The organism is Paenibacillus sp. NPDC056722 (assembly GCF_042790635.1).
GTDB lineage: Bacteria > Bacillota > Bacilli > Paenibacillales > Paenibacillaceae > Paenibacillus_AQ > Paenibacillus_AQ agri.
This window is the reverse complement of record NZ_JBHTYV010000014.1, coordinates 56,524-147,163: the sequence shown is the minus strand read 5'-3', so window position 1 is coordinate 147,163 and position 90,640 is coordinate 56,524. Positions and strand designations below refer to the sequence as shown.

The window sequence follows — 90,640 nt, the reverse complement described above, 5'->3', positions numbered from 1 at the left end:
CCTGAGCCAGGATCAAACTCTCCAAATTGGTATTTAGAAAGAGCGATTGCTCATTTTGAAACATCTGACGAGAATTAAAAATTCTCATTTTTGAACTCACTTTCGTGAATTCGATACTCACTCGTTGTTCAGTTTTCAAAGATCAAGCTGTTCTCGTTGTCCACTCAATGTCTCAGCAGCAACTCTTATACTATAACATGTTGTCCTCGTTTTCGTCAACCCTTTTTTTAATTTCTTTTTTCAGGTTGTTCATCGATTGTTTTCCAACAAATCGCTGTCTCAGAGGGACGAGTTATAATTTATCACATCTTCATGCGATGAGTCAACTATAAATTTATATTTATTTCACAATCCCCATTCCTAAGCTACAACAAACAAAAAAAGAGAGTGCTCCGCCTCTCCCTACCCACAGCTTTTATCTATAGTATATCGTTCCAGCGTGCTTCTTCTTATCTCTATACAGTATAGCGAACAGCATGACCTTCCCCCGGATTAGCTTCACCCCAGGAAGTAATTTCTCGAAGTAGTGAACGGGAGGCAAGTTTACGAAGAACAAGCGGAAGTTCGGCTTCCAGCGGTTTTAGACCTGAATGCTGAAGGAGTTCTGCGATGCTCCATGGCTCTTTACGGCTCTTCAGAATGGAGAGAAGTAAACTACAACAATCAACCATCTTCGACATGATTGAGAAATCACAGGCTAACAAGATCAGCTCCACTCTTTGTTCCAGCGTCTCCGTGCTTACAGTGAGTTCTTCATACAGCTTATGGACCGGTGTGTTCATCTTTTTAACTTGATCCCATACAGCCGGCTCGGGAAAACAACCACTTTCGCTCACTTCTATGCGTGCCCAATGATACAGTGCCATCAATATACAATTGTAAGCATCCATAATACACGAGGCCTCCAGGTAGCGTTTGGCCTTCACGTACATATGCAAAAAACGGGCGAATTCCATAAACAATACCCGTTCCTTTAGCGACCCTGTAAATTGAGCGATCTCCCTGCGCATGTCCTCAAGAATGCCCTTCGGATCCCAGATTACCTCTCCCGACATCAAACTAGTAAGAAGTTCATTGTTATCCCCCGCCATAACTGCCCGTTCGAGAGCAGACAAGCTTACGTGGAGAGAATGGGTGTGCCGCTCACCCGCAATCGTCTGGCTAATTAGACGTTCCTTCTCCTGCCCTTCATGCAGCATCAGCACGACCATATCAAAATCGTGAAGCAGCGCACTCTGAAAAGGAGCGTTCCCCTTCCGCCGCATTGCCACGGCGCCGAGAACACTATCATCAAACGTTTCTCCACTTAACAAAGTCAAATTGGACAGTTCCATACTTCCCTCCATCAAATTTGGCGATTTTGCGTCAATTCAGTTATAATTCAGGTATAATTTACTTAGTAATGTAATTCTACATATCGCTGTTAGTTCCTTCTGGTCAACCGAACTATATTTAGTTAGGAGTTAATACTCATGAAATTCAAATCGGCCAAGATCAACGCTTTCCGTACATGGGGACTTCTGCTCACAATGCTTGGAATGGGACTAATGATTTTGGGGACTGCTGGTATTGTATTCTGGGGCCCGGCCGGTAAAGTATTTGCCGGAATTGGACTTGTAATCGGTTTAATTGCGATGGTCGCCAGTATGGCCATCTATTTCTGGGCTGGCATGCTCTCTACAAGCGCTGTGCAGGTAGAATGCCCGGAATGTCATAAGTTCACCAAAATGCTCGGCAAAACCGACCGCTGCATGTTCTGTCACACCATTCTCACACTGGACCCAAACCAGGCGAATATTACTGCTGAACAGCTTAAGCAACAGCAGCTTAACCAGAATTAGAAATGCTTGCAACCCCATCTGAATGTTACTCCCAACTAGATATGCATAGAAAAAGGGACTTCCGTTGAGCCGGAGTCCCTTTTTAGATTATTTTTATAAAACATTACTTATGAATGCCCTGTAAAGCTTCCCATGCCGTTGGATTAGCAAAGCTACGGTTCCAAGAACCAATGCCTCCAAGTCCGAGGGACTGGGCAAGTTCCACTCTAGCCTTCAACGACGTCTTATCCTCGATCCATATTTTGCGAAGAACGCCTTCTTCCTTGTACTCTACATAATTCTGCCCTGCACTCTCATCAAAAGTTGGCTTCAACTTCTTCTCATTGATGATCTTGTCCACTGCATTCATGCTCACTGCCTTGGAGCTGACCTTCGTCTTGCCATCCACTGGAGTCTCGGTCCAGATCCGTGTATACAGAGGCACACCAAGGATCAGTTTCTCTGGAGGTACCTCATCTTCATCGATAATGCGATTCATCGCTTTCTTGACCCATGGCAGTGAAGCTACAGATCCCGCTTTGGGACTAGCTGCCCAATGCTCATCATACGCCATAACGATCAGAAAATCCGTAAGCGGACTCAGGGAACGACGATCAAGGAACAACGACCACATTTCACTGTTCGATTTTGGGGTGACGTCTATGGATACGATGAGGTTTTTGGCTTGCGCCATCGGCTTCAGTTCGCGCATAAACTGCGTAACGTTCTCCCCGTCCTTCGTATACACATTCTCAAAGTCAATGTTAATCCCGTCAAGATTGTACAGATCTGCATATTCCAGCATCTGCACAATCGTCCTCATCCGCTTCTCATAAGTGGACAAAGCTTGTGTTGTCAGATCAGCCTCAAAGCTGTTACTAAGCAGTCCCCATACTTCCATTCCCTGAGCATGAGCCCACTGCACATAAGCGCTGTCAGCCTGACTGCGAACATTCCCATCGGTATCCACAATCCGGAACCAGGTTGGACTGACTACATTAACACCCGGAAGCTTGCCGATTGCATTCGGGTCTGGCTTGCGTTCGTAGACGGCTTCCCAGATGAGGTTAACAGGCTTGCCCTTCCAGCTACGCTCGGCCCTTGAAGGCGTCACTGGCTTCACCTCAACGGTTTTATCACCGTCAGGGATAATGTCGCCCGTCTTGGCATATCCCGTATAGCCACTGTCCAGCTGCACATACAACCAGCCCTCTTCGGCTTCTTTCCAGATTCTCACCGGAGCTCCGGGAGGCATGTCCGCTACTATTGGCGCATGAACCGTGGCTTCCGTACGCAAGGCAACTGTTTTGCCTCCGGCATCCCCCTTCACTTTTCCAAGCGGAACCGATTCTCCTGCACTCATTAACAAGACCGCACCGGTATCCTTGTCCTCTTGGACTTCAAACCCGTACAGATCCTCAAGCGTTGCTGTTGGCAGATAAGTCACACCACCCTTCACTTCCGGCGCGAGCCGAAGCTGCAAGGGCTTGTTATTGAGACTGGCATCCGTTGTGTTCTCCTGCATATAAAGAAGTTCATTACCTGTAGACAGGATCACCGATTTCGTAGCCGCTTCATAGCGGATAGACGGATCTACATACTCCTGAAGCAGCGGCAGCGGTAAAAGAAGGCCATCTCCCGTTCCAGTAGCGGAGTAGCCGGTCAGCTCTCCTTTGACGAATACAGGTCTCTCCAGCCCCTTCCAGTCCGGGTCCACATGCTGCCGGTTCGGCATTATATAAAAGACCACCCAGTAAGCTGCAGCTGCGATAACTAAAAGCCCAAGTAGGCGGCGAAAAAAGCTTCCGCGTTTTTTAACATGTCTTTGTCCATGTCTTCTGTCCAAGATGCATCCTCCAACTATAACATTTTTGAATTAAGGTTAAATACGGCTAACACCGACTTTAAGTATACGCGCTAAATGCCTGTTTTGTTTCGAAAATCGCTGGAATAAATCCCTGATTCTGCAAGTAGAAACGGTTTGCCTTCCTCTAAGGGACGGTATCCGTTTCAGGAGAAAGAAATATTAAAGATGATTTATAGCGAAAACATATATATCCTTATATTTTTAAAAAATTATAAAAAATAAAACGTGCAGCTTCCGTTGACCGGATTCCGCACGTCATGGACAGACAGGCTATAGGTCTCCCGGATCATCCGAAGTGCCATGCTTTCCCGCCTTTTACTATTCAGCTGCTTGTAATTCTACTGCTGGATCTTCTTGTCATTGCACTCTTCACATACTCCATAAAGCTCCATACGGAGTCCCGTAATTCTGAATCCCGTCTCCTCTGCTGCACGATGCTCCACATCATGAAGCGGCGGATAACTGAAATCCTCTATCTTGCCGCATGTCTGGCAGATCACATGATAATGATCCGAGACATTGGCGTCGAATCTGCTGGAATTATCGCCGTAAGTCAATTCACGAACCATGCCGGCTTCCATGAACATTTTGAGATTATTATATACGGTTGCCACGCTCATGCTTGGAAACTTAGGCTCCAGCGCCCGATAAATATCGTCCGCCGTCGGATGATTCATCGCTTCCATCAAATACGTAAGTATTGCATGTCGCTGGGGTGTAATACGGACACCGGTTGTCTTTAATTGTTCCAATGCATGTTGTACGCCACTACCCATAATTGCCACCGCCTTCAAATTAAAACTTCAGTAAAAGTATATTTACAATTGTAAGACCGCTCTTTCAATATTGTCAATGTGGTCTGTACATTATATTTATTATTATATAAGAAAAATTACTTTATTCAATATTTCCTCACATTTAGATTGCTGTTTCCTTCTACATGCAGCTTAAATTCTGCCATTCCCGATTCTCCAGAGACTGTTTTTTTGTCTATAACCATTCCCGGCAAATCCGAGATGATATCTCCGTATCCACTGGAACCACTCAGTTTGTAATCTCCTGTCTCGGGGAGGTATAAGCTGATGTCACCCACTGCGCTGTAAATATCCCAGTCCCCACCAACGGAAGGTGAACGAACAATAATACCACCATTCAGGGATTCGGCATGCAGCTTCAGAGGCGCACCATCAATCTCCAGATTGCCGTTCTTGCTGGAAAGATCAATGTTGTCATTGCTGTTCATGGCGCTGACATTGCCGACTACTGTCGACAGCTTCAAGGCACCGTTCACATCCCAGGCGTTCATATCTCCACCGTTCGTCGTCAAATCCACGCTACCCTGCACCGCTCTGGCACGGACCGCACCATTCAGCGTCTTCCCTTTAACATCGCCGTAAATTCGGTGAAGAATCAATTGGCCGTTACCTGTCTCCAGGGAAATGTCCTTGATCGCTTCTACATTCTGGAGTGTTATGCCACCGTTCATAGTGCGGATCTCGACGTCAAACCGCCGGTCCTCTGGTAGCGAAATATCCAGATTCATTCGCGGTTGACGTTTGCCTGAATCACCGTAAGCTTTGCCTTTGGGGGTGATTTTGATATTGGGACCTTCAACCACATCCACAAAGGACTGCTCGGAGATTGCTTCAGCCACCGCACCTTCTAATTGATCTACCCAGACGGTAGTATTGATCTCAATATTCTGCACTGGGGCACGGTGCAGCAGGATATCTCCGTTGATCCCGTCTATTGAGATTTTCGCGGTATTAAGTTCAACCGGGACAATTAGCGTGGGCTTCTCAAATTTGCGCCCTTCAGCCTCCCCGTAATCAACGGCGGCTGCGGTTAAATTGAGGCTCACACGATTCCATAAATGCAGATAATGTTCCTGCTCCGCAACAAGAAAGACACTCGCCGCCAGTACAATAGAAGACAACAGGCCTCTAAGATCAAGCTTCGCTCTTGCAGCATGGTCTGCGTTCACACGACGGGCAAAAACGTATATCAGCAAGTACTCCACTCCCCAAAGCACAGGGATCAATGGCCACCACTTCAGCAGGAGCAGCATCCTGTCGGTCCCTTCTTTCCAGTCTAGGAAAAGAAGGATGCCGACACTGATTAGCAGAACAACAGCTGTATATCTTCCGACGCGACGCTTGCGGCGCTCCTTCCGTCTCCGCAGAGCAGCTCCATTCGCAATCTCCCTAGTCCCCAGTAACAAACCAGCTCCTAACAAAGCTATTGCGATTGCAACCTCCACGTAATGCTCGATGAAATACTGCATCCATGGTGGCTTTTGCCGGAAAAGAAAGAGCAGCGTCCCGCCGAATAACAGCATCAGGCCAAACGATAGGCCAGGTTCAGTAACAAAGGTCCGGCGTTTGGAGGGTACAGGAGCAATTCCGGGGTCTTGTTCCACTGGAAATCGCAAAATCCGATCTGCAGATTGCAGCACGTCGTATACATTATAGAAATAAAGCACAGGGATCAATAACCCCAGCAGGATCAGCAGCGGCACATTAATCTGCATGCCTATTGATGAGAAATATATTAGTGCAGAAATATCTAAAAGAATTGCAAAGATAAAAGATATCCCTTTGCGAAGCAGCCCAAAGTAGATATGCCCGGACCCGGGAATAAGCGCCGCCAGCAAGCCGGCAATAAATTTACGTTTGCGTCTGCGCCGTTTGGGCCGGGGCGGAATACGTTTAGGCTGACCTTCATCCTGAAGTGACTCCTGCACATCCATTTCGCTCTGCTCTTCTTCGGGAACGAACTCCGGCTTATCTGTCATTCCTGGCTCCTCCTCTCTCCAAGATTGCCTTGTCCTGCTTCAAAGGTGACCCCTCCGGTAAAACTCGACCAGTTCAACACCAGGCACAACTTCTTCCACGCCCACTTGAACAAATCCATGTTTGGTGTACAAGGCAACGGCAGGAAAGTTCAGTTTGCCAGTGGAGACGATGAACTGCTCCATCTCACTGTATTTTTCAAATACGTATTCCAAGAGCGCACCGGCAACTCCCTTACGAAAGTGCCCCGGGTTCACCATCATCCGGGTAATCGTCAGCTTCCCGGGTGATTCTTCTTCAACAGCAACTGCACCCATCAACTCACTGGCGTGGTCATGACAACCGTAAAAAATCTCCGGGGATTGTCTAAGCATATCCCTCGTCTCCATTAGTGGAGGAATCTCATTAAATCCGATGAGCTCCGCCTCCAAACGGTATGCCTTGTGTTGAAGGCTCCACAAATCACCAACGGTCATCTCATCCTGAAGATCAATTCTTGTTATATTCATTCCCGCCGTCCCCTTATATGCCGCGAAGGGCCTGCCGTTGCCGACAAGCCCCAAGTTATATATCGCTACAAGTATATTACCCACAACCAGAAAATCAGTTATCTAAAACCTCAGCCAGCAATTTGTTAACAAGGCCCGGGTTTGCTTTGCCTTTACTTTCTTTCATTACCTGTCCAACCAGGAAGCCGATCGCTTTTTGCTTGCCTGCTTTATAGTCCTCCACGGACTGCGGATTGGCCGCAACAACGGCTTCAACGATTCCTTTAATGGCTCCCTCATCGCTGATCTGCACAAGACCCTTCTCCTCAACGATAGCTCCAGGCAGTTTGCCGGATTCCAGCATTTCCTTAAAGACGGTCTTGGCAATCTTGTTGCTGATGGTTCCACCCGCAATAAGGCCGATCATCTCGCCGAGACCCTGAGGGGTGATCTTCACTTGAGACAGCTCCAGATTGTTGCTGTTCAAATAACCCAGCAAGTCACCCATGATCCAGTTGGCTACAGCCTTGGCATCCTGGGTATAGGCCAAACTTCCCTCGAAGAAATCAGCCAGCAGCTTGGATGAGGTGATTACACCAGCATCATAAGCCGGAAGTCCAAATTCCTCGCTGTAACGGGCTTTCCGTGCATCGGGAAGCTCCGGAATACCGACACGGATGGATTCTCTCCATTCCTCGTCAATATGCAGAACAATTAGATCCGGGTCCGGGAAGTAGCGGTAATCATGCGCCTCTTCCTTACCGCGCATGGACAAGGTTTTGCCTTGAGCTTCATCCCAGCGGCGCGTCTCCTGTACAACAACACCACCGTCGTCCAGAATCTCCGCCTGACGGTATTCCTCGTACTCCAATCCGCGCAATACACCACGGAAGGAGTTCATGTTCTTAAGCTCGGCCCGGATGCCAAACTCAGCTTGTCCGTACGGACGCAAGCTGATATTCGCATCACAACGCATCGAGCCTTCTTCCATCTTCACGTCAGATACATCGCAATATTGCATGATCGCCCGGATTTTTTCCAGATAAGCCCGTGCTTCTTCCGGTGATCTCAGTTCCGGCTCAGAGACAATTTCAATCAGTGGCGTACCCACCCGGTTGAAATCGACGAGTGAAGCATAGCCGCCGTCCACGTGTGTCAGCTTACCGGCGTCTTCCTCCAGATGCAGTCGGGTAATGCCAATCCGCTTGGTCTCCCCGTTCACTTCAATATCAATCCAACCGTTCAGACCGATCGGCTGATCGAACTGGGAAATCTGATAAGCTTTCGGAGAATCGGGATAAAAATAGTTTTTGCGGTCAAATTTACTAACGTCGCCAATGGTGCAATTCAGCGCCATTGCGGCCTTCATTGCATATTCCACCGCTTGGCGGTTCAGTACCGGCAGGACGCCGGGATGGCCCAGGCAGACTGGACATGTGTGCGTGTTAGGCGGAGCGCCGAATTCGGTGGAGCAGCCGCAAAAGATTTTGGACTTTGTATGAAGCTCCACATGGACTTCCAGTCCGATAACCGTTTCATATTTAGACATAAGTTATCTCATTCCCTTAAAAGTTTTGTGAGCCTATTCTTCACTATATAGATTGAACTTGTGATTTTTCTACTATGGGATGAGCCGTGACTCCAGAGAATGTTTGGACTTTCGGCCGCTGTTGTCTGCAGATTTCTCAGGATTGTACCGCTTTTCGCGGATAAAATCCGGAAAGCCTATGCTTCCGATGCGAGCTTTCCTTCGGAAAGCTTTTAGGCGGACGCTCTCGCTCCTACAGTTCCAAAATTCCCCTACGCCACTCTTCCCTTCTTGTATATTTTCAAGTCCAATTTATATAGATATCTTGTGCAAAACTTGCTTCAGAGCGTAAGCTTCAAAGTCCGTATTAGAGCTGTGGACGTTGCTTGTGATGATCTGTATTCTGTTCAAATGCGTGAGCGACACGCAGTACAGTGCTTTCGTCAAATTCCTTACCGATAATTTGCAGACCTACCGGGAGTCCTTCAGCAAAACCGCAAGGAACGCTGACAGCCGGAATACCGGCCAGACTTACAGGAATAGTCAAAATATCATTCAGGTACATAGTCAGCGGATCTTCGGTCTGCGAACCCAGTTTAAATGCTGTTGTAGGGGCAGTCGGCCCGATCACAACATCGTATTTCTGGAAGATTTCATCAAAGTCCTGCTTAATCAGAGTTCTTACCTTCTGAGCTTTCAGATAATAAGCATCGTAGTAACCTGAACTGAGCGCATAGGTGCCCAGCATGATCCGGCGCTTCACTTCTGGCCCAAAGCCAAGACTGCGGGAGTTGTGATACAGGTCTAGCAGGCCGCTGCCATCGTCCGCACGAACGCCATAACGGACACCGTCAAAGCGGGCCAGGTTGGAGGATGCCTCCGACGAAGCCAGCAAATAATAGGTAGCAACCGCATATTCAGTATGCGGCAAGGATACTTCATCCCAAGTAGCTCCCAGGCTTTCCAGCACTTTAAGTGCTGCCAAAACCGGCTCGCGAACGGAAGCATCAACGCCTTCACCCAGATACTCCTTCGGTACTGCAATACGCAGTCCGGATACATCGCCAGTAAGCGAGCTCAAATAATCAGGAATATCCACTTTGGCGGATGTGGAATCCTTGGCATCATATCCAGCAATAGCTTGCAGTACATATGCGGAATCCTCGACATTGCGAGTAATTGGGCCAATCTGATCCAGCGAGGAGGCGAAAGCCACCAAGCCATAACGGGACACTAGGCCATAGGTCGGCTTAAGACCCACTACACCGCAATAAGAAGCGGGCTGGCGGATGGAACCACCAGTGTCGGAGCCCAGCGCGAAGAAAACTTCGCCAGCTGCGACAGCAGCAGCGGAACCGCCACTGGAGCCGCCGGGAACACGCTCAAGATCCCACGGATTGCGCACAGGACCAAAGCTTGAGTTCTCATTGGAGCCGCCCATAGCGAACTCGTCCATATTCAGCTTGCCGATGGTTACAGCGTCAGCCTGACGCAGTTTGTCAGCTACCGTAGCATCATAGACCGGTTGAAAATTGGTCAGGAATTGGCTGGCACAAGTCGTACGCAATCCCTTGGTAGAAATGTTGTCCTTAATTCCTGCAGGAAGGCCGAACAGCAGACCGCGTGCCGCGCCCGAGGCAAGTTTGTCATCCAGAGAGCGTGCCGCAGCACGTGCGCCCTCTTCATTTAACGTCAAAAAAGCATGCACGCGCGCATCCCGCTCAGCGATGGCGGACAACGATTCTTCAGTCAACTCACTGACAGAAATCTCCTTGTTGTTAAGCATGTTATGTACTTCTGGCAATCGATATTGAAACAGGCTCAAGATTCTTCCTCCTTCTTAAATAGGTGTAGTTATTCCAGTACCGCTGGTACCTTGAATTGTCCGTCTTCCTGATCTGGCGCGTTAAGCAGCGCCTCTTCCTGAGACAAGCTGTCCTTCACAACATCGTCGCGCATGACATTGCTTACCTGAAGCACGTGAGTGGTTGGCTTTACATTTTCTGTGTTAAGCTCATTCAGTTTCTCTGCATATTGTAAAATGGCATTCATTTGTTCGGTAAAGGTTGCCTCTTCTTCCGGGCTTAACTGCAGGCGAGCCAGCTTGGCCACATGCTGCACATCTTTGACAGTAATGCTCATAATAAACATCCCTCCTGATTAAAGGGCTAAAGCGCCCGGATAACGTTTTTAATTATATTGTAGAAGCTTGGACAATTCAATGTGCTTGTACTATGCCTCAGGCATGTTAAAAAAGCCGGCTTGCGCCGGCCCTTCTTAAATCCAAGCCCGGAGATTCACTTGCTTAATGAATTCCGCCTGGGACAGACTCTCTTTGGTTGTGGTCTCTATCTCTTCCGCATCGGTTGCATCGCCGTTCATTAAATAATGGAACAGCTTCTCATTATGCGTGGACAAGGCATAATCGATCAACGCTTCATGCGTTGCCCGCTCGGCTTCGACGGTCAGCAAAACTTCCTCTGCTTCAATATCTTCTGCCGGAACATAAAAATTCCTGTTCGCCTGGGGAACTCGAATGACATAATCAAACGCATTATCGGGATTGCGATCGTAAGCAATCAGGTAGCCGTAGTCCCCGATAGGAAGACCCTGCTCGAAAGCGTCCGCGACAATGACAATCTTCTCTCCTAAACGCAGCATCGCCCTACCTCCTGGCTCAAAATCTATGATGATTTTGCTTATTTCAACAGTCTACTAAAAAATAATAGAGCTGTCTAGCGGAAGGAGGAAGCACACAAGCTTTTTTCCATAATATGCTTCGGGATTGGCAAAAAGTCGCGGCTGCAGTATCCCCCCTCTCATTTCGGTAATTTATTCCTGCCCATTAGCGTAGAAGCCCCGGCCAAGCAAAAGAGAATGAGCAGCGCTGCCGACAGACAAGGGCTTAAGTTCACCCCGGCAGCTTCTCTCCCTTCGGAAAGAAGCCTGGCAGACAATCCGGGGAGGGCTGCTGGTGTCCACTGGAACCATGATGGCATCAGGCTGTCGGCAAGTGCCATTCCCGCGGACGACAGAAGTGACAGGAATGCAGCGGCAGGCGCACGCAAAAAAGCACTGAATAGCAAAGTGAGCGAAAGAGCGCACAACAGCCATATTCCATAGAGTGCGGCTGCAGCTACGACATCCATCCAGGGAAGAGAACCTATCAATTGCTCCGTATAATAGAGTGCACTAGCTACACCCAAGCCTAACGCAAGAAACAGTATCGTAAACAACCCCGCCCACTTAGCAATTACAAATCCAGCAGGTGACAAAGGTCTGGATAACACAAGTTCAGCGCTACCGTTGTAACGCTCTCCGGACAAGCTGTTCATTGCCGCCAGTACCAGCACCAGGATTCCGATTGAGCTGTATTGCCCCAGCGCCTGGGACATCACCGCGCCTGCATCTGGCATGACATAGCCTTCCAAAATCCCTTGAGGGACATTGTTCGCTGCCTGCAAAATTTCCGGCATATAGTAGGTTATTATAGGCTGCATAGCTCCCAGCAGAATAAAGACCACAGGTATCCAGATTAGTTTATAAGTCCGGGCTGCTTCCAGCATTTCTTTTTGATAAACAATCCATGTATTTCTCATCCCCCGACCACCTTCATGAACATATCCTCAAGCGTGGAAGAACCTGCTTCGAATTGCAGAAGAGGGATGTTAGAAGCGGCGGCTTCCTTTAGAATGGTATGACGTGCTTGCTCCAAATTGTCCACATTGAACACAGCATGTTCTCCATTAAGCCGTGCCTCCAATATAAAGGGCTTGGCGCCAACGGAGTTTAACCACTGGATAGCCTCTGCATTCTTCTCCGTACGAACCGTAATCACTGGCTGACTGTACTTGGAACGCAGCACGGACAATGCTCCCTGCTCTGCAATCAATCCATCCTTCATCACTATAATCTCATCACATACTTCTTCTGCGTCGTGAAGCACATGCGTGGAAAAAACGATGGTTGTCTCTTTCCGAATCTCACGCAGCAGTTCCATGACCTCCCGTCGACCAATGGGGTCAAGCGCCGATACCGGCTCATCAAGCAGCAGTAGGCGGGGACGGTGCACAAGCGCCTGTGCCAGACCCAAACGCTGCTTCATCCCGCCGGAGTACCCGGCGATGCGGCGGCGTGCGGCAGCTTTCAGCCCCACCCGTTCCAAAGCGGTCTTAGCCTTGCCTACGGCTTCCTTCCCGTTCATTCCACTGAGCTTGGCAGCAAAAACGACGTATTCCTGACCGCTCATCCAGCCATAAAAAGCTGGTGACTGGGGCAGATATCCCAGTTCCCGCCGAAAATCTCCTCCTTGGTAGCTCCCTGTGAAGGCGATGCTTCCCGCTGATGGCGGGAGCAGTCCGGCTATCATGCGCAGCGTCGTTGTTTTCCCGGCACCATTGGGTCCGAGCAGTGCGACACAGCTTCCTTGGGTAATCTCAAAGCTGATCCCACCCACAGAGACGTGGCTGCCGTAGCTTTTGCGCAAATTCGAGACTTGAAGCAACGGCTGCATCACACATCCCTCCTACCGACCGTGAAATAAGCTACACTTCCCAATAAATTCCCGGCTACAATAATGATGATCCAGAGCCATTTGGGTCCCCGCACACTCTCTGCCTTCCAAAGTGAAATTAAACCGATGACCGCAAGCAGGACTTGCAGCACCACAAGCGGTAGTATAAGCCCCCAATTCACTTTCTCCATAACCTCACCCTCCTGCATGGTTACTCTCTATTGGCTCCTCGTCTTCTGGATTCAGGCAAAATAACGAACAGCAGATAAACAACCGTGGGCGTGGGAATCCCGGTAATCCCCCATAATCCCCAGAACCAGGCCTTCTTGCCTCTTCGCTTTGCATCCCGAAACAACAAGTTCCCTTGCAAAAATAAACAAACGGCCACAACGATCCATATCCATAGCGGCACATCCTGCAGCTCGTTCATTCCCTGGCACCTTCTTTCCACCGCCGGAAGCGTGATACCGTCAGACCTACTAATGCGGCTAACGGTATAATTCCTTGAAGGGTCAGATAGATTACTGGCACGTAACCAAGTAAAGCTAATGTAGAGCTGAGCAGAATCACTGAGACGATACAGAATAACAGCCTCTCCTTGCGAGCCTTCTTTCGTCTAGACTGCTCCTCTGCCACAATTAAAGATTCCAGCGCTCTAAGGGATGGAGGGGGAATATCATACTGGGCATCCAGACGATCCATCTCCCTAGTAAGTTTGTGCAATAACGCCTCCTGCTCGTCATTCTTATTCATTGTCTTCTCTCAGCTCCTTTCGTAATTGATTCAGGCCATAAGCTACCCGTGATTTGGCTGTGCCAGCAGGAATCTGCAAAATCTCTCCGATCTCCTCATAGCTGTAACCGTAATAATGCTTCAGCAGAACCGCTATCCTCTGAGCGGAAGGTAGCCTTGATAACGCATCCAGTACGTCGCTCCATTCCTCATCCTTGCTCTCAAACTGCCAGCGGATGGAGCGGATACCCTGTTCCTGCCGCTTCCATCGCTCCTCACGTTTCCAGCGTCGTTTCCGGTCAATATAAAGCCGGGTCGCAATAGTAATCAGCCAGGAGGAAAAAGATGAGGAGCCATTGTAGGTCCGGATTTTTTCCATGCATCTGACCATGGTATCCTGGGAAATCTCCTCCGCCTGCGAAGGGTCCATGGTCACTTTGATCAAATATTTGTACAGAAAGGTATAATGTTCACGGAGAAGCCCCGCTAGTGATGAAACATCACCCTGCTGAGCCTGCCGTACCCTTTCCTTCATTAGATCGTCCATGGTCCCCTCCTCCATAAAAGTTGTTAGCAAATATAATACGATTATCGAGGATAGATCGTTCAATCAGCGACTCATAATTTATTCTGGTACTCCCAAAGCCTGCGGCGCCAAGGCTGGATCGAGCCTTTCCCGGCAGGAAAACACCAAAATAACGTTTCTCTCCCTCGACGACGATCCATTATGTTTCCCCCTTGGGCGCTTTCGTAGCTCCTGCTCAAACAGACCTCCCTGACCAAATTCTCCGGCGTAACAGCAGCCTCTTCTCCCCCTACATTCTGTCTGTACTCCATGAATGAACAAAAGCCGCCTTTCTCCGGACACTCCGAAAAAAAGCGGCAGTTCTTGCTGCAAAAGTGCTCGTATGTACCTTGAGATCTGGGGGATCCGTAGTCCAAGTGCCCCGACATATCATCCTTCAATTCAAGTCCTCCCTACCATGTAACTCAAATTCAAACCCATATGTAGACAAAAAAAGCACGCAAACCGGGATTATTCCACAGTCTGCGTGCTTCGCGAGGTAAATATTACATTTAATTAACAATATTGTAGCAAATTTGTATTCTCTTGTCCATCTGTATTTCCCCGATTTTTGTCGGTACTTCTGGACCGATAGACTTATAAAGATACGTAGGGATTGTTCTCGCGCTCAAACCCGATTGTTGTCCTTGAGCCGTGACCCGGATATACCTTGACCTCTCCATCCAGCCGGTACAGCTTGCCCCGAATGGAATCAAACAAATCACGTTCCCGGCCACCAGTTAGATCGGTACGCCCTACTCCAAGCTTGAACAGCACATCACCGGAGAACAGATCATCTCCACACAGGAAGCTTACGCTGCCGGGAGAATGGCCTGGGGTATGGAAGACACGGAAGGTATGTCCAATTAAGTCCAGAACCTGACCTTCACCAAGATCATATTCTGCCGGAGCTGTGGTTAAAGGAGCGGACAGATTCGGCCACATCAAGGAACCATTCAGCTTGGGATTCTCCAGCCACTGACTCTCCAGCGGGTGCAGATAGACAGGACAGTTCTTCAGCTTGCGGATTTCATCCACACCGCCCATATGGTCAAAATGGGCATGTGTCAGCAAGATCGCCTCAATCTCTATCCCCTCGATGCTTCGTACCAGTGCTGCAGGATTCATGCCGGGATCGATAATGATACCCCGTGCTGGATCAGCTCCTGTGAGCAGATATGCGTTGGTCTGAAGCGGGCCAAGTGTAAATGAACGAATATTAAGCATAACTTTTAGAAGCCGGAAATCAGGCCACGCAGCTCTTTGGCGATAATCGCGTGGGATTCCGTTCCTTCCCCATAGGCTTGACCCATTGCCTTGCGAACGTCCCCGATTTTGCTGTCATAGTCAGCAGCTTCTCGGTCAGGATTTTCCTGTTTGAACTCTCTCATCAGACGTTGTACATGCTCAGGACGAGGTCCCCAATGACCAAGTACATAGCCGCCTGTATCAGCGAAGATAACGATTGGCACCGAACGACCGCCCATGGTCAGGAAGTTGTCCATCAAGTCCTGATTTTCCTCTAAAATGAGTACTTCGGTCTTGATTCCCGCGGTTTCAAGAATACGGAACACGGCAGGAACATTGCGCACAACATCGCCGCACCAATCCGCTGCCAGAATGATTACACGCAAATCATCGCGGTGATTCAGGCTCTCGAAAAATTCCCGGTCGCTCTCGTCTTCCCAGGCAAACTTCTCATACCAGGCTTCGAAATCCTGCTGATTGCGGGTCATACCCTCAACGAATTGACGGGGCGTGAGTCCCTGACCAAATTTAGGAGCTACATTTTGCTTCATGCTGCATTCCCTCTCTTCTTCTTGGATTGGTACCACTTGAATACAAAATAAATAACAATAAGGGCAATAGCACCTAGAATAATTTCATGAGTATACTTCGCAGCGACTTCATCAATGTTCTTCCACTTATCGCCTAGCGTCATACCCAAGTATACAAATAATGCACTCCATGGGATAACGGCCAGTGTGGTCAGAAATGTGAACTTGCCCAGTGGCATCCGGGTGATTCCGGCAGGTACGGATATGGCATGGCGTACAACCGGAATGAACCGGGCTGTGAAAATAACGCCTGTCCCATATTTGTTGAACCACTCCTCGGAGTGATCAATGTGCTTTTTGGAAATAAAAATGTACTTTCCGTACTTCTCCAGTACAGGTCTGCCGCCGTAACGGCCGATCCAGTATACGAAAATCTGGGCAATAACGCCGCCGATGGTTCCGAATACTACTGCACCAAAGTAATTAATATCTCCCGTCCAAACCAGATAGCCTCCATAAGCCAGAACAATTTCACTTGGAATTACTTCCATCATTAATCCGATCATAATCCCGAAGTAGCCAAGGCTCTGAATCCATTCAAAAAGATTCGAGATCAGATCAGAGATAACATGCATGTTGGCGCTCCTCCTCCCTTTATTTGCATAGGCGGCAGGGCTCACTGCATCGCTATGCTCTATGTAGCCAGTCTTCTCTTAGCCTATTCTAGCATATGGAAGGATACAACTTCTACTTACAGGAAAATGAATCTCCAGAACACATTGTGGACCTCCCCAGCGCATCTCGCAAAATAGACGACAGGGTCATTGACAGAACAGGAAAAATATCGCTATTATATATTTAGATAATTATTTAAATATCGAAGGGTCGGATAGACATGAATGAATCTTTTAAAGCACTGGCCGATCCTACCCGCCGCCAAATTATCCGTCTGTTGCGGGAGAAGAACAGGACCGCCGGTGAGATAGCCGATTATTTTAACGTCTCGAAGCCAAGTATCTCGCATCATCTGAACGCCCTTAAACATGCCGGGCTTGTGCAAGATGAGCGCCAGGGCCAGTTCATTCTATACACGCTGAACACCACTGTTCTCGATGAGGTTGTCGGCTGGCTGCTGGAGATGACGGGGACGGGCAAGCAGGAAAGTACACAAACTTCAGGCACACTCCAGAAAGCAAGCGAAAGTAACCATGCAACTAAGGAGGATGAACGATGAGAAAGATCAAATGGAAATGGCAGGATACGCTTATTGTAGTGTTGGGTCTAGCCTCACTTGGTTTTGCGTTATTCAATTACAATGCTCTGCCGGACCAGCTTCCGGCCCAATTCGGGGTTACGGGAGAGGTTAACCGGTATTGGAGTAAGGATTCGGCGATTGCCTGCCTCGGGTTGCTTGGTTTGCTTATGCCACTGCTAATGCATTTGACACGAAGCATTGATCCACGAAGAGAAAACTATGCAAAATTCGAAAATGCCTATGCCATGACACGTCTGGCCATGGCCCTGCTGTTCGACTTTATTTTTGTCCTGGTCATCATGTATGGGCTCAACATCAATCTTCCTATAGGCAAAATTGCTATTGGTGCAATTGGAATTCTGTTTATCATTATTGGAAATTATATGCCTCAGGTCAAAGACAACTACTTCATTGGCCTACGTACCCCATGGACTCTGCATAATCCCGAGGTGTGGCGCAAAACGCATCGTTTGGCAGGCGGTCTCTGGGTAATTGGCGGACTGCTGATGATTGGAGCTATATTTACAGGGGGAATATGGAACACGGTAGTGATTGTGACAGCTTTGGTGTTGACTACCCTCATTCCGGTCGCTTATTCGTGGATGATAGCACAGCGGCTGAAGGTCTAGTATTGGCTTGAGATTGCGCTCGAATCCGACGCAGCGCTCTCTGAATTCTATTCACATGTGCGGTACAATCTCATGGACGCTGGAGACAATAGGCGGCTAGAAGTTCAGGCGTTCATCCTAGTAACGACCGGGCCTTACGTTCAGTCTTTAGATCGTCGTATCTCAGGGTAAACAATAGTTCAAAGCAGCAGCAGTCTAGGGTGTGGCATTATAGCCTACCCATTAGGGATTGTTGCTGCTTTTTTTATATCACAAACAAAACCAGAGCGTTGATGCTAAACTTGCCGCCGGCTACGGGTTCGGAGGGTTCTTCCGAGCGACCTGCTGCCTTTTTGTCGCCAGCCATTGCAGCTTCTGACCTGCCACTTCAGCTCGTTCAGTCATTCGGAAATGCCGGTCATTCCCCTTTCCCCCACTGTGCAATTCAAGAAACCTGTATTGTTGCAGTAATTCCATACCGGTGGCAGCGATCCGCACAGCGTCTTCTTTATACCCGGTCTGAAAATTGTTACGGCCCAACTCCCATATTCCTTCCATAGCCTTAGTCCATTTGAAGTAGTTATAAGTATCACTCTGCAGGGCTTTACGAATCCAATATACCGCAGTTTCTGGCTCGTTTTTCTCCATATATAGCTCTGCCATTTCCCAGTTCAGGCCTGCATGGTCTGGCGATTCCTGAAGGCCGGTCCGCAATAGCGCTTCGCGCTGCCGGTCTGGCACCAGCCTTGAAAGCTCAAGCCGTGTCTCGGTAGAGCGCGGATTCCAGTTCATGGATTGTTCCAACAACCTTACCTTCTCCGCAGGCCTAGGAGCGTAAAGCGCTGCACGATATAATAATGCTCCCCGATCTGCACGGAATGAGCTGAGCCCTAGCATCAAGAGAAGACTGCACACTAATCCTCCTGCTATCCAGCGGGAATGCTTTCGGAGCAGGCTGTATGGCATTGGACCCAACGAGACTGCCATTCCTTCTCTTGGGGAGACAGCCAACGCTGGCAACCAGAATAGCAGCAGCCAGACCAGGCCATAGCTCCAATCAAAATCAACGGCACTATGCAGAACGAGGACCAGGAACGGTGCCAACAGATGCGGTGTCGCTCTTAAAGAACATGCCGTTGCCAGCAGCAGGACCAGAACTACTGCCAGACCTACCCCGCCCAGGTTCAGCAGCAGATCAAGGTAGCCGTTATGGGTCTGGCTGCCAACATAGGGACGGGACTGAATGGCGAGATACATATTACGCCAGGTTCCGCCCCCGCGCCCCAGCCAGGGCGCTTCCCCCGCGAGGCGCAGGGCATCGCGGTACAACAGGCCGCGCGCGGCGACCGTGGACGACGGTCCGGTGGTGATACGCGCGCTCATGTACGTCAGGACGGCGGTGCCCCCCGCCGTCCAGCCCGCGGCCGCGAGTGCCAGCAGCGCGGCCCGGGAGCGCCCCGCCGTGCTGTGCCAGCGGCGCTCCAGCCACAGGCCGGCTAGCACAGCGCCGGCCCAGCACCCGGCCAGCAACAGCAGGCCGGGCAAGAGCTTTACCGCCAGGCCGGCAGCGGCCAGTTGGCGGTAGAACAGCGCCGCACAGGCCACGGGCGCGGCGCCTGTAAGCAGAAGCGGCGCGATCAGCCGCCGCTTCAATGCCAGAACGGCGGCGCAGGCGCAAGCCGCCGCCAGCCATGCGCCGCGCGACTCGCTGAGCAGCAGCGCGGCGGCGTACGGAAATAGCGGCAGCTGGCGCAGCAGCCTGGCTGCATATGGGAATAGCGACAGTTGGCGCTGCAACTTGGCCGCATACGAGAATAGCCGCTGCTGACACTGCAGCTTGGCCGCGTGAGGAAATAGCGGCAACTTGCGCAATAGCCTGGTGGCATGCAGGAATAGCGGCAGCTGACGCTGCAACTTGGAAGCATACGAAAATAGCCGCTGCTGACGAAGCAACTTGGCCGCATACGAAAATAGCCGCGACCCACGCTGCAGCGCGGCTCCGCTCCCTGCACTGCCATAACCACCCGCGACTGCAAATAGCCGCTCCAGCAGAAAGACCGCCATGACCGCGCCGAACGTGTTGGGATATTGCAGCAGTCCGGCGAGCCGTACGCCTGTCACACTGACATCCGGGGCACTGGTGTAAGCTACATTAAAGGGGAGCGTCAAACCAGTACAAAGCGGGAGTAACGCACTGAGACATAGAGTCAAGCCAAGCCCCTGCCAACTCGCAGTTAAAAGCCGGGCAGGACCCTTGCTACCTGCGCTGCTATAAGCAATCAGGGCAAAACTACCGTATAGCGCCCAGCGCAACATTTCATCAAAGTTGGCCTGTGCCGACAGCGGACCTCGCAGCCAATGAATGCCGTACAGGCAAAGGATAACAATAGGCGCGAGAAGCACAATGTAGATCATTGCCTCATTATTGGCTCTGCTCCCCACACTCCTTAGCAGCACTAACTTCAGTGAAAGAAGCAAGCCACATAACACAAACCATATTGTCAGAAAGAGATAGATTTCTCGTGTGAAAAAAAATCCTCGCAGCAAACATGCTGCTGTCCCGGCCACCAAGACCATTCCCGCGCACAAATAGTAGAAAGTGGTTTGCACTGAATTTTTGTGTTGATGATTAATCACTTGGATAATCCCCTGTACTTCATGATGCTAACCAGTATTCCCAGCCTGGCTTTTATACAAAAGGGATATCGCAATCCTTTCGATATAAATTTTATATTCGATAGATTGTTGGGATGGAATCTGGGATTCTTCTCATAATCAGTGCTTGCTTCGTCAAGGAACGGACTCCAGAGGCCTTATTGCCTATAGATTCAACGATTCAGGAAGCTAACGGACTCCATAGGCGCTATGGCAAGAAATATTGTCCGAATACCGCTGTTTGGAAGGAAATAGCGTCTCCTGAGTCCACTACATCTCCAAAACAACTTTATAGCGGCAAATAACGGCTATACGGTCCGTTAGCCCCCATTCATTAGCCTTAACCAAATGAATGGTTAATTCCATGAAGTAGTTTGATTCAGTTGTTATGATGCAGTTGTTTTGATGAATCTGTTTTCATGAATCTGTTTTCATGAATCTGTTTTCATGAATCTGTTTTCATGAGGTTCTTTGGGCAAGTAATGATTACAACGTTCAGCCGGAAATTGGCTACAAAAAATGACCTCTTCCTCCACTTAAGTGTGGATTCGGAGGTCATTTCATTTTCGGGTTAGTCCCAACGACTGCGATACATTTGGAATCGTCCATTTTCAGCGCGATATCGCTGGAACTTATAGTATTTATCCCGTTTTTTCAAAACAATACTGCCGGAACATATAGTGTGTGTCCCTTTTCTTTTCAACATCGCTGGCTTATGGAATTTATCCCGTTATTTTCAACACAGTACCTTTGGAACTGATGGTTTGAGCATAAGGAAAGCCCGTCATTGCAGAACAGTGTGGACTTTTGCGGCCATTGTTTCCTTATGCCTCTGTCGGCAGCAAATCCGCACAAGCGCGTTCCAGATAGGGCTTGGCGCCCAGGAAATCGCGGAAGGCGGTATACTCACGCCATTTGGCGGCATTATCGCCTCCAGCGCTGCGGACAGCACGGATCAGGATGTTCTTCGGCGTATGCTCCAGGTCGATAAACTCCAAGAGCTGGCTCCGGTAGCCGAGAAGGTCCAGCAGCTTGGCACGGATGGCATCTGTCGCCAGCGCGGAGAAACGTTCCTTCAGAATGCCGTGCGACAGCAACGGATTCAGCACTTCATTCTCGACCTGTGCGAACAGCTCATGCTGGCAGCAAGGTACGGAGAGGATGACTGAAGCGCCCCAGCGAACCGCTTTTTCTAGCGCAGCATCCGTCGCGGTATCACAGGCATGGAGTGTAACAACCATATCAACTTGTTCCAGCTCGTCGTACTTGGCGATATCGCCCACCAGGAAACGAAGCTGATCGTATCCAAGTTTTGCGGCAAGCTCACTGCAATGTGCGATAACATCGACCTTCAGGTCCAGTCCGACAATGTTCAGCTCCCGCTTCTCGCGCACCTTCAAATAATGATATAACGCAAAGGTCAAATATGATTTGCCGCAGCCAAAATCCACAATCGTTAGCGGGCGTCCGGTTGGCAGATCAGCGAGTACATCCTCCACCATCTCCAGGAAGCGATTGATCTGCCGGAACTTGTCATATTTTTTCGCCAAAACCTTGCCTTCACTGTTCATGATCCCCAGTTCCACCAGAAATGGTACCGCCTTCCCGTCCTCCAGGACGTATCGCTTGCGGCGGTTGTGGGCCAGATCAGGCGTCTCCTTCTTGGTTGGGGACTTCGTCAGAATGGAGACTTTGTATTTCTTGCTGATCAGTACTTGATAATCGGCTTCTATGGTGCAGATCAGCCCTTGGCGGAAGGTGTCTCTAAGTAGCAGAGTCATCTCTTCGGCAGCCTCCTCGGCCGGAATGTTGCGATGCTCCACCTTTGGTCCAATATAGTAGGCGAACTGATAATGCAGCTTGCCTTTTAACTCAACAGGCTTGATTACCACCTTGTTGTAGGCGACTTCGCCTTTGCTTCGCAGTTGACTCAGCGTCGCCGTAATTAATGTGCGGTCACTGATCACTTGGTCAATAAGAGCTTTTAAAGATTCCACAGGGCACATCTCACTTTCGGAATTAAAAATGGAGAACTATGTTCTCCTGACAGTTCATCTATTATAGCATGTCATAACAATACTGTTTATAAACAAACCGTCTCCACTTGCAGCTGGCCTTTGAGTATTGTGATGGCATGACCTGTTAGGGTTATCGTTTCTGTGCCGACATCTAGCAGCAGATGACCGCCACGCGGAGAGGCCTGATAGGCACTTAAGAGGGAACGGTTCAATCTAGCGGCCCAATAAGGACCGAGTGCGGTATGTGCAGAGCCGGTTACAGGATCTTCGTTCACCCCGACTTTAGGTGCAAAGAAACGCGAGACGAAATCGATACCTTCTTCGTTACTCTCAGCTGTTACCGGAACAGCCCTTGCAGCAAGTCCAGTCAGCAGGGCAAAGTCAGGCTCATTGCAGTTCCCATTCCTTTTCCCGGGCAACCAGTTGGTTCCACTCCTGTAGCCCTTGCTTGACTTCATCAAGGGGCAGTTGTCCCTTCTCCAGTTCTTCGGGGGCCTTTAGCAGCAGCCGTTCATACAATGCCTTCCCTTCAACGGCTACATCCTCCCCCTGCTCCCGCAGCCGGTACAGACTGTCCTCCGCTTTGCTATAACGGCCCTGTGATTCCAGATAGGGGAGCAACAACCGCTCTGTTTTGGCCGGAACCCGGTATCCCTGAACCTCCTGCAGCAGCTCATCGATTTCCTCCGTCATAGACAGAAGACTCCGGTCGGCCCCATTCAGATCGGCGTATAAGTACAGATGCAATGCCCGCATCGACCGGAACAGTGCTTCTTCCTTGTTGCCTGCTGCCGTGTAGATGCCGCCCTCCTCTTTGAGCAGCCTGGCTACCCCCTGAAGTTTGTCGGATTCAATGATACCGCCCAACCGGAACATCTCAATGACGTCCTCCACAGACAATGAATTTAAAAGGCGGGAGTTGAGCCGGAAATGCCTGTTCAGTAATTCATCGACTTCCCATAAGGCTTCCGTCGTCTTTCGTTCCTGCTTCAGCGTAAGGACCTTTGCTACCATCGCTGTCATATCCTCAATCATGCGGACAATATAATCTCTCCGGAACATATCCTGCACTCCTTTCTATTGCCGCGGCTGCGGATAAAAACTCCCTGCTGCGACTTCCTCTTCCTGTCCAGCTGTGTGCTTCTGCTTCCATCTTAAACGATGGGAAGCGGCTTGACAAAAAACGCTGAGCCAAACGGCTGCTCCGCAAGAATGGCAAAGAGGCAGCATCCCGCAAACCTGCGAGTGCTGCCTTTTTACTCTCTTGGAGATCAGACATTAATTTGTAGCAACAGCCTTGTCCACAAAGCCCCCGATGATCTCCGCCAACCGTTCGGGGTCTTCCATCATACTCATATGGCCCACACCTGCAATGGTAGCCTGAGTGACGTTCGGCTTGTCCGATGTGAAGGTTCGCTCCGCAGGAACCAACTTATCTTCCGCACCGGCCACCAGTAGAACAGGCAGCTCACTGGCCGAGAGTACATCTCGGCGGTCCGGCCGCTCGCGCATCGCGAGAGCGACTCCCGCGGCTCCTTGCGGAGGTGTTCTGTAGCCGATTTCCTTCGCCCGCTCCAGCAGATGCGGTGAAGACTCTACTGTACCTGGTGCGAATAGACCTGGTACAAGTCCATCTACAAACACATGAATTCCTTCATTTTGAATGGTGCTGACACTCTTCAGCCGTTTCTCCTTCGCCTCATCCGTATCCGGGTAGGCTGTCGAATGGATCAGTCCAAAACCAGTCAAACGGGATGCATAACGCTGGACAAAGGACAGCGCAACATAGCCGCCGAGCGAATGGCCAAGCAGCGTCACCTTGGATAATTCCAGAGCGTCCAACAGCCCAAGCACATCGTCGGCCATACTCTCAATTGTGTACGCCCCAAGCGGAGCATCCGATTCACCATGTCCACGCAGGTCAGGCGCGATGACACGATAGCTGCTGCTAAGACGGGGGATCACCTTCTCCCAATATTCAGCGCTGCCGCAAAATCCGTGCAGCAATACAATGGCTTCGCCCTTACCCTGATCACTGTAGCAGATCGTGCTTCCTTCACAACGAACTTTTTCCATGGCTGCTCCTTCTTTCTATGTAGAAGATTATGAAGCACGTTAGATATATATATTTAAGCCAAACTACTTCCCTTGAAACGCCCATAAGCTTCCAAACCGAAACCTGTGGCGGCCGCTCCGGCAATCTGCTCTGACATGACCATCACCCGATGCAGTGGCGTTGTCTGCAAAGTATGATAAGGCTTGGGTCCGTTCACATCCACAATAGCCGCTATACTGTAATGTCCAATAGCCGGAAACTTCAGACCGACTGACTGTGCAGGCTGCAACGGCCCCGCCGCAGTGAGATAACTCTCCCGTGTGAGCAGCGTCCCCAGACAGGCATCTACAGCAATAATAATCTGTCCTGGCGGGATCGATGCCACACGTGCAGCCAAATTATCTGCATCACAGGGGTTCGGCAATGTGCCAACTACATGCGGAAAGCCGTAGTCTATCAGCCTGCTCCCTGTTAACGGGCCCAGCGCATCTCCAGTGGAGCGGTCCGTCCCAATACAAAGAAAGGTTACCTGTTCGATAGTATGCAGAGCTGCAATTTCCCGGAAGAACGCCGTCAGTCCTTCTGTGTCCTTCTTATATCGACGTTCATGCCCCTGCTCCCGGATTCCCATGCTCCACCTCCTTGTTCTCCTGCTCCGGTATTCCAAAATTCTTTTATCATTCTACACGATTTCATTCTCTCCGACAAAAAAATGGTGGTCTCGCCTGGAAACATGGTAAAATACATGGATCAATGGTCAGAGAGGATGTAATAAAACCAATGGATTTGACACAACCAAGCCAGGAAAATGTTGAATATATGATTGAAGCCATCAAAGATAAGCTGAAAATGGCTAGTGCGGCCGCCATGCAAGCTTCTGCATTCTCGGTAGATAATTATGAGGATATTCTCGATGTCTATGAAGTCGCTATGGGAAGCGACAGACTCAGCATTTCCCAAGTAGAGGCGCTGGTGTCCGAGCTTGGTCGTCTTCGCCGCAAGTAACAGCACACAATAAAGCCCCTTGTCTTGGTCCATTCCGCGAATGAGCCATGAAGACAAGGGGCTTTTTTCAATTAAAAATAGCAAGTAAAAATAGCAAGGTTGATTGTCCTTTAGAGGAATCCCCTCTTAAGGAAGATCAATCAAAATCAGCTCCGCTGCACCATCACTGCCGGTCCCTCTAATGGTCATCTCACAGCTCTTGCGGATGCGCGCAGCATCTCCTGTGCTCAGGTCAAAACTTCCATCCGAACAAGATATCTCCACATTTCCTGAAATCACGAAGATATGAGTTCTCCTGTGCTCCTGCTGTGGATATTGCAGCTCCCGGTTCGTCTCCAGCACCGACAAATAAATAGTCGCATTCTCGTTGAATCTCAGTGAGCCGTCCTCACCGGTTCCAGACGCCACCGGCAGCAGTTTGTTGAGACGTTGCTCACGAGGATAGAATTTTGCATCCCATCTGGGGGATAGCCCGCGCTGGTTTGGAAGCAGCCAAATCTGCAGGAAACGTACATTGCTGCTCTGCGATTGATTCTTTTCCGAGTGATTAATGCCTGTTCCCGCACTCATAATTTGGACAGTACCGGCATGAAGATCGATCTGATTGCCCAGGTCATCCTCATGGCTCAGTACCCCTGAAACCACATACGTTATAATCTCGAGATTGTGATGGGGATGCTCATGCATACCCTGCTGCGGCTTCAACTCGTTGTCGTTATGGGCCAGTAGCGCACCGAAATGCGCATTGCTGGGATCGTCGTAATCGGCAAAGGAAAAGCTGAACTCACTGTGTATCCAGTCTCTATTCGATGTATGCCTCTCTGCGGATGTGATGACTTTGATCATAATTGTTGCACCTCCATAGATGTTGATATCTTGGAACCATACTGGTAAATAGGCGCTTTAATTATATATTTCTTACCCTCACTCATCCGCTGTCAATCATACATTAGTCGAGATTAGACTGTAGTTTGAACACCGTCTCTGCATGCCCTACTCTCGTTCCGCCGTCATTATAGATAATACCTGTGAAGGCTTCACGTAGTTTTTCCATCGTAGTCTGCTCACTGTAGCCTAGTTGTTCCAGAATGCTGTAGACAATCAGGCCCCACTCTTCCTCAGAGCCGTCGAGAATCTTGAATGAGATTCCCAGCCGCTCCCGGCGAAGTGCAAAGCAATAGACCCCTTTGAAACCGCCTTTGGCAATGATGTTATCATCCGCCAGCAGAATTGAATCCAGTCGTCCATGACCAGCCACCATCTCTGGATGAGCATTCATGGCTGAAGTAATGACCTTAACCGCTTCACGGGTTGGTCCGTCGTCAATAAGATCGGGACAAGCCATCTTCAGATAAGCATTAGCGAGTGCTGTCAAAGGGAGGGCAAATACGGGCAAACCGCAGCCATCCGTTCCGAGCCCGATGCTCTCCGGAGCTATGTTCGCCAAGTCTGCAATCGTATCTATAATTTCACGTTGAACCGGATGACTCGGCTGATCATATTCATCCAGCGGCAAGCCCTTCAGCTTGCTATAGGACAGAATACCCATATGCTTGCCGGAACAGTTGTGATAAATTTTTCGTTTGTTGTAGCCGCGGATGGCTTCTTCCCGACTGCTGCGGTCCAGCGGGTAGCTAGTCGCGCAAATCATAGCCGATTCCTCAATGCCGACCTTAGCTGAGATGCTCTCCAGTGTGGACACATGATAGCTTTCGCCCCGGTGGGAAGCAGTCATGAGCGCAATTTCCGGCGGTGTGAGGCCATAATGCTCAGCGATTCCACCACGAATACCAGGAATGGCCTGCATAGGTTTTGCTGCTGAACGGGTAAAGGAAACAAAGCCGGGATCCCCAGCGTATCCCTTTAATTGCCCCCCCTCCCCGACGATGGCGATATGTCCACTGTGGACACACTCCAGCAAATCCGACCGGTATTCTCGCACCAACACTGTTTCCATGATGTCTCTCCTCTTTTCTAAAAACGTCTATAAATAAATTCAGGTTTAATTCCAAGAAACTATATAATCTTTCGGCTATCCGGGGTTGTTTGTAAAGCCGCAAAAACAGCCGTTTATGTGCTTACAAGCCGCTCTGTTGCGTCCAATCTGTGGATTTCTCCGTTAATCGTTCCCTTGCTCATTTGCTGTTTCAGCCTATACACTAACGTTTATATACCAAGTAAGATAGCTTCAGATCCCCATGATATCCCGATGAAGGGGGCGGTATTCCCGCCTCCCGATCTGGAATACCCTATTCTGATAAGGAGTGATCGGTGATGAGTAACGTAGAGCATGAAACAGAACACGGCAGCAACTTCCTAAAAGGTGTCTTTATCGGTGGATTGATCGGTGCGGCAGCTGCCCTGCTGTTCGCACCCAAACCCGGCCGCGAGATCCGCAGCGACTTGTCGGACAAGCTGTCGCTTGCCACAGACAAGACCAAGGAGGTCGCTGGGGCCGTGACGGATAAGACCAAAGCTCTGGCAACTACCGTAGGCGAAAAGGCCTCCGACCTTGCTAGCACGGTCTCCACCAAAGCCTCCGACATTTATACTACCGTCAGCGACAGTAAACAGCAAATCGCAGCCACCCTGCAAGACACCGGGAAAAAGATCGGAGATACAGTCAGCGAAGCTTCAGCCAGCGTGGCCTCAGATGTGAAAGACGCATCTAAAGATGTAGCAGACGAAGCCAAGAATGCCAAAGAAGGCGTCGAGTCTACCTATAAATCCTCCTAATGGATCGACGGTGACAACCAGCTATGCTCCATTTATTCAATAGCCAGCTCACCGTAGCTGGCTATTGCCATGTCTTAAAGGTAAATTGATTTAAAATATTGCGGCTAAAGAGGATCAGTCTCAAAATCAGAGGTTGACTATAAGCGGCGTTAGTGCGGAGGGTCAGAGGGATTCTGGAGAAAAGTCAGTGTTCGCCTTTAAAGACCGATTTTAACCTATAACTCCTTTACCATCCAAAAAATCGGGCTTTATCAGCGATCGGAAGAACCCTCTGAACCCGTAGCGTACTTATTTAGCTTCAACCACTGATTTTGGTTTTGAGTCGCTAAAGAAAGCGGGGAGCGGTATGGGAGATTCAATGAACAGAAGCAAAACCTATGAATTGGAGGAGCATCCCTTTGAGCTGCGGCATGAGGTCAAACGGCTCAATGTGCGGCTCGACCAAATTGCTAATTCGCTTGAAAAATCAGAATTCAAAGATATTCTCGAAAATTATTCTAATCCGAAAAAACGGATCGTCACCAACCTGATGGCTGGCATTTCCCGGGGACTCGGGCTTTCACTGGGGACGTTCATCATCCTTGGGCTGCTAGGTTATGTAGCCAGTCTGTTCATCAATGTGCCAGTGATCGGCGAATACCTGGGTGAGATTAAAAACTATATTGATGCCAACAATTAACACGCCCTGCTGCCTGCACCAGGACTTCCGTCAAATGATTATTACGAAGCCCGGCGTATGCAGGGGGCTTTCGCTCGTTGACACAACAAAGGGTATGCTTCTCTCCGCTCCGGAGAATAGCATACCCTATCGTTCTTTAGGCAATAGCGTGCAGACGGCATCATCGATTCTGTTCATCATTCGTAATATCCGATCGTCATTCAATAAGAAGAATTAGACATGATTTGCTTCAGCTTTTCGGTGGCCCGCTTCTGAATCCGCGAGACACTCATCTGTGAAACGCCCAGCTTCTGGGCGATGGCCCGCTGAGATTGCCCGTCCTGGAAGGCTAGTAGCAGCACCTGCTGCTCTTGCTCCTTCAATTGACTGAGAGCCTGCTGCAAGTCCATGCGCTTCTCTACCGTTTCAAAATCATTGGCTTCCGAACTGATCAGTTCGCCAAGTGTTGCGCCGGTCTCCTCTTGGGAGAGCGGTGAATCCAGTGACACATAGTGATAACATTCCCTGCCCGCCAGTACTTCTACTGTTTCCTCCACAGATAGGTCAAGATAGTGGGCTATTTCATCCACTGCGGGCGAACGCTCCAGCCGGATCGTCAGTTCGTCGATCGCCTGCTGAACGAGGGCCCCCTTCTCCTTGATCCGTCTCGGAACTTGTATGTACCAGGATTTATCGCGCAGGAAATTCTTCATATGCCCGATCATGCTTTTCATGGCATAAGGTTCAAAAGGAATTCCCAAGCTGATATCATATTGCTGCAGCAACCGGATTAGCGCCATTTGACCAACCTGGTACAGATCCTCATAGAGGTCGGGACGATTGCGAGCGATTTTGCCGGCAGCCATTTTGACCATTGGCTCGTATTTCTGAATTAAGGTGGTGGCTATTTCATTATCTTTACTTTGCTGGTATTCCCAGATCAGGCTCACTGCTTCATTCATGGACTCGGGGGGAGTCGCTTTTTCGTTCATACTTTCTCCTCACTATAATGAAGCCGCTTGGTCAAGGTAACCACCGTCCCTCTCCCCGCCTCGCTTACTACGCTAACATCGTCCATCAGTGCCTGCATCAGGTAGAATCCCAGGCCTCCGACCTGAACGTCACTCAGCTCTTTGTCGTGCAGCGTCGTACGCTCAGCAGCCGAGTCCACGCCGTCAAAGCTCTCCCCCTCATCTTTGACAATAATGGACAATGCATCTGAGCCAACCTCAAAAATCACATCCACCAATCCATCATCCTGCCCGTAAGCATACAGTACAGAGTTGTTACAGGCTTCCGATACGGCAACCTTCATATCTTCAATGTCCTCGTACGTAAAACCCATTTTTGAAGCAATACCATATAGATTTAATCTGACGATATCGACATATTCCGCGCTGGCCGGCAACTGGAGAACTACTCTTTGCACATCATCACTCATTCTTTGTTCGGTCCTTTCCTAGTGGGAATTCTCTTGGGGGGCAAAAAACTTGGCAATACCGGTCATATCAAACAGCTTCTGAATTTGCGGAGGCACTTCTTCCACAATGAATTTAACATCCATACCATGTCTGGCTTTCAGGATCGAGAGCAGAATTCCGATGCCTGTGCTGTCGATGTATCTTAATTCTTTAAGATTAATGACGAGGTCCAGTCCAGCTTCACCCACAAGCGGCTCCATGACAAGACGAAAATCAGGAGCAACCGACAAATCGAGTTCCCCGCTTAGGAAAACTGTACATACACTGCCTTCGGTCTTAGTCTTTGCATGAAACTTTTCGCTTTTATGTGTATTCATAGACAATCTCTCCTGATATATGTTTTCTTTACCAATAACCCTAAAGGCATAGTTTTGAAACAAAAAACGGTTATTCAGACTCTGGTATTTTCTGAATTACGCATGATGAATGGACGTCCCACGCTCATTGATCAGGGTATCCTTCCGGGAATATCGTGAAATGATCTGCTTGATGCTGCCCATCTTGAGCGGCTTGCTGATGTAATCATTCATCCCTGAAGCCAGGCAGCGGTTCTGGATGCCCTCCATGACATTGGCCGTCATCGCAATGATAATAGCTGTTCCGGCAGACGGTCCGCCTCCACGCCGGATCTCGGCTGTAGCCTCCAGGCCGTCCATCACCGGCATTTGCAGGTCCATAAAGATAAATTCATAAGCATGCTTCAGCGCCAGGGCCACAGCCTGTCTTCCGTCTTCGGCGACATCCGCCTCATAGCCCAGCTTGTGCAGCATACTGACCATCAGCCTCTGATTGATAGGATGGTCATCCACAATAAGCACCCGTCTACGTTCCTCTTCACTCGGGAAGGTATGGGCTGCTTCTTCCTTCTCTCCACTGCCCACCAGTTCCCCTTCGGGCAGTGTTGCCTGGATGGTAAAGACAAACGTAGCACCCTTCTCCTCCATCGATTCGACCCGGATATCCCCGCCCATCATCCCTACAAGGGATTTGCAGATGGCGAGCCCAAGACCGGTTCCCCCATATTTACGTGTCATAGAGGAATCAAGCTGTGAGAACGGCTGGAATAGCCGGTCGCATTTCTCCGGGGAAATCCCGATGCCTGTGTCCTTAACCGTAAACTCTACTACGATTTTATTATCCTTGCTTTGCACAGCAGACGCAACCAGGTATACTCCACCCTGATTGGTGAATTTGACGGCATTCGCGACCAAATTAATCAGTACCTGGCGCAAGCGCGCCATATCGCCGTACAGCAATCTCGGGAGCTTGTGGTCAATGAAATACGCCAGCTCCAGGTTCTTTTTCCCAGCTTCCATAGCAAAGAGGTTGAAGACCTCCTGAATACAGGTTCGCAGCTCAAAGAGCTGCTCCTCCATCTCCATTTTGCCGGACTCCATCTTCGTGAAATCCAGAATATCGTTAATAACGGTAATCAATGTGTCAGCACTTTTGCGGATAATCTCGGTATATTCCTTCTGCTCCGGCTCAAGCTCGGTCTCCATCAGCAAATCGATCATACCCACAACGCCGTTCATCGGTGTACGAATCTCATGACTCATCATCGCCAGAAATTCCGTCTTGGCTTTGGCCGCGATCTCTGCCTCTTCCTTGGCCTTGATCAGTTCCCCATTGATCCGCTCCAGCTCCTGCGTTTTCTGCTGCAGCAGCATCGTCTGGGTCTGATGCTTCTTGCTCGTCAAATACATATCGACAAAGCCTTCAATCTTGGATTTTAAAATCTGCGGAATGAATGGCTTCACCATATAATCAATGGCCCCGGCGGAGTATCCGGCAAACAAATGCTCCGCCTCCCTGCTGTTAGCTGAAATGAAAATAATCGGGATATCCTTAGTCTTATCTCTGGCCTTGATCAACTTGGCGGTCTCAATGCCATCCATACCCGGCATCTGTACGTCCAGTACAATAACTGCGAATTCATACTTCAACAAACACCGCAGCGCTTCCTCGCCGGAGGTGGCTTTGACAAGCTTATATTGCTGACTCTCAAGCACTGCCTCCAGCGCCAGCAAATTTTCAGGACGGTCGTCTACCAACAGTATATGAATCGGCTCTTGAAACCCCATGGGACCCTCCTAAGCACACTATTTGATCTTCCGATAGATTTTCTCTACTCTGTCCAGGGGTTCGTAACTATCGCTGTACCTGGTAAAATGAATGGATTCCTTCGAGCCAAGCACGAGCACGCCGAACCGGCCAAGGCTTTCATTAAACAACCCGTGCACATGGTCTCGCAGGTCATCATTGAAGTAGATCATTACATTTCGGCAGAAAATAACATTGAATTCGTTGAACGAGGTGTCTGTAGCCAGGTTATGCTCGGCAAAAATAATATTTTTGCGCAAATAGGGCTGCAGAATCACCGAATTGTATTTCGCTGTATAGTACTCTGAGAATGCGCGGGTCCCGCCCGCCTCCAGATAATTCTTAGTATACTGCTGCATTCTGCTGATCTCGTATACGCCTTCCTTAGCCTGCTGCAGAGAACGGTCATTCATGTCCGTCGCGTAGATGCGTGCCTTGTCATACAGCCCTTCTTCATGCAGTAAAATTGCCATGGAGTATACTTCTTCGCCTGTAGAGCAGCCAGCATGCCAAATGCGGATGTAAGGGTACGTCCGCAGCAGCGGAATGACCTTCTGGCGGAAGGTCAGGAACAGCCCCGGGTCCCTGAACATTTCCGTTACGGGAATAGAAAGGCTGTAGACAAAACGTTCAAAACAGGACCGGTCATGCAGCACTTTCTCCTGCAATGCAGATATGCTGGATAGATTCTCTGCATGGACATGATGCCAAATTCTTCGCTTCAAGGAAGGTAGCGCATAATTGCGAAAATCATATCCGTATAAACGATGTACCCCGTCCAGGAGCAGTTCAATCTCGATTTGCTCTAATTCGTTCTTGCCCCCGGACAATACAGGCTGACTTTCATATCCGTGATCCATTGCTGTCATGGTTATCCTGACTCCTTGCCACCACACCATCCCAGGGATGATCTGTTTATTAATCTTTAAGACTATTACCCCAAAATCATGGTTACGAATACAACCACACCCGCATTAATGAAAGAAGCTGATCGGTCTCGATCGGTTTCTTCATATAATCGGAGGCTCCAGCCTCTATGCATTTAGCCCGATCCTCTTTCATTGCCTTCGCTGTAAGTGCGATAATCGGCAGCTTCTGGTACTGCGGCATCTCACGAATCCGGCGCATAGCCTCATATCCGTCCATCTCCGGCATCATCATATCCATCAGCACCAGGTCGAAATCCTCCTGCTCCACGAGCAGGTCCAGTGCTTCACGGCCGTTCTCGGCGAACTTCACTTCCATATTGTAGCCTTCCAGTACACTGGACAGAGCAAATACATTCCGTATGTCGTCATCGACGAGCAGTATCTTTTTGCCGTCGAACAGTTCCTCTTTATTATGAAGCTTCTGAAGGATCTTGCGCTTGTCTTCTGGCAAATTAGCCTCCACCCGATGCAGGAACAGCGTGGTCTCATCCAGTAGCCGCTCCGGAGAACGAACATCCTTGATGATGATCGACTCCGCGTATTTGCGCAGCCGCATCTCTTCCTTGGTGTCGAGATCCTTGCCAGTGTAGATGATGATAGGCAGATCATTCAGTTCCTCATCATCGCGAATCTGATCCAGCAGTTCAAACCCGTTCATATCCTCAAGCATGAGATCCAGTACCATGCAGTCATATTTCTGCTTGCGCAGCTCAGCCAGCGCTTCGCCGCCGCTGGATACCGCAGTGATGGCGACATCATCGTGGCCTATCAGCTCCATGATGGAAAGACGCTGAATCTCATCATCCTCCACAATTAGGAGATGCTTAAGCGTGCTGGACGTATAGTTCTCGATTTGCGAGAACGCCCGCTCAAGCGCTTCGCGGGAAGAGGGCTTGCGCAAGTAAGCCATCGCGCCCATCATGAGTCCCTGCTTCACCTCGTCGCTCACAGAGATGACATGAACAGGGATATGCCGGGTCTGCGAGGAACCCTTCAGCTCCCGCAGGATAGACCAGCCGTCCATGACCGGCAGCTGGATATCAAGAATAATGGCATCCGGCAAATAGGACTTGGCCATTTGCATCCCGGTATCTCCCTGCAGAGCCACCAGCCCTTTAAAGCCGCGGCCACGGGCCATACCGAGCAGAATCTTCGCGAAGCTCTCATCATCTTCAATGATCAGCAGCACCTTATCGCTGCTACTAAGTTCCTCGCGATCATCGTCTACAACAACCAGCTCTTGAATCTCTGTAACGGTAAAGGCGTTGGTATTTTTGACTGGCAGCAGCTCTTCAACATAGCCGGCCAGATTCACCGCTTCACTCGTGGCGGCAGCCTCTGCGGTTCCCAGTAGCTGACTGTAATTCGCTTGAACCGGCAGGTACAGGGTGAAGGTGCTGCCCTGCCCTTCCCGGGAATCCAGTACGATCGCCCCACCCATTAAGCGGGCCAGTTCGCGGCTGATAGACAGGCCGAGGCCTGTGCCGCCATATTTGCGGCTGGTCGTTCCGTCCACCTGCTGGAACGCTTCGAACACGAGGTCCGTCTTGTCCGCCGGAATGCCAATGCCGCTGTCCTTCACAGCCAAAGCGATATATTCGGCCTCAGAAGGCAAATAGACAGGTATATTTCCCGTTACCGGGCTTACAGAGAACTCGACAAATCCTTCACTTGTGAATTTGAAGGCATTGGAGAGCAGATTCCGCAGAATCTGCTTCAAGCGGTGGCTGTCGGCAATGATGATCTCCGGCAGCGGCTCGTCGAAGTTTGTACGCAGGGACAAACCTTTCTTGAGTGCCTGCGGACCGAAATTCTGCTTCACGAAGCTGTTCAAATCAGCCAGCCGAATCTCTTCGTGGTTCAGTTCCATTTTGCCAGCATCAACCTTGGACAAATCAAGAATCTCATCGATCATCTTCAGCAGATCGGCGCCTGACATATAGATGGTGTGCGCAAATTCCACTTGCTTATCGTTAAGATTGCCTTCTTTGTTCTCCGTGAGCAGCTGCGAGAGAATCAGCAGACTGTTCAGTGGTGTCCGCAGCTCATGGGACATATTCGCCAGGAATTCCGACTTGTATTTACTGGTCACCGCCAGCTGCATCGCCTGCTTCTCCAGTTGACCACGGGCATGCTCAATCTCGTCCTTCTTCTCCTCGACTTCCTGCACCTGCTCCTCTAAGGCGCGGGTCTTGGCAATCAGTTCCGTATTGTAATGTTCCAGCTCTTCCTGCTGGCGCTGCAGCAGTTCTTCGGAGCGTTTAAGCGCGTCCGTCTGCTCTTCCAGGTTCTCATTGGAGCGGCGCAGCTCCTCTTGTTGGGTCTGCAATTCCTCCGACTGACATTGCAGCTCTTCTGTCATCGCTTGCGATTCGCGAAGCAGTTCCTCTACAACAATCCGACGTGTAACATTATTCAAAATAATGCCCAGGTTGTTCGCTAGTTGGTGCAATAGTTCCGTCTGCAGAGAGGTGAACGGTTCAAATGAAGCAAACTCCATCACGCCCAGCAGTTCATCCTCGAACAGCACAGGATGAATGGAAATATGATCGGGCTGAGCATGACCAAAACCGGAAGCCACCTTGATGTAATCATCCGGTGCCTGCTCGAGCTTAATCGGCTTCTTGTCCAGAGCGCACTGTCCGACAAGCCCCTGACCTATAGCGAAGCTTCCTTTCGGCTCCTTCTCACCGTCGGCGGCGTAGCGGCCGCTACTGCGCAGAGACTCTGGATTATTGGGGTCTTTCAAATAAAGCGCTCCGTACTGAGCACTCAGTATAGGGGTGAATTCATTGATAAAGGTCTGGGCGATGCCGTCCAGCGAGCTAACTCCACGCAGCAGCTCCGTAACCTGAGCTACATTGGCATTGAGCCAGGACTGATCGTTCTGTGCCTGAGCGTAGGCTTTTTCCATCTCCTGCTTCTGCTCGATATCCTCAGCCATTTCCTTGAACACCCGGGCCACTTCGCCGATTTCATCCTTGGAAGTGACCTTGATCCGGCGAATAGCCCTGAGCCTGCCGTTGCCGAAGCTACTGATCATCATCGATATCACATTCAGACCGCGCGTAATACTGGGAATGACCCACAGTATCACTCCCAGCCCCAGCAGCAGACCCGTAATCATGATCAGGGTAACCATTTGGATGGAGCTCTGGTAGGCCTGCTCCGCCTGGGCAGCTTGTTCATTCTGCTTATAGTAGTTATAGTCAGACAAGCTGTTCAGGCTCTCAAGCACCTCATTCTGTACATCCTGACCCTTAGCGTTGCGGTAGGCATTGGCGCTTTGGATGTCGCCCGCGGCAAGCATCACCATCGCCCGTTCCTGATAATCCTTATAAGCGGAATAGGAGTTCTCAATTCTTTTGACAATCTGAAGTTCTTCGGCACTAGTCATCGATTCCTTGATGTTATCCAAATATTGATCTACTTTGGCAAGTTTCCCGTTAATCTCGCTCTTTTGCGACTCGATAGCCATAGAATCTGAATTCAACATCGAAGTTGTCAATATACGCGCCATATCGTTTACTTCTCCGCGCATGCCGGAAGAGTTTCGCCCCTTCTGATACCGGTCCTGATAACTGTCTAGCTGATGGTTCATATAATTTAACCGGTCATATCCAATAAGAGTGAGGGCAAACATAATCGCCAGCAGTGCACTGAACCCGATAAGAAGTTTGGCTTTGATCTTCATTCCTTCTCTGTCTCCTTCTTCAGTGAGATCCAGACCAGGCACTTGTCATCATCGCGTTCCCGGTCCAGCTTTTCATTAAAGAATGCAGCCTGCATCGCTTCTTCCTGCCACGCATGCCCACCTCGTAAATGGCCAATCATAAAGTCCAGCTGGTCCTCCTGTTCACCCTCTGCCATCTCCAGCAACCCATCAGTGTACAGTACCAGATGACCTTCCTCCTCAAAGCTGACGCTTTGCGGCTGGGCTTCCATACGATCAAACAGACCGACTGGATGACAGTTGCTCTTCAGCAGCACCGGTTCCTTGCTGTCACCTTCGAAGAAGAGTGCCGGCGGATGTCCAGCATTGACATAATCAATACGACGCATGCGTGTGTCCACAACCATATAAATTGCTGTGAAATAATACTGCACAAGTGACTTCTCAATATAGAGCTGGTTAAAACGCCGGTTCAGTTCTTGCACGACTTTCTCCGGCTCAACATAGGTCGTGACTGTGTCTTTCAGCACGGAGGCAATGAACATACAGAATAGGGACGAGGAGATTCCGTGACCCATCATATCCAGAAGAATGACGCCGTAGCGGCCGTCCCCTAAGTCGTACCAAGCATATAAATCCCCCGCCAGTTCAAAGGACGGCTGATAAATTGCATGAACTGCAAAATCCTCTTCCTCAATCGGCAGGCTAAGTACTGCATTCTGTACAAGTGCCGCAAGCTTCAGCTCATCCTGTATGCGCTGATCCCGCTCTTTATGCCAATCCTTCTCCTGCTTTAGCCGTAACGCCAAGCGGATTCTTGCCATCAGTTCCACCTTGTTGATCGGCTTCGTGACATAGTCTACAGCTCCTGCATCCAGCGCTTCAGCCAGTTTTTTGGAATCACCTACAGCAGTAACCATAATAATTGGAATATCCTTGAGATGCTCGTACTGCTGAACTACACGACAAGCTTCAATTCCATCCATCTCCGGCATCATCATGTCCAGCAGGATCAGATCAATGTCCGAGTGCCGGGGACGTTCTTCCGGTTTATTCTGGTCTATGCCCAGAAGCTCCAGCATCTCCTTGGCAGAAGAGGCCGTGATGAAATTCCGGTAGTCTTCTTTTTTCAGGATCTCACGGATAATGATCACATTAGTCGGATTATCGTCCACGATTAGAATTCTCATTATCGTCACCTCGCATGAGTAGTATATCGACCGTAACATCCTGTACAACCTGTATCTTCATAATCATACGATACTTGCTAAGACGGTTCCATTCACAACCTTAACATACAGGGCAGCTGATCTGCCTCCGGAATTCAACAAAGTAACCTCCAGCCCCACTACACCTAGTGGTTCTGGAGGTTACGTTATTGGACTATTTGTTCTTTACAAGGCAAGCTTCATATCAAGCGAGCTCTCCGGGCGATGACAAGAACTTTCCCACGGTCCAGCTCCTTCTCATAGAAATCAGCTTCTGCGTCATTCAATCCGAGCGAAGTGATCTTGGAGCGAAGCTCGTCCCCGCGTGAGCGGAACAGGTTGGCCATTGTACCAAAAAGTCCTTCTTCTGATAAGCCAACTTCATTGGAGTCAGCAATGTCTGCAATTTGTTCTTCACGATCCTGGTCATGACTGATTACATAAATGTCTTCCTTGCTGTAACCGCTGCTCCGTAGTTGATTCACTTCCTCTATCGCCTGAACACCGTTCTCTACCACCTTAGCATACGACCCAGTACCGATTGAATCCATGATCTCACTCTCCTTTAGTTAAGGGTTAAGAGCTACTGTGACAAAAGGACAACTGATCTTTCATTAACCTCAATTCCCCCAATTGAAACGGTTAGGAAGAATTGCCATCGAACAAATCAATGCCGTCCCATGTTCCGGTCGCCGGATTCCGATAAATCTTGAGCGCTATATTTCCTCTCATATATACGTCACCATCTTCGGCCATAAAATAAGGGGTTCCCAGCACCTCACGCAAAACATCCTTCTCCGGTTCAATCTTCACCCCGTTAATTAACAGACCATACAGCCGTGCCTGGTGAGGGGCGACATGAACATAGATCACTTGTCCTGCATACACTCCTGCTGACATGTCTTCATATTGATACTCCAGACAATCAAGCCAGGGATCTTGGGCTATGTGAAGCGGTGTCCCCTTGATCAGCAGCAATTCTTCCTGTGTGGTATCCAGCGAAACGCCTGCCAGTGAATCAAAGCTATCCAAGTAACTTGTGGGACGGGTAGCATATAGTAACGACGAAACTACCTGCGCCTGCGGCGCCAAGACGGCTGCGGAGTCCGGTTTCTGCGGACTTGCATCCAACATCGGAGAAAGGAGACTAAGCAATAAAATGATCATATTCATCTTGTTGTTCCGCCTTTCTGATCTGCTTCCGTCTTGTCCGCTACACCGTGCCTAAGGCCGGAACTTCTTCCAGAGGGTCGCGGCCACATCCACACCCTTCAGGACGGCGGAGACTTTGCCCCCTTCTTTTTTGGCATAAGTCTCATCATAAGACTTCACCGTACGTTCCTCAGATGGGGTTAACGGAGTATCATCCACGGATACTTCTTTCCTCTTGTCCTTCAGCTCACGAGATTTGCGGTATTTCTCAATGACGGTCACAGATACTTGCTTTGCGGTTAGCGTCAGTTCATTCATGACCTCACCCAGGTTCTTCACCGAGTCCATAATGGGATCGATCTTCTGAAGCTGATTCTGTACATCTACAGTAATATCGTTCGCATGCCGGACTGTGGTTTTCACTTCGTACGTAAGCTCATCAATGGTCTTTTGGACCTCCTGCAGCGTTTGGCTGACATTATCGAGAGAATCTTTTGCCGAACGCAAGGTTTTGATTAAAAAGAAGACAAGTACAGCGAATGCGACCGCCACAAGGGCTACGCTAAGTTCAATAATCATATCCAAAAACCCCTTCCAAAATCATAAATGAATGATGGCTAACCTGCCTTAATACTGCATAGTTACCCCTTCCTGAAAAAGCCTAAACAGCTTGTCAAGCGTCCCGGAGACTATTCTCAGCCCCCTTGTTTCAATGCCCTGCTCCACCGTTTATACAATGACTATCGACAAAACGAAAGGGTGAACTTATCATGCTAAAATGGTCTGTAATCCTGCTAGTGATTGCTTTGATTGCTGGAATCTTCGGTTTCTTCAATCTGGTAGCCGCGGCTGCCGGCATTGCCAAAGTCCTGTTCTATATCTTTCTTGTTCTCTTCATCGTCTCGCTCTTTACCGGACGCAGAGGAAGATCAATGTAATCATTGCTTATTCCCGAGTCCTTGTTTTGAAAATTAAATTAAATATTGCTTGTGATTCCCCGGCCTCCTTTTGGTTTACTAGGATAGTAGCAATCATTGATAATGAAAAAAACTCCAAACCAATACCTGACTGGGTAAAGCCCGGGGTCAAATCCCTGCTTTTTGCGTATGTATTTACACCATAACTCTACCATAGCCCCAGGAAATGGTGCCTGTCCATGGTTTTTATTCCAGAAGGATGCCTAAGTACCGGCAAAATCCATCAAAAGAAGAGGCTATCCCCACAGTAGATCATCTACTGAAGGAATAGCCTCTTCCCTGTACCCGCTTGTCGTTCACCCGTCACATACTCTTGCTGCCGCTCCTGTGCCTTGATTTACTTATCTATATCAGCGGACGACCGATCCTCCGTATAGGAAACGATTCATCCAAGAAGCGCTTAAATTATCCACTCTAACCCCGCCGGAAGCAACCGAGTAGGTGTGCAGAACTTTGTTATCGCCCAAATAGATGGCAACATGTGTAATTCTTTCAGTCAACTTATTAACACCGGCATAGGCCGATGCGGAATTCCCGCGGTAACTCATAAAGAACATCAGATCCCCGCGTTTTAATCCAGAGATATCCTTAACCACCTTGCTATTCTGCTTCACCCAATCCCCTTGCTGACGGGAATCTGCGGGCAGCTTCACAACACCTGCATCCATAAATATTTGGCGGATAAAATCGGAGCAATCGAAGGTATTCGTATTGCTGCGGCTGGAACCAAACTCGTATGGTGTTCCCAAATATCCCATACCTGCACTAATTACCCGTTCTATTGCATTGCCCGGATTGGGAACAACAAGAGCTGGCGTCGGTGCCGGTGCAGGCTTAGCTGGCGTACTGCCCGCGTTGTTCAGAGATATATACTGACTCCCCGAGCTGACATACCCGACATCACCACTAGCAGACTGTACTTTATAGAAATAACTGTTCGTCACTTCCAAAATGGAGACGATTTCACCCTTCTGCAAATACTTCAGCACATTGCTGTTTACAGATGGGGCGGTACGCAGACGAACACTGGATTGTATTTTGGCAGACTGTCCGGCAGAAGCCACAACCATAGATGAATGAAGCGATTCGGATTGGGCGGACGCCTGCTGAGGGCTGACAACCCCAAGCGTCAACGCAAGTGCAGCAGAAACCAATAATGTAGATGTAAGCTGTTTGTGTGACTTGATCATTCCGTTCCTCCGGTTAATTGAAGTAAGAACCAACAAGTGCGCGCGCTACATTTGTTGCTTTCTGCCCTCATTATAGGCTTGACCGGGATTAAGAACATGCCCCAAATTTCATAAATAAGTATGCCACTTTATGGTAAGATACAGGTCTATAGTCGCGATTCCTCCTTGGATTTGGTGGAAGATGGAATGTATTAGGTAAAGAGAATTCTCACTTAGGCTTTAGGTTCCAAATGACCTGCAAGCCCCCCACATTCACCATGAGACAATATCTTCATAAATATCTCCCAAATCCGCTGCTCCCCTACTGTTCTATTAACGTACGTAGAGAATTCCTACAACGATTCTCGCCCTTGTAGCAGCAAATAAAAACCATTAGAATAAAGTGAAGGACTTGCTCCCAAGGAGGTTAACACAATGAGCGAAAACACCGAAAAAGGAAAAATCAATCTTGCCGATGCGATCCGCAAAAAGCTTGAGCAGAAGAAGCAGCAATCTTCCGCCAAGCCGGGATCTTCATTCCAGGCAGGTTCGGCCAAACCCTTAAAAAGCCAGAACAACAAAAAGCCTAACAATCAGCGCCGCCGTACTGGCGGGTCCTAGTGGGTCCTGATCCCCTGCCCGGTTCACGGGCAATGTCAAACAGCCCGGCCTGATTCAGGGGCAGGCACATAGGTTACAGCCAAACGGCTGCGTACTCCCTGCCGGGAGCATGCAGTCGTTTTTGCTGTTTCCAGATCTTCAAGAAAAGCAGCCTGTTCAATCCCGAGGGATCGAACAGGCTGCTTCGTCTTTAACACTCCCCGCAAGGAGGAGCACATTTATAATTAAACTTCTACAGGATACATGCGCTTGCGCAGTTCCTTGATTTCATCGCTCTCCAAATACTCGTCATAACTCATGGTGCGATCGATAACACCAGCCGGTGTAATCTCAATGATCCGGTTAGCAATCGTCTGAATGAACTGATGGTCATGCGAAGTGAACAGGATCGTGCCGTCAAAGTCGATCAGCCCGTTGTTCAGTGCTGTGATGGATTCGAGATCCAAGTGGTTCGTAGGCTCGTCAAAGACCAGCACGTTCGCCCCGTTCAACATCATTTTCGCCAGCATACAGCGAACCTTCTCTCCCCCGGACAGCACGCTCGCTTTCTTCAGCGCTTCCTCTCCCGAGAACAGCATACGACCCAAGAAGCCGCGCAGGAAGGTCTCATCCTGATCCTTGGAGTACTGGCGCAGCCATTCCACAAGGTTCATATCTACACCATCAAAATAATTGGAGTTGTCTTTCGGGAAATACGCTTGAGTGGTGGTAACCCCCCAAGTGTATTCACCGGCATCCACTTCCTTCTCGCCCATAATTACATCGAACAGCAGCGATTTGGGTTGAGAATATGGACCTACGAAGGCAATCTTGTCGCCTTTGTTAACTACAATGCTAAGCTCATCCAACAGCTTCTCACCGTCAAGCGATTTAGACAATCCGCTGATGGTCAACAGCTGCTTGCCAGCTTCACGTTCCGGTTTGAAGTTCAGGAAAGGATATTTACGGTTAGAAGGACGGATGTCATCCAACGTAATCTTCTCCAGTTGCTTCTTCCGGGAGGTTGCTTGCTTGGACTTGGAAGCATTCGCCGAGAAACGCTGAATAAAGGCTTGAAGCTCCTTGATCTTGTCTTCCTTCTTCTTGTTGGCATCACGCTGCAAAGTCTGTGCCAACTGACTGCTCTCATACCAGAAGTCGTAGTTACCGACATACATCTGGATTTTACCGAAGTCGATATCCGCGATATGCGTACACACCTTGTTCAGGAAGTGACGGTCGTGAGATACCACGATTACGGTGCCTTCGTAGTCCATGAGGAAGTTCTCTAACCAGCCAATGGATTCCAGATCCAAGTGGTTGGTAGGCTCATCGAGCAGCAGGTTGTTCGGACGACCGAACAGGGCCTGCGCCAGGAGCACGCGAACCTTCTCATTGCCGCTAAGTTCGGCCATGTTCTTGTCATGCAATTCACGCATAATGCCCAGACCGATCAGCATTGCTGCCGCATCCGGCTCAGCATCCCAGCCGTTCAGCTCCGCAAATTCGCCTTCCAGCTCACCGGCACGCAGACCGTCAGCTTCCGAGAAATCGGACTTCGCGTAAAGGGCATCCTTCTCTTTCATAATCTCGTACAGGCGGGTGTGACCCATAATTACCGTCTCAAGCACCGGGAATTCATCGTACTCGAAATGGTTCTGTTTCAGGACGGCCAGACGCTCGCCGGGAGTGATATGCACATCCCCGGTGTTTGCTTCAATCTCGCCGGACAGAATTTTCAGAAAGGTAGACTTGCCGGCGCCATTCGCACCGATCAGACCATAGCAGTTACCAGGAGTGAATTTTATGTTTACATCTTCAAATAGTGCGCGTTTTCCGTAGCGGAGTGTTACGCCGCTTGTACTAATCATTAAGCATTACCATCCTTTTCACATAGGCTTCCGGCTCATTATAGCATAAAACCCATTATAATAACCCGTCAAAGTGGCGTATCAAGCGGGAAGTTTACACCAAAAATGCACTTTCGTACTCATTGCTCTACTGTCCGTGCTTCCGCCTCCACGACAAGCGTCTCTCCATAGCTGAGGACCCGCACCCGTTCCTGCGAAATACCATGACCCTTTCTTGCTTCCTCCATCCGATCAAGCGCCTCTCTGGCCGTATCGTCGGCGAGCCTGAAGGTGCCATAATGCATCGGAATCATCGTCTCCGCACCTACATCCAAAAAGGCCTGCATCGCTTCCTCCGGATTGACATGCTGTGAGGTCATGAACCACTCCGGCTCATAAGCACCGATTGGCATAAGGGCAATATGAATCTTGAAGCGCCTGCCAATCTCCTTGAATCCCGGGAAATAACCGCTATCCCCGGCAAAATACAGATTGGGGGGCAGCTCACGTCTCGTGTCGCCTTCAGAAGGATGTTTCTCCGGCTGCGCTGGCTCCAGAATGAATCCTCCCCAATGTGAGGTGTTCGTGTCAAAAGGAGTGCGCCGTGTCCAGTGCTGGGTGGGCACGAAGGACAGCTTGATGTTACCAATGGTGAGCTCCTGCCACCAGTGCATCTCCACACAGCTGCGGAATCCCTTACGGACCATCTTCCGCTTTAATCCCACGGGCACAACAATAGTCGTTCCGACGCCGTAGAGTTTGCGGATAGAAGCGATATGCAGATGATCATAATGAGAATGCGAGATGAGGATCATGTCGATCGGAGGCACATCCTGCAGACTCATGCCGGGTTCTCCCAGCCGTTTCTCAAAGCCCAGACGCCGGGCCCAGATCGGATCGGTAATAATGTTCATGCCTTCATATTGTATAAAAAAGGTAGAATGCCCAATCCAGGTGATACTGGTCTCCAGGCGGTTCTCCGCCAGATAGGACAATCTGGGGGGAACGTTCGGCACTACATAAGAATAATCCTTGATTTTCCGGCGGCGTTCTTCCCGCCATTGGCGAAATTCTTTAAGCTTCTTGTCGGTACTGACGTTATCGATATTGTTGTAACGAATTTTTTTAGCCATCTCAATCTCTCCTTCACAGGTTTGCCGGGCAAACTCCGTGGCAAGCGAATATATATTAACTATAGGTTTTGACAGACATATTTGCAAAATATCCAGTTTGCCGCACAAGCGTGCGCCCTTTTATCGGAAGAATCGCTTGTCGGACTTTTCATGGCCCGGGCCTGATTCTATTCATTTTACCCATTCCTGCTATAGACTAAGCTTGCCCTGAAAGGTTGACAGGCTTTGTGTTCAGCGGCGGAAATGATGTAAAATGTGGACAGGACATAATCCATTTTAGGGGGAGCTACGTATGAAGATTACTTTTATTGAACCGACGCCAAGTCCAAATACGATGAAGCTTCATTTGGACGAAAGTCTCGAAGCGGGCATCCGCAGAACCTATACGCCGGAAAGCCAGCGTTCCGCCCCGTCCTGGGCGCGGGAAATGCTGACCATTCCCGGTGTGACCAGCATCTATCATGCCGCAGACTTTGCCGCGCTGGAGCGCAAGGGCAGCGCCGACTGGGCAGCGATTCTCCGGGAGGTTCAGTCCCGCTTCGGGAGCGGCGAAGGCTTGACTGACGACTGGAGCTTAACCGACGAGAACGCCGGGGCCCACTTCGGAGAAGCCCAAGTATTCGTGCAAATGTTCCGCGGCATTCCGATACAAATCCGCGTCAAGACCGGCGCGAACGAAGAGCGCATTGGCTTGGCCTCCCGCTTCACCGAAGCGGTCACCGCTGTGGCTAGCGCCGTGATGATCAAGGAGCGCAAGCTCACGGATTACGGCGTCCGCTACGGTGAGCCCGCCGATATCGCGCGCGAGGTGGAGCAAGAACTGGAAGCAGCGTACCCGCAGGAACGCCTGGACTCCCTCATCCAGCAGGCCATCGCGCACGGGACTGCGGACGAATTCGTCGAGCAGCGGGCCGACAAGGACAGAGAGGAACTGCTGCAAGACCTGAAGAATGAAGACTGGCGCGTCCGCTACGCCGCGCTGGAGGCCCTGGCGCCAACGCCGGAGCTGCTTCCGGAGCTGGGCGCAGCACTGCATGATCCCAAGCTGCATATTCGCAGGCTTGCGGTTGTCTACTTAGGCGACCTGCGCACGCCAGAAGCGATGGAGCTGCTCTATGCAGCGATGAAGGACAGCTCCCCTGCCGTACGGCGTACTGCGGGCGATACTCTGTCCGACATCGGCGACCCCGCCGCCACGCCTGTCATGACAGTGGCGCTGACAGACACTAGCAAGCTGGTCCGCTGGCGTGCTGCACGGTTCCTCTATGAGGTCGGAACAGCAGAAGCGCAGGATGCGCTGATCCTGGCGGCAGAGGACCCTGAGTTTGAGGTGGGCTTGCAAGCGCGCATGGCGCTGGAGCGCATCGCTTCCGGCGAGGAAGCGGCCGGAACGGTCTGGCAGCAAATGTCGGAGCGCCGCCGCACTTAAGGCCCAGGCTTCCGTATTTTGTCATTGCTCGCTGCTGGAAGATGCTCTATACTGATTGCTGTTGTGTTTATAAACGAATGAAGTAGTAAAGATAGCCTCATCATACCTAGGATGAGGTAGAGGTCGCGGATAGGAAGAGTACGCGCGTAGAGACGTTGAAGAGCCGTCGATGACACGCCGCCGAAAGGAATATCCGCCGAAGCCTGTGCTGCCGCTCTAACTGTGGCGCAGGCTGGGACCGTTTCCGAAAGGAACGGAACTGTCACTGGGCATTTTCCTATTGCATAGGGAATGCACTGTGTTGCGCTATCTTCTCAGGGAGTATGATGCGGAAGCTGTCTATCCAGAAACCGCAGCGAACGTCTGCGGTTTCTTTGCGTTCATCATTTGACGCAGATGCCCCGTTACCCGGTGCATGGCCTTCACACTCCCCGTTCATGAACAGAAACATGAGAATAGAAGGAGTGTTTATTTCATGCAAGAAACAAGTCATCCTCAGACTGGGAGCGGCCCTGCAACCGAACTGAAGAAATCATTCAAAGCCAGACATCTCACGATGATTGCGCTGGGCGGGTCAATCGGAACAGGACTATTCCTCGCCAGTGGCGGCGCTATTGCCGCCTCGGGTCCAGGTGGTGCGCTGCTCGCCTATAGTGCTGTGGGGATCATGGTTTATTTTCTAATGACCAGCCTGGGTGAGCTGGCTACGTACCTGCCGGCGTCCGGTTCCTTCAGCACATACGGCACCCGCTTTATCAGTCCTGCCTTCGGTTTCGCCATCGGCTGGAACTTCTGGTACAACTGGGCGGTGACGATCGCCGCAGAGCTGTCCGCCGCCACCGTCATCATTAAATACTGGTTCCCCGACAGCCCGTCCGTACTGTGGAGCCTCGTGTTCCTGCTGTTGATGTTCGGCCTGAACTTCCTGTCTTCACGGGGCTACGGAGAATCAGAATACTGGTTCGCTATTATTAAAATTATTACTGTCGTTGTCTTTCTGGCTGTTGGCGTACTCATGATTTTTGGCATCATGGGCGGTGACGGAACCGTGGTCGGCTTCAGCAACTTCCAGCTCGGAGGCACCTCCTTCCATGGCGGATTCTTCGCCTTTGTCGGGGTCTTTATGGCAGCCGGATTCTCTTTTCAGGGGACTGAGCTTGTCGGCGTTGCCGCAGGTGAGAGTGAAAATCCGCGCCGCAATGTGCCGCTGGCGATCCGTCAAGTATTCTGGCGTATCCTGATCTTCTATATCCTGGCCATCTTCGTCATCGGGATGCTGATCCCGTATACGAATCCTGATCTGCTTCGTGGCGGGATCGATGATATCGGCGTCAGCCCGTTCACGATTGTCTTCAACAAGGCAGGCCTCGCCATCGCCGCTTCGGTCATGAATGCTGTCATCCTCAGCTCCGTATTATCGGCGGGGAACTCGGGAATGTACGCTTCCACCCGCGTCTTGTACGCCATGGCTAAAGATGGTATGGCCCCGCGTGCGCTGGGCAAGCTCAACCGACGCGGGGTACCTGTAGGTGCCCTGTTGGTAACCACTGCTGTCGGGATGCTGGCCTTCCTTGCTTCCTTTTTCGGTGATGGTGCCGTCTATAACTGGCTGCTGAATGCCTCCGGGATGTGCGGATTCATCAACTGGCTCGGCATTGCCGTTTGCCATTATCGTTTCCGGCGCGCCTTCGTCGCTCAGGGGCATTCTCTCGATGAGCTGCCTTATCGTGCAAAATGGTTCCCATTCGGACCACTCTTCGCCTTTGTACTATGCATGATCGCAATTCTGGGTCAGAACATGGGCGCCTTCACAGGTGGAAATATCGACTGGTATGGCATTCTCGTCTCTTACATCAGCTTGCCGCTGTTCCTGTTGATCTGGGTCGGCTACCGCTGGTTCCGTAAGAGCGCCATCGTGCCGCTGGATCAATGCGACCTCAGCACTGAGGCCAAGTAGATTCCAAGCGTCAGCCCAAGCAGCGTAAGGGATTAAAAACCTAAAGGGATAAGAACAACATAAGGGAATAAGAAGATAAGGGAATAAGAAGATATTAAAAAGGAAGAGGCTCAAGCGCCTCTTCCTTTTTTTTGTAGCTAATACATATGCACTTTTCTTTTAACAATGACGAAATACTTCAGAACTACCCCACTCTTCTTCATGGCCCTGTTCCATTTCTAAATGATTCTGTGACCAATACCGACGAGGGTCTATTTCTTATACAAGGCTACTTCCAAACCACATACACTCTAAGATCACCGGTATTGTCGAACTTGCTGCTAGTGTAAGAAGGATCGCTCAATCCCAACGCATACAGTACTTGAAGATCATTTGTAAGCGATTTGGCACTGCCCCGGTAACGGAACAACAACGATTGCTCCCCGGATGCTACTGCCTTCTCAGCCAGCGACTTCAGATCGGATACCGAACGGATGATTCGTCCTTCATCATACAGTTCATAGTGAAGCTCTTGCTGCAGTTTTTCGTATACAGCGACTTTCGGTCCGCCCTGACTAACCAGCTCCGCAAGCGTCTTGTGGTATCCCTTAGTTGCTGCCGGATAAGGCTTGGTCCAGGTATGGTCGCGACGCATCTGTGCATCCGTCCTCATATAATAGTTGTGGCTAGCCACACCGGCCTGATCGGGTGTCGGATCATCCCAGGTGGTGTCCAGGTGGTACCAATGTCCATCAAGCTGGACCAGATTCCAGGCATGCGACAGGGTGGAGCCTCCCTCCGGTTTAGCGGTCCCCTCTACAATTTTATTGGGGATACCGGCCCCTTTTAGCAGCTTGTAGGTAAGTAACGAATAGCCCTGGCAAACTGCACTACGGTTCTGAAGCGCTTCATAGGCGGTATAACGGGTGTAGGAGGTATCATATTTCAGGTACAGCACCACCCAGTCATGGATCGCCTTCACCTTCTCATGATTGTTCATCCCCGGTTTGATGATCTCCTTAAGCACAGCTGCCACCTGTTTATTGACATATGCGGTCTGCTGCAAGGTTTCACGGTATTTGACCTGTACGGTGACATTAGCGGAATGACTGCTTCCCCGGTAGGTAAAGCCGTAGCTGTCCACAATATAATATAGGTAAGGATCGCTGCCCATCGCCTGATCAAGTGCAGTCTGTATCCCATTTTTCAGATTAGAGGTCTTGCCTTCGTAAGTAAACGTAATGGTCTCTCTCCGATTGTTCATTGCGCCCGTTAGTCTCTCGGCCATTTGAGCTATCGACCCAAGCGCAGCAGGCTTGTCAGCCGCGTAGGCATAATCCCAGCCCCAATAAATCACCGGAGGTATGGCTGCAGCAATGATCATCCCGCCGAGAACAGCCTTTCCCAATGTAAAACGAATCTTCCTCATACTATTTTTCTGCCTCCCGCGCCTCATTACTTGTATACCTTTAATCTTAAATAGAGCACGTACGCAATTCAATAGCCTGATTATATATTAAATGCCGGAAACTCTGTTTCCACGACTGCAATCTTCACGATGTGCACAAAGGATTATTCAACCCTTGCTTCTCATTATCAACTTAAGCATTCAAAGGATCAAGCAGATAGTTTTAGACTAGTTGGTCTTGTCCTCAATCGCATGGATTGCGCCGTCGATCAGGAGATGAACAGCAACGTTGTGTACGTGGTATAGTTACTATAATATTCTAATTTCTTATATAAGTTGGAGGTGTCTCTTGGGCAGAAGGAAATGGATTCAGGTGTTCTCCCTCACGTTAATGTTTCTTATCTGTGCTACTGTCTATGTCTCACTGACCGGACTTCCACAAAAGAAAAGCGAGGCGGCTAATGAAGTAAAGGCATACCTCATTCATACAAGAGCTTATTCCACGGAGGATATTCAGGAGATCAGAGGCGTATATAGCTTTAAATCAGGTGATTATCAAGCAGAGGTACGATATAAGGATGAGCCTAATGTGAATTATGTTTATGAAAAAAAAGCAGGAACTTTTCTGCTCATTGAGACCTCAAATTTGCATGGAAAACATATGGATGAAACATTTTATTAAGTAAAAAGTGCTTCCGTCGATTGTTGCAAGCGAAAGCCAGTCGATCAGGGGCGTCACCTTGTCTATACCGCTTAACAAGAATACCGAAATCCCCAGGTGTTTGTTCACGGAGCGTCCGCGCCAAGTGCTAACGTACATCTACTTCAAGGAAAGGGTGAACCGAATAGCCATTTCCTCAATAAAAATAGCTCTATCTCTTCTATTTCCCTCTACCTCTTCTATTTCCTCTACCTCCTCAATTAAGAGCATTTTTGTACCTTATATTTCTAAAATAGAGATAAATAAGCGAAATAGCGGCATTATTGTATCTTATTTTCGTAAAAAGTACGCTGATAGGTTATTTGTGGAAAATTAACGTACAATATTGCACTTATTTTCCACCTCCCTTTGAATACTGACAATTTAAGGTACAAAAATGCCGTTAATTACACTTCGGAAATAAGATCTAAATTGCGAACTGCCGATTTCGAGCTACGAATGATGCGTTACCAGCCACAACGTACAAGCCACCGACCATCAATCATCAACCACCACGGTTCATCCCATTAGGGCGGATCATGCAAAAAGAGAATGTCCCTCTGCCTGTGGCTACTAGGACATTCTCTTCGTTTTATTTGGTCAACCAGAGTGAACATAAACTACTTAAAATGCTAACTGTCATTCTTATTAACTCAAAATCTAGTTAGTAACTGTTTACTGATTGGCCTTTTTATAGCCGTTTTATTTTACCTGTTAGATCTTATTATTTCCGATATGCAGCCAGGCTGCGGTTCAACTCGCGGGTCTGCCCGTACACTTCCTGATAGAGGCCGAACAACCCGTTATACGTTTCGACTTGCTGCGGCTGTGGCGTATACACCTCTGCCCGGCGGATGAAGGCATCAGCACATTCAGCAAGTGAAGCGAACCAGCCGCTGCCGTGAGCAGCCAGCATCGCTGCCCCCATCGCCGGACCTTGCTCGCTCTCCAGCTTCACGATATCGGCACCGAAGATGTCTGCCTGCATTTGCAGCCATGTCTCATTCTTCGCTCCGCCGCCAATTGCAATAACCTCGGTAATTACTTTACCAGACTCCCGGACAATCTCAATGGACTCGCGCAGCGAGAAGGTAATACCTTCAAGCACTGCACGCGTAAAATGATCCAGCGTATGACCGGAATCCATACCGATAAAGCTGCCTCGAATGGTCGCATCGGGATGCGGAGTCCGTTCTCCGACAAGGTAAGGCGTGAACAGAAGCCCCCCGCTTCCTGCCGGTATGGAGGCTACCCCTTGCAGCAATTCGTTGAAGCTTTGGTCCGCGGCAAAAGTTTCCTTGAACCAAGTAAGGCTGTGACCCGCCGCAAGGGTGACGCCCATAATGTAGTAGGCATCCTTCTCCCCATGGTTGAAGAAGTGTACCTTGCCCTCCAAGTTCAAATCCTTGTTGCTCTCATAAGAGAGAACAACCCCGGAGGTCCCGATGCTGCACATGGTCTTGCCCTCACCCAGAACGCCTGCCCCTAATGCACCACAGGCATTGTCCGCGCCTCCGGCAAATACTTTCGTGGAGGGCAGAAGTCCGCAGGCTGCAGCACTCTCGGGCAGCAAAGTGCCGGTCAGGTCGAAGGATTCGACCAGTTCAGGGCAGAGCGACAGCGGCAGTCCGAAGGCTCCCGCGATGCCAGCGCTCCATTCTTTAGCTCCCACATCCAGCAGAAGCGTTCCGGCAGCATCGGAATAGTCCATCGCATAATTTCCCGTCAGCCGGTACCGCACATAGTCCTTCGGCAGCAAGAACAGGCTGGCCTGTGACAGCACCTCCGGTTCATGGCTCTGCACCCAAAGCAGCTTCGGCAGAGTAAATCCTTCCAATGCGCGATTTCTCGCAATCTCGGTCAGCTTCGCGCCCAGCGTTGCTTCAATCTTGCGGCACTCGGCCGTAGTCCGGGTATCATTCCACAGAATGGCCGGACGTAGTACCTGACCTGTAGCATCCACCAGAACCAGGCCATGCATTTGTCCCGAAAAGCTAAGCCCATCTACCGCAGAAGGATCTATCCCCGACTTCTCCATTAACCGGCGTAGACTACTAAACGTCCCCTGCACCCAATCCTCGGGATTCTGCTCACTCCAACCCGGTTCAGGACGGCTTAGTGGGTAAGCTTCCGAATGCTCACAAACCACCATCCCCTGCGGGTTGACCAGGACAGTCTTGACTGCGCTGGTCCCGAGGTCGACACCAATTACATATCTCATCATAATCCCCCTAGTTTGCTATTAGGCAAGTCTATTCTACCAAAGTACGGTATAAAAAAAGGCTGCCGAAGAATGCCCTCTTCAGCAACCTCCGTTGCGATCTAGCTTGTGCAACCTGTGTCATAAAATGCAGCTCCGGTCACATCTGCACCTTTTAACCCAAACTTATACGTACTTATAGTTCTGCTACCAGAACGACACCATTTACCTTACAAGACAAGTTCAAGACTCCCCAGCTCAGCTTTGTCCGTACTGCCTACTCCGCCAAAATATATTGGTTCAGGGTTGCCTTAAGCAGTTCCTGACGGCCCGACTCGTTACGGCGTGGGTTCTCATTGTTCAGCGCGTATTCCGCCAGCGAAGCCAAGGTAGCTTTGCCCGAAATAATATCAGCGCCGACGCCTTCCTTAAAGCTACTATAACGCTTGTCGATAAAGTCATCAAACACGCGGTCCTCGATCAGCTTGGCGGCTACCTTCAGCCCCTTGGCATAGGTGTCCATACCGGCAATATGTGCCAGGAACAGATCCTCCGGCTCGAAGGAAGGACGGCGGACCTTCGCGTCAAAATTAATGCCGCCCCGGCCCAAGCCACCATTTTTCAATACCTCGTACAGGGTCAGCGTAGCATCATAGATATTAACCGGGAATTCATCGGTATCCCAGCCCAGCAAGGTATCCCCTTGGTTCGCGTCCAGCGATCCCAACATGCCATTGACGCGGGCTACGCGCAGCTCATGCTCGAAGGTATGTCCAGCCAGTGTAGCGTGGTTAGCTTCCAGGTTGAGTTTGAAATGCTTGTCGAGGCCATATTTCTGCAAGAAAGAAATGCTCGTCGCCGCATCGTAATCATACTGATGCTTGGTAGGCTCCTTCGGCTTAGGTTCAATCAGGAACTGGGCGTCAAAGCCGATCTCTTTGGCATAATCGACAGCAAGACCGAACAGGCGCGCAATATTATCCAATTCAAGACCGAGGTCTGTATTTAGCAACGTCTCGTAGCCTTCACGTCCGCCCCAGAAGACATAGTTCTCAGCCCCGAGCTGCTTGCCGATCTCAAGCCCCTTTTTCACTTGGGCCGCTGCATGTGCAAAAACATCTGCGTTGCAGGTAGAACCTGCGCCGTGCATATAACGCGGGTTGGTGAACATATTGGCTGTGTTCCAGAGCAGCTTTTTGCCAGAAGTCTTCATGCCCTGCTCGATCCGCTCTACAATGATATCCAGATTGCTATAGAATTCCCGCAAGGAAGCCCCTTCCGGTGCGATGTCCACATCGTGGAAACAGAAGTACGGCAGATTCATTTTCTCCAAAAATTCAAATGCTGCCTCTACCCGTGCCTTCGCTTTATCCAGACCGTTCAATTTGTCCCAGCTCCGCACAGCAGTCTCTGCGCCGAACGGATCGGAACCTCCAGCAGTCAATGTGTGCCAATATGCCATGGCAAACCGCAGGTGCTCCTCCATCGTTTTGCCGGCTACGATTTCCTCAGGATTATAGAATTTGAATGCATAAGGGTTGGTGGAACGGCTGCCTTCATAGGCGATCTTATTCACGGTTTCAAAATAGGCCATTGTGTAATCCTCCTCATCAATTATGCTCGCCCGCAAGCGTTTACAGCATCATATTAACACACCTTTCAGACTTTGTATATTGGTTAAACAAAGTTTTTATTTTGCTGCTTATCCCACCCTATGCTAATCTTTCGAATTGTATTTATCACTTCCTCTACCCCGGGTTAAGTGGTGAAAGTTGCATTTTACTAACTATCGTTTTAGACTAAATGGCATGTTATTCGTGGGAACGTTCTTAAGAAGGAAGTGTGATTCGTGAAGGTAACCGGTGACCAGGCGTTGGTCAAAAAGATAAATAAATCAATTGTGCTTCATACCATTCGCAAGCATTCCCCCATCTCCCGAGCCAAGGTCTCGGAAACGACCGGGCTCAATAAAGCGACCGTATCCAATCTGGTAGCAGAGTTGTGCACCGAGCAGCTAGTTACGGAAGCCGGACCGGGGATCTCCAGCGGCGGACGTAAACCCCTGATCCTGCACTTCAACAGCATGGCTGGCAGCGTTGTTGGTATTGAGCTGGGTGTCAAACAGATCACGGCGGTGCTCTGTGATCTGGGCGGAGGTATTCTGGAGGAGATCCATGCCCCCTTGGACAACCACCACCTGCCGCATGTGCTTGGGGAGATGAAGGGGATAATCGCCAGCCTGATCGCCAAGGCGCCTGACACCCCTTACGGGATCGTCGGCATCGGCGCCGGAGTCCCTGGTATGGTTGACGAGAATGGCGTAGTCCTGTTTGCACCCAACCTGGGTTGGGAAATGGTAGAGCTGCGGGATTTGCTGGAGGAGGAGTTTGGCGTTCCGGTCACTGTCGACAATGAAGCCAATGCAGGCGCACAAGGAGAGCTGAACTTCGGCGTAGCACGAGATATCCGGCACCTGCTCTATATCAGTGCCGGAGCGGGGATCGGGTCCGGGATTATTATCGGCGGCGAGCTGTACAAGGGTGCACGAGGCTATGCCGGGGAGACTGGACATATGTCCATCGAGGCGGACGGCCAGCCGTGTAGCTGCGGCAATCGCGGCTGCTGGGAATTATACGCTTCGGAAAAAACCTATGATCAGCCTGATCTCCACCTCCCGGCGCGAACTACACCGGAACTGGTCCGGTACGCGGAGATCGGCCAGGAAGATGCGCTACGCCATTTCAATGTCATGGGCGAAGCGCTGGGCATTGGATTGACCAACGTGATCAACAGCTTCAACCCGGAGCTTATTGTTATCGGGGGAACATTATCTGTGGCCCGTGACTGGCTGATCGAGCCGTTGCAACGTGTAGTGGCGGAGCGAACACTGCCTTATCATAAGCAGCAGCTCCAGATTGTATTCTCTGAGCTGAGCAGCCGTGGAGCCATGATTGGCGCCGCTTTTGCCGCTGTCATGCATTTTCTCGGAGACACACGTGTAACGCTGTAGGAGATCCTTTGCTACCTTTTCAGGCAAGAAGCGCGAACGGCATCCGAAACGAAAATCACAGCTGTAAAATGACGTAAAATCGCCTATTTTTTTTGGTCTCAGGTGCAGTAAAAACAATTTCAATCCTATATAATGAAGGGTACGCGGTGTGATATTTATCACCATCACCCTTTTTTCTGAAATGGAGAGAGCGTCTATGACCTATGTGGATACGTCTGATATCTCGGCACAAATGTTCATCACTGTACTGCTATTTTTGCTCATTATCGCGCCTTTAGTCAGTCTCGGTGTGTTGCGCCTGTTCCAGTCCAGAAAAAAATCCGGATTCATGCTAATCGGCAGCGGTGTTGCCGTATACGTGGTTTTTCAGATGATTATGGTTTTGGTCTAACAACTAGAAGAATTAATGAAGCCCATTAACTTTTAATAGGGTAAAGAAATATGCTCCGTCTGCTCCATCAACTAGCGTTTCATTGCCCGCAAAAAAGCCGCCTCCATAACGGAAGCGGCTTTTTCTCCGGCCAAATGGCCCATCTATTATAAAGTTGCCAAGGCCTTGTCAAATTGGAGCTTGTTCATGCCTACGATTTTGAAATCGCCAATTACAGTTACAGGCACAGCTCTCATCCCCATATCCCAGACCTGCTGAGCAAAATCATCATTCTGCTCGATGTTGCGCTCCTCATAGGAAATGCCTTTCTCGCCGAGGAAGCTTTTTACCTGACGGCAATGCGGACAGTTGGTGGATGTGTACACAATTACGTTTTCCATCGTATGATCTCCTCCTGTTCAATATGGGGCGACAGCCCTCTTTTGTAGCAAATATAACATCATCTATTGTAGCACCGCAGTGCGTAATGTACCAAGTTACAGAATTACTGCGCTGTGCTCCAGACTCTCGATGTATTTCTCAGCATCCATAGCTGCCATACAACCACTGCCTGCTGCTGTAATAGCTTGTCTGTAGCGGGTATCCTGCACATCGCCGCAAGCGAATACGCCCGGGATGTTTGTTTCGGAGGTACCAGGATTAGTCACGATATAGCCGTTGCTATCCGTAGTAATCTGTCCGCCGAGGAATGCTGTATTCGGGTGGTGGCCAATCGCCACGAACACGCCGCTAGCTTCGATGATCTCTTCTTGTCCGGTCTCATTGTTCAGAACCTTCAATCCGTTCACGCCGTTGTCACCAGAGGTTACTTCCAGCGGATTACGGTTCAAGGCCCACTCTACTTTAGAGTTAGCGCGGACACGGTCCTGCATGATTTTGGAGGCACGCAGCTCATTCCGGCGATGCACCAAAGTTACTTTCGAGGCAAAACGGGTCAGGAAGCCAGCTTCCTCCAGCGCGGAGTCACCGCCGCCGACAACCACGATCTCTTTACCACGGAAAAAGAATCCGTCGCAAGTAGCGCACGTGCTCACGCCGCGTCCAACATTATCCTGTTCTCCAGGAATACCGAGGTATTTGGCTGTTGCACCGGTGGACAGAATCAGGGTATCCGTCTCCAGAACGCCCATACCTTCCACGTTCAGCTTGAATGGACGCTCGCCCAGTTCCACGCTGTTCACCCATCCAGTGCGGAATTCTGCACCGAAACGTTCAGCCTGCTTGCGCATATTGTCCATAAGATCCGGACCCATAATTCCTTCCGGGAATCCCGGGAAGTTCTCTACTTCAGTAGTTGTAGTTAATTGTCCGCCTGGTTGCGGTCCTTCGATAACCAGTGGGTTCAGGTTGGCACGGGCCAGATAAATTGCAGCAGTCAATCCGGCAGGTCCAGTACCCACGATAATAGATTTATACATGACTATATCCTCCTTATGACGGACGGCATTAGCGTCAGTTCTTATTTAAAATAATTATAATGTAGTACTTATTATGATAAAAGAAAAGGAATCTGTCAATATGCCAGACTCCTCCCTCGTGGACTATTTTGTGAACAATTCAATTTCTAGAAATTAATAGGCTGAACTAGGCGCTTCTATGTTATTTTTACAAGTTCAATTTAGGGCCAAATGCCAACATCAGCGCAACAACCGCAGTCCGTTCAGAATAACCAGAATGGTGCTGCCTTCATGGCCCACGACGCCGAGCGGAAGGGCGATGCCCTGAATCAAGTTGCTGATAACCAGTGTGGCGATTACCGTTACGGCAAAAATCATGTTCTGCTTCACAATGCGCTGTGAACGCCGGGCCAAGGCAATTGTCGATGCAATCTCTTCGATATTATCGTTCATCAGAACGACATCGGCAATCTCCAGCGCAGCCCCGCTGCCCTTCATGCCCATCCCAAGACCCACCGTTGCCGTTGCCAGTGCAGGCGCATCATTCACACCATCACCGACCATGACCACATGTCCGTATTGTTCACGTAATGCCTTAACATGAGCCACTTTATCCTCTGGCAGCAGATCCGCAAAAATCAGGTCCACTCCCGTCTTCGCCCCGATAGCCTCAGCCGTAGCGGCCCGGTCTCCAGTGAGCATCGCCACTTTGATCCCAAGCTGTTGCAACTTCTGAACCGCTGCCTCCGCTTGTGGACGCAAGGAATCCTGCAATGCGATCATTCCCGCGATCTGCTCCCCGTCCATAATTAGCGACACCGTCTTGCCTTCGCCCTCTAGCCTGCGGCGTGCAGACATCCATGCTTCCATATCAGCGCTGGCCGGGGATGAAGACAGCTCATCCAACAAATTGGACTTGCCGATTCGCCAGCTTTTTCCGTCAACTGTCCCTTCAATGCCCCATCCCGTCAAGGATTTACTATCCTGTACACTCCGCAGCACCAATCCTGCTTCCTCCGCCTTGCGCACAATCGCCTCCGCCAACGGATGGCGGGACATGTTCTCGATCGAGGCACTAACCATCAGCAGTTCTCGCTCGTCATATCCCTCTCCAGCAATGAAATCCGTCACCTGTGGCACGCCTTCGGTCAATGTCCCCGTCTTGTCAAAAGCAACAACAGCCGTCCGGGCCATATTCTCCAAGTGCAACCCGCCCTTGAACAGGATACCTTTGCGTGCGCTTTTGGAAATGGCCGACAGCATCGCAGGCATAATAGAGGAAACCAATGCACACGGTGAAGCCACAACCAGGAACACCATAGCTTTGTAAAAAGTATCGCTCCAGCTCCAATCAAGCAAAAACGGAGGGGCCAGCATCAGAACCAGGGTTGTTCCAACAACCACCCGGGCATACACCGCCTCCAGACGTTTAATGAAACGCTGCGAGTCCGGCACTTCGGTCTCGGCTTCTTCTACCATTTTGATGATTCTGGCAAAAAGAGTGTTCCCCGCAGCTTTGGTCACTTCAATATACAGCGGGCCTTCCCCGTTTACCGTACCGGCAAACACTTCATGTCCGGAAGACTTCTCTACAGGCAGTGACTCTCCTGTAATAGAGGATTGATCGACAGCCGATTCCCCCCGGCAGACCAAGCCATCGGCAGGGATCAGTTCGCCAGGGCGGACCAGCAGCAGGTCTCCGATAGAAAGCTGCTCAATATCGACCTCGTTCATAGCGCCCTGCTCAATCCGTACCGCAGTGGCTGGCTTCAAGGTCATGAGTGAGGAAATGTCCTTTTTGCTGCGCTCCATCGTATAGCTCTCCAGCGCGCCACTTAGGGCGAAGATAAAAATCAGCATAGCCCCTTCATTCCAGTATCCAATGGTCGCAGCACCCAGCGCTGCGGCAATCATCAGTAAGTTGACGTCGAGATCGCGTTCCTTGATCAGTGTCTCCACGCCCTCCTTGGCCTTAATCCAGCCGCCGATCGTATATGAGATTACGTAAAGAACAATGGAAAGAATCTGCGACCAGCCGCCTACTGCCCAAGCCAGCAGCATGATCAGCCCGCTGCCTAGCGCGGCTTGCATTTCTGTGTTGCTCAGCATTGCACGAGGATCGAACCTCCTGGGCTGTGGTGCACCGGGCGGCTTAGCGCCTCGGGATAAGGCCCCTTCGCGGGGTAAACGTTTAGTTGCTTGCATAGTAATCACCTTCCTGTAAAGTTTTGTGAAGCATAAGCTTCCTGTGTCCCTTCGCAACAAAACTTGCTTCGGGAGCATATGCTTAGTTTTGTGGAGCTGGACTTTCTGGTGTTCCCTTCGCAGCAAAACTGGCTTCGGGAGCTTACGCCTGCCTCTCACTGAGAATGAGAGCCATTCTTATGACCCCTAAAATGACACATGCTGCCCCGGCTTAGCCGGGACAGCATGTTAAAAAGAATATGAAATTGTATTCAGGTTGTCATTCTGCCATAAGTCGTGATGAGAGCGCCATTGAGAACGATAATCATTGTTGTAACAGTACAAATATATTTCCTCGGTGCAACTTAAGGTCATAATACCCCTTTCCGCAAAATATGTAAAGCGCTAGATAAGCCTAACAAAAGAAATTCACAAAAAGCGAAGGTGAACGAACGTGAGCAAACGTGGAAGTGTAGCTGTAGGCGCAAAGCGCTCGCCTGGAAGCTTTCCATGGGAGAGCTAGCACCGGGTCATAGACTGTCTATATCAATACCTATTATCCATGGCTGTTCAAATCCAACAATTTTAATAGGAGCGGTAAATTCCCCTTCACCAGTCGTCTTAACAATGGAAAAGAGTAATTACCTCCCCAACTAACGGCATTTTTGTACCTTATTTTTCTTTAATATAGCTAAAATAGTTAAATAAGGGCATTTTTGTACCTTATTTTTCGAAAAACCACGCTGGATGGGGGATTGTGGAAGATTTAAGGTACAATATTGCACTTAATCTCCAATAACCCTTAGCTGCGGAGGATTTAAGGTACAAAAATGCCGTTAATTACACGTCGATGCTTCTTCTTATGTAGGCACTCTTATTTCTTGGCTATGTTTGTTTTTAAATGCGTTCTACTATAGATGCGCCTATTTTTATGTAGGCGTTATTGTACTATTGAACGCAAAAAAAAGCAGGTCCACGGTGCCCGGACCTGCTCTTGCTCTACTACAGCCCGCCTCCGGCAGCTGTATCCATGTTCTCCTGCCGCGCGATCCACGTCAGGCAGGCCGCCCGCAGCAGCGCCTCGGTCCGCTGACCGGCGCTGCAAAAGATCCCGCTGAGGCCGATCTCATACAGATCGGCCAAGGCTGGCGCCGCCGCAGCTCCGGCGGCGAACACCACAGCCGCCGGCCGCACGCGGCGCACGGCGGCCAGGACCTGGCCCGCCGCGGCGACGAAGTCTTGCGCGGCGTCCTCCTCCGGCGCGGCTTCGCCCGCCGCGCCGTCAAGCACAAGGAAATCGGCGATACGCGCGATTTCCCCGGCGGCGGCACGCTCGGCATCGGGGGCGATTAGCGCCCCGATGCGGCAAGCCGCCGCAAAAGCGTGGCCGAGTGTCTGATCGGCCACTTCCTCGATGAATTCGCGCTGTGCCGCGAATTCGGCTGCGCTGGCGGGTGATGGCGCCAGCAGATCCAGGCGGCATTCGCCGCCCTGGCGCTGCCGCTCCGCCACCGCAGCGAACAGCGCTTCCAGCTGCGCATCCTGAAGCGAGGCCAGCCGGGACCGCCGTCCCGCAAGCTCCGGCGGGGACAACAGGGTGACGACGGCCCAGTCGCCGTCCGGAGACTCCAGCAGCTCGGCGGCTTCGGCCCGCAGCCGATAATAGATGCGCTGGAGCGCACGATCCGCAGCTGGACCATCCTCACTAGCCAGCCAGCTGTCATATAGGCTGGTCAGCTCCGGGGCCTGCAGCCATTCCTCGCTGCGGATCAGGCAAGGCCCTGCAGGTATGGCCCCGCCCTCCGGACGCGGGGCCGGGCGGTCGTTCCGACCGTCACGCAGCACCAGAAAAGAGGGCTGCAAGCCGGTACGCTTGAAATACGTGCGGTTCAGCGGCAGCGCCGCTTCTCTGCGCACACTGCTTACTTCAGGTTCTGCAGGTGATGGAACTGCGGAACCCTTTGGAGTCAGGTCCGCTTCTCGAACCTGCTCATCTGCGCTATTCATTAACGGGCGCTCCTCATTCTTTTGGATTTGATCCTGCTGCTGACGTTCACCCTTCATTTCCGCACCCACCTTTTCAGCTTTTGATTCCTGCCGGCTCCTCACGGGACAACTTCCGGATTACCGGCAGTTTCATGCTTCACTTATAAATACTGGAATGCAGCTGGAAATATGCAAGCGTTGCCAAATCCACCCGGAGCGGACAAAACCAAAAAAAGCATCCGGACTACGAAGAATCTTCCTTCTTCGAGAAGAGCTGGCAGTCTTCACTCCGGGAACCGGGGCGAAGACTGCCAGCTGCTTGGAAGAAAGGCTGATAACCAAGTAGCACAGGATGCTTGATGGAAGAAGATTACTGCTGACTTGCAGCGATAGCCTGTTCCAGATCATATAGAATATCGTCAATAGATTCAGTACCAATCGACAAACGAAGCAGTTCAGGTGTTACTCCTGCCGAAGCTTGCTCCTCATCAGACAACTGCTGGTGCGTGGTGCTGGCCGGATGGATAATCAGCGACTTGGAATCACCGACATTTGCCAAGTGTGAGAACAGCTTCACGTTCTCGATCACTTTGCGTCCAGCATCGCTGCCGCCCTTGATCCCAAACGTAAGAATGGCACCTTGGCCCTTCGGCAGATACTTCTGCGCCAGCTCGTAGGAAGGATGGCTCGGCAGACCAGCGTAGCTGACCCATTCTACCGCATCATGGGCTTCCAGATACTGTGCCACCTTCAGTGCATTTTGACTATGGCGTTCCAGACGCAGGTGCAAAGTCTCCAGACCCTGCAAGAGCAACCAAGAGTTAAACGGCGAGATCGATGCTCCCAAATCACGCAGCAATTGAACGCGCGCCTTGATGATATAAGCGATTGGACCTACGGCTTCCGTATAGACTACACCATGGTAGCTTGGGTCCGGCTCGGTCAGGCCCGGGAATCTGCCGCTAGCCTTCCAATCGAACTTACCGCCATCTACAATGACGCCACCGATAGATGTACCGTGACCACCGATAAACTTGGTAGCGGAATGAACCACGATATCCGCACCATGTTCAATTGGGCGCAACAGATACGGGCTCGGGAAGGTGTTGTCAACGATCAGCGGAAGACCGTGTTCATGGGCAATCGCCGCAACCGCTTCGATATCCAGGACATTCCCCTGTGGATTACCAATGGTCTCCGCAAAGATAGCTTTAGTCTTGTCATTAATCGCACTGCGGAAGTTCTCCGGGTTATCCGAATCCACAAAATGCACCTTAATGCCCAGCTTCGGAAGCGTAGTTGAGAACAAATTATATGTACCGCCGTAAAGACTGGCAGAAGAGACAATCTCATCTCCCGCGCCTGCAATGTTCAAGATGGAGAAGGAAATAGCCGCCGAGCCAGAAGCTGTCGCCAGCGCGCCTGCTCCGCCTTCAAGCGCCGCAATCCGCTGCTCAAATACATCAGTGGTCGGGTTCATGATACGGGTATAGATGTTGCCGAACTCTTTCAGTGCGAACAGGTTCGCAGCATGCTCCGTATCGCGAAAGCCGTAAGAGGTTGTCTGGTAGAGCGGTACGGCACGGGACAAAGTAGTTGGATCGATCTCTTGGCCGGCATGAACGGCCAACGTTTCAAAGGACTGCTTGCGTTCTTCTGACATAGGTATTTCCTCCTTATAATTTAAAAAGTAATGAATTCAAATAATTGGTTGGACTTATTTTCTCACAAACCTTGTCATTTGAAAAGAAAAAAATCTTATTATTCCGGTGTGAATTATCGAATTTTATAATAATATCCCCTTATTCCTTCCAAAGGCATAAACGTGTGGACAAAATATAAATTTCCACCTAAAAGAAACCGTTATCATGAACCGGTTATAGAAGTCCTGCTGACAGGAGAACCTCGGGCCTGTATGGCAGATAATTACTAAAGAGGTTGAATACATGTTACAACAGGCTGCAGTGCTTGTCCAACCTTTATGTTAGAGGAGGATTTCCCCCTAAAATCATAGATAACAGAAAAGGCTGTCCCCGCCCCCTCCCAGGCATGCAGGACAACCTTCCATTTAATCTATCGCGATCGGATTCAGATGCTCTACGGATTCTGTTGTGTGAGAGCTTGAACATCCACGAACGGGGTAGCCCCTCCTGTCACGGTAGGCAGGACACCATTCCATTTATCGAGCGCCTTCTCCTGTACCTCAATCTGCTTCAGCTGCACCAGTTCAGGAGTAACCTCCTGCTTCTTGAGCCGCAGCGATTCTGCTTCGGCCTGTGCCTGAGCTACTTTCTGCTTTGCCTCAATCTCGATCCGCCGCAGATCATTCTCGGCCTTGAGCGCCTGCTGCTGGGCGACCTGCTTAGCTTCTATTGACTGATTGAAAGCGTCGGAGAATTTAAAGTTAACAATGTTAATATCATTAACGATCAGATCGTATTTGGCCAAACGGGTCTTGAGCTGGTCGCTAACCTCCCCGGACACCACATCACGGCGTGTGATCAGATCCTCGGCAGGATATTTGGCAGTGACTTCTTTGACAATCTCCTGAATGGCCGGACTGATGATGACCGTATCATAATTACCCCCGATATTGTTCATCAGGTGAAAGACCGAAGCTTTGTTCACCGAATAGTTGACCGCCACATGAGTTGATACCGGCTGCAGGTCTTTGGAAGACGCAGAGGTATCGGTCTCGGATTTGGTGACTTGTGTATTGACCTGAATGACAGTTTGGATAAACGGAATTTTAAAATGAATACCCGGCGCCAAGGTATTATCATTTAGCTTCCCGAAGGTTTTGTACAAACCGACATGACCATATTCCACCGAAGCGTATGCATTAGTTCCAAGCACAGCTACAACCAGTACAGCGACAATACCACCAATTAGTTTGCCAGGGTGGAACTGCTTTGTCTTTGGGTTCAACTCCACATTCATTTAATCTCCTCCTGCTTATCATGAGCAGCCGGTAGCCCAGCTGCTGGCTTAACCCTCTATACGGTGGTCGTAACCGATCAGTTTCAATAAATTGGATTTCAACAAAAACAGCCCTTTCCTCCAAGGAAAGAGCTGTTTCATTCAGGTCTGAAAATATCAACACCTGGTTGTTCATATAGGTCTAATGACCACCGAATAAGGATAGGCCAACCCGCTTAAGCAGGCGTGAGCTTTCTTCATTCAGTCCTGTGATGATAACCTTCTTGTCATGCTGAGCATATTTGCCGATGATCTTCGCAATTGCACTCACTGCCGACTGGTCCCAGACATGGGAATGTGAGAAGTCGATGATGATCTCCGCCGGGTCGGTTTCATATTGAAACTGCTGAACGAAATGACTTGTTGTGCCAAAGAATAATTGACCGGATACCCTATAGGTTCTGGAAGAAGAGGCTTCCTGAACGGTAACACGGATCGAGGCGATTTTCCAGGCAAATGACAAGGCACTAAGCAATACACCGAACAACACGCCTATGGATAAATTGTCCGTAGCTACAACCGTTACCACGGTTACAATCATCACCAGCGCATCGCTTACAGGTACGCGGGCCAATGTCTTGAGTGCACCCCACTCAAACGTGCTGATCGAGACCATAAACATTACACCGACGAGTGCAGCCATCGGAATCTGCTTGACGACATCCCCGAGAACGAGAATCAGGAACAATAAGAAGATACCTGATACGAACGTGGACAGGCGAGTGCGCCCGCCGGACTTCATGTTAACCATGGATTGACCGATCATCGCGCAGCCTGCCATACCACCGAAAAATCCGGTTACGACATTCGCCAGCCCCTGGCCTTTCGCTTCCCGGTTCTTGTCGCTGCCAGTGCCGGTAATGTCATCGATCAGCGTTGCCGTCATTAGCGATTCAAGTAAGCCAACAACCGCGAGCGAAAGGGAGTAGGGCAATATAATCAGCAACGTATCCAGTGTAAAAGGCGCCTGCGGAATATGAAATAACGGCAGTGCCGCCGTAATATTGCCCATATCCCCTACGGTTTTCACATCTAAATGCAGTGAGATGCTGAGGACCGAAACGGCGATAATTGCAAATAAAGCGGAAGGAATGACTTTGGTGAACTTTGGTACCACATAGATAATAACCAATGTCAGAGCTACCAGACCGTACATGATCCAGCCTTGTCCTTTGAAATGCGTGAGTTGGGCCATAAAAACCAGGATCGCCAAAGCATTTACAAATCCGGTCATCACCGGCTGTGGCACGAAAGTAATGAACCGCCCCAGCTTCAGGGTACCCATCAAAATCTGGATCAGACCTGTTAATACGGTGGCAGCGAACAGGTACTCGATCCCGTACTGTGCCACCAACGTGCCAACCAGAAGCGCCATCGCTCCCGTGGCTGCCGAGATCATGCCGGGTCTTCCTCCCGCAAATGCTGTAATCATTGCAATGCAAACGGAAGCGTACAGTCCCACCATCGGACTGACTCCCGCCAGAATGGAGAAAGCGATCGCTTCCGGAATGAGCGCAACGGCTACCGTCATTCCGGAAAGAATATCGCTGCGGGTGTTGGAGAACCACCCATTATTCAATGTAAGCTGCTTCAAGTTTCTGTGATCCTCCAATGATGTTAAGGGTATTTAGGACTTATCCTATAAGTCCGGGTCCGGTGCAACGCTGATGCTGCTTATTGTACCCGACTACCCGTCACCTTCACAAAAAGTCATCGCTACCTTGTAAGCGCTTATACCTCTCCTTTTCTCCCGTATTCTGCCGATTTATTTCAAATTCAATATATTTAATGGCGTTACATAAATTGATCTAAATAATTTATTGTTTGTACAGGCCCGAAGCCTTCACTTGATCGAAGAACGTATTGAACTCATCAATGTTCAGCTGCTGCGCCGCATCGGACAATGCTGTGGCCGGGTCGGGGTGCACCTCAACCATAATGCCGTCGGCACCAGCAGCGAGTGCGGCCTTGGCACAAGGCACCAGAATGTCCTTACGTCCTGTGGAGTGGGTGACATCCACTAGCACCGGCAAATGGCTCTCCTGCTTCAAGATCGGCACAGCTGAAATATCTAGTGTGTTACGGGTCCATTTCTCGTACGTGCGGATGCCGCGTTCAATCAGCATGACCTGCGTGTTGCCACGAGACATGATGTATTCGGCTGCATGCAGGAATTCTTCCATGGTCGCTGCAAGTCCACGCTTCAGCAGCACCGGCTTATTCAGCTCCCCTGCCGCCTTCAACAGCTCGAAGTTCTGCATATTGCGGGCACCAATCTGAATAATATCCACGTAATCCAGCGCTGGCTCCAGATGGGCCGGGTCTACAATCTCGCTGATCGTCAGCAGGCCGTATTCGTCTGCTGCTTCACGCAGAATCCGCAAGCCATCCATGCCAAGGCCCTGGAAATCATACGGAGAGGTCCGAGGCTTGAAAGCTCCGCCGCGCATAACGCGGATTCCGGCTTTTTGCAAGGCTGCCGCTACGGTACGGGTCTGAAGCTCGCTTTCTACCGAACAAGGTCCGGCCACCATCAAGGAAGACAAACCGCCCACAGTTACATCTCCAGGGAGCGTAATGACTGTATCCTCCTGCTGGCTTTTCCGGCTGACCAGAAGGGTCTTCTTATGTTCAGCTGATTGCAGATCAAGGGAGGCTGAGAATATTTGCTTGAACAAGCTGCGGATCGTACTGTCGGTAAACGGTCCCTTATTGCTCGCTACCAGCTTCTCCAGCATTTGTTTCTCCCGCTCGGGATCGAACTTCGGCACGCCCTGCTTTTCCTTCAAAGTACCAATCTCCTGAACAATCTTTGCCCGATCGGAAATCAGCTCTAACAATTGACCGTTAATTCCATCCAGACGCTCTCGCAGCTCATCCAATTCCACATTACTCATACCTTCCACTCCTCTTCTTCATCATATATTTGGAACGCAAAAAAGGCCCCCGTCGCAAGGGACGAGGAGCCGTGGTACCACCCTAATTTAGAATGACCTCCGGTAATCGGCATTTCCAAAGAAACCTGGCGGTTGCTTCTGCCGCGAAAGAACATTCTGTCTTTCACCCGGTAACGCGGGGCGCGGGCCACCCTACTCATGCTTGTGCCGATTGGCAAAACACTTCAGGGGCCGACTCGGAAGTGAACTTCAGCGCAGGCCGTCTCATGAGGGTGCTCTCAGTCTCCGGCACACCTTCCCTGTTAAGATCCGCTTCTTGCGCTTACTCTCTTCGTCATTGTCCTTGCCTGTATATCAGTACATTTATATACTGGTTGCTGCAATCTTAATCAAAAATCAAGCCGGTTGCAAGTGGTTCATTTAACGCTTTGTCGCTTCACTCAATTCTCTTTCGTATACATGTTCTGATCCTGCAATCGAATTAGTACTTTGCCAAAACGTCCACCCTCATGAATGACCACTTTGCCGGAGGGATAGGCTTGCTCCAAATAGTCAGCAATAATGTTTCGATTCCGTTCATCTACAGGCAGGCGGTGATTACGGAGCCAAGTCAGTGCTTCCTGCAACGCCGCTTCCCTGGTGACTTCCGTCGTTTTCATTTCCCGCGTAATTAACGATTCGTATGCATAACCTTTAAGAAACAGCAGATGCAGCAAATATCCCATTTCCATATGTTTCGTATGAAACGGCTGACCGGTGACGAGCGGCCAGATTTCATTTACTAGACTGTGATCTGGAGGACTAGCCGGCATACTGATATAACAGAACTTTCGAGCGCATTGGAGTATCTTTTCCACACTATCCCAATTGTGAATGACCGGGCACATTGAGACGAAGACGAGATCGAAGGCCTCGCTCCAGCCTTTGGTCTGCACATCAATATTTTCAAAAGGCTCGGGCACAATCTTTACCTGATCTCCGGCGAACTTCGAGATGTTTTCTTTCAACAATTCGACCTGCGGGGGAGAGGTCTCTACGGCAGTTACATGAGCCCCTCTCTCCGCAAACGGCACCGAGAACACTCCAGATGCGGCGCCAATATCCAGAACGGAGGCATTTTCGAATTGGACCCCTTGCCCTTCAAGCCAGTTCATGATCCGTTTGGTTCGTTTTCTTCCCTCTTCGCTAAACGATTGTTCGTTGAAAGTCTTGGCCTTATGGTCAAATGATCTCGTGGGATCGACTCCCGCCTTCTTCATTTTCTTTAAAAGAGAATCGTCTTTCCACGCTTTTTCCCAGTTAGCTGCATCAAAAAAATTATTCATGATCATTCCTCACATTTCTTTATTGAGTATGGATTTTCCTAAACGGACAGCTACTTTCAACTCGCCGCCTGTTCATGTTCTGGCGATTTCTCTTTACGAAGGAAGAGACCAAGTACTAAAGCTACGAGCGCGATGAAGACACCGATCCAGAACGCGTTATTGATACCGGCCAGCAGCCCCTTGGTTATTTCCGCCGGAGCATGCGGATCGCTCGCTCCGTTCAAGTAATGTTTCTGTCCGCCTGACATAATACTGAAGTACAGGGCAGTACCGATTGCACCGGACACCTGCTGCAGTGTGTTCAAGATCGCCGTCCCGTGCGGGTGCAGATGGCGTGGCAGTTGGTTGAGTCCAGCTGTCTGTGCAGGCATCATGACTAACGCGACGCCAACCATCAGCGCAATATGCACAGCGACGAGGAAGCCGGTGGTCGTCGTTTCGTCGAATCGGGTGAACAGCCACAATGAGGCGGCGGCAATGAGGAGTCCTGGGATAACAAGAACGCGAGGCCCAAACTTGTCGAACAGCTTGCCTGAGACTGGAGCCATAATCCCGTTCACGACCCCACCGGGAAGCAGGATCAAGCCGGACTTGAATGCCGTCATCATCAGCACGCCCTGCATAAACATTGGAAGCATGATTGCCGACGAGAAGAACGTCATCAACAGTACGAACAGCAGCACCGCGACAAGCGCGAACATGGGATACCGGAACGCCCGTAAATCCATGATCGGTTCTTTAAGCAGTAATTGCCGCCAAACGAACAGTGCCAAAGCGACACCCCCCGCCGCAATTGTCCAAATGACCTCCGGCACCGACCAGCCGAGCTCACCGGCCTTGCTGAACCCGTAGACAATTCCGCCGAAGCCAATCGTTGACAGCACGATGGATAAGAGGTCAACCCGTGGTTTTGTGAGCTCCGACACGTTTTTCAGGACAGCAGTTCCCACGATAATTGAGAGGAGCGCAAACGGCAGTACAAGATAGAACAACCAGCGCCATGAAAGTCCGTCAACAATCAAACCGGAAATGGTCGGACCGATGGCTGGCGCGAACATGACGACGAGTCCTAACATCCCCATTGCGGCTCCCCGTTTTTCCGGCGGATAAATGGTCATAATTACGTTCATTGTAAGTGGCAGCAGCAAGCCGGTTCCTATCGCCTGAATAATCCGCCCGATCAGCAGTACACTGAATCCCGGTGATACCGCCGAGACGAGCGTACCGACGAAGAACAGACTCATCGCCGACAGAAACATTTGCCGGGTTGTGAACCATTGCTGCAATACCGCTGTCACCGGAACGAGCACGCCGACAATGAGCAAATAGGCAGCAGAAAGCCACTGGACCGTCGTCGCAGATACGCCGAATGACTTCATCAGTTCGGGGAGGGCATTGCCCATTAGTGTCTCGTTCAACGCGGCAACGAACATACCTACGATCAGTGCTAACATGATCGGACCGCGCTTAATATTTTGCATCTCTATCATTTGTTTCTCCTCCAAGTTTCTGTATTCTTTGCAATACACCGAGACTAACGGAGCTTGACCTTGTTGATTCACCCCAATAGTTCCCACATCGAAAAGCTTTATATCCCCTTCAAAACAAAACCTATATAGATCGATAATATCCATAATTAAAATAAAAAAACGTGCTACTTCTCGATACTACTCCATGTAATTTCATATATATATATTTACATAGATCTATAATATCCATAATTAAAACACAAGAAGCTCATCACTTCTTGTTTACATCATGACTGCATCGCTTGAACGCCTCATCCAATACTGACTGAATCGTATGTTCCCGCAAATATTGGTGCAGCTGTTGTTCCGCGCCGTTCATAACTTTTTCAATCAAACATTCTTTTCCCGGATGCTTCTGTTCTCTCTGCACAGCCCCATCTTCCGCTAACAATTGGTGTTGCTGCGAACCCGAATTCGAACATTCGAATAGCTGCTGTCTTCCTTCAATCACTTGAATCACATCAAGAAACGTAATCTGATCCGCTGGCCGGGCAAGCTCGTAACCACCGTTCACCCCTGGCACAGCACGTACGATTCCATCCTGTCTCAGCTTGGACATGATTTTGGATAAATAGCTTTCGGAAACACCCAGTGTCCCAGATAACTCCCTAATCCCGACGTTGTTGCAACGGTGCGAGTGTCCCAGATGAATTATGGCATGTAAGGCGTAATCTGTACTTTTGGAAAATTGCAAGTCTCTCTCCTCCCTCCTCAATATCATCATTATTATAGATCTTTATTGTCCATAATAAACAAATTAACTCCAAATGGCAATGATATTTTTGGCTTATGGAACGCTGGAGGATAAGATAAGCCAATTCCTCGGCCCATCCTATCCTTCCCCCGCTGCGCTCACTTTTAAAAAAACTTTCGGATCACTCCCGTTAAGGTCTCACTGGTGACCGGCTTGCTAATATATTCATCCATGCCTGTTGCAAGACATAGCTCCCGGTCGCCTTTTAGTGCATTAGCCGTTACCGCAACAATAATCGGCTGCTTCTCCGGCGGGAGCGTCTCTTTAATATATTTCGTAGCCTCCAGACCGTTCGTCCGTGGCATCTGTATATCCATAAAGACCAGATCGAAAAATTCGCAGGTTATTCGCTGCATGACGACGGTTCCGTCAGATGCCAGCTCCACAGAGTGCCCGCGTTTCTCCAACATTTTTTTCAAAACAATCTGGTTAATCTCGTTATCTTCGGCAACCAGAATCCGTAAGGGACGATCCTCGGATTCCGTCAATGATTGTGTGTCATTCTGCCCTAATTCGGCGATTGCGGCATTGGCGTCATCCAGAAAAACCGCGGTGAACACGAATGTGGTTCCTGGCTCCGCTCTCCTGTGCAAGGTAATTTGTCCGCCCATAAGCTCCACCAGCTTCTTCGTGATGGCCAGCCCAAGTCCCGTTCCCTCATGCCGCCGGTTCATAAAATGATCCAATTGGTAAAAAGGCTCGAACAAGCGGCCCTGCAGCTCTTCCGGGATACCAATTCCGGTATCGGAAACGGAGAATTCCAGCATAATTCTGCCTTCTTTCTGCTCTGCAACCCTTACCTCCAGCTTGATACCGCCGGTATAGGTGAACTTGACCGCATTGCCAACCAGATTGAGTAACACCTGCTTAAGACGCTCCCCATCACCCAGCAAATGTGTCGGCACCTCAGCATTCACCTGGGTCTCGATGTACAGTCCTTTAACCTCCGCTTTATGACTCAGCACGTTCATTACAGAAGCAATGCAGAGCCGCAAATCGAAACGATCCTCGTGCAGCTCTGTCTTACCAGCTTCGATTTTGGAAAAGTCCAGAATATCGTTAATAATCGACAACAGTGTATCTCCGCTCTGGCGGATAATCTCCAGATATTCATGCTGTACCGATTGCGGTTCGCTCATCTCCAGCAGCAGATCGGTCATTCCAAGCACTCCGTTCATCGGGGTGCGGATTTCATGACTCATCATCGCCAGAAAATCACTCTTGGCACGGTTCGTATGCTCGGCCGTCTCTTTGGCAATCATCAGCTTTTTCTGCTCAGTAATATCTTTGACGATAATGTAGAACCCTACCCGGCTTCCACTAATGACAATGGGCGCAATACTGGTCAGCACCTCGACCATATGACCATCCTTGTGCCTGATCTTGTCGATGTTCCGCTCTCCCCAGTGATTCCCGGAGGAATGGTCCAGAATGTAGTTCAGATTCTCTGATCCAACAATGCTCGATACGTTCAGACCGGTCAGCTCGGGGATCGTATATCCCGTCAATTCACAAGCCTTGTCATTTCCGTTGATGATATCGCCTTCCAGCCCCAAAGAAATGACCGCATCATGGTTGTACTTCTTGAGGGAGGTGTAGCGCTCCACGGATTCCTGTAGCTTCCGCTCTACCATCTTGCGTTCGGTAATGTCGCGGCCTACGGCAACAATGCCCCGACCGCCACCTTCTTCCTCCAGCACCCGCAGTGTATACTCAATCCACAAATAATGCCCCTCCGCGTGCCGGGTACGCAACTGAACACTGCTATAAGCTAACGCGCCCGGCATCTGGAGGGTATTGAGATCATCCGGATGAATATAGCTGCTGACATTCTGCCCTACCAGTTGTTCCGGCTCATAACCCAGCACTTCATGAACTGAGGGTGAGCAGTAGCGGCAGAGGCTGTCTGGTGTCGCCACGTATACGATATCCCTGATATTATCCGCAATGAGCCGGAACAAGTCAGCACTATCCGAGAGAGGATTCTTCTTGTCCCCAGGCCCAGATCGTCCTCTTAACAGCACTGTATAAAAGAGCAGCTTCCCCGTCGACGGTTCATTGATCCGTGTGATCCGAATGATTAATGGAACGGGGATCATAGCCTGATGCACCAGCATCAACGTACACTCAAAAAAAGGGATTTCGCTTGCTGCCAGCGCTCCCATCTGCTTATGGTAAAGATCCTTGTAGTCTCTCTGTAAAAACTCGCTCAATGGCCGCCCCAGTAGTTGCTCTTCCGAATAACCCAGCAATCCAGTTACACCAGAATTAACACTTGTCCAAGTTTCTTCCGGGGAGAGAAACGCTTCAGCTGCTCCTACCCCGTCTTGCACATCCTTCAACCGGGAATCTTCTTTATCCGACTGATGCCCCAACATCTGTCCCACCGCCGTTTCGTGGAGTAAGGCTAGCATTAAGCAAGCTATTTAATAGTTTAATTCTTTACTATAAATATCTGGTATAACTGCATGAAAGTCAATGTGAATAGAGGAGTTTATCTATTGAGAATAGACGCTGGCGATTACACTCCAAATGTACGATAATGATCCCATTCTCATGTATCGTTGGCCCGAAAGATCGATATGCGAGGGAAAACAATAACTCACAAACTTACAATTCGTAAGTGGATATGATATAATGGCATGTATTCCATCCATACGGACATGCTTTAACCAATTAATCTATGAATAGCAAGGGGTTTAAATAGAATGAGCAATCCTATACAACAAGAAGCAGTACCAGAATTTGAATTTGGCATTTATACGCTTGGGGATATTGTGGCCGACTGTAAAACAGGTAAAACAATCACCCCGCGGCAGCGGCTGGATGAGGTGATTGCCGCTGCCAAGTTAGCCGATGAGGCGGGACTTGATGTCTTTGGTGTCGGTGAGCATCACCGGCTGGATTTTGTCATCTCCTCGGTGCCTGTCGTCCTGGCAGCTGTGTCGCAGGTCACACGCCGAATCAAGCTGACCAGCGCTACTACTGTACTTAGTACCATTGATCCTGTCCGGGTCTTTGAGGACTTTGCTACACTTGACCTCTTATCCAATGGACGGGCTGAGATCATTGCTGGACGCGGTGCTTTCCTGGAATCTTTTCCCCTGTTCGGCTATGATCTTGAAGACTATCATCGCTTGTTCGCGGAGAACATCCAGCTCCTTCAGGAGCTGAATCAGCATGAAATTATTAACTGGGAAGGCTCGTTCCGCTCTCCCCTCAGAAATGCGGAGATTTCTCCTAGGCCCGTACAGCATAAGCTCCCGCTCTGGGTTGGCGTCGGCGGCTCGCCCGAGAGTGCAAAGAAAGCTGGCGCACTTGGCACAGGGTTAGCTATTGCCATCCTGAACGGAAATCCAGCGCCTTTCAAGGAGCTTGCCGATAGCTATCGCCGCTCCGGCATGGAGGCCGGTCATTCCCTTGAGTCCCTGAAGGTTGCCATTACAAGTCATGGCTATATTGCGGAAACTACACAGCAGGCGCTTGATGAATTTTATCCTTACTATTACAGCTACCGCAATTCCATCAGTCCGAGCCGAGACCAGCGATATACAGTATCGCGCAGCGAATTCGATCAGTTTGCAGCCTTCGATAATACCTTGGCTGTAGGCAGTCCTCAGCAAATTATTGAGAAAATCCTTTACCAGCATGAGCTGTTCGGACACAACCGCTTTATGACTCAGCTGGATATCGGTGGACTTCCTTACGCTAAGGTGGCATCAGCCATCGAACTGCTAGCTACCAAGGTAGCCCCTGTCGTACGACGGGAAATTGCCAAAAAGACCTCTGCAGTCTCCCTTTAAAAGGGTCTTCTGCCGGATTTTTTTGTAGCGTCTCCATGGTATAATCTAAAGCTTCACGGGCATTATCCAATTCTTTCGTTCATGAATTGGGTAATGAGCCTAAGGCTGATTCTTTCAGATTCAGCCCCAGAATATTTCCCGGAAGCGAGGTACCTATGAAGAAACTATTAGGCATTGCTATGCTAGCCTTATGCATATTCAGCATAGGGCTGCAGCCTCCCAAAGCCGCTGCCGCGGTCAGCTATACTGCCAAAGTAAATGCTGATTCCTTGAATGTGCGCAGCGAGCCGGCCAAGAATGCAGTCATCACGGGGTCACTGAAGAACGGTACGGTGGTAAGTGTCACAGACGAACAACATGGCTGGCTGAAGGTCAAGTCCGGTTCAACTTCCGGCTGGGTTGCTGGCTACTATCTTCTGAAGACCAACGGAACGCCTACTGCCGGAACGACCGTAGCGGTCAAGGCAACGCCGGCGGTTAAGACATCCACCGGAAACAGCATGAACGCCAAAGCCACGGTTACCGCAAGCTCCCTGCGAATCAGGAGTGGCCCGGGCACCAGCTATAGCGCGCTGGGCTCACTGAAAGCACAGGATACGGTAACCATCCTGCAGCGCCAGAACGGATGGCTAAAAATCCGCACAGCCAGCGGAGATACCGGCTGGGTCTCAGACCAATACATCCGCAGCGGAGCAACGGTCACAAATAGCGCTCCGCCTCCTTCTTCCGGCGGCCTGAAGGGCAAGCTGATCGTGGTGGACCCCGGCCATGGCGGGAGTGATCCCGGCATGCTTGGCACCACCTACGGCACGCTCGAAAAAGATTTGAATCTGCAGACAGCCTTCTATGTCCGCGATTACCTGCAGGCGGCCGGCGCCCGGGTCGAGATGACCCGAACGAAAGACGTGAAGCCTTCGCTGGCTCAGCGTGCCCAGCTCGGCAAGACGCTCGGAGCGGATGCCTTTGTAAGCATCCATTATAATTCCTCACCGAAGAAGATATCCGGAACGTTGACCTTCTTCTATTCCGAAAGCACTGACCTGAAGCTGGCTCGGGCAATTGAAGCCCGGCTGGGACAAGGCATCGGCCTGAAGAGCAACGGCGTGTCCTTCGGCGATTATCACATCCTCAGGGAGAACTCGATACCGTCAGCCCTGATGGAGCTGGGCTTTCTCTCCACCCCCTCTGATGAGGCGGTGGCCCGCACAGCCTCCTATCAGAAAAAAGCCGCCCAGGCTATAGCCAACGGGCTGGCCGATTATTTCAGGCGCTAAGGCATTCGCGCCATGGCATATCAAAAGCCCAGGCCTCTTATCCGTTCTACAAGGATAAGAGGCCTGGGCTTTTTTGATCTTTTCATTTTAATACAACATTTCAAAGACTAAGAACAAGTTCAGCAGAACCACCAGAGCCGAGATAATCCAGCCTGTGATGGAAGTAATCCGCAGATTGACCAGCCCGCCCATAATTTGACGGTTGCTTGTGAAGATAATCAAAGGAATAAGTGCAAAAGCAATCCCGAACGATAGCACCACCTGACTCATGATCAGCGCGTCTGTAGCGTTCACACCGGCAATAATAATCGCAAGTGGGGGAATTGTAGTGATCGCCCGGCGCAGGTACAGATTGATTCTTTTATTGATGAAGCCCTGCATAACAACATCCCCGGCCATGGTGCCCACTGAAGAGCTGGATAATCCGGCTATAAGCAGCCCAAGTCCAAAAGAAACGGCCGTAACAGGACCAGCTAATTCGCGGAACTGGTGAAAGGCTACGCCCAGGTCTTCCACAACCATGCCATTCTTGAAGAACAGTGCAGCAGAGACAACGATCATCGCCATATTGACGGCTCCGGCAATAATCATGGCGATGATAATATCCGCCAGTTCCAGCTTGAAGATTTTCTTCTTCTCCGCTTCATTCCGGCCGACCACACGGTCTTGCGTCAGCGAGGAATGCAGATAGATCGCATGTGGCATTACCGTTGCGCCCAGAATACCTGCGGCCAAAAGGATGCTGTCCACACCATCGAATCTGGGAGTAAACATGCCCACGGCTACTGCGCCCATATCCGGCTTGGATACAATCACTTGGAAAGTAAACGCCAGCACGACGATTAATACCATGGCGCCAATTCCCGCTTCCAATGAACGGTACCCGCGCCGCTGTAGCTCCAGTATGGCAAACGACCCAACGGCAGTAATCAAAGCGGCTGGCAACATGGGGATGCCGAATAGTAAATATAATCCTAAAGCCGCTCCTATAAACTCAGCCAAGTCTGTAGCAATAATTACAAGTTCACTCTGAATCCAGAGAAAAATCGAGACGCCTTTGGGGAATCGGTCATGCGCAATTTCAGGTAAATTCTTACCGGTAGCAATGCCCAATTTGGCCGACAGCGATTGGATCAGTACCGCCATCAGATTAGAGGCGACAATCACCCATAGCAGCAGATATCCATACTTGGACCCCGCTGTAATATTTGTAGCAAAATTACCGGGATCGAGATAGGCAACCGCTGCTATAAAAGCAGGTCCGAGAAATGGCAACAGCCGTTTCAGACCTTTGACTTCTCCGTCCAATACAGCTTGGGCAGATATCTTGACTTTCTTTTCTTTGATCAGTTTTTGTTCCACAACTTGTTGCTCTAACATGTCTATCCCTCCTCTTGCCCGGGAAAGTTGTCTATATACACGAAAGTTTCCTCGATGCAACTTTATAGTTGAATTATAGTCCCTTCCATGTAAAATGTAAATAGATTTTCATTTCAAATCTTTTCATTTTAAATTCATTTATATAAGACGAACTGAAGATCTGAACGTAGGGCTCGGTCGTCACTACGGTGGAATGTTTGGACTTCCGGTCGCTGTTGTCCCCAGATTTCTTCTTTAATAACCGCTTCTAGCGGTTGAAATCTGGCGGGCTTATGCTTCCGATGCGAGCTTTCCTGCGGAAAGCTTTCAGGCGAGCGCTTCGCTCCTACAGTTCCAAACTTCCCCCTTCGTTCCTCCCTGCTTGTTGTTCCCTTCTTTTGTTCATCTTATAGTTATTTCTTCTTCTGCAAAGAAAGCTTATCGATCATGTAACTGGTCAGAGCATTCAGATGGTTGCCGATGGTGATGCCTGTTTCCTGTTCTACCTGGTGGGCTGCAGGAGCCATTGAAAGCTGGGCAGCAACGATACGGACGCCAGGATTCTCTTGAGCCGCGCGTTTTAAGCCAGACGACACCAGCGCGGTATACTCCTCTTTTTTCCCCTGCATAATCAGACTGAACGTATGCTCCAGCACGCTGGATTCTACAAGCACCTTACGTCCTGTGGCCTTACAATAATGCTGGAACTGCTCCATCGTCCCTGTAACCGTATTTGGATTGGTGAAAACGAAGCGAACAGGTTCATCAGACCGGCAAGCATCCTGAAATAATGGGTCATCTATCTTTATGACGGGAATAGGCAATGGGTGAAGATTTTCCCGATATGCTGCGGTAAAAAAAGTGCACGTGATCAGAATGGCATCCACATGGCAGGCTGAAATCCAATTCAGGGTCTCCTTCACCTTGGCTTCAACAATCTCATTATTAAAATCGGCGTCCATTTTTATGCGATCCAGACCTGGATCTACAAAATGTACCAGTTCCACTTCATGGCCAGCCAAAGCTTTCTCGATGTGCTCGATATTGGAATAATGCGCATGATAACAGCCTATTCTTGTCATGAGCTTATTTCCCCCTTTTTCAATACATAAATCGTAAAACAAAAGGTCCCCTTCACACAAGTGAAAGGAACCTTACAAAGCCTAAGCATCATCTATAGGTGAACTCCATAATTTTGACTGATCAAAAAGGAAAGTACGGTTGCTTCGATTGCTCCCCTATACTCCTGGTGGATACAATCGGTTCAACACTTCACGCATTGCCCCTTTAATCTGGATATCCGGGCGTTTTTCTTTGGCTAAGTTCTCAGCTTCTTCTACCGTGGAGACTATCCCAAGTTCCAGCAGCAAACCCGTGGCTACGGTTCCTGTACGGTTGCGGCCACCCGCGCAATGGAAGTAGACGGTTTTCCCACTGTTTACAGCTTCGCTGATGGCTAGGACTGCCTGTTGTACAGAGGCGTCTTGTCCACTTTCATGCTCCACAATCGGATGATGATGTCGGCTAACCTTATCCGGAAAACCCTCAGCTTTAGTGCCGTTGTCTCTCAGATCAAACACATCCGAAATCCCCTGCTCCTGAAGCGCCTCCAGCAAACCGTTCTCCCCGCCGATATACACTTTACCTTCAATAAGTTCGTGATAGCCCGCCATATCGTTATTCCCCTGTCTCCGCAAATTGCTTAATACGTGCGCCGATCTGGTCACGGACATTTTGAAATACTGCCCATTTCTCCTCATCCGTCCCCTGAGCCTTGGCTGGATCATCAAACCCCCAGTGTTCACGTCTTACCTTCGGCGGGGTAATCGGGCATTTATCTGCGGCATCGCCACACAAGGTAACCACCAAATCTGCGTTATTCAAAAGGCTCGAATCAATAATGTCGGAGGTTTGGCCCGAGATATCGATACCGGCTTCGCTCATGGCTTGTACCGCTTTGGGGTTCAGTCCATGAGCTTCAATCCCGGCGCTGTAGACATTCCAGTCCTTACTCAAATATTGCTTCGCCCACCCCTCGGCCATCTGGCTCCGGCAAGAGTTGCCTGTGCATAGAAAATAAAGAGTCTTCTTATCCATTGTCATCGATCTCCTTTTACATTATAGAATAATTAACCATATATAGAGTCCTAAGAGGGTAATAAACAGTGTGGGAACCGTCAGGATGATGCCTGTTTTAAAGTACGTTCCCCAGGATATTTTCACGCCTTTAGTAGAAAGTACATGTAGCCAAAGCAGAGTCGCCAGCGAACCTATCGGTGTAATCTTAGGGCCCAAATCTGACCCGATAACGTTCGCGTAAATCAAAGCTTCCTTCATGATTCCCGTCGTGTGTGTAGCATCGATCGCGAGCGCGTCAATTAGAACAGTAGGCATATTGTTCATCACTGAGGAGAGGATAGCGGCTATAAAGCCCATGCTCATCGTGGCGACGAATAACCCCTGATCTGTTGCCGCCCGCAGCACCTCTGCCAACAAATCTGTAAGACCGGCATTCCGCAGCCCGTACACCACGACATACATCCCAATGGAGAAAAACACAATCGCCCAAGGCGCTCCCTTGATCACTTCCTTCGTGTTGACGGACGAACTATTCCTTGCCATCAGCAGGAAGAAAATCGCAATCACTCCGGCTACCGCCGACACAGGGATGTTCAGAAATTCGCTAACGAAATAGCCGATAAGTAGAACCGCGAGCACGACCCAGGACAGCTTGAACATCCCTTTGTCTTTGATCGCCTCTTGTGGGTTCTTAAGCTGAGCGCTGTCGAACTTCCGAGGGATGACTTTGCGGAAAAAGACGAACAAGACCAGAATACTTGCCACCAGCGAAAATAAGGTTGGAATGATCATCCGGCCCGCATATTCCATGAAGGTGATGCCGAAGAAATCGGCGGACACGATGTTCACCAGATTGCTGACGATAAGAGGCAATGAAGTTGTGTCAGCGATGAACCCGCTGGCGATGATGAACGGAAACACCTTTTTCTCATCGAATTTCAAGGCACGCACCATAGCAAGCACAATCGGAGTGAGGATCAGCGCTGCACCATCATTGGCAAAAAACGCCGCCACCACTGCTCCCAAAATGGTCACATAGACGAACAGCCGAATCCCATTCCCACGGGCAGCGCGTGCCATGTGTAGGGCGGCCCATTCGAAAAATCCGATATGGTCCAGGATCAGTGAAATCAGGATGATCGCAATGAAGGCTAATGTCGCGTTCCACACAATCCCGGTGACATCGAGCACATCGTTAAAACTTACTACCCCTACCAGTAACGCCAAGACCGCCCCGCCACAAGCAGACCAGCCAATGGACAGGTTCTTAGGTTGCCAGATTACAAATACTAATGTGACTATAAAAATAATAATTGCCCAAACGGCCACTGCTACAACCTCCAGTTGGTTCCAATCAAATTAGATGAACCTACGACACAAACGCCGACTCGGCCATCATAACACCAAATAATCATATAACTATATACTTATATATAAAACATAGCTTTGTTACTTCAAGCGCATATCACTCACAAGAAGCAACAATTTCTTTTTTATTCAAAAGGGTTAGTATCGCCTTGGAATCCGGCATTTGATTCAGAACAGCCTGGATATGCGGCTTATCTTTGACATTCAGGGAGTAATGTACCCATTGTCCGCGTTTACTCTCCTTAACGATGCCCTGTGTTTTTAGCTTTCTTAGATGCTGGCTGACCGCCGGCTGTGAAATATCAAAGATGTCCACAAATTCGCATACGCACCACTCCCGCTCTTTCAACAGCGAAAGCATCGCCAGACGCGTCTTATCCCCTAGCAGCTTCATATCGTCAGCAATATCGGCTAGTGGCTCCATATCTGTCTCCTCCTTCCACTTGTATATAAGCCAATGCTTATATTCTAATTCCCTGCCCGAAATTTGACAAGAATAAAATAATCGCTAAGTTAGACCATAGAAGATGTACATTAGTTTCTGTGCATGATGGCCGGATACTAAAAAAACCAGCTCAAGCACGTAGTTAACGTGATGAACTGGTAATTAGGTTAGTATTAAGCTGGATTAATCGTTCTCATTTTCCCCTGATCCCGGCATAGACGGCGTCTGTAAGATCCGTAGTGAACTTGCCTGACATACCTTCCAGTGCCGTATTCGTGAACGCTACCACGCTGAGCTCCTTCGAAGGGTCCACAAACCACGAATGACCATAGGTTCCTCCCATACGCCAAGTACCCGGTGACTCTGGGGTAGCTGCAGCAACCGGGTCTTTGAGCAGAACAAAGCCTAAGCCGAACCCTCTGCCTGGCCAAAAGAGCATCGGAAGATCGCCGATCTGATTGGTAGTCATCTCACGAACCACTGCCTCTTTCATTAGGGGTTCTCCCCCCTTGCGCAAGGTTTCCAGCAGCTTCAAAAAGTCTCCGGCACTGCCAACCATTCCCGCTCCACCTGAAGGATACGCTGTGGCATCTATTGCCCGGACAGGAGCAAGCCGGAAACCTGCCGTCCCCTCTACAAATGGTATGGTGTCAAAATCCCGCAAGCGGCGTGGCTCAGCAGGATCATCAGCATAAGCAACAGCCAGCCGCTGCGGATCGACTGCAGTAAACCCGGTATCGCACATGCCCAGAGGGGCTGTCACCAGTGAATGAACAGCTTCCCCAAGTGGTGCATTGGCTGCCTTTTCAATCACCGCGCCCAGTACATCTGTAGCTATAGAATATTTCCACTGTGTCCCTGGTTCATACAGAAGCGGCACAGAAGCAAGCCGGCGCAGGTTCTCGTCCAATGTGATACCCGCCAGATCCATCCCATCAGATACACCCGCAAGCTCATAGGAACCCTTCTCTTCTTGAAAAAAACGGTACGTCAATCCAGCGGTGTGTGTTAACAGGTGACGAATCGTCAATGTCGCAGCTTCACCATTCTGCAGCCCTGGACGAAATTCCGGCAACCAGCGATCTACACGGTCATCCAATTGCAGACGGCCTTGGGATACCAATACCAAAGCAGCTGTAGAAACAATAGGCTTAGACACAGAAGCCAACCGAAATAACGCATCCTCATGCATGGGCCGATTGTTCTCACGATCAGCAAAACCGGCAGCACGGTTATACACCAACTCCCCGCCAACTGCCACTTTAACAACGGCGCCGGCTAACCTTTTATCGGCAAGTGTATGATCGATGACCTCATCTATACGTGCTTGTAAATTGTCTTCCGTCTCTTTGTTCCAATATAATTTATTCAATGATACTCATCCTCTCTGAACAATATCATGTTGCTTACTTTTCCGGGGTGAGTTTATTATATAAATCAAGTCCCTTTGATTACATAAGACAAACCAGTTAGTTGCTTCATTTTACAAAGGAAAATGAGGTAGTTTGCAAGGAATTATTCGGAATTAAAGGAGGGCGTTTTCATGGACCATATAGATAAGCAGATTCTGTTCCATTTGCAAAATCACGCAAGAATTTCAATGACCGAGTTAGGGAAAAGTGTCAGCCTGTCGCAACCAGCGGTTACTGAGCGAGTTCGCCGACTGGAAGAGAACGGGGTCATTGAGGCGTACCGCACAGTGATCTCTCCGGAGAAAATCGGCAAAGGTACTGTGGCCTATGTACTGTTTAGGACAAAAGAATGTTATCCCTTCCTTGATTTTTGCCGTTCTGCACCCGAGGTTGTTGAATGCTATCGCATCAGCGGAGAACACAACTACCTCCTAAAGGTAATGACTGACTCTACCCAATCACTTGAAGAATTCGGCAAGCAGTGCGATCCCTATGGAACTTACACCGTTCTCATCGTAATGTCATCCCCTATTGATCCTAAATTCCTCATCCCCTCGCTTGAAAAAGTAAATCTGCTCGCCGATCTAGAATAGCTCGCAGACGATGTACAAACAAAAAGGAATCCGGCAAGAGCCGGATCCCTGAGATATCAAATGAGAAAATACGGAACTTTATTAATATGTCCACCAGTTGCCTGACATCACAATCAGCGAGAACAACTTGATGCTGTCTTCGTAGTAGCCTTCGGCAGAACTACTTGCCGTATGGCTCCACACCGAGTTTAGCCAGCTTTGATAGCTCGGAGAGGTCATCGCACTAACGCCGAACGGTGCATAGAAGGCACCGCTGTTGTAGCTGCCGAACACAGTTCCATTCAGCTTATATCCATCCTTGATGCTTCCGGGTGCACCCCCTACTTTAGTTTGGATCCAACTGTTCATCTGATTAAGCTGCGACAAGGCACGGTTATCGCCAGTAATCAGGTAGTCCGTAGCAATCCGCCATGGAGTACGACAGGAGTTATAGTTGTAATTACCGTCATTAGCATCTTCTAAGAAGTTAGCCGCTGCGGGCTTGTACACACCACCTGAGTAAATCACGAAATCAGGCAGCAGACCGGTGCTTGCGCTGTACCCGCTATACAGGCTGTTGATGATCGTGTAGGTCTTGTCCGTAACATTCTTCCAGCGGGCATCGCCAGTAGCACTTTGGAAAGCCTTCAAATGATTCAGCATGAAATCCGAAGGCCGTGTAGCTGTATTATAGGCGCCACTGTTCGCCCAGTCACCGAGACGGATGGTCCACTGGGTCTGGTTAATTTCTTTATCCATAATGGCATTAATGACATTCTTAGCCGCTTGTAAATAATTGATTGTACCGCTGCTTCCCCACTGCTTATCTGCTAGCAGCAGCGAGAATGCGATGTCCATATCCCCGTCTGTGGCCGAATCCTGACCGTCAATATTTTGAAAACTGCTGTTCTGCTTCCATGACATCAGGTACGGGTTATTCGCGCTCGGATGTGCTTTGTAATAATTATAGAGACCGTCATAATACGTCTGCGCACTGCTGTCATACCCGGCCATTAGCACGGTGAACAGCATGCCATAGCCATGCGCTTCGGATACGGTTTCCCCTGCGGAATTGTATTTCACATAGTACTTGCCGGAGCCAGCTGGCTTAAGGTAGGCCGCTTTCCACGCATCCCATTTGGTTTTCACTGTATTATCCATGCTCGTCTGAGTGACATTATTGGGCTGAATAGAACCGGAAGTATAGGTCGTATGCTGTGGAAATGGCTTATTTACTGCTGCGAATGCGGATCCCGCTGGAAGTATAACGATAGCTAAACACATCATCATAAGCGTTCTCCAATTGAACCTAAGCTTTCCTGTCCTTTTCATCATTTAATCGTCTCCTCATCTAAATGCTGATTTAGTGATCAACAAGCAGGGGCAATAGCCAAACGCGTTAAGAGGCAAATGACATAAACAAATTGGTTAATTTGTTAAATAATGATTGGAAATCGCAATACCAATATATTCTGCAATCTAGTAACTGTCAATATCAAACATACCGCAAGTCATAGTTTCCACATTCCTCCCGGTGTACTCCTCTCGCTCTACCGCATGACTTACTTTCCAGGCTCTCATCACAAAAAAAAAGGATCACCCCTGTCCCAAAATGGAACAATGAAGTGATCCTTTATCAATAAACTTAGAACACGCTGCGAACCAAACCGCCGTCCACTCGCATAGCAGAGCCATTAATCGCCGAAGCCAACGGGCTGCTGAGAAAAACGACAACATCCGCAATCTCTTCCGGCCGGATCAGCCGTTGAATAATGGAGGTTGGACGATTCTCCTTCATGAATCTGGTCTCTGCTTCCTCAATCGTCAGCTTCTCCTCCGGATACAAGGTGCCCAGCATAGTCTCTACGCCTTCTGTTAAGGTAGAGCCCGGCATGACGGTATTCACCGTCACCTTTGTCCCTTTGGTGAGCTCAGCCAAGCTGCGGGAAAGCGATAGCTGCATCGTTTTGGTTGCACTGTAATGAGCCATTTCCTGAGAAGGCATCACTGCGGCCTCACTGGCGATGAAGATAATTCTGCCCTCATTGCTCTCCAGCATGTCCTTCAAGTAATGACGGCTAAGCCGAACTCCGCTCATGATGTTAACCTCAAAGAATTTGAACCATTCTTCATCCGGGATATCAAAATATTCAGCAGGCTCGAAGATCCCCAGATTGTTAATAAGAATATCGACTTTCGGGAATTCCTCCACAAGCTTCTGGCAGCCCGCCTCTGTTCCCAGATCCGCTACCGCTGAGTATAGCTCAGCTTCAGGATGCTCCTTCTTGATCTCTTGAATCGTATGATTCACCTTGTCCTCATGCCGTCCATTGATCAGGACAATTGCTCCTTCCTTGACTAGGGATAACGCAATCGCTTTGCCGATTCCCGATGTCGATCCAGTCACCAGTGCGGTTTTCCCCTCTAAATGTAGCTCCATGCCCATTCCTCCTTTGTATACACATACCCTGATACAAGACAGATCACTCCACTCATTCCATATAGAACGAGGGAGTGATCTTGTTCATGCACTATTAAAAATCGAAGTTGTCCGGGTCTGGTCCGACACGCAGGTGTTGATCCAATCCGTCAATTCGTTTCATATCTTCAGCGGACAGCTCGAAATCAAAGACCGAAGCATTCTCCACAATGCGGTGTTCTTTGGTTGACTTAGGAATCGTAACAACACCGCTTTGAAGATCCCAACGCAAAATGATTTGGGCAATAGATTTGCCGTATTTAGCAGCAATTTCTTGCAGCTCAGGGTTGTCCAGCAGTTGGCCCTGCATCAGTGGAGACCAGGCTTCGTATTGAATGCCTTGCGCTTTGCAGAAGGCTTGCAGATCTTTTTGCGTCAAGCGCGGATGATATTCCATCTGGTTCACCATTGGCTTGATTTCAGCATCTTCGAGCAGGTCTTTTAACTGGTGCTCAAGGAAGTTGCTGACTCCGATCGCTTTGACACGCCCTTCTTTATAAAGAGTCTCAAGTGCTCTCCAGGCTTCCTTATATTTGCCTTTTACAGGCCAATGGATCAGATACAAATCGAGGTATTCCAGACCAAGCTTCTTCAGGCTCAGTTCATATGCAGCAATGGTGGACTCATAACCGAGATCCGCATTCCACACTTTGGAGGTCACGAACAGGTCTTCTCTGGAAATACCAGCAGCTTCAAGCCCTTGGCGAATTCCGTTGCCTACTCCTTCTTCATTGCCATAGATCGCAGCGGTATCCACACTACGGTAGCCGTGGGCAATTGCTGTTTTCACCGCGTTCTCCAGTTCAGCGCCTTCCTCTACTTGAAATACTCCGAGACCAAACCACGGCATTTTCACCCCATTGGACAGAGTTGTTGTATCTTGCAGATTGTTAGCCATTCTCTATCTTCCTCCATCTATGATTAATTGCTGAGCTTATAATATGCCATTCGGCCAAGCCCTAGTCATCAATGCTTGCAAGTGATATGATAGGTTAAAACATCCCAAATGAATAGTACGCACTTCAAAGTACCATAGTAACTAAAAAGTACCCATGAGGATATCAAGAGCCTAACAACTGGAGGAATAACCATGATATTGGTTAAGAAAAAATATAATATTTCGGTGGAGGCCACACTGGAGGTTATTGGCGGGAAATGGAAATGTGTCATCCTCTGCCATTTGACCCATGGCAAGAAGCGCACTACCGAGCTCAAGCAACTGATGCCTGCTATTACGCAAAAAATGCTGACCCAGCAGCTGCGGGAGCTGGAAAGTGACGGTATCATTAACCGGATTAGCTATAACCAGGTTCCGCCAAAGGTGGAGTACGAGTTGAGTGAATATGGGGAAAGTCTGAAGGATATCCTTGATTCGTTGTGCAATTGGGGAGAGCAGCATATTATCAAGCAATATGGCGACAAACATGCAATGCTTGAAGATAGTATTCTCAACAAGTAAGGCAAAGCATTCCTTGCAGGCTAAGGAACTGAAGATGCTGCTATGTTGCCCAGGATGGCAGCATGGCAGCATCTATTTGATTGAAGGAGCCGAAGAAGGATCGGATCAACCTACGAGGCCTAACTTCTGCTCATATTTGCAAATCGGGGTCCCGGGTAAAAGCCAACTTTTCTATAGAGATTCTCTGCCTCATTGCCAACGGTCACACAAAGCTTAACGACCTGTGAATGCTCATGAGCGGTTGCTCTCACATAGTTGAGCATAGCTTCTGCAAGCCGTTTGTTTCTATACTTGGGAAGCACGCACAATTCCCCTATTTCCGCAAAACCGAGGGGCATTTTTTCATAGATGCCAGCTATACAAAGTCCGGCAATTTCTTGCTTTTGCTCATCAAATACATAAATCGAAAGATTGCGGTGCTCATAGACCTTCATCAGATGCTGAACATCTGCTATGACCTTAGCTTCATCGGGAGTACCATAAGTTTCATAGTCAATCCCCCCTGCATATCCCTCCATAAGGATCTTGGCTACCGTGACAATATCCGTTGTCTCATCTAGCGGACGAACAGAAAATCCATCCGGCAACACTGCTGTTATGCTATCATCAGCCGGACAGCACATGACCAGCCGAATCACACCCAGCTTATATCCGAATGCAAGCAAAATACTGACATCTTGTTGTAAGACTCCATTAATGTGCTTAATATCATGACTGCAACTAAATAACGCTTTCCAAAAAGCCGTTCTGTCAGCAAAAGGTGAGATCAAAAAGGGGTACATTACCGTCCCATCATTGATTATTGCCCCGCCAATCCTCACCTCGTCACGCAGAATCCAATAACATCGGTCGCTGAATTGCGTATCTTGAAGACGTGTATTCCAGTCATACCACATCTCAATATCCGTATCGGCATAGATCACCTGGTAGACGGCAAACTTTTCTTTATCTGCTAGCTCCAGTCTATATTTTGGCATATTCATCCCCACTTTAGATCGCTCCCTTCTGCATATCGACTTGATCATACAGCTTGTTCACATCATAAAGTAGTTATAGTTCTGCTATATTTAAAAATTCCCGCCTCTCGCTTTGCATTATGAATGATACGCATGTACGAGTTGTTGTAAGGCTTCCTTCACATCGCCGTGAAAAAGCCCCCCATGATAGCAAACAACCTGCTCAATGTCATATTCCAGTAATCGCTGAACCGAATGAACAGCCTCCGGCAAATCCAATGTATATTGTGGATTGGCAATTTCAAGTCTGCCTTGCTCAATGACGACCGCATCTCCGGCAATTAAAGTTTTGTTGGCAGGAAGATACAGTGACATATGGCCAGGCGTATGCCCTGGCGTATGAATGATTTCTATCCCTCCGCACCATGGCAACCATTCCCCACCAGATACCGTCTGATCAACTGCTGCCGGCTCAATGGACTGCAAGAATTTAATAAATTGCTCCGCTTGCGGCTTGGCTTCCTCTGGCAAAGCATCAAATGTCGATTCCGCCTGCTCCAACCGCTTTGACTTTATGTTCCCCTCAATAAACGGAGTTTCAACCTCATGGGCGATAATGCTGACGTGCGGATATGCCCGTTTCAGTGCAGCAAGTGATCCGACATGATCCATGTCGTGATGCGTGATGATCAACTTGGTGAGGGAACGTAGTGTAACCCCATGTTTGTTCACTGCTGCTTCTAGGAGAGGCACAAAGTCTGGATAACCGCAATCTACAAGAATCGTATCGCGTTCATCTTGAAGCAAGACCGGGGTAATGATCTGTAGTTGTCCACTATATTCAAATTCAATGTCGAGCAGTTGATAAGGGTTCATCCGTACCTCCTGAATTCATGTCCTTTAAGAATAAGTGTAGAACATGACACGAGCGTTAGAAAGGACATAGATGATACAGAATCAAAGGTGTCCACCTTATTGACTGCGAATAATTCGTCTAATGCTGCGTTCACTCAAATAGTAATGGTGTGCAAGCTCCTTGACGGTTAGACCTGAACGAAAATTACGCATGATCTCTTCATTACGGTCTTGCAGCATTTGCTTATACCCGGAACATTCACCCCATTGTTTTTTCTTCCCTTGCCGGGCTGGGATATACAGATATCCTGCTTGTACATATTCTTGAATGCTATGAAGTAATTCTTCCGGTAGCATCCGTTGTGCATTTTGATATTTCATTATTTTGCTCCTATCTATATAGCAGAATTCGGTATATAGAGAAGCAAAGAGTCCGCTCTTCAGTATGGCGAAGGCTCTAAGCAAAGTTCGCTTGAACGCGTTGGAACTCTTTGCTCAGAGCCACCTCCATCGATACGAAAAAGCATAGGGATCATGCCGTTCACTCCCGTCTAAAGGCTAGGTATTGTGACAGTAATATGCCTCTATTGTGACACAACAGGCAGCGTAATCTCCAGCTCAGGGATATATTCCACTTTTACATGGTGGTCTATGTAAATCTAGTGGAACTAATGTCTGAGAGAATTCATGCAATCTGGCTGCATCTTCTCCTAATCTAAAGACAATCTGCGTAATGTTATCTTCCTCTAGCGTAAGTGCCGACCCTTCGATCCACTCAAGAAGTGTTGCGAATGTCTGGCCAAATTGATCGACCTGATTTTGAATTTCGTTCCAATACCCCATTTAAAGACAATTTATCAAATCTAGTTGACAAATATCGCATTAATATATTATCCTTATTTTTACATAGATACCATAGTTTTTAATGATGCTGCAACAAAACTCACACGTCCGTAGCAGATTAACGTCTGTTATCTACCCTGTACCTCCCCCATCCTACGCACTCTATAACTTCCAATTATTATTGCCACTGTACTCTGTTGACTTACACTTTCCTCTTCCAGACCTACAACCTACCCATACTTATTTGCATGTAACTCTATTT

Annotated in this window: 85 protein-coding genes and 1 riboswitch; of the genes, 17 read left to right on the top strand and 68 right to left on the bottom strand. The window is 49.6% G+C overall.

Annotated features, from left to right (window positions below; genetic code table 11):
• Positions 1–455 precede the first annotated feature (455 nt).
• Positions 456–1,334 (bottom strand): nucleotidyltransferase-like protein, encoded by an 879-nt coding sequence (locus ACFRAM_RS24945; protein ID WP_379469192.1) that lies wholly within the window; start codon positions 1,332–1,334, stop codon positions 456–458.
• A gap of 138 nt (positions 1,335–1,472) precedes the next feature.
• Between ACFRAM_RS24945 and ACFRAM_RS24940 the strand changes: the two genes are divergently transcribed.
• Entirely contained in the window at positions 1,473–1,841 is a 369-nt protein-coding gene (locus ACFRAM_RS24940) for a DUF2614 family zinc ribbon-containing protein (protein ID WP_175371701.1), read from the top strand.
• A gap of 103 nt (positions 1,842–1,944) precedes the next feature.
• On the opposite strand, the gene ACFRAM_RS24935 is transcribed toward ACFRAM_RS24940, so the two are convergent.
• The 17 genes from ACFRAM_RS24935 to uptA all read right to left on the bottom strand — a co-directional run bounded on the left by ACFRAM_RS24935 (position 1,945) and on the right by uptA (position 16,718).
• On the bottom strand, positions 1,945–3,666 hold the full coding sequence (locus ACFRAM_RS24935; protein WP_379469189.1) for a glycosyl hydrolase family 18 protein: 1,722 nt from the start codon (positions 3,664–3,666) through the stop codon (positions 1,945–1,947).
• Between the two features lie 359 nt (positions 3,667–4,025).
• Positions 4,026–4,463, bottom strand: a complete 438-nt coding sequence (perR, locus tag ACFRAM_RS24930) for a peroxide-responsive transcriptional repressor PerR (protein ID WP_066365765.1) — start codon at positions 4,461–4,463, stop codon at positions 4,026–4,028.
• A gap of 125 nt (positions 4,464–4,588) precedes the next feature.
• The gene (locus tag ACFRAM_RS24925; RefSeq protein WP_379469140.1) at positions 4,589–6,481 is read right to left on the bottom strand and encodes a DUF4097 family beta strand repeat-containing protein; all 1,893 of its coding nucleotides are present in this window, start codon (positions 6,479–6,481) and stop codon (positions 4,589–4,591) included.
• 39 nt (positions 6,482–6,520) lie between these two features.
• Positions 6,521–6,988 carry a GNAT family N-acetyltransferase gene (locus ACFRAM_RS24920; protein ID WP_379469138.1) on the bottom strand — a complete coding sequence of 156 codons (468 nt, stop codon included), beginning with the start codon at positions 6,986–6,988 and terminating at the stop codon, positions 6,521–6,523.
• Between the two features lie 94 nt (positions 6,989–7,082).
• Complete coding sequence (gatB, locus tag ACFRAM_RS24915) at positions 7,083–8,516, bottom strand: Asp-tRNA(Asn)/Glu-tRNA(Gln) amidotransferase subunit GatB (protein ID WP_379469136.1); 1,434 nt, start codon at positions 8,514–8,516, stop codon at positions 7,083–7,085.
• Between the two features lie 346 nt (positions 8,517–8,862).
• Positions 8,863–10,320, bottom strand: coding sequence for an Asp-tRNA(Asn)/Glu-tRNA(Gln) amidotransferase subunit GatA (gatA, locus tag ACFRAM_RS24910; protein ID WP_066365774.1), 1,458 nt, complete (start codon positions 10,318–10,320; stop codon positions 8,863–8,865).
• A gap of 29 nt (positions 10,321–10,349) precedes the next feature.
• The gene (gatC, locus tag ACFRAM_RS24905; RefSeq protein WP_379469133.1) at positions 10,350–10,637 is read right to left on the bottom strand and encodes an Asp-tRNA(Asn)/Glu-tRNA(Gln) amidotransferase subunit GatC; all 288 of its coding nucleotides are present in this window, start codon (positions 10,635–10,637) and stop codon (positions 10,350–10,352) included.
• A 135-nt stretch (positions 10,638–10,772) separates the two neighbouring features.
• Positions 10,773–11,156, bottom strand: coding sequence for an ATPase (locus ACFRAM_RS24900; protein ID WP_175371706.1), 384 nt, complete (start codon positions 11,154–11,156; stop codon positions 10,773–10,775).
• Positions 11,157–11,314: 158 nt separating this feature from the next.
• Positions 11,315–12,094 (bottom strand): ABC transporter permease, encoded by a 780-nt coding sequence (locus ACFRAM_RS24895; protein WP_379469131.1) that lies wholly within the window; start codon positions 12,092–12,094, stop codon positions 11,315–11,317.
• Positions 12,091–13,008, bottom strand: a complete 918-nt coding sequence (locus ACFRAM_RS24890; RefSeq protein WP_379469129.1) for an ABC transporter ATP-binding protein — start codon at positions 13,006–13,008, stop codon at positions 12,091–12,093. The genes ACFRAM_RS24895 and ACFRAM_RS24890 overlap by 4 nt, the downstream gene beginning before the upstream one ends.
• The gene (locus tag ACFRAM_RS24885; RefSeq protein WP_379469127.1) at positions 13,008–13,199 is read right to left on the bottom strand and encodes a PLD nuclease N-terminal domain-containing protein; all 192 of its coding nucleotides are present in this window, start codon (positions 13,197–13,199) and stop codon (positions 13,008–13,010) included. Before ACFRAM_RS24885 ends, ACFRAM_RS24890 begins: the two co-directional genes overlap by 1 nt.
• A gap of 20 nt (positions 13,200–13,219) precedes the next feature.
• Positions 13,220–13,438, bottom strand: a complete 219-nt coding sequence (locus ACFRAM_RS24880) for a hypothetical protein (RefSeq protein WP_379469125.1) — start codon at positions 13,436–13,438, stop codon at positions 13,220–13,222.
• Entirely contained in the window at positions 13,435–13,761 is a 327-nt protein-coding gene (locus ACFRAM_RS24875) for a YxlC family protein (protein ID WP_379469123.1), read from the bottom strand. The genes ACFRAM_RS24880 and ACFRAM_RS24875 overlap by 4 nt, the downstream gene beginning before the upstream one ends.
• On the bottom strand, positions 13,754–14,287 hold the full coding sequence (gene sigY / locus ACFRAM_RS24870) for an RNA polymerase sigma factor SigY (protein WP_379469121.1): 534 nt from the start codon (positions 14,285–14,287) through the stop codon (positions 13,754–13,756). Before sigY ends, ACFRAM_RS24875 begins: the two co-directional genes overlap by 8 nt.
• Before the next feature lie 615 nt (positions 14,288–14,902).
• Complete coding sequence (locus ACFRAM_RS24865; protein ID WP_379469119.1) at positions 14,903–15,532, bottom strand: MBL fold metallo-hydrolase; 630 nt, start codon at positions 15,530–15,532, stop codon at positions 14,903–14,905.
• Between the two features lie 5 nt (positions 15,533–15,537).
• The gene (locus tag ACFRAM_RS24860) at positions 15,538–16,104 is read right to left on the bottom strand and encodes a thioredoxin family protein (protein WP_379469116.1); all 567 of its coding nucleotides are present in this window, start codon (positions 16,102–16,104) and stop codon (positions 15,538–15,540) included.
• Positions 16,101–16,718, bottom strand: a complete 618-nt coding sequence (gene uptA, locus ACFRAM_RS24855; protein ID WP_175371715.1) for an undecaprenyl phosphate transporter UptA — start codon at positions 16,716–16,718, stop codon at positions 16,101–16,103. The genes ACFRAM_RS24860 and uptA overlap by 4 nt, the downstream gene beginning before the upstream one ends.
• Positions 16,719–16,978: 260 nt before the next feature.
• Between uptA and ACFRAM_RS24850 the strand changes: the two genes are divergently transcribed.
• A complete protein-coding gene (locus ACFRAM_RS24850; RefSeq protein WP_379469113.1) occupies positions 16,979–17,317 on the top strand; it encodes an autorepressor SdpR family transcription factor in 339 nt (112 codons plus the stop codon).
• The gene (locus tag ACFRAM_RS24845) at positions 17,314–17,967 is read left to right on the top strand and encodes an SdpI family protein (RefSeq protein ID WP_379469111.1); all 654 of its coding nucleotides are present in this window, start codon (positions 17,314–17,316) and stop codon (positions 17,965–17,967) included. The genes ACFRAM_RS24850 and ACFRAM_RS24845 overlap by 4 nt, the downstream gene beginning before the upstream one ends.
• Positions 17,968–18,258: 291 nt before the next feature.
• Here ACFRAM_RS24845 and ACFRAM_RS24840 read toward each other — a convergent pair whose 3' ends face one another.
• From ACFRAM_RS24840 to yyaC, 6 genes are all read right to left on the bottom strand, one after another.
• A complete protein-coding gene (locus tag ACFRAM_RS24840) occupies positions 18,259–20,388 on the bottom strand; it encodes an O-antigen ligase family protein (protein WP_379469109.1) in 2,130 nt (709 codons plus the stop codon).
• Between the two features lie 1,037 nt (positions 20,389–21,425).
• A complete protein-coding gene (locus ACFRAM_RS24835; protein WP_379469107.1) occupies positions 21,426–22,607 on the bottom strand; it encodes a class I SAM-dependent methyltransferase in 1,182 nt (393 codons plus the stop codon).
• Positions 22,608–22,684: 77 nt separating this feature from the next.
• A complete protein-coding gene (locus tag ACFRAM_RS24830; protein ID WP_379469105.1) occupies positions 22,685–23,038 on the bottom strand; it encodes a PhzF family phenazine biosynthesis protein in 354 nt (117 codons plus the stop codon).
• Positions 23,007–23,681 carry a DUF6483 family protein gene (locus ACFRAM_RS24825; RefSeq protein ID WP_379469103.1) on the bottom strand — a complete coding sequence of 225 codons (675 nt, stop codon included), beginning with the start codon at positions 23,679–23,681 and terminating at the stop codon, positions 23,007–23,009. The genes ACFRAM_RS24830 and ACFRAM_RS24825 overlap by 32 nt, the downstream gene beginning before the upstream one ends.
• Before the next feature lie 216 nt (positions 23,682–23,897).
• The gene (locus tag ACFRAM_RS24820; RefSeq protein WP_379469101.1) at positions 23,898–24,695 is read right to left on the bottom strand and encodes an alpha/beta fold hydrolase; all 798 of its coding nucleotides are present in this window, start codon (positions 24,693–24,695) and stop codon (positions 23,898–23,900) included.
• 53 nt (positions 24,696–24,748) lie between these two features.
• Positions 24,749–25,306, bottom strand: a complete 558-nt coding sequence (gene yyaC / locus ACFRAM_RS24815; RefSeq protein ID WP_379469098.1) for a spore protease YyaC — start codon at positions 25,304–25,306, stop codon at positions 24,749–24,751.
• A 149-nt stretch (positions 25,307–25,455) separates the two neighbouring features.
• On the opposite strand from yyaC, the gene ACFRAM_RS24810 reads away from it, so the two are divergent.
• On the top strand, positions 25,456–25,680 hold the full coding sequence (locus tag ACFRAM_RS24810) for a DUF1128 family protein (RefSeq protein WP_066365864.1): 225 nt from the start codon (positions 25,456–25,458) through the stop codon (positions 25,678–25,680).
• Positions 25,681–25,806: 126 nt separating this feature from the next.
• On the opposite strand, the gene ACFRAM_RS24805 is transcribed toward ACFRAM_RS24810, so the two are convergent.
• A complete protein-coding gene (locus tag ACFRAM_RS24805; RefSeq protein ID WP_379469095.1) occupies positions 25,807–26,526 on the bottom strand; it encodes a pirin family protein in 720 nt (239 codons plus the stop codon).
• Between the two features lie 103 nt (positions 26,527–26,629).
• Positions 26,630–27,637, bottom strand: coding sequence for an asparaginase (locus ACFRAM_RS24800; RefSeq protein ID WP_379469093.1), 1,008 nt, complete (start codon positions 27,635–27,637; stop codon positions 26,630–26,632).
• A gap of 317 nt (positions 27,638–27,954) precedes the next feature.
• Here ACFRAM_RS24800 and ACFRAM_RS24795 point away from each other — a divergent pair, with 317 nt between their 5' ends.
• Together ACFRAM_RS24795 and ACFRAM_RS24790 are read left to right on the top strand one after the other, a co-directional pair.
• Positions 27,955–28,416 (top strand): YtxH domain-containing protein, encoded by a 462-nt coding sequence (locus ACFRAM_RS24795; RefSeq protein ID WP_379469091.1) that lies wholly within the window; start codon positions 27,955–27,957, stop codon positions 28,414–28,416.
• A gap of 358 nt (positions 28,417–28,774) precedes the next feature.
• Positions 28,775–29,095 (top strand): DUF5665 domain-containing protein, encoded by a 321-nt coding sequence (locus ACFRAM_RS24790; RefSeq protein WP_379469089.1) that lies wholly within the window; start codon positions 28,775–28,777, stop codon positions 29,093–29,095.
• Between the two features lie 200 nt (positions 29,096–29,295).
• Here the strand turns inward: ACFRAM_RS24790 and ACFRAM_RS24785 are convergent, their stop codons facing one another.
• The 10 genes from ACFRAM_RS24785 to ACFRAM_RS24740 all read right to left on the bottom strand — a co-directional run bounded on the left by ACFRAM_RS24785 (position 29,296) and on the right by ACFRAM_RS24740 (position 40,199).
• The gene (locus ACFRAM_RS24785) at positions 29,296–30,066 is read right to left on the bottom strand and encodes a sigma-70 family RNA polymerase sigma factor (RefSeq protein ID WP_379469087.1); all 771 of its coding nucleotides are present in this window, start codon (positions 30,064–30,066) and stop codon (positions 29,296–29,298) included.
• A complete protein-coding gene (gene rsbW, locus ACFRAM_RS24780) occupies positions 30,063–30,515 on the bottom strand; it encodes an anti-sigma B factor RsbW (protein ID WP_379469085.1) in 453 nt (150 codons plus the stop codon). Before rsbW ends, ACFRAM_RS24785 begins: the two co-directional genes overlap by 4 nt.
• 18 nt (positions 30,516–30,533) lie before the next feature.
• On the bottom strand, positions 30,534–30,872 hold the full coding sequence (locus ACFRAM_RS24775) for an STAS domain-containing protein (protein WP_066365894.1): 339 nt from the start codon (positions 30,870–30,872) through the stop codon (positions 30,534–30,536).
• Positions 30,873–30,968: 96 nt separating this feature from the next.
• Complete coding sequence (locus tag ACFRAM_RS24770) at positions 30,969–32,639, bottom strand: response regulator (RefSeq protein WP_379469083.1); 1,671 nt, start codon at positions 32,637–32,639, stop codon at positions 30,969–30,971.
• A gap of 18 nt (positions 32,640–32,657) precedes the next feature.
• Positions 32,658–33,527 (bottom strand): CheR family methyltransferase, encoded by an 870-nt coding sequence (locus ACFRAM_RS24765; protein ID WP_379469081.1) that lies wholly within the window; start codon positions 33,525–33,527, stop codon positions 32,658–32,660.
• A gap of 82 nt (positions 33,528–33,609) precedes the next feature.
• Complete coding sequence (locus ACFRAM_RS24760; protein ID WP_379469079.1) at positions 33,610–37,281, bottom strand: response regulator; 3,672 nt, start codon at positions 37,279–37,281, stop codon at positions 33,610–33,612.
• On the bottom strand, positions 37,278–38,450 hold the full coding sequence (locus tag ACFRAM_RS24755) for a SpoIIE family protein phosphatase (RefSeq protein ID WP_379469077.1): 1,173 nt from the start codon (positions 38,448–38,450) through the stop codon (positions 37,278–37,280). The genes ACFRAM_RS24760 and ACFRAM_RS24755 overlap by 4 nt, the downstream gene beginning before the upstream one ends.
• A gap of 218 nt (positions 38,451–38,668) precedes the next feature.
• The gene (locus tag ACFRAM_RS24750) at positions 38,669–39,019 is read right to left on the bottom strand and encodes a YflT domain-containing protein (RefSeq protein ID WP_379469076.1); all 351 of its coding nucleotides are present in this window, start codon (positions 39,017–39,019) and stop codon (positions 38,669–38,671) included.
• A gap of 91 nt (positions 39,020–39,110) precedes the next feature.
• Positions 39,111–39,641 (bottom strand): hypothetical protein, encoded by a 531-nt coding sequence (locus ACFRAM_RS24745; RefSeq protein ID WP_379469074.1) that lies wholly within the window; start codon positions 39,639–39,641, stop codon positions 39,111–39,113.
• A 51-nt stretch (positions 39,642–39,692) separates the two neighbouring features.
• A complete protein-coding gene (locus ACFRAM_RS24740; protein ID WP_379469072.1) occupies positions 39,693–40,199 on the bottom strand; it encodes a DUF948 domain-containing protein in 507 nt (168 codons plus the stop codon).
• A gap of 191 nt (positions 40,200–40,390) precedes the next feature.
• Here ACFRAM_RS24740 and ACFRAM_RS24735 point away from each other — a divergent pair, with 191 nt between their 5' ends.
• The gene (locus tag ACFRAM_RS24735; RefSeq protein WP_083205100.1) at positions 40,391–40,558 is read left to right on the top strand and encodes a DUF1328 domain-containing protein; all 168 of its coding nucleotides are present in this window, start codon (positions 40,391–40,393) and stop codon (positions 40,556–40,558) included.
• Positions 40,559–40,947: 389 nt separating this feature from the next.
• Here ACFRAM_RS24735 and ACFRAM_RS24730 read toward each other — a convergent pair whose 3' ends face one another.
• The gene (locus ACFRAM_RS24730; protein WP_379469070.1) at positions 40,948–41,787 is read right to left on the bottom strand and encodes a C40 family peptidase; all 840 of its coding nucleotides are present in this window, start codon (positions 41,785–41,787) and stop codon (positions 40,948–40,950) included.
• A gap of 414 nt (positions 41,788–42,201) precedes the next feature.
• Between ACFRAM_RS24730 and ACFRAM_RS24725 the strand changes: the two genes are divergently transcribed.
• Positions 42,202–42,387 carry a hypothetical protein gene (locus ACFRAM_RS24725; protein WP_175371737.1) on the top strand — a complete coding sequence of 62 codons (186 nt, stop codon included), beginning with the start codon at positions 42,202–42,204 and terminating at the stop codon, positions 42,385–42,387.
• A 35-nt stretch (positions 42,388–42,422) separates the two neighbouring features.
• On the opposite strand, the gene ACFRAM_RS24720 is transcribed toward ACFRAM_RS24725, so the two are convergent.
• From ACFRAM_RS24720 to ACFRAM_RS24710, 3 genes are all read right to left on the bottom strand, one after another.
• On the bottom strand, positions 42,423–42,584 hold the full coding sequence (locus ACFRAM_RS24720; protein WP_379469068.1) for a hypothetical protein: 162 nt from the start codon (positions 42,582–42,584) through the stop codon (positions 42,423–42,425).
• 27 nt (positions 42,585–42,611) lie between these two features.
• Positions 42,612–44,237, bottom strand: a complete 1,626-nt coding sequence (locus ACFRAM_RS24715; RefSeq protein ID WP_379469066.1) for an ABC-F family ATP-binding cassette domain-containing protein — start codon at positions 44,235–44,237, stop codon at positions 42,612–42,614.
• A gap of 119 nt (positions 44,238–44,356) precedes the next feature.
• Positions 44,357–45,349: an MBL fold metallo-hydrolase gene (locus tag ACFRAM_RS24710; RefSeq protein WP_379469064.1), complete on the bottom strand. Its 993-nt coding sequence runs from the start codon at positions 45,347–45,349 to the stop codon at positions 44,357–44,359.
• Positions 45,350–45,641: 292 nt separating this feature from the next.
• Between ACFRAM_RS24710 and ACFRAM_RS24705 the strand changes: the two genes are divergently transcribed.
• Both ACFRAM_RS24705 and ACFRAM_RS24700 read left to right on the top strand, forming a co-directional pair.
• On the top strand, positions 45,642–46,778 hold the full coding sequence (locus tag ACFRAM_RS24705; protein ID WP_379469062.1) for a virulence factor: 1,137 nt from the start codon (positions 45,642–45,644) through the stop codon (positions 46,776–46,778).
• Between the two features lie 109 nt (positions 46,779–46,887).
• Positions 46,888–47,095: riboswitch (Lysine riboswitch) on the top strand.
• A gap of 158 nt (positions 47,096–47,253) precedes the next feature.
• Positions 47,254–48,735 carry an amino acid permease gene (locus ACFRAM_RS24700; protein ID WP_379469060.1) on the top strand — a complete coding sequence of 494 codons (1,482 nt, stop codon included), beginning with the start codon at positions 47,254–47,256 and terminating at the stop codon, positions 48,733–48,735.
• Positions 48,736–49,003: 268 nt separating this feature from the next.
• On the opposite strand, the gene ACFRAM_RS24695 is transcribed toward ACFRAM_RS24700, so the two are convergent.
• The gene (locus ACFRAM_RS24695; protein WP_379469058.1) at positions 49,004–50,143 is read right to left on the bottom strand and encodes a transglutaminase domain-containing protein; all 1,140 of its coding nucleotides are present in this window, start codon (positions 50,141–50,143) and stop codon (positions 49,004–49,006) included.
• Between the two features lie 328 nt (positions 50,144–50,471).
• Here ACFRAM_RS24695 and ACFRAM_RS24690 point away from each other — a divergent pair, with 328 nt between their 5' ends.
• The gene (locus ACFRAM_RS24690) at positions 50,472–50,804 is read left to right on the top strand and encodes a DUF3139 domain-containing protein (RefSeq protein ID WP_379469056.1); all 333 of its coding nucleotides are present in this window, start codon (positions 50,472–50,474) and stop codon (positions 50,802–50,804) included.
• Between the two features lie 742 nt (positions 50,805–51,546).
• Here ACFRAM_RS24690 and xylB read toward each other — a convergent pair.
• Together xylB and xylA are read right to left on the bottom strand one after the other, a co-directional pair.
• Positions 51,547–53,043: a xylulokinase gene (gene xylB / locus ACFRAM_RS24685; RefSeq protein WP_379469197.1), complete on the bottom strand. Its 1,497-nt coding sequence runs from the start codon at positions 53,041–53,043 to the stop codon at positions 51,547–51,549.
• Positions 53,044–53,299: 256 nt separating this feature from the next.
• Entirely contained in the window at positions 53,300–54,616 is a 1,317-nt protein-coding gene (gene xylA / locus ACFRAM_RS24680) for a xylose isomerase (RefSeq protein WP_379469054.1), read from the bottom strand.
• A gap of 255 nt (positions 54,617–54,871) precedes the next feature.
• Here xylA and ACFRAM_RS24675 point away from each other — a divergent pair, with 255 nt between their 5' ends.
• Together ACFRAM_RS24675 and ACFRAM_RS24670 are read left to right on the top strand one after the other, a co-directional pair.
• Entirely contained in the window at positions 54,872–56,032 is a 1,161-nt protein-coding gene (locus ACFRAM_RS24675) for an ROK family protein (RefSeq protein ID WP_379469052.1), read from the top strand.
• Positions 56,033–56,228: 196 nt separating this feature from the next.
• Complete coding sequence (locus tag ACFRAM_RS24670) at positions 56,229–56,423, top strand: hypothetical protein (protein ID WP_066365961.1); 195 nt, start codon at positions 56,229–56,231, stop codon at positions 56,421–56,423.
• Positions 56,424–56,569: 146 nt separating this feature from the next.
• On the opposite strand, the gene ACFRAM_RS24665 is transcribed toward ACFRAM_RS24670, so the two are convergent.
• From ACFRAM_RS24665 to ACFRAM_RS24610, 12 genes are all read right to left on the bottom strand, one after another.
• Positions 56,570–56,803 (bottom strand): glutaredoxin family protein, encoded by a 234-nt coding sequence (locus ACFRAM_RS24665; RefSeq protein ID WP_066365963.1) that lies wholly within the window; start codon positions 56,801–56,803, stop codon positions 56,570–56,572.
• Positions 56,804–56,899: 96 nt separating this feature from the next.
• Positions 56,900–57,841 carry a thioredoxin-disulfide reductase gene (trxB, locus tag ACFRAM_RS24660; RefSeq protein WP_175371748.1) on the bottom strand — a complete coding sequence of 314 codons (942 nt, stop codon included), beginning with the start codon at positions 57,839–57,841 and terminating at the stop codon, positions 56,900–56,902.
• Positions 57,842–58,060: 219 nt separating this feature from the next.
• Positions 58,061–60,025 (bottom strand): heavy metal translocating P-type ATPase, encoded by a 1,965-nt coding sequence (locus ACFRAM_RS24655; protein WP_379469049.1) that lies wholly within the window; start codon positions 60,023–60,025, stop codon positions 58,061–58,063.
• A 981-nt stretch (positions 60,026–61,006) separates the two neighbouring features.
• Positions 61,007–62,068 carry a hypothetical protein gene (locus ACFRAM_RS24650; protein ID WP_379469047.1) on the bottom strand — a complete coding sequence of 354 codons (1,062 nt, stop codon included), beginning with the start codon at positions 62,066–62,068 and terminating at the stop codon, positions 61,007–61,009.
• Positions 62,069–62,360: 292 nt separating this feature from the next.
• The gene (locus tag ACFRAM_RS24645) at positions 62,361–63,653 is read right to left on the bottom strand and encodes a homocysteine synthase (protein WP_379469045.1); all 1,293 of its coding nucleotides are present in this window, start codon (positions 63,651–63,653) and stop codon (positions 62,361–62,363) included.
• A gap of 434 nt (positions 63,654–64,087) precedes the next feature.
• Entirely contained in the window at positions 64,088–64,930 is an 843-nt protein-coding gene (locus ACFRAM_RS24640) for a prohibitin family protein (RefSeq protein WP_379469043.1), read from the bottom strand.
• A gap of 181 nt (positions 64,931–65,111) precedes the next feature.
• A complete protein-coding gene (locus ACFRAM_RS24635) occupies positions 65,112–66,563 on the bottom strand; it encodes a SulP family inorganic anion transporter (protein ID WP_379469041.1) in 1,452 nt (483 codons plus the stop codon).
• A 223-nt stretch (positions 66,564–66,786) separates the two neighbouring features.
• On the bottom strand, positions 66,787–67,866 hold the full coding sequence (locus ACFRAM_RS24630; protein ID WP_175371753.1) for a bifunctional 3-deoxy-7-phosphoheptulonate synthase/chorismate mutase: 1,080 nt from the start codon (positions 67,864–67,866) through the stop codon (positions 66,787–66,789).
• Positions 67,867–68,306: 440 nt separating this feature from the next.
• The gene (locus ACFRAM_RS24625) at positions 68,307–69,191 is read right to left on the bottom strand and encodes a methyltransferase domain-containing protein (RefSeq protein WP_379469038.1); all 885 of its coding nucleotides are present in this window, start codon (positions 69,189–69,191) and stop codon (positions 68,307–68,309) included.
• A 56-nt stretch (positions 69,192–69,247) separates the two neighbouring features.
• A complete protein-coding gene (locus ACFRAM_RS24620) occupies positions 69,248–70,681 on the bottom strand; it encodes an MDR family MFS transporter (RefSeq protein WP_379469036.1) in 1,434 nt (477 codons plus the stop codon).
• A gap of 250 nt (positions 70,682–70,931) precedes the next feature.
• Positions 70,932–71,414: an RrF2 family transcriptional regulator gene (locus ACFRAM_RS24615; protein ID WP_379469034.1), complete on the bottom strand. Its 483-nt coding sequence runs from the start codon at positions 71,412–71,414 to the stop codon at positions 70,932–70,934.
• Between the two features lie 164 nt (positions 71,415–71,578).
• A complete protein-coding gene (locus ACFRAM_RS24610) occupies positions 71,579–73,852 on the bottom strand; it encodes a PAS domain S-box protein (RefSeq protein WP_379469032.1) in 2,274 nt (757 codons plus the stop codon).
• Between the two features lie 330 nt (positions 73,853–74,182).
• On the opposite strand from ACFRAM_RS24610, the gene ACFRAM_RS24605 reads away from it, so the two are divergent.
• Together ACFRAM_RS24605 and ACFRAM_RS24600 are read left to right on the top strand one after the other, a co-directional pair.
• Entirely contained in the window at positions 74,183–75,277 is a 1,095-nt protein-coding gene (locus tag ACFRAM_RS24605) for an LLM class flavin-dependent oxidoreductase (protein ID WP_379469030.1), read from the top strand.
• 155 nt (positions 75,278–75,432) lie between these two features.
• Complete coding sequence (locus tag ACFRAM_RS24600; RefSeq protein ID WP_175371759.1) at positions 75,433–76,551, top strand: N-acetylmuramoyl-L-alanine amidase family protein; 1,119 nt, start codon at positions 75,433–75,435, stop codon at positions 76,549–76,551.
• 87 nt (positions 76,552–76,638) lie between these two features.
• Here ACFRAM_RS24600 and ACFRAM_RS24595 read toward each other — a convergent pair whose 3' ends face one another.
• The 7 genes from ACFRAM_RS24595 to ACFRAM_RS24565 all read right to left on the bottom strand — a co-directional run bounded on the left by ACFRAM_RS24595 (position 76,639) and on the right by ACFRAM_RS24565 (position 83,174).
• Positions 76,639–77,931 (bottom strand): Nramp family divalent metal transporter, encoded by a 1,293-nt coding sequence (locus ACFRAM_RS24595; RefSeq protein WP_379469027.1) that lies wholly within the window; start codon positions 77,929–77,931, stop codon positions 76,639–76,641.
• A gap of 392 nt (positions 77,932–78,323) precedes the next feature.
• A complete protein-coding gene (locus tag ACFRAM_RS24590; protein ID WP_379469025.1) occupies positions 78,324–78,992 on the bottom strand; it encodes an aspartate/glutamate racemase family protein in 669 nt (222 codons plus the stop codon).
• A gap of 156 nt (positions 78,993–79,148) precedes the next feature.
• On the bottom strand, positions 79,149–79,583 hold the full coding sequence (locus ACFRAM_RS24585) for a protein-tyrosine phosphatase family protein (protein ID WP_379469023.1): 435 nt from the start codon (positions 79,581–79,583) through the stop codon (positions 79,149–79,151).
• Between the two features lie 4 nt (positions 79,584–79,587).
• The gene (gene arsC / locus ACFRAM_RS24580) at positions 79,588–80,007 is read right to left on the bottom strand and encodes an arsenate reductase (thioredoxin) (RefSeq protein ID WP_379469021.1); all 420 of its coding nucleotides are present in this window, start codon (positions 80,005–80,007) and stop codon (positions 79,588–79,590) included.
• 21 nt (positions 80,008–80,028) lie between these two features.
• Positions 80,029–81,318, bottom strand: coding sequence for an arsenic transporter (locus ACFRAM_RS24575; RefSeq protein WP_379469020.1), 1,290 nt, complete (start codon positions 81,316–81,318; stop codon positions 80,029–80,031).
• Between the two features lie 136 nt (positions 81,319–81,454).
• Positions 81,455–81,781, bottom strand: coding sequence for an ArsR/SmtB family transcription factor (locus ACFRAM_RS24570; RefSeq protein ID WP_379469018.1), 327 nt, complete (start codon positions 81,779–81,781; stop codon positions 81,455–81,457).
• A gap of 214 nt (positions 81,782–81,995) precedes the next feature.
• Positions 81,996–83,174, bottom strand: coding sequence for a serine hydrolase domain-containing protein (locus ACFRAM_RS24565; RefSeq protein WP_379469016.1), 1,179 nt, complete (start codon positions 83,172–83,174; stop codon positions 81,996–81,998).
• A 171-nt stretch (positions 83,175–83,345) separates the two neighbouring features.
• Between ACFRAM_RS24565 and ACFRAM_RS24560 the strand changes: the two genes are divergently transcribed.
• Positions 83,346–83,807 (top strand): Lrp/AsnC family transcriptional regulator, encoded by a 462-nt coding sequence (locus ACFRAM_RS24560; RefSeq protein WP_379469014.1) that lies wholly within the window; start codon positions 83,346–83,348, stop codon positions 83,805–83,807.
• Positions 83,808–83,888: 81 nt separating this feature from the next.
• Here ACFRAM_RS24560 and ACFRAM_RS24555 read toward each other — a convergent pair whose 3' ends face one another.
• From ACFRAM_RS24555 to ACFRAM_RS24545, 3 genes are all read right to left on the bottom strand, one after another.
• On the bottom strand, positions 83,889–85,121 hold the full coding sequence (locus tag ACFRAM_RS24555) for a family 8 glycosyl hydrolase (protein WP_379469012.1): 1,233 nt from the start codon (positions 85,119–85,121) through the stop codon (positions 83,889–83,891).
• 310 nt (positions 85,122–85,431) lie between these two features.
• Entirely contained in the window at positions 85,432–86,226 is a 795-nt protein-coding gene (locus ACFRAM_RS24550; protein ID WP_379469010.1) for an SDR family NAD(P)-dependent oxidoreductase, read from the bottom strand.
• A gap of 94 nt (positions 86,227–86,320) precedes the next feature.
• Positions 86,321–87,163: an aldo/keto reductase gene (locus ACFRAM_RS24545; RefSeq protein WP_379469008.1), complete on the bottom strand. Its 843-nt coding sequence runs from the start codon at positions 87,161–87,163 to the stop codon at positions 86,321–86,323.
• Positions 87,164–87,361: 198 nt separating this feature from the next.
• On the opposite strand from ACFRAM_RS24545, the gene ACFRAM_RS24540 reads away from it, so the two are divergent.
• Positions 87,362–87,724, top strand: a complete 363-nt coding sequence (locus ACFRAM_RS24540; RefSeq protein WP_281364491.1) for a winged helix-turn-helix transcriptional regulator — start codon at positions 87,362–87,364, stop codon at positions 87,722–87,724.
• Positions 87,725–87,843: 119 nt separating this feature from the next.
• On the opposite strand, the gene ACFRAM_RS24535 is transcribed toward ACFRAM_RS24540, so the two are convergent.
• The 3 genes from ACFRAM_RS24535 to ACFRAM_RS24525 form a co-directional block, all read right to left on the bottom strand.
• Positions 87,844–88,701 carry a GNAT family N-acetyltransferase gene (locus tag ACFRAM_RS24535; RefSeq protein ID WP_379469006.1) on the bottom strand — a complete coding sequence of 286 codons (858 nt, stop codon included), beginning with the start codon at positions 88,699–88,701 and terminating at the stop codon, positions 87,844–87,846.
• A 117-nt stretch (positions 88,702–88,818) separates the two neighbouring features.
• On the bottom strand, positions 88,819–89,556 hold the full coding sequence (locus tag ACFRAM_RS24530; RefSeq protein ID WP_379469004.1) for an MBL fold metallo-hydrolase: 738 nt from the start codon (positions 89,554–89,556) through the stop codon (positions 88,819–88,821).
• A gap of 96 nt (positions 89,557–89,652) precedes the next feature.
• A complete protein-coding gene (locus ACFRAM_RS24525) occupies positions 89,653–89,916 on the bottom strand; it encodes a CD3324 family protein (RefSeq protein WP_379469002.1) in 264 nt (87 codons plus the stop codon).
• Between the last annotated feature and the right edge of the window lie 724 nt (positions 89,917–90,640).

Coding starts and splice junctions, on each gene's coding strand:
- ACFRAM_RS24945 (WP_379469192.1), bottom strand. CDS start 1,334: ATGGAACTGTCCAATTTGACTTTGTTAAGTGGAGAAACGTTTGATGAT.
- ACFRAM_RS24940 (WP_175371701.1), top strand. CDS start 1,473: ATGAAATTCAAATCGGCCAAGATCAACGCTTTCCGTACATGGGGACTT.
- perR (WP_066365765.1), bottom strand. CDS start 4,463: ATGGGTAGTGGCGTACAACATGCATTGGAACAATTAAAGACAACCGGT.
- ACFRAM_RS24925 (WP_379469140.1), bottom strand. CDS start 6,481: ATGACAGATAAGCCGGAGTTCGTTCCCGAAGAAGAGCAGAGCGAAATG.
- ACFRAM_RS24920 (WP_379469138.1), bottom strand. CDS start 6,988: ATGAATATAACAAGAATTGATCTTCAGGATGAGATGACCGTTGGTGAT.
- gatB (WP_379469136.1), bottom strand. CDS start 8,516: ATGTCTAAATATGAAACGGTTATCGGACTGGAAGTCCATGTGGAGCTT.
- gatC (WP_379469133.1), bottom strand. CDS start 10,637: ATGAGCATTACTGTCAAAGATGTGCAGCATGTGGCCAAGCTGGCTCGC.
- ACFRAM_RS24900 (WP_175371706.1), bottom strand. CDS start 11,156: ATGCTGCGTTTAGGAGAGAAGATTGTCATTGTCGCGGACGCTTTCGAG.
- ACFRAM_RS24895 (WP_379469131.1), bottom strand. CDS start 12,094: ATGAGAAATACATGGATTGTTTATCAAAAAGAAATGCTGGAAGCAGCC.
- ACFRAM_RS24890 (WP_379469129.1), bottom strand. CDS start 13,008: ATGCAGCCGTTGCTTCAAGTCTCGAATTTGCGCAAAAGCTACGGCAGC.
- ACFRAM_RS24885 (WP_379469127.1), bottom strand. CDS start 13,199: ATGGAGAAAGTGAATTGGGGGCTTATACTACCGCTTGTGGTGCTGCAA.
- ACFRAM_RS24880 (WP_379469125.1), bottom strand. CDS start 13,438: ATGAACGAGCTGCAGGATGTGCCGCTATGGATATGGATCGTTGTGGCC.
- ACFRAM_RS24875 (WP_379469123.1), bottom strand. CDS start 13,761: ATGAATAAGAATGACGAGCAGGAGGCGTTATTGCACAAACTTACTAGG.
- sigY (WP_379469121.1), bottom strand. CDS start 14,287: ATGGACGATCTAATGAAGGAAAGGGTACGGCAGGCTCAGCAGGGTGAT.
- ACFRAM_RS24865 (WP_379469119.1), bottom strand. CDS start 15,532: ATGCTTAATATTCGTTCATTTACACTTGGCCCGCTTCAGACCAACGCA.
- ACFRAM_RS24860 (WP_379469116.1), bottom strand. CDS start 16,104: ATGAAGCAAAATGTAGCTCCTAAATTTGGTCAGGGACTCACGCCCCGT.
- uptA (WP_175371715.1), bottom strand. CDS start 16,718: ATGCATGTTATCTCTGATCTGATCTCGAATCTTTTTGAATGGATTCAG.
- ACFRAM_RS24850 (WP_379469113.1), top strand. CDS start 16,979: ATGAATGAATCTTTTAAAGCACTGGCCGATCCTACCCGCCGCCAAATT.
- ACFRAM_RS24845 (WP_379469111.1), top strand. CDS start 17,314: ATGAGAAAGATCAAATGGAAATGGCAGGATACGCTTATTGTAGTGTTG.
- ACFRAM_RS24835 (WP_379469107.1), bottom strand. CDS start 22,607: ATGTGCCCTGTGGAATCTTTAAAAGCTCTTATTGACCAAGTGATCAGT.
- ACFRAM_RS24825 (WP_379469103.1), bottom strand. CDS start 23,681: ATGTTCCGGAGAGATTATATTGTCCGCATGATTGAGGATATGACAGCG.
- ACFRAM_RS24820 (WP_379469101.1), bottom strand. CDS start 24,695: ATGGAAAAAGTTCGTTGTGAAGGAAGCACGATCTGCTACAGTGATCAG.
- yyaC (WP_379469098.1), bottom strand. CDS start 25,306: ATGGGAATCCGGGAGCAGGGGCATGAACGTCGATATAAGAAGGACACA.
- ACFRAM_RS24810 (WP_066365864.1), top strand. CDS start 25,456: ATGGATTTGACACAACCAAGCCAGGAAAATGTTGAATATATGATTGAA.
- ACFRAM_RS24805 (WP_379469095.1), bottom strand. CDS start 26,526: ATGATCAAAGTCATCACATCCGCAGAGAGGCATACATCGAATAGAGAC.
- ACFRAM_RS24800 (WP_379469093.1), bottom strand. CDS start 27,637: ATGGAAACAGTGTTGGTGCGAGAATACCGGTCGGATTTGCTGGAGTGT.
- ACFRAM_RS24795 (WP_379469091.1), top strand. CDS start 27,955: ATGAGTAACGTAGAGCATGAAACAGAACACGGCAGCAACTTCCTAAAA.
- ACFRAM_RS24790 (WP_379469089.1), top strand. CDS start 28,775: ATGAACAGAAGCAAAACCTATGAATTGGAGGAGCATCCCTTTGAGCTG.
- ACFRAM_RS24785 (WP_379469087.1), bottom strand. CDS start 30,066: ATGAACGAAAAAGCGACTCCCCCCGAGTCCATGAATGAAGCAGTGAGC.
- rsbW (WP_379469085.1), bottom strand. CDS start 30,515: ATGAGTGATGATGTGCAAAGAGTAGTTCTCCAGTTGCCGGCCAGCGCG.
- ACFRAM_RS24775 (WP_066365894.1), bottom strand. CDS start 30,872: ATGAATACACATAAAAGCGAAAAGTTTCATGCAAAGACTAAGACCGAA.
- ACFRAM_RS24770 (WP_379469083.1), bottom strand. CDS start 32,639: ATGGGGTTTCAAGAGCCGATTCATATACTGTTGGTAGACGACCGTCCT.
- ACFRAM_RS24765 (WP_379469081.1), bottom strand. CDS start 33,527: ATGACAGCAATGGATCACGGATATGAAAGTCAGCCTGTATTGTCCGGG.
- ACFRAM_RS24760 (WP_379469079.1), bottom strand. CDS start 37,281: ATGAAGATCAAAGCCAAACTTCTTATCGGGTTCAGTGCACTGCTGGCG.
- ACFRAM_RS24755 (WP_379469077.1), bottom strand. CDS start 38,450: ATGAGAATTCTAATCGTGGACGATAATCCGACTAATGTGATCATTATC.
- ACFRAM_RS24750 (WP_379469076.1), bottom strand. CDS start 39,019: ATGGATTCAATCGGTACTGGGTCGTATGCTAAGGTGGTAGAGAACGGT.
- ACFRAM_RS24745 (WP_379469074.1), bottom strand. CDS start 39,641: ATGAATATGATCATTTTATTGCTTAGTCTCCTTTCTCCGATGTTGGAT.
- ACFRAM_RS24740 (WP_379469072.1), bottom strand. CDS start 40,199: ATGATTATTGAACTTAGCGTAGCCCTTGTGGCGGTCGCATTCGCTGTA.
- ACFRAM_RS24735 (WP_083205100.1), top strand. CDS start 40,391: ATGCTAAAATGGTCTGTAATCCTGCTAGTGATTGCTTTGATTGCTGGA.
- ACFRAM_RS24730 (WP_379469070.1), bottom strand. CDS start 41,787: ATGATCAAGTCACACAAACAGCTTACATCTACATTATTGGTTTCTGCT.
- ACFRAM_RS24725 (WP_175371737.1), top strand. CDS start 42,202: ATGAGCGAAAACACCGAAAAAGGAAAAATCAATCTTGCCGATGCGATC.
- ACFRAM_RS24715 (WP_379469066.1), bottom strand. CDS start 44,237: ATGATTAGTACAAGCGGCGTAACACTCCGCTACGGAAAACGCGCACTA.
- ACFRAM_RS24710 (WP_379469064.1), bottom strand. CDS start 45,349: ATGGCTAAAAAAATTCGTTACAACAATATCGATAACGTCAGTACCGAC.
- ACFRAM_RS24705 (WP_379469062.1), top strand. CDS start 45,642: ATGAAGATTACTTTTATTGAACCGACGCCAAGTCCAAATACGATGAAG.
- ACFRAM_RS24700 (WP_379469060.1), top strand. CDS start 47,254: ATGCAAGAAACAAGTCATCCTCAGACTGGGAGCGGCCCTGCAACCGAA.
- ACFRAM_RS24695 (WP_379469058.1), bottom strand. CDS start 50,143: ATGAGGAAGATTCGTTTTACATTGGGAAAGGCTGTTCTCGGCGGGATG.
- xylB (WP_379469197.1), bottom strand. CDS start 53,043: ATGAGATATGTAATTGGTGTCGACCTCGGGACCAGCGCAGTCAAGACT.
- xylA (WP_379469054.1), bottom strand. CDS start 54,616: ATGGCCTATTTTGAAACCGTGAATAAGATCGCCTATGAAGGCAGCCGT.
- ACFRAM_RS24670 (WP_066365961.1), top strand. CDS start 56,229: ATGACCTATGTGGATACGTCTGATATCTCGGCACAAATGTTCATCACT.
- ACFRAM_RS24665 (WP_066365963.1), bottom strand. CDS start 56,803: ATGGAAAACGTAATTGTGTACACATCCACCAACTGTCCGCATTGCCGT.
- trxB (WP_175371748.1), bottom strand. CDS start 57,841: ATGTATAAATCTATTATCGTGGGTACTGGACCTGCCGGATTGACTGCT.
- ACFRAM_RS24655 (WP_379469049.1), bottom strand. CDS start 60,025: ATGCAAGCAACTAAACGTTTACCCCGCGAAGGGGCCTTATCCCGAGGC.
- ACFRAM_RS24650 (WP_379469047.1), bottom strand. CDS start 62,068: ATGAAGGGTGAACGTCAGCAGCAGGATCAAATCCAAAAGAATGAGGAG.
- ACFRAM_RS24645 (WP_379469045.1), bottom strand. CDS start 63,653: ATGTCAGAAGAACGCAAGCAGTCCTTTGAAACGTTGGCCGTTCATGCC.
- ACFRAM_RS24640 (WP_379469043.1), bottom strand. CDS start 64,930: ATGAATGTGGAGTTGAACCCAAAGACAAAGCAGTTCCACCCTGGCAAA.
- ACFRAM_RS24630 (WP_175371753.1), bottom strand. CDS start 67,866: ATGAGTAATGTGGAATTGGATGAGCTGCGAGAGCGTCTGGATGGAATT.
- ACFRAM_RS24625 (WP_379469038.1), bottom strand. CDS start 69,191: ATGAATAATTTTTTTGATGCAGCTAACTGGGAAAAAGCGTGGAAAGAC.
- ACFRAM_RS24620 (WP_379469036.1), bottom strand. CDS start 70,681: ATGATAGAGATGCAAAATATTAAGCGCGGTCCGATCATGTTAGCACTG.
- ACFRAM_RS24610 (WP_379469032.1), bottom strand. CDS start 73,852: ATGTTGGGGCATCAGTCGGATAAAGAAGATTCCCGGTTGAAGGATGTG.
- ACFRAM_RS24605 (WP_379469030.1), top strand. CDS start 74,183: ATGAGCAATCCTATACAACAAGAAGCAGTACCAGAATTTGAATTTGGC.
- ACFRAM_RS24600 (WP_175371759.1), top strand. CDS start 75,433: ATGAAGAAACTATTAGGCATTGCTATGCTAGCCTTATGCATATTCAGC.
- ACFRAM_RS24595 (WP_379469027.1), bottom strand. CDS start 77,931: ATGTTAGAGCAACAAGTTGTGGAACAAAAACTGATCAAAGAAAAGAAA.
- ACFRAM_RS24590 (WP_379469025.1), bottom strand. CDS start 78,992: ATGACAAGAATAGGCTGTTATCATGCGCATTATTCCAATATCGAGCAC.
- ACFRAM_RS24585 (WP_379469023.1), bottom strand. CDS start 79,583: ATGGCGGGCTATCACGAACTTATTGAAGGTAAAGTGTATATCGGCGGG.
- arsC (WP_379469021.1), bottom strand. CDS start 80,007: ATGGATAAGAAGACTCTTTATTTTCTATGCACAGGCAACTCTTGCCGG.
- ACFRAM_RS24570 (WP_379469018.1), bottom strand. CDS start 81,781: ATGGAGCCACTAGCCGATATTGCTGACGATATGAAGCTGCTAGGGGAT.
- ACFRAM_RS24560 (WP_379469014.1), top strand. CDS start 83,346: ATGGACCATATAGATAAGCAGATTCTGTTCCATTTGCAAAATCACGCA.
- ACFRAM_RS24555 (WP_379469012.1), bottom strand. CDS start 85,121: ATGATGAAAAGGACAGGAAAGCTTAGGTTCAATTGGAGAACGCTTATG.
- ACFRAM_RS24550 (WP_379469010.1), bottom strand. CDS start 86,226: ATGGAGCTACATTTAGAGGGGAAAACCGCACTGGTGACTGGATCGACA.
- ACFRAM_RS24545 (WP_379469008.1), bottom strand. CDS start 87,163: ATGGCTAACAATCTGCAAGATACAACAACTCTGTCCAATGGGGTGAAA.
- ACFRAM_RS24535 (WP_379469006.1), bottom strand. CDS start 88,701: ATGCCAAAATATAGACTGGAGCTAGCAGATAAAGAAAAGTTTGCCGTC.
- ACFRAM_RS24530 (WP_379469004.1), bottom strand. CDS start 89,556: ATGAACCCTTATCAACTGCTCGACATTGAATTTGAATATAGTGGACAA.
- ACFRAM_RS24525 (WP_379469002.1), bottom strand. CDS start 89,916: ATGAAATATCAAAATGCACAACGGATGCTACCGGAAGAATTACTTCAT.